At 46.8% G+C, this 115343-nt stretch carries 81 protein-coding genes and 4 pseudogenes (2 of these 85 running past the window's edge); 51 read left to right on the top strand and 34 right to left on the bottom strand.

The window, feature by feature from the left end; translation table 11 throughout:
* On the bottom strand, nt 1-314 hold the 5' portion of the coding sequence (locus KUA49_RS13705; protein ID WP_318331593.1) for a DUF3408 domain-containing protein. The gene continues 169 nt to the left of window position 1, outside the view; the window shows 314 of its 483 coding nt (coding positions 1-314); it begins with the start codon at nt 312-314; its stop codon lies beyond the left edge, outside the window.
* A gap of 397 nt (nt 315-711) precedes the next feature.
* On the opposite strand from KUA49_RS13705, the gene KUA49_RS13700 reads away from it, so the two are divergent.
* Together KUA49_RS13700 and KUA49_RS13695 are read left to right on the top strand one after the other, a co-directional pair.
* Nucleotides 712-1023 carry a helix-turn-helix domain-containing protein gene (locus KUA49_RS13700; RefSeq protein WP_008656559.1) on the top strand — a complete coding sequence of 104 codons (312 nt, stop codon included), beginning with the start codon at nt 712-714 and terminating at the stop codon, nt 1021-1023.
* A gap of 82 nt (nt 1024-1105) precedes the next feature.
* Nucleotides 1106-1414, top strand: coding sequence for a helix-turn-helix domain-containing protein (locus KUA49_RS13695; RefSeq protein ID WP_008628594.1), 309 nt, complete (start codon nt 1106-1108; stop codon nt 1412-1414).
* Between the two features lie 232 nt (nt 1415-1646).
* Here KUA49_RS13695 and KUA49_RS13690 read toward each other — a convergent pair whose 3' ends face one another.
* The 3 genes from KUA49_RS13690 to KUA49_RS13680 are packed head-to-tail and all read right to left on the bottom strand — an operon-like array spanning nt 1647 to nt 4490.
* The gene (locus KUA49_RS13690; RefSeq protein ID WP_118355074.1) at nt 1647-2009 is read right to left on the bottom strand and encodes a hypothetical protein; all 363 of its coding nucleotides are present in this window, start codon (nt 2007-2009) and stop codon (nt 1647-1649) included.
* Nucleotides 2006-3229 carry a site-specific integrase gene (locus KUA49_RS13685; RefSeq protein WP_153133674.1) on the bottom strand — a complete coding sequence of 408 codons (1224 nt, stop codon included), beginning with the start codon at nt 3227-3229 and terminating at the stop codon, nt 2006-2008. The genes KUA49_RS13690 and KUA49_RS13685 overlap by 4 nt, the downstream gene beginning before the upstream one ends.
* A 31-nt stretch (nt 3230-3260) precedes the next feature.
* Complete coding sequence (locus KUA49_RS13680) at nt 3261-4490, bottom strand: tyrosine-type recombinase/integrase (RefSeq protein WP_318331620.1); 1230 nt, start codon at nt 4488-4490, stop codon at nt 3261-3263.
* A gap of 290 nt (nt 4491-4780) precedes the next feature.
* Here KUA49_RS13680 and KUA49_RS13675 point away from each other — a divergent pair.
* Together KUA49_RS13675 and KUA49_RS13670 are read left to right on the top strand one after the other, a co-directional pair.
* Nucleotides 4781-5020, top strand: a pseudogene (locus KUA49_RS13675) (tyrosine-type recombinase/integrase); the annotation flags it as partial.
* Nucleotides 5021-5028: 8 nt separating this feature from the next.
* Entirely contained in the window at nt 5029-5412 is a 384-nt protein-coding gene (locus tag KUA49_RS13670; protein ID WP_318331619.1) for a hypothetical protein, read from the top strand.
* 103 nt (nt 5413-5515) lie between these two features.
* On the opposite strand, the gene KUA49_RS13665 is transcribed toward KUA49_RS13670, so the two are convergent.
* The 3 genes from KUA49_RS13665 to KUA49_RS13655 all read right to left on the bottom strand — a co-directional run bounded on the left by KUA49_RS13665 (nt 5516) and on the right by KUA49_RS13655 (nt 7707).
* Nucleotides 5516-5851 (bottom strand): helix-turn-helix domain-containing protein, encoded by a 336-nt coding sequence (locus KUA49_RS13665; protein WP_089543135.1) that lies wholly within the window; start codon nt 5849-5851, stop codon nt 5516-5518.
* Between the two features lie 93 nt (nt 5852-5944).
* Nucleotides 5945-6232, bottom strand: coding sequence for a helix-turn-helix domain-containing protein (locus tag KUA49_RS13660; RefSeq protein ID WP_071122342.1), 288 nt, complete (start codon nt 6230-6232; stop codon nt 5945-5947).
* 251 nt (nt 6233-6483) lie between these two features.
* Nucleotides 6484-7707 (bottom strand): transposase, encoded by a 1224-nt coding sequence (locus KUA49_RS13655; RefSeq protein ID WP_153093847.1) that lies wholly within the window; start codon nt 7705-7707, stop codon nt 6484-6486.
* A gap of 166 nt (nt 7708-7873) precedes the next feature.
* Here KUA49_RS13655 and KUA49_RS13650 point away from each other — a divergent pair, with 166 nt between their 5' ends.
* The 11 genes and pseudogenes from KUA49_RS13650 to KUA49_RS13600 all read left to right on the top strand — a co-directional run bounded on the left by KUA49_RS13650 (nt 7874) and on the right by KUA49_RS13600 (nt 24822).
* Entirely contained in the window at nt 7874-8173 is a 300-nt protein-coding gene (locus KUA49_RS13650; protein ID WP_068856520.1) for a helix-turn-helix domain-containing protein, read from the top strand.
* 77 nt (nt 8174-8250) lie between these two features.
* Nucleotides 8251-8529: a helix-turn-helix domain-containing protein gene (locus tag KUA49_RS13645; RefSeq protein WP_081978971.1), complete on the top strand. Its 279-nt coding sequence runs from the start codon at nt 8251-8253 to the stop codon at nt 8527-8529.
* A gap of 31 nt (nt 8530-8560) precedes the next feature.
* The gene (locus KUA49_RS13640; protein ID WP_118066956.1) at nt 8561-10219 is read left to right on the top strand and encodes a DUF4099 domain-containing protein; all 1659 of its coding nucleotides are present in this window, start codon (nt 8561-8563) and stop codon (nt 10217-10219) included.
* Nucleotides 10220-10319: 100 nt separating this feature from the next.
* Nucleotides 10320-12476, top strand: a pseudogene (locus KUA49_RS13635) (DNA topoisomerase).
* Between the two features lie 174 nt (nt 12477-12650).
* Nucleotides 12651-13100 (top strand): DUF1896 domain-containing protein, encoded by a 450-nt coding sequence (locus KUA49_RS13630; RefSeq protein ID WP_118190184.1) that lies wholly within the window; start codon nt 12651-12653, stop codon nt 13098-13100.
* Nucleotides 13087-17838 (top strand): annotated as a pseudogene (locus tag KUA49_RS13625) (DNA methylase); the annotation flags it as partial. The gene KUA49_RS13630 and the pseudogene KUA49_RS13625, both read left to right, overlap by 14 nt.
* Nucleotides 17839-18515: 677 nt before the next feature.
* Nucleotides 18516-20201: a group II intron reverse transcriptase/maturase gene (ltrA, locus tag KUA49_RS13620; RefSeq protein WP_049702337.1), complete on the top strand. Its 1686-nt coding sequence runs from the start codon at nt 18516-18518 to the stop codon at nt 20199-20201.
* Nucleotides 20185-21378, top strand: coding sequence for a DNA methylase (locus KUA49_RS13615; RefSeq protein ID WP_233522338.1), 1194 nt, complete (start codon nt 20185-20187; stop codon nt 21376-21378). The genes ltrA and KUA49_RS13615 overlap by 17 nt, the downstream gene beginning before the upstream one ends.
* A gap of 759 nt (nt 21379-22137) precedes the next feature.
* Entirely contained in the window at nt 22138-22866 is a 729-nt protein-coding gene (locus KUA49_RS13610; RefSeq protein ID WP_117664206.1) for a UpxY family transcription antiterminator, read from the top strand.
* Nucleotides 22867-22883: 17 nt separating this feature from the next.
* A pseudogene (locus KUA49_RS13605) lies at nt 22884-23468 on the top strand (SDR family oxidoreductase); the annotation flags it as partial.
* A 244-nt stretch (nt 23469-23712) separates the two neighbouring features.
* On the top strand, nt 23713-24822 hold the full coding sequence (locus tag KUA49_RS13600; RefSeq protein ID WP_237474194.1) for a transposase: 1110 nt from the start codon (nt 23713-23715) through the stop codon (nt 24820-24822).
* Nucleotides 24823-25785: 963 nt separating this feature from the next.
* On the opposite strand, the gene KUA49_RS13595 is transcribed toward KUA49_RS13600, so the two are convergent.
* Complete coding sequence (locus KUA49_RS13595; protein ID WP_256624737.1) at nt 25786-26652, bottom strand: SGNH/GDSL hydrolase family protein; 867 nt, start codon at nt 26650-26652, stop codon at nt 25786-25788.
* Between the two features lie 243 nt (nt 26653-26895).
* Between KUA49_RS13595 and KUA49_RS13590 the strand changes: the two genes are divergently transcribed.
* The 3 genes from KUA49_RS13590 to KUA49_RS13580 all read left to right on the top strand — a co-directional run bounded on the left by KUA49_RS13590 (nt 26896) and on the right by KUA49_RS13580 (nt 33436).
* A complete protein-coding gene (locus KUA49_RS13590; RefSeq protein ID WP_218411521.1) occupies nt 26896-28065 on the top strand; it encodes an MFS transporter in 1170 nt (389 codons plus the stop codon).
* A 286-nt stretch (nt 28066-28351) separates the two neighbouring features.
* Nucleotides 28352-30475: a beta-galactosidase gene (locus tag KUA49_RS13585; protein ID WP_256624738.1), complete on the top strand. Its 2124-nt coding sequence runs from the start codon at nt 28352-28354 to the stop codon at nt 30473-30475.
* 15 nt (nt 30476-30490) lie between these two features.
* Nucleotides 30491-33436, top strand: a complete 2946-nt coding sequence (locus KUA49_RS13580) for a sugar-binding domain-containing protein (RefSeq protein WP_218411522.1) — start codon at nt 30491-30493, stop codon at nt 33434-33436.
* A 104-nt stretch (nt 33437-33540) separates the two neighbouring features.
* Here KUA49_RS13580 and feoB read toward each other — a convergent pair whose 3' ends face one another.
* From feoB to KUA49_RS13560, 4 genes are all read right to left on the bottom strand, one after another.
* Nucleotides 33541-36072, bottom strand: coding sequence for a ferrous iron transport protein B (feoB, locus tag KUA49_RS13575; protein ID WP_218411523.1), 2532 nt, complete (start codon nt 36070-36072; stop codon nt 33541-33543).
* A 190-nt stretch (nt 36073-36262) separates the two neighbouring features.
* Nucleotides 36263-39607 carry a preprotein translocase subunit SecA gene (secA, locus tag KUA49_RS13570; RefSeq protein ID WP_218411524.1) on the bottom strand — a complete coding sequence of 1115 codons (3345 nt, stop codon included), beginning with the start codon at nt 39605-39607 and terminating at the stop codon, nt 36263-36265.
* A 140-nt stretch (nt 39608-39747) separates the two neighbouring features.
* Complete coding sequence (locus KUA49_RS13565) at nt 39748-40128, bottom strand: hypothetical protein (RefSeq protein ID WP_218411525.1); 381 nt, start codon at nt 40126-40128, stop codon at nt 39748-39750.
* Nucleotides 40129-40152: 24 nt separating this feature from the next.
* Complete coding sequence (locus tag KUA49_RS13560) at nt 40153-41442, bottom strand: DUF4105 domain-containing protein (RefSeq protein WP_318331618.1); 1290 nt, start codon at nt 41440-41442, stop codon at nt 40153-40155.
* 166 nt (nt 41443-41608) lie between these two features.
* Here KUA49_RS13560 and KUA49_RS13555 point away from each other — a divergent pair, with 166 nt between their 5' ends.
* The 4 genes from KUA49_RS13555 to KUA49_RS13540 all read left to right on the top strand — a co-directional run bounded on the left by KUA49_RS13555 (nt 41609) and on the right by KUA49_RS13540 (nt 47278).
* Nucleotides 41609-42904, top strand: a complete 1296-nt coding sequence (locus KUA49_RS13555; protein ID WP_218411526.1) for a hypothetical protein — start codon at nt 41609-41611, stop codon at nt 42902-42904.
* A 49-nt stretch (nt 42905-42953) separates the two neighbouring features.
* Entirely contained in the window at nt 42954-43625 is a 672-nt protein-coding gene (gene lptC / locus KUA49_RS13550; protein ID WP_218411527.1) for an LPS export ABC transporter periplasmic protein LptC, read from the top strand.
* Between the two features lie 59 nt (nt 43626-43684).
* Nucleotides 43685-44953, top strand: coding sequence for a hemolysin family protein (locus KUA49_RS13545; protein ID WP_203049106.1), 1269 nt, complete (start codon nt 43685-43687; stop codon nt 44951-44953).
* Between the two features lie 174 nt (nt 44954-45127).
* The gene (locus KUA49_RS13540; RefSeq protein WP_218411528.1) at nt 45128-47278 is read left to right on the top strand and encodes a peptidylprolyl isomerase; all 2151 of its coding nucleotides are present in this window, start codon (nt 45128-45130) and stop codon (nt 47276-47278) included.
* Nucleotides 47279-47394: 116 nt separating this feature from the next.
* Here KUA49_RS13540 and KUA49_RS13535 read toward each other — a convergent pair whose 3' ends face one another.
* The 3 genes from KUA49_RS13535 to rfbA form a co-directional block, all read right to left on the bottom strand.
* A complete protein-coding gene (locus KUA49_RS13535) occupies nt 47395-47823 on the bottom strand; it encodes a BT0820 family HAD-type phosphatase (protein WP_203039591.1) in 429 nt (142 codons plus the stop codon).
* 93 nt (nt 47824-47916) lie between these two features.
* Nucleotides 47917-50448 carry a GumC family protein gene (locus KUA49_RS13530; protein WP_218411529.1) on the bottom strand — a complete coding sequence of 844 codons (2532 nt, stop codon included), beginning with the start codon at nt 50446-50448 and terminating at the stop codon, nt 47917-47919.
* Between the two features lie 57 nt (nt 50449-50505).
* Complete coding sequence (rfbA, locus tag KUA49_RS13525) at nt 50506-51381, bottom strand: glucose-1-phosphate thymidylyltransferase RfbA (protein WP_218411530.1); 876 nt, start codon at nt 51379-51381, stop codon at nt 50506-50508.
* Nucleotides 51382-51636: 255 nt separating this feature from the next.
* On the opposite strand from rfbA, the gene KUA49_RS13520 reads away from it, so the two are divergent.
* From KUA49_RS13520 to KUA49_RS13500, 5 genes are all read left to right on the top strand, one after another.
* Entirely contained in the window at nt 51637-52287 is a 651-nt protein-coding gene (locus tag KUA49_RS13520; protein WP_218411531.1) for a hypothetical protein, read from the top strand.
* 90 nt (nt 52288-52377) lie between these two features.
* Nucleotides 52378-52671, top strand: a complete 294-nt coding sequence (locus tag KUA49_RS13515) for a hypothetical protein (RefSeq protein WP_218411532.1) — start codon at nt 52378-52380, stop codon at nt 52669-52671.
* Nucleotides 52672-52685: 14 nt separating this feature from the next.
* Nucleotides 52686-52988: a cell division protein ZapA gene (locus KUA49_RS13510; protein WP_203039580.1), complete on the top strand. Its 303-nt coding sequence runs from the start codon at nt 52686-52688 to the stop codon at nt 52986-52988.
* 39 nt (nt 52989-53027) lie between these two features.
* Nucleotides 53028-54560 (top strand): ribonuclease Y, encoded by a 1533-nt coding sequence (gene rny, locus KUA49_RS13505; RefSeq protein WP_218411533.1) that lies wholly within the window; start codon nt 53028-53030, stop codon nt 54558-54560.
* 168 nt (nt 54561-54728) lie between these two features.
* A complete protein-coding gene (locus KUA49_RS13500; RefSeq protein ID WP_218411534.1) occupies nt 54729-55424 on the top strand; it encodes a tRNA 2-thiocytidine biosynthesis TtcA family protein in 696 nt (231 codons plus the stop codon).
* Between the two features lie 141 nt (nt 55425-55565).
* On the opposite strand, the gene KUA49_RS13495 is transcribed toward KUA49_RS13500, so the two are convergent.
* Nucleotides 55566-56468, bottom strand: a complete 903-nt coding sequence (locus KUA49_RS13495; RefSeq protein WP_218411535.1) for a transglutaminase-like domain-containing protein — start codon at nt 56466-56468, stop codon at nt 55566-55568.
* An 89-nt stretch (nt 56469-56557) separates the two neighbouring features.
* Nucleotides 56558-57226: a Crp/Fnr family transcriptional regulator gene (locus KUA49_RS13490; RefSeq protein ID WP_218411536.1), complete on the bottom strand. Its 669-nt coding sequence runs from the start codon at nt 57224-57226 to the stop codon at nt 56558-56560.
* Between the two features lie 211 nt (nt 57227-57437).
* Between KUA49_RS13490 and KUA49_RS13485 the strand changes: the two genes are divergently transcribed.
* Nucleotides 57438-58430 carry a PD-(D/E)XK nuclease family transposase gene (locus KUA49_RS13485; RefSeq protein WP_218411537.1) on the top strand — a complete coding sequence of 331 codons (993 nt, stop codon included), beginning with the start codon at nt 57438-57440 and terminating at the stop codon, nt 58428-58430.
* 119 nt (nt 58431-58549) lie between these two features.
* Here KUA49_RS13485 and hcp read toward each other — a convergent pair whose 3' ends face one another.
* From hcp to KUA49_RS13460, 5 genes are all read right to left on the bottom strand, one after another.
* On the bottom strand, nt 58550-60193 hold the full coding sequence (gene hcp, locus KUA49_RS13480) for a hydroxylamine reductase (protein ID WP_218411538.1): 1644 nt from the start codon (nt 60191-60193) through the stop codon (nt 58550-58552).
* Between the two features lie 296 nt (nt 60194-60489).
* Nucleotides 60490-62754 carry a cytochrome c biogenesis protein CcsA gene (gene ccsA / locus KUA49_RS13475; protein WP_218411539.1) on the bottom strand — a complete coding sequence of 755 codons (2265 nt, stop codon included), beginning with the start codon at nt 62752-62754 and terminating at the stop codon, nt 60490-60492.
* A gap of 161 nt (nt 62755-62915) precedes the next feature.
* A complete protein-coding gene (locus KUA49_RS13470; RefSeq protein WP_218411540.1) occupies nt 62916-64676 on the bottom strand; it encodes a di-heme oxidoredictase family protein in 1761 nt (586 codons plus the stop codon).
* Between the two features lie 106 nt (nt 64677-64782).
* The gene (locus tag KUA49_RS13465) at nt 64783-66036 is read right to left on the bottom strand and encodes an imelysin family protein (RefSeq protein WP_119226812.1); all 1254 of its coding nucleotides are present in this window, start codon (nt 66034-66036) and stop codon (nt 64783-64785) included.
* A 72-nt stretch (nt 66037-66108) separates the two neighbouring features.
* Nucleotides 66109-67410, bottom strand: a complete 1302-nt coding sequence (locus KUA49_RS13460; RefSeq protein WP_119226811.1) for a hypothetical protein — start codon at nt 67408-67410, stop codon at nt 66109-66111.
* A gap of 362 nt (nt 67411-67772) precedes the next feature.
* Here KUA49_RS13460 and KUA49_RS13455 point away from each other — a divergent pair, with 362 nt between their 5' ends.
* On the top strand, nt 67773-68729 hold the full coding sequence (locus KUA49_RS13455) for a LuxR C-terminal-related transcriptional regulator (protein ID WP_218411541.1): 957 nt from the start codon (nt 67773-67775) through the stop codon (nt 68727-68729).
* Between the two features lie 144 nt (nt 68730-68873).
* Here KUA49_RS13455 and KUA49_RS13450 read toward each other — a convergent pair whose 3' ends face one another.
* The 5 genes from KUA49_RS13450 to KUA49_RS13430 all read right to left on the bottom strand — a co-directional run bounded on the left by KUA49_RS13450 (nt 68874) and on the right by KUA49_RS13430 (nt 75109).
* On the bottom strand, nt 68874-69506 hold the full coding sequence (locus tag KUA49_RS13450; RefSeq protein WP_218411542.1) for a response regulator transcription factor: 633 nt from the start codon (nt 69504-69506) through the stop codon (nt 68874-68876).
* 63 nt (nt 69507-69569) lie between these two features.
* Nucleotides 69570-70841 carry a cardiolipin synthase gene (gene cls, locus KUA49_RS13445; protein ID WP_218411543.1) on the bottom strand — a complete coding sequence of 424 codons (1272 nt, stop codon included), beginning with the start codon at nt 70839-70841 and terminating at the stop codon, nt 69570-69572.
* Between the two features lie 57 nt (nt 70842-70898).
* Nucleotides 70899-71879, bottom strand: coding sequence for a KpsF/GutQ family sugar-phosphate isomerase (locus KUA49_RS13440; protein ID WP_203039554.1), 981 nt, complete (start codon nt 71877-71879; stop codon nt 70899-70901).
* A 44-nt stretch (nt 71880-71923) separates the two neighbouring features.
* A complete protein-coding gene (gene kdsA, locus KUA49_RS13435; protein ID WP_218411544.1) occupies nt 71924-72673 on the bottom strand; it encodes a 3-deoxy-8-phosphooctulonate synthase in 750 nt (249 codons plus the stop codon).
* A gap of 75 nt (nt 72674-72748) precedes the next feature.
* The gene (locus KUA49_RS13430) at nt 72749-75109 is read right to left on the bottom strand and encodes a mechanosensitive ion channel family protein (RefSeq protein WP_218411545.1); all 2361 of its coding nucleotides are present in this window, start codon (nt 75107-75109) and stop codon (nt 72749-72751) included.
* A gap of 163 nt (nt 75110-75272) precedes the next feature.
* On the opposite strand from KUA49_RS13430, the gene KUA49_RS13425 reads away from it, so the two are divergent.
* From KUA49_RS13425 to KUA49_RS13395, 7 genes are all read left to right on the top strand, one after another.
* Complete coding sequence (locus KUA49_RS13425; protein ID WP_218411546.1) at nt 75273-76238, top strand: ATPase; 966 nt, start codon at nt 75273-75275, stop codon at nt 76236-76238.
* 319 nt (nt 76239-76557) lie between these two features.
* Nucleotides 76558-79731 (top strand): SusC/RagA family TonB-linked outer membrane protein, encoded by a 3174-nt coding sequence (locus tag KUA49_RS13420; protein ID WP_218411547.1) that lies wholly within the window; start codon nt 76558-76560, stop codon nt 79729-79731.
* An 18-nt stretch (nt 79732-79749) separates the two neighbouring features.
* Nucleotides 79750-81450 carry a RagB/SusD family nutrient uptake outer membrane protein gene (locus tag KUA49_RS13415; protein ID WP_218411548.1) on the top strand — a complete coding sequence of 567 codons (1701 nt, stop codon included), beginning with the start codon at nt 79750-79752 and terminating at the stop codon, nt 81448-81450.
* A 26-nt stretch (nt 81451-81476) separates the two neighbouring features.
* Entirely contained in the window at nt 81477-83378 is a 1902-nt protein-coding gene (locus KUA49_RS13410; RefSeq protein ID WP_256624740.1) for a hypothetical protein, read from the top strand.
* Between the two features lie 34 nt (nt 83379-83412).
* Entirely contained in the window at nt 83413-85536 is a 2124-nt protein-coding gene (locus tag KUA49_RS13405) for a hypothetical protein (protein ID WP_256624741.1), read from the top strand.
* A gap of 30 nt (nt 85537-85566) precedes the next feature.
* Nucleotides 85567-87378, top strand: coding sequence for a cellulase family glycosylhydrolase (locus KUA49_RS13400; RefSeq protein WP_218411549.1), 1812 nt, complete (start codon nt 85567-85569; stop codon nt 87376-87378).
* Nucleotides 87379-87774: 396 nt separating this feature from the next.
* The gene (locus tag KUA49_RS13395; RefSeq protein WP_218411550.1) at nt 87775-88704 is read left to right on the top strand and encodes a hypothetical protein; all 930 of its coding nucleotides are present in this window, start codon (nt 87775-87777) and stop codon (nt 88702-88704) included.
* A gap of 89 nt (nt 88705-88793) precedes the next feature.
* Here the strand turns inward: KUA49_RS13395 and KUA49_RS13390 are convergent, their stop codons facing one another.
* The 7 genes from KUA49_RS13390 to KUA49_RS13360 all read right to left on the bottom strand — a co-directional run bounded on the left by KUA49_RS13390 (nt 88794) and on the right by KUA49_RS13360 (nt 101271).
* Nucleotides 88794-89858: a hypothetical protein gene (locus tag KUA49_RS13390; protein ID WP_218411551.1), complete on the bottom strand. Its 1065-nt coding sequence runs from the start codon at nt 89856-89858 to the stop codon at nt 88794-88796.
* Between the two features lie 5 nt (nt 89859-89863).
* Nucleotides 89864-92221, bottom strand: a complete 2358-nt coding sequence (locus KUA49_RS13385; RefSeq protein WP_218411552.1) for a cellulase family glycosylhydrolase — start codon at nt 92219-92221, stop codon at nt 89864-89866.
* On the bottom strand, nt 92218-92673 hold the full coding sequence (locus KUA49_RS13380; protein ID WP_218411553.1) for a T9SS C-terminal target domain-containing protein: 456 nt from the start codon (nt 92671-92673) through the stop codon (nt 92218-92220). Before KUA49_RS13380 ends, KUA49_RS13385 begins: the two co-directional genes overlap by 4 nt.
* A gap of 126 nt (nt 92674-92799) precedes the next feature.
* Nucleotides 92800-94797, bottom strand: a complete 1998-nt coding sequence (locus KUA49_RS13375; protein ID WP_218411554.1) for an IPT/TIG domain-containing protein — start codon at nt 94795-94797, stop codon at nt 92800-92802.
* Between the two features lie 19 nt (nt 94798-94816).
* Nucleotides 94817-96190, bottom strand: a complete 1374-nt coding sequence (locus KUA49_RS13370) for a glycan-binding surface protein (RefSeq protein ID WP_218411555.1) — start codon at nt 96188-96190, stop codon at nt 94817-94819.
* 20 nt (nt 96191-96210) lie between these two features.
* On the bottom strand, nt 96211-97971 hold the full coding sequence (locus KUA49_RS13365; protein WP_218411556.1) for a RagB/SusD family nutrient uptake outer membrane protein: 1761 nt from the start codon (nt 97969-97971) through the stop codon (nt 96211-96213).
* 18 nt (nt 97972-97989) lie between these two features.
* On the bottom strand, nt 97990-101271 hold the full coding sequence (locus KUA49_RS13360) for a SusC/RagA family TonB-linked outer membrane protein (RefSeq protein WP_218411557.1): 3282 nt from the start codon (nt 101269-101271) through the stop codon (nt 97990-97992).
* 504 nt (nt 101272-101775) lie between these two features.
* Between KUA49_RS13360 and KUA49_RS13355 the strand changes: the two genes are divergently transcribed.
* The 15 genes from KUA49_RS13355 to nuoL form a co-directional block, all read left to right on the top strand.
* Nucleotides 101776-103065: an acetylxylan esterase gene (locus KUA49_RS13355; protein WP_412178612.1), complete on the top strand. Its 1290-nt coding sequence runs from the start codon at nt 101776-101778 to the stop codon at nt 103063-103065.
* Between the two features lie 4 nt (nt 103066-103069).
* Nucleotides 103070-104230, top strand: coding sequence for a glycoside hydrolase family 26 protein (locus KUA49_RS13350; protein WP_256624742.1), 1161 nt, complete (start codon nt 103070-103072; stop codon nt 104228-104230).
* 83 nt (nt 104231-104313) lie between these two features.
* Nucleotides 104314-105486 (top strand): glycosidase, encoded by a 1173-nt coding sequence (locus KUA49_RS13345; protein ID WP_218411559.1) that lies wholly within the window; start codon nt 104314-104316, stop codon nt 105484-105486.
* 111 nt (nt 105487-105597) lie between these two features.
* Nucleotides 105598-106941 (top strand): MFS transporter, encoded by a 1344-nt coding sequence (locus KUA49_RS13340; protein ID WP_203049071.1) that lies wholly within the window; start codon nt 105598-105600, stop codon nt 106939-106941.
* Between the two features lie 70 nt (nt 106942-107011).
* Nucleotides 107012-108193, top strand: a complete 1182-nt coding sequence (locus KUA49_RS13335) for an AGE family epimerase/isomerase (RefSeq protein WP_218411560.1) — start codon at nt 107012-107014, stop codon at nt 108191-108193.
* 351 nt (nt 108194-108544) lie between these two features.
* Nucleotides 108545-109171 (top strand): deoxynucleoside kinase, encoded by a 627-nt coding sequence (locus KUA49_RS13330; RefSeq protein ID WP_203039516.1) that lies wholly within the window; start codon nt 108545-108547, stop codon nt 109169-109171.
* A gap of 63 nt (nt 109172-109234) precedes the next feature.
* Nucleotides 109235-109852, top strand: coding sequence for a deoxynucleoside kinase (locus KUA49_RS13325; RefSeq protein WP_218411561.1), 618 nt, complete (start codon nt 109235-109237; stop codon nt 109850-109852).
* Nucleotides 109853-110050: 198 nt separating this feature from the next.
* Entirely contained in the window at nt 110051-110401 is a 351-nt protein-coding gene (locus KUA49_RS13320) for an NADH-quinone oxidoreductase subunit A (RefSeq protein ID WP_006846362.1), read from the top strand.
* Nucleotides 110392-111117 carry an NADH-quinone oxidoreductase subunit B gene (locus KUA49_RS13315; protein WP_203039512.1) on the top strand — a complete coding sequence of 242 codons (726 nt, stop codon included), beginning with the start codon at nt 110392-110394 and terminating at the stop codon, nt 111115-111117. Before KUA49_RS13320 ends, KUA49_RS13315 begins: the two co-directional genes overlap by 10 nt.
* 19 nt (nt 111118-111136) lie before the next feature.
* A complete protein-coding gene (locus KUA49_RS13310) occupies nt 111137-112708 on the top strand; it encodes an NADH-quinone oxidoreductase subunit C (protein ID WP_218411562.1) in 1572 nt (523 codons plus the stop codon).
* A gap of 2 nt (nt 112709-112710) precedes the next feature.
* Nucleotides 112711-113796: an NADH-quinone oxidoreductase subunit NuoH gene (nuoH, locus tag KUA49_RS13305; protein WP_203039508.1), complete on the top strand. Its 1086-nt coding sequence runs from the start codon at nt 112711-112713 to the stop codon at nt 113794-113796.
* Between the two features lie 34 nt (nt 113797-113830).
* Nucleotides 113831-114361 (top strand): NuoI/complex I 23 kDa subunit family protein, encoded by a 531-nt coding sequence (locus tag KUA49_RS13300; RefSeq protein WP_203039505.1) that lies wholly within the window; start codon nt 113831-113833, stop codon nt 114359-114361.
* Between the two features lie 15 nt (nt 114362-114376).
* A complete protein-coding gene (locus KUA49_RS13295; RefSeq protein ID WP_218411563.1) occupies nt 114377-114904 on the top strand; it encodes an NADH-quinone oxidoreductase subunit J in 528 nt (175 codons plus the stop codon).
* Nucleotides 114901-115209, top strand: coding sequence for an NADH-quinone oxidoreductase subunit NuoK (gene nuoK / locus KUA49_RS13290; protein ID WP_006846356.1), 309 nt, complete (start codon nt 114901-114903; stop codon nt 115207-115209). Before KUA49_RS13295 ends, nuoK begins: the two co-directional genes overlap by 4 nt.
* 6 nt (nt 115210-115215) lie before the next feature.
* Nucleotides 115216-115343, top strand: partial view of an NADH-quinone oxidoreductase subunit L gene (gene nuoL / locus KUA49_RS13285; RefSeq protein WP_203039501.1) — the beginning only. Its footprint extends 1828 nt past the window's final position; 128 of the gene's 1956 nt are visible here — the first part of the coding sequence; the start codon lies at nt 115216-115218; its stop codon lies beyond the right edge, outside the window.

Genomic DNA, 115343 nt, shown 5'->3' with positions numbered 1-115343 from the left:
ATCCTTGGAACTTGGAGGAAGGTCTGCTGATACTCCTCCAATGTCGCCTTGCGCTGCTTGCCGCTGATGCGCTTCTGCGGATTCGGTGGCGATTGAGCCTCGTTCGTTGATGTTTCCTCACTATAGGGAGTTGTTGCAGCAACTTTCTCTACAATTGCTCTCAACTCTGGGTTCTCTACATCATCATAGAGAGAATTACAACTACTTGGATTGGCTTTGTTGCCATACGTAGATGGTTTAACAAAATCCAAATACTCTTTTTCCATCAGCTCCTTTTGCCCAGGAGTCAAGACTGCATCTTTTGTTTTTGCCATAACTTACATTGTTTAAATTGTTGGTATAGTGGTCACGGTTTGCACCATTGACCGATTGTCGGGTGCAAAGTAAGTGTACTGAGTGCAGCCATGCAACTGATTGGGTGTAACGTGGCAATTTAGTTGTGGCTTGCTTATTTGCATACCGAGATAGTTGTGAGAACTTCAACGTATTTCTCAACTCATCATTGTTCATGTATTCGTTGCAGTCGTGCAAGTTTTTCTTGTTGTTTTTGGCGTTGAAGTCGGCAAACCCCGGCAACATACTGCCACAGAAATTGGAAACGCTTGTTTTTAGATTGCCGTGCCTTATCTTTGCACTCACAAACGTGGAGCACAGCATATGCGTGGAGCTTTGCGACATATAACATAGTATTAACTTAGAAAAAAGAAAAGTATGGGATTCATCGTATTCGAGGAAGAGGCATTCAACTATCTTGATGCCCAGTTGGAGAACTTCGTGAAGCGCATGGACAGAATCCGTGAGCGCAGTGAGGACAAGACCATGAACAAGTGGCTCGACACGCAGGACGTGTGTCAGACGCTCAACATCTGCCCACGGACAGTGCAGACGCTTCGGGACAACGGAACTTTGGCTTATACGCAAATCAGCCACAAGACCTACTACAAGCCGGAGGACGTGATGGCTATCGTAGCAGTAGTGGAGGACAAGAAAAAGGACATGCGCTTTCGCAAGCGCACAGGTTAGGCTGTCAATATACAACAGCCACTTAATCCAAAGCAGCAAGTAAACCGAGTAACGTAAGTATCAACAATAAAACGAGACAACTATGAGCAATGAAGTAATGACAAGAAACAGCGAGTGGATGAACCACATCGTGAACCACCTCAACCGAATGGTTGACAATTTTGAACGTGCCGTGATGAACTACCGCCCCATGCTTGGCGGTGAGCGGTTCATGACGGACAAGGAGCTTTGTGCCAGGCTGCAACTGAGCCGAAGAACCCTGCAGGACTACCGAAACAACGGTGTCATCCCGTATATCCAGCTTGGCGGAAAGATACTCTACCGCGAGTCTGACATTCAGAAGATTCTGATGGCTAACTATCGTGAGGCGTACAGAATGAAAGGTGTGTAGGAGAATTCCTTGATGAGTGTGTGAAATGAACAAGGCGACAACGTATAACTTACCGAGTGTGGCTGTTATAGGTTGTCGCCTCGTTTTATTGGCTATACCGAGTTGGTCGTGTTTGCCGAGTGGTCTCCGTATGGTCTGTATAAAATCTAATACCATGCTAAAACACTGCGGTGGTTCGCCCAAGTGGCTGGAGGCGCAAAGCCTCCAAGGAACGTTGCTTTATATGGCTGTTCTATGCCATTGCGTTCTCTGTAAAGATACAGACCAGTTTAGTGCGGCTTGTCTGCTTGCCGATGACGGACTGCATGATGAACTCCCGAAAGGCTCTGCTCTCAATGCTGTCAATACGGAAGGCTACCGCAATGACGAGTTCAAGGCTATACACATCATAGCTGATGCGGTCGTTCTTCCTGACATGACGGCGTACACCCTGCTCTTTCAGAATGCCGTCCTTGAATACAGCCTTGACAGCCTTGCGCACATAGTAGCCGAATACATTATACATGTCGGCAATCTCCTGCATGGTCATCCATACAGTATCGGTCGGCATGGATACCGTTCCGCTCTCGCTGATAGTTATAACTCCTCTGTTCATTTCCCGTCCTCCTTATTTTTATTCTGGTCAGTTTCTTTTGTTTCTCTGCGCTGCATCAGCTTGTCCATGTCCTTGGATATCTTGTCATCGGTGATGACGGCATAGACCTGGGTGCTTCGCAGGTTGGAATGCCCCATCATCTTGGCGATGCTTTCCATTGATATGCCCGAAGTAACCATGTTTACTCCGAATGTATGTCTTGCAACGTGTGCGGTAAGGTTCTCATTTATACCCAAAGCCACACCGAGTGAATGAAATTCAAACCACATGGAATCACGTGAAGAAAGAGGGAAAACAGGTTTGCTATCATCCGCTGTATTGTATAGCGACATTATTTGTTCAGCTATCGGATGCAAGGGAATGAACGCTTCGTTGTTGGTCTTTGCTCTTTTCTCACGGATGTATTTTCTACCGTCTGCCGTCATCCCGATATGGTGTGGATACAGGTTACGTAAATCGACATAAGCCAAACCTGTAAGGCTGGAGAAAACAAACATTCTGCGTGCCAACTCCAAAGCCTTATCCTCCATAGGAGTCTCCATAATGAGCAGCAAGTCATTTCTGGATATATGTCTACGTTTTGGTGAGCCTTTCTTTTCATATCCGACATCTTCCAATGGATTGAATTTCAGCAGACCTCTGTCAACAGCGATATAAACCAAGCGTTGCAGCCAACAAAGATTATGGTTCGTATTGGATGCACTATATCCTTTGCCAATCAAGAACAACTTATAAGATTTGCCAAATTCCTCAGTCAAATCTTCAAATGCAATGTCATTCATTCCTCGTAACCCGATGAACTCTCGCAAGTTGAGCTGCGATGTCTTAGATTGGCGATAAGAAGATGTTGAGTTAATACGGATGGAGCGCAGCCTAAGGCGTTCACGCTCCTCCTCGCCAGTGGCAAGCAATGTCATCGGGATAGTATTTGCATCAACAATAACATTCTTCAGAATCTCGGCGGTAACGATGCCCTTTTCCTTTGTTGCCTGCTCGTAGGCTTCGTCAATTCTTAGTCTGAACGCTTGCAGTTGTCCGTTCACTCTTGCATTCTTGGCTTCACCTTTTTTCGTGTCCCATTCTTCGGGAGCACAGTAAAGACCTGTTGCTATGGCTGACACTTTGCCGTCAATCGTGATACGGCAAAATATAGATGTGGTTCCGTCTGCCTTTACTCTGCCACGGTTGATATAATAAAACTGCTTGTATGTACTTCTCATTGTTATGTTCCTTTCTTATTTTGTGATAATATTACAGAACAAACTTGAAGTCCTTGTTGGCTTCGATGAACTTGTCCATATCCTCAAATAGCTTTTTCGGAGTGACACGTGCATAGATTTGCGTGGTCTGAATGTTGTTGTGACCAAGCATTCTGCTGATAGTCTCTATCGGAACACCTTCTTCGAGCGTAACGAGCGATGCGAAACTGTGCCGTCCAACATGATAGACCAAATCCATACTTATGCCAGATAGTACTCGGAGACTTTTCATGTTACCTCTCAGCACTCGAAATTCCTGTGGCGGTAAAAGAGTAGGTCTTGTCGGGTCTTTGTATTTCTCCAACATGGCAAGCGCCTCTGGCAGTAACTTCACACGTGCAAGCATCTTGTTCTTCTTTCTGTGGTATTTCAGCCAAAGGCTACCCTCCTCATCACGAAAGAGGTTTTCTTCCGTGATAGAAACAGTATCGGCATAAGCCGTGCCTGTATAGCAAGCGAAAAGAAAAAGGTCACGGGTCAAAGCCAACGATTTTCTTCGCTCTGGTATTTCGAGGTCACGAATTTTCAGGAAGTCCTCACGTGTCAATGCCTTTGGTGGATTCTCTTTCTTTTGAGGTAGCTTGAAGTGCATGAAATGATAACGCTCGGAGTGTCCTACCTTGAAAGCTATTCGGCAGGTCTTCTTCAAGATGGCGAGATAGTGGCGGACAGTATCAAGTGCAAGACCTCTCTCGTCCAAGCAAAAGTCCATGTACTCACGGATAAACTGCTCGTCAAGCTCACCGAATGCCACATCGTCAGTTCCATAACGCTTCTTGACGAACAATCCCAATGTCAGGCGAGTGTACTGGTAGTTTGGCAGCGTGCCTTTCTTGTAGTCGATGCCGATTCTTGACTCAATGTCCGCAATGATGGCGTCAAGCTGCTTCAACAAGGTCATCTGAGTGTCTGCACTGCATTGAAACAGATCCTTTATCGCCTTTGCGTCAAAATCCGTCTTGCGCTCCACAAGTGACTCGTAGGCTGAGTTTATTGCCAGCAACAGCTTGTCAATCTTGGCGTTCACTTCCACAGCCTCCTTGCTCTTGCCGTCAAGTCTGCTCTCACGTGGATTCCATAACTTTGGCGTACATGACAACTTGCAACCGAACTGCGCCATTGTTCGGTTAAGGGTGATGCGTCCCATGATGGGAGCCTTACCGTTCTTGTCCAATCCGCTCTTTTTAAGGTAGAGCAGCACCTTGAATTTTTCAACTTTCATCTGCTTACTTTTTTAGTTTGCAAAAATAATCAATCAGTAAGCATTCTCCGTCATTGAAAGTTGTGCAGAACAGTGCAACAAACACTGGTGACAAACTATTTGTTTTTCACCTCGTTAGCAGTGTTGGTTTCGGTAACTGACCGCTAACGGTTTGGTAACTGAAATAACTCAATATCCTGCTCGGCTTTGCTTTGCAGCCAATTGGCAGAATTATGAAATATTGCTCATTCTCAACCACTTGCAGTTCATTTCTCTCATCTTCGCTTTCCGTTGCTTTTGCTTAAATTGTGCACATCGCCCGTCATTCGTTCGCAACCTCGGTTTGCCTCTCCAACGGAGTTCCAATAGAAACCGTGAGTTCAATGCTTGGTCACAAGGACATAAAGACAACCCAGGTATATGCCAAAATTACCAAGGAGAAATTGAGCAAAGACGTGGAAAAGTTGTCTCAGCAGATTAATAACACTGAGGAATTCACGTTTGGAAATGTTTGCAACGATAATACTAACACTATAAATGGCAGAGTATGAAACGACAAGTGATAACAATACAAGAAGATATGGTCATCTACGCCCCGCATCATGGTGAGGTGTGGATGACAGTTTGGGAGATTGCCGAACTGTTGAATGTAACAGGGACAGCAGTGAAGAATACCATCAAGCGCATTGGGAAACAAAGTGTGCTGAAAGATTTCCAGCATTCTCAATACATCAAACTTGAAAATGGATATTCTGCGCATGTCTATGATATGGAAGTGATTATCGCCATAGCACTTCAAATGGATACATACCAAGCCTTGTTGTTCAGACAATGGTTTATCAGTAAGGTTGTGAACCGCAAGGATTGCCAAGCAGAGCAAGTAAAACACGAGTATCCGATGATTATTGTGATGAACGGAACGATGCCAAGAGGTGCAAGTTAGAATCTCTCATCTTTTAATAAGATTCCTACACCTTTATAATATAATAGCGTACAGAGAGAACGATTTTTGTCGTTGTACCCTGTACGCTATTTTTGTTTCGCTATTATGAAGCAGTACCCTCCCCTTGTGAAACAGTGCCGTCGATTATCGGCTTGCGGTAATTACCAGTGAGAAGTGCTTGTATCTCGGATTCCGGATAGAGGGTTTTGCCACATAATATAATGTAGGGCAAAATGCCTTGCCTGCGATATTCCTGCAAGGTACGGCGACTAAGCTTCAGGAGCTCGGAGAGTTCCTTGTCGGTGAGGTATCGCTCCCCGTCCAAAGGTGGGCTGTAGGACTCGATGAATGAGGATAGCCAGTTGTTGGCTTTCTTCAAGGATTGCATGGCGGTGTCTATCGACTTGCTCTCATGCGTAAGAAGTTGGTTCATGTTCATTGTTTACAATTTGGATTAAGTGGTGAATATAAAATGTGTTGGCTCGCCCAGGGTGAAGTTTTCGGCTTTGCCTTGGGCGAGCTTGGTTTTATGCTATACCGATTTGATTCTGGCGATAAGCGGAACGATGGCTTTGACCTCTTCGGGGCAGTAATAGAATTGGCGACCTATCTGGGTATGCCCCAAGAAACGGCGGTCACGAAGTTTTTGTAAGGTGCGCTGGCTGATGCGAAGTTGCTGGCAGACCTCATGACCTGTAAGCCATTTGTTCAGACGCTTGCCGTTAGCCTTATGCTTCAGCAACTCAACTTTCTTTACCAAGGCATCGTATCTTGCCATCATCAAGTCGAATGCCTTCTTTTCCATTGTTACTACTTCCATATTCTCTGTTTTATTGGTTCAACAAATTCGGGTGCAAAGTTAATGTGTGTATGTTGAAAAACAATGAAAATAAATAACTGTGGCAGTGCTTTTCTGGGGTTTGCCGACCGCTTGGCAAGAAAAATCAAGAAAATTATACGTGAGTCATTAATGAGTTGTTAAACGGGTATTTCTCAAATGCTTAATTTTGCTGCCGAGAAATAAAAACAACGAATTATATAACAATAGTTCGTTAATAATTCAATAATGTGCTAAGCAGCTATACGCTGTAAGCACGAGAGATCTTTGAAAATCTTGCTAATTAAAGTTCGGTTCGGGGTGTACCCGCTTGCTTTAAAAATTCGTTTCACCAGATAAATATTGGTCATCAGTGACTTGAATGAAGACATAGAATATTCCATTCCCATCTCCTTCATAGTTACCTTGGCAACATTTAGTGATGTGAACGAAGCATTGAAAGCAAAATCGAGTTTCCACTTATCGCGAGCCTGGCAGTCCATAAGACCAGTATAGCCTTTGGCGTCACGAAAGCAAAATTCGATCTGGAACCTGGTTCTATAATAAAGAAGTACTTCTTCACCCGAAAGTGAGGTGTCTGTAGAGAAGAATAGTTTCTTCTTGCCATTCGGCATCTGCCAGATGACAAGTCTAACTTTACACCTGAGTGCCTTGGAATAGGCTATCAAAGTATAAGCTGTTCCTTCTATATCTTTCATCTCCATCTTCTCCATTCGAGTGAGGTCAAGATTCTTCATATCAATCTTGCCATCCTTGGTCTTGGGGCGACCACGTTTTCCAGTACGTGGACCAGCATAGACATAAAAGAGACAAGCATTGTCACGAAAGCGGCTTATCAAAGAGAACCCTTCTTTCTTTATCCCATTAACAAATGTACTTGTAGAGAAGTAAGCATCTGCAACTATGAGGGTTGAGAGTTTAAGAAGTTCCTTGCGGTAACGCTTAATGACGCTGATATAGAAATCTACCATAGTCTTGTTTCTAAGACTCAGTTCTTTATTACTTAGCGACTGGTGTGCTTTTAACATCATGCAGTCTTTGGCATCAATATCAATGAGGCCAATACCCATGATTTCGAGACCATGTTTAACAGACTGTGCACATCCCGACCAAAAACGACCGATATGTGGAGTCTTCTTGCCAGCTTTGCTGATGTAGCTGGGATCAATGGCAATAGCCCATCTTCCCTGTTTACCAAAGAAGCGCTTGGCAAGTGAGACATTAAGTTTGAGCCAGTCAATGCTTTTCGACTTTTTTAAGCCGAATGCGTTGCGATAGGTTTGCTCAACATGCGAGCCATACCTCCCCATTTGGGTGAAATTTATCTTTCTTGGTATTACCATGAACAAAATTATCACCTCGATGAGTATTTTCTCGAAACTTTTTGTTAACTTTGCAGCCGAATCTTCAACTGCATCTTTAAAGATATCCATATATTGGTCAAGTCCTGTATTCATATAATTTTGCGTTTGTCGTGATTTGCAAAGTTACTGAAAATCAGCGACTTGACCAACTTTCTATAGTTAAGTTTTCATAAGCATTTCTTAATATAAGTTATTGATTTACAGACGATTAAATATTAATTTAACGCAGTATTGATATAACATTTCAAACGGAATTAGAATGGAAGTAATAACAATGGAAAGTGCAGCCTTCAAAAAGCTGACAGAACAGTTGACAGAAATAGTCCAGTACGTGCGATTGGCAAAAATGGCATTTCAAGAGAACCTGACGGGTAAGGGATTGAAGCCGATGTTGACCAATGACGATGCAGCCAAGATGCTTGGTGTGAGCAAGCGCACCTTGCAGCGAATGCGCTCAGAGAACCGCATTGATTTTATTAAAATTGGTAATCAATGCCGATACCAAGTTGAAGCCATTGAAAGAATGGTTGAGGAACGAACAATAGCAAAGGAAACATGAGCATGGAAGATGGAACATTGAGAAAACTGGAGTTATATCTCCATGACCTACACAAAAAGATAGACGGCATCTACGACATGCTGATGTTGAGACACGAACGAGAGACGGAGCAAAAAGGAAGTTCTGCCATCAATGAAAAATTGCTTGACAACCAAGACCTCTGCCTCTTATTTCAAATCTCCCCTCGTTCCCTTCAACGCTATCGCAGTCTGGGAGTGCTTCCCTACAAGCGTTTGGGGCAGAAAACCTACTACACGGAAGAGGATGTGATGCAGTTTGTAGAGAATAATGTCAAAGAATTCAAGAAAGAGAATGTGGAGCATTACTTGACTCGCATTCATCAGAAATTCAAATAACAACAGTATTCACCATTAAAAATTTACAATTATGGTACAAAAGAAAAAGAGTGATGAACAGGACGTGCTGGTAGTCCGTGACGAAAAGACGGGCGAGATCAGCGTCGTCGCCGGACTCAGCAGGGACGGCACACCGAAGCGAGCACCCGCCAAGGCGGAGAACACGTCCGACTTCCTGCGTTTTGACCGCAACAGCGACCTGATGGACAGTTTCTTTAGAAACTTCTTCCGCCAGTGCAAGAAGCCAAGCCGATTCGGATTCTACCGCATAGCGGCAGACCAGGTGGAAAACCTGCTTGGCGTGATGAAGGAGTTGCTGAAAGATCCGGAGGCTAACAAGGAGATTCTTTCCGCCCACAAGGTTGACACCTCCAATTATGAGAAAGAGGCAAAGCAATCGGAAGGTCAGGCGAAAGAAACCGCATCATCGGACGATGCGTCCAAGACGCAAGCTAACACAGAAAAAGAGAATGTATCATCTGAACAAACCAACGAAAAAGAGAACGACATGGAACAGAAACCAGAACAGACCGCAGCCGAACAGCAGGCACAGACCGCTCCGGGTGTAAAGCAGAACCTCATCAGTGGTAACGATGTGAACCTGCAGGAATTGGGTGCCAAATATGGCATAGACTTCAACAGTATGAATGAGAAGGATATGAAAGCCCTGCTCAACTACGGCAAGACGGGGCTTGTGATTGTGAAGCCGACCTTCGGCGGTGAACAGATAGAGATACAGGCCCGTCTGTCATTCCGCAAGGACGATAACGACCAGTTGCAACTCGTGCCGCATTTCGTGCGCAACGAGCCTAAACTCGATGTCGCTTACAAAGGCTATACCTTCACTCCAGAGGACAAGAAGAACCTGTTGCAGAACGGCAACCTCGGAAAGGTTGTGGATTTCCCCGACAAGAATACAGGTGAGCTGCGTCCTCATTTCATCAGTATCGACCGTCTCACCAATGAGATTGTTGACATCCCGACCAACAAGGTGCGCATACCCGATACCATCGGCAAGACACCTATTACCAAGGACGACAAGAGAGTGCTCTACTCAGGTATTCCGCTTCGCAAGGAGATTGAGCTTGCCAACGGGCGCAAGTTTACACCGCTGCTGCAGGTGAATGTGGAACAGCGTGGCGTGGAGTTCGTGCCTGGCAGCACAAGACAGGCGCAAGGTCAGAAACAGAATGGCGACAAGAAGCAAACCGCTGACAAGCAGGAGCAGAAGGCAGAAGGTGATACGGGCGGTCAGAAGAAACAGCAAGATCCCAACCACTGGCTCAATGAGGACGGAACCATCCGCCGACTCAACACCTATTTCAAGAAGGAGTTGACCGAGCAGCAGAAGGACGACTATGTGGCAGGCAAGACCATAGAAATCAAGGAAGTGCCGAACAAGAACGGCAGCGGTACCTATACCGCCTATGTGAAGTTCGACTTCGACAAGATGCAACCACGTTCCTACCGCAACAATCCCGACCTAAAGCAGGCAAAGGAACAGATTCCGACCAATGAGAACAAGACGCAGGTTGCCGTCAACGAGCAGGGCAAGACCAACGAGGCGACCAAGCACACCAAGGAACCCTTGAAGCCGGGACAGTCTGCACCGAAGAACGAGAAGCAGCAGAAGGAGCAGACCGCCGAGGCACAGAAGCCGAAGCGTAAGGCAAGAAGCGTGAAGATGTAGATGCCGCCACTTAATCCATTTGAATAATCCATCAGTAAAGAATAACCGACACCTGCGACCGACTATTCCACGGTTACGGGTGTCACAAAAACAACAGACAATGAAGACAATCATCGCAGAGAAACCAAGCGTAGCCAAGGAAATCGCCCACATTGTGGGAGCTGGCAAGCGTGAGGAAGGCTATATGCAGGGCAATGGCTATTATGTGACATGGGCATTCGGACATTTAGTGCAGCCAGCCATGCCGGAAACCTACGGCATGAAGGGATTCCATGCAGAGAATCTGCCTGTGATTCCCGACCCGTTCGTTCTTGTTCCCCGACAAGTCAAGACAGAGAACGGCTACAAACCAGATGCAGGTGTGCTTGCCCAGATTAAAATTATCGGCAAGCTGTTTGACAGCAGCGAGCGCATCATCGTCGCCACCGATGCCGGACGTGAGGGAGAGCTTATTTTCCGCTACCTCTATGAATACCTCGGCTGCAAGAAGCCGTTCGACCGTCTCTGGATCAGTTCGCTTACAGATTCCGCCATCCGTGAGGGACTTGCCAACCTCAGAAATGGCAAGGAGTATGACAATCTCTATCATGCAGCCAAGGCACGAAGTGAGGCAGACTGGCTCGTCGGCATCAACGGCACGCAGGCCCTGACGATAGCCGCAGGACGTGGCACCTATTCCGTAGGTCGTGTGCAGACTCCGACCCTTGGCATGGTGTGCGAACGCTATTGGGAACACAAGCGTTTCGAGTCGAAACCGTTCTGGCAGGTACACTTCGGTGTGGTTGATGCAGACAGTGGCAATATACTGAAGTTCACATCTGCCAACCGATGGACAGACAAAGCCACCGCAACCGACATATATAATAAGGTGAAAGATACCGGCTCTGCCATCATCACAAAGGTCACAACCAAGCGAAAGGTGGAGAAGGCACCGCTCCTTTACGACCTTACCACCTTGCAGAAAGAAGCCAACTCCCAGCATGGCTTCACGGCAGAGCATACACTCTCCATCGCCCAGAAACTCTACGAGGCAAAGTTCATCACCTATCCGAGAACATCAAGCCGCTATATCTCGGATGATGTATTTGCCACCCTTCCCAAACTCTTCAAGAATTTAGAGAATCATTCGGAATATGGAGAGAAAGTGAAACTCTTGCCTTGCAGTGAGGACTACAGCAAGAACAGCGTGAATGCAGCCAAGGTGACCGATCACCATGCCCTGCTCATCACTGAAAACGCAGCCATTGGTCTTTTCAAGGACGAGAAGATCGTTTATGACATGATATTGTGCCGGATGATTGAAGCGTTCTCGGCAGACTGCATCAAGGACATCACATCAGTATCGGCGCAAGTGGATCATGAAATAGAATTTGGTATCAGCGGCTCCATCATCCGACAGACTGGCTGGCGAGCATTGTCACTCAAGGAAAAGAACAGCAAGAAGGACAAGAATGCAGACACAACCGACAATGAGGTCAAGGAGCAAGTCATTCCCAACTGGCAAGAAGGACAGCATATCACCTTTTCAGGCTGCACCATCACGGAGGGCAAGACCAAGCCGAAGCCTTTGCATACGGAATCCACATTGCTTGCAGCAATGGAGACCGCAGGCAAAGAGATAGTAGATGATACGATGCGCCAGGCAATGAAGGACAGCGGTATTGGCACACCTGCCACACGTGCCGCCATCATCGAAACCCTGCTCAAACGAGAGTATATGGTGCGCCAGCAGAAGAAACTCGTGCCGACGGAAAAAGGACTCGCCCTGCATTCCGTAGTGAAGAACATGGCGATTGCCAATGTGGAGATGACGGGTAAATGGGAGGCGGAACTTGCCAAGATTGAACGAGGTGAAGCAAGTGCAGACGGGTTCACCCATAGTATCGAAGGCTATACCCGTGAAATCACTGCGGAGCTGTTAGGTTGCGACAGACTTTTCAGCCACAAGGATTCCGGCTGCCAGTGTCCTAAATGCAAGCATGGTACCATGCAGTTCTTCGGAAAGGTAGTAAGATGCAGCAACAAGGAGTGCGGTATGCCAGTGTTCAAGCAGGTAGCAGGAAAGTTGCTCACTGATGCCGACATCACCGACTTGCTCACCAAGGGCAAGACCTGAACGCTCAATGGTTTCACCAGCAAGCAAGGCAAATCGTTCTCCGCAGCCATTGCCTTTGACGAGAATTTCAACACGAAATTCGTCTTTGCAGAGCGCAAAACAGCAGAAAAGCGAGGAAATGTGAAGAGATACAAGAAATAGTTTGTACCTTTGCCACCGAAACATGGTTCATAAATGGTGTCTTTATTCAGGATGCTTTTATTTACTGTGGATTAAGTGGCGGCACTCGGAGGGATACCGAGTGCCTTTTTCTTGCTTTCACACCAACCGCCATCCACGGTTTATTATTCACCACTTAATCCATTCAACAGACAAATGAACAGAAAGAAACAGGCACAGACAGAGCTGTCCTATTACGGACTGTACCTCTTGAACCACCTCAGAGAGAACCGTTTTCCACAAGCCAACGATGCAGACTTTATCCGCGAACGTGCAGACCATGCCGCAGAAGTATATGAGCAGGCACGGCGTGATGCCCTCTTTGCCGATGCAGCACAAGAGCTTGCCATGTCAGCATTGCTGAAAGGTCTCCGCTTTTCCAAGTACAGCATCCTGTATGATGTTGTTGACAGTGAGTTTCCCCTGGAGGTAGCAGTAGAAGATCAGGAAGCGTTTGTCAAGAACCTCCTGCCTTTGGTTGATAACGTGTATTCCATTTACGACCTCACCGATGACGATTTTGCCCAGTCACCGGACTACGAGCAGCTCTACACAGAGTTGACTGGAGCCGTAGCCCTTTTCATAGAGTCAAATGGCGTACAATAGAAAACAACGTCTGAACGACAACATCAAGGCGATAGAGACGGCATTCATCCTTGACAGGGAACAGCGCACGCCGACCGCCCGTGAGCGTCTCCTTCTGGAGCGTTACTGCGGATTCGGTGGATTGAAGTGCATCCTGAACCCTGCCAGGGAACTGGCGGATGCCGTCCATTGGGCAAAGTCAGACCTTGAATTGTTTGCTCCAACAGTGGATCTGCATAGACTTATCCGTGAAAACAGCAAGAATGAAAGCGAGTACAAACAGTTGATGGACAGTCTGAAACAGTCTGTCCTCACGGCATTCTACACGTCGTCAGCCGTTACAGAGGCTCTGACGGATGTGTTGAAAGAGCATCAGATTATCCCCGAAAAGGTACTTGAACCCTCGGCAGGCATCGGTGCCTTTGTCGATTCCGTCTTGGATAACAATCCCAAGGCAGACATTATGGCATTTGAAAAAGACCTGCTTACGGGAAAGATACTCCGCCATCTGCACCCGGAGCAGAAAGTGCGCATAGAGGGATTCGAGAAGATAGAAAAGCCTTTCAATGACTACTTCGACCTCGCCATCTCAAATATTCCCTTTGGCGATGTTGCCGTGTTTGATCCGTCCTATACAGCCATGAAAGGCATGAGGGCACTTGTCACCAGACGCATACACAACTACTTCTTTGTCAAGGCTCTTGATACGGTAAGGGACGGCGGGTTGGTTGCCTTCATCACCTCACAAGGCGTATTGAATGCCAAAAACAACAGTGCCGCGCGTTTTATGATGCTCTATCATGCTGATCTCGTGTCAGCGATTCGTCTTCCCAACAACCTGTTCACGGAAAATGCCAATACGGAAGTGGGCAGTGACCTCATCATCCTCCAGAAAAACAGCCAAAAGGAGTCGCTGCGAGGAGACGACAACCTGCTTGATACCGTCTATAATGACGAGAACCGCATTCCGACAAACAACTACTTTCTGGAGCATCCGGAACGCATTATCCATACAACAGCAAAGTTGGATACTGACCCGTTCGGCAAACCTGCAATGATATACACGCATGAGGATGGCGTGGAAGGCATTGCAGAGGATTTGCGAAAGATGCTCCATGAAGACTTTAAGAAGAACCTCAATTTGAACCGATACTTGGGGATAGAGGAAACAAAGGCTGAGGAAGTTAAGGAGGTTGAAGAAACAGAAAAGATAGAAAAAACAGAGAAGATAAAGCCTTCCATTGAGGAAAAGCAGAGCGATACGGTAGTATCCTTGCAAAAGCAGGAAAAGCCTACTGATGATGCAGAGCTATCCCAAAAGTCCAATCATCATCAGCCACCAGTGCAAATGACGCTGTTTGACCTTTGGGGAATGGAAGAAGAAAACCGTCTGACTGTCCATGCTACAAAGAAGAAAGCAGAGGTAACAGTGGGTGCTGTCGCCAAGAAAGTGTCAAGGAAGAAAGCAAGTCCGTTGGTAAAAAGCGTAAATCCGACTTTTGAAGTTGTGACAAAGCCTGTGGAAAAAGAAGAAAAGCCTTCGTTGACAGATGCAAAAGAGCAGGAAACAGCACAGGAGACAAAACCAATCCTGCTTGGGGATGAGCCATACGCAAGCATCTCTTGGGAAGAGAATCCGCCAATCAACGGCTTTTACGAGATGATGATGACCATGGCTCCCGAAGACAGGGTGCTGCTGCGCCAAAAGGCGGAACTGCACCGTCAGGAACAACTCAAGGCTTTGGGCGTTGAAGATACGCTTGATCCGAAGTTCAAGCCGCCGATGGAACCGATAGAAGTTCTCAAAGCTCAAATCGGGTATGGACAGTCGAAAGGGAATGAGCCAAAAGAAGATTCCAAGACTCAGAACACATTGGAAGAAACAGATCATGAGCGGGAACAACAAAAAGGGCAAGAAAGAAAGCGGGAAGAGCTGGCAAAGAAGAAAGAGGATGCTATGAAGCCCCGTCCATTTGATGAGAAACTGGATAGTTTTCATCGTGAGGGTTCTATGGTGCTCGACTCTGCCAGAAATATCGGTGTATTGAAAGACCTTACCAAGTATGGTGCTACCTTCATGCCGTTGGATCTGAATATGGAGCAGAAAGAAAAGGCTGTCCTGTATATCGCCCTCCGTGATGCCTATCAGAAACTTTACACCTATGAAGCGGAAGAACAGACGGAAAACAAGCAGATGCGTGAGAGTCTGAATGTCTATTATGACGCTTTCTTCATTCGCTTCGGCAACCTCAATGCCAAGCAGAACGTGAAGTTCATCCTCATGGATGCCTCAGGGCGCGACATGCTGTCATTGGAACGGGTGGAAAACGGACAGTTCATAAAGTCAGACATCTTCGACCACCCGGTCTCTTTTTCGCTTGACGAGGTCAGTCATGTCGATTCTCCAGAGGAAGCGCTCACCGCCTCGCTCAACAAGTTCGGCCGTATCGACTTGCCGTATATGACTGAATTATCGGATATGCTGGAACCGGAACTGACGGAAGCGCTTAAAGGGCGCATCTATTACAATCCGCTCATAGACGGCTACGAGATAGCCGACCGCTTCATTGCTGGCAATGTCATAGAGAAAGCGGAGCGTATAGAAGAATGGCTGAAGGAAAATCCCGACCATGCAATCGTGAGGGAGTCGTTGGAAGCCTTGAAGGCAAGCATTCCCGAACCGATAGCCTTTGAGGACCTGGACTTCAACTTCGGTGAGCGTTGGATACCTACAGGTGTGTATTCCGCTTACATGAGCCACCTCTTCAATACACAGGTCAGCATCGTCTATTCCGACAGCATGGACGAATATTCGGCAAAATGCAGTATGAAGACCATGGCCATCACGGATGAGTATATGGTGAAGGGCTATTACCGCAACTATGACGGCATGAGTCTTCTGAAACATGCCCTGCACAACACTTGTCCCGACATGATGAAGAGCATCGGTGAGGATGAACACGGCAACGACATCAAGGTGCGTGACAGCGAGGGCATACAGCTTGCCAATGCCAAGATTGACGAAATCCGCAACGGGTTCACTGAATGGCTGGAGGAGCAGTCTGACTCCTTTAAGGAACGCTTGACCACAATGTACAACCGGAAGTTCAACTGCTTCGTGCGTCCGAAGTATGACGGTTCTCACCAGACCTTCCCCGGCTTGGACTTGAAAGCCCTTGGCGGAAAGTATGGCATCAAGAGTGTGTATCCAAGTCAGAAGGACTGTGTTTGGATGCTTTTGCAGAACGGCGGCGGGATATGTGACCACGCCGTAGGTACAGGCAAAACCCTCATCATGTGCATGGCTGCGCATGAGATGAAACGCCTCGGTATGGCTCACAAGCCGATGATTATCGGGCTGAAAGCCAATGTCGCGGAGATAGCTGCCACCTATCAGACAGCTTATCCCCATGCGAGGATACTCTATGCCTCGGAGAAGGATTTTTCCACCAAGAACCGTGTCAGTTTCTTCAACAACATCAAGAACAACGACTATGACTGTGTAATCATGTCGCATGACCAGTTCGGGAAGATACCGCAATCGCCAGAACTCCAGCGGCAGATATTGCAGGCTGAGCTTGATACCGTGGAGGAAAACTTGGAAGTGATACGCACGCAGGGCAAAGACGTGTCGAGGGGAATGCTCAAAGGCTTGGAAAAGCGAAAGCAGAATCTGGAGGTGAAGTTGCAGAAGATAGCCTACAGCATCGAGCAGCGTACCGATGATGTGGTGGACTTCCGCATGATGGGCATCGACCACTTGTTTGTGGACGAGAGCCACCAGTTCAAGAACCTCATGTTCAACACCCGTCACGACCGTGTGGCAGGACTCGGCAACAGCGAGGGGAGCCAGAAGGCACTCAATATGCTCTTTGCCATCCGAACCATACAGGAGCGGACAGGCAGAGACTTGGGAGCGACATTTCTGTCGGGAACAACTATCAGTAACTCACTGACTGAGTTGTATCTGCTTTTCAAGTACCTGCGCCCCAAGGAACTGGAGCGTCAGGACATCCGCTGTTTCGATGCGTGGGCGGCAATCTTCGCCAAGAAAACTACCGACTTCGAGTTTAACGTCACCAACAACATCGTACAGAAGGAACGTTTCAGATACTTCATCAAGGTACCGGAGCTTGCTGCTTTCTACAACGAGATAACCGACTATCGCACGGCGGAGGCGGTTGGCGTGGACAGACCACAGAAGAACGAGATCCTTCATAACATACCACCGACACCCGAGCAGGAGGACTTCATCCAAAAACTGATGGAGTTTGCCAAGACGGGCGATGCTACCATCCTCGGCAGACTTCCACTGTCAGAAACGGAAGAGAAGGCAAAGATGCTCATTGCCACGGACTATGCCCGAAAGATGGCTCTCGATATGCGCATGATAGACCCGACTTGTGAGGATCATCCCGACAATAAGGCGAGCCATTGTGCCAAGATGATAGCGGACTATTACAAACGCTATGACAATCACAAGGGCACGCAGTTCGTATTCTCAGATCTTGGCACATACAGACCTGGGGAATTCAACGTGTATTCTGAAATCAAGCGTAAGCTGATAGAGGATTATGGAATACCCTCGTCAGAGATTCGCTTCATTCAGGAGTGCAAGAACGAGAGGGCAAGAAAGGCGGTGATAGCAGCCATGAACGAGGGTTCGGTACGAGTATTGTTCGGCTCCACATCCATGTTAGGTACAGGCGTAAATGCACAAAAAAGGTGTGTTGCTATTCATCATTTGGACACACCGTGGGTGCGACATGAAGTCGCATAGATAATTGTTGGAATGATACTTTAAGTATCAGTTTTAACCCGCTGTTCCGTCAGCGGTAGCCTACCGACCGATGCACCTTAATGTTGTATTAAGCGGTCGGGACAAAGTACACTTTCACAAGACAAGACAGAACCGTGAGGGGAAGTCAAGTATGGTTAGTATCATACCGTAGAGTGGCGAGGCTGGATAGTATGGTTAGCGTAAGCGAACTGTTAGTAAACTTCGTAATGTCGTAAAAGAGTGCAAGATACTGATACACTCTACCCAAAATGGGATGCGGTCAGATAATCCTCTCCATGGTAGGATTACACGGATGTAAAGACCGTCGGAGGATGAGACAGAACCTAACCTATCCGTTAGTTATCTATGTGGAACATGGTAAGCCTGTACATCTCCTGTCAGACAAAAGACAGGTAAGCTGAAAGTAATGGATGCTGAATGATGTGCAGGTATAAGATAACAGAGAAAGCGAATGCCGTTCTGTAATGGGACGGATAGGGTTTGAGCCACTTATCACGAGTTGACAAGGGACAACATCAACCTACCACGAAAGTGGGCAGACTTCTGTGGTAATGTTTGGGAGGCAAATACCCAACATTAGCCAAATGGTAATTCTTTACAATAAACTTTTAGAACTTTTTAAAGTAGGAATGCAAATGAACGATAAAATCAAAGAAAATCTCCTCGACCAATCGTGTGCGCCGACTGACAACCTGCAATCAAATTGGGACAGAATAGACTGGACTAAGGCGGAGCAAGCTGTTAAGAAGCTTCAAGCTCGTATTGTAAAGGCTCAGAAGGAAGGCAGACATAACAAGGTGAAAGCCTTGCAATGGACGCTTACCCACTCTTTTTACGCAAAAGCCTTAGCCGTAAAGAGGGTTACTTCTAACGGGGGTGGTTGTACTCCTGGGGTTGACAAAGAAATATGGGATACCCCTAAAGCTAAAATGCAAGCAATAACCCAACTCAAACGCAGAGGCTACCAGCCAATGCCGCTGAGAAGAGTTCATATCAAGAAGAGCAACGGCAAACTGCGACCGTTGGGAATACCGACAATGAAAGACAGAGCCATGCAAGCACTCTATCTTATGGCATTGGAGCCTGTATCAGAAACTACAGCTGATACTCGTTCATACGGTTTCCGCAAGGAACGCTGCTGTATGGATGCAATACAGCAATGTCATAACATTCTCCGAAAGGGATATTCTCCCGAATGGATTTTGGAGGGTGACATAAAAGGGTGTTTTGACCATATCAGCCATGAGTGGTTACTTGCCAATATCCCAATGGATAAGGCAATACTCCGAAAATGGTTGAAATGTGGCTATGTTTTCAACAAGCAAATGTTCCCGACCGAGGAAGGAACACCGCAAGGTGGTATAATTTCTCCGACACTTGCCAATATGACTTTGGACGGATTGCAGAAAGCTCTTGCAGATAGATATAAGCGCCATCATGTTAATGGTAAGTTGTATTCACCAATGGTGAACCTTGTACGTTATGCGGATGATTTTATCATCACTTGCGAGAACAAGGAAACTCTTGAAAATGAAATCAAGCCATTGGTTGCTGAATTTATGTCTGAAAGAGGTCTGACCTTATCAGAGGAAAAGACGGTGATAACCAACGTGCATGACGGTTTTGATTTTCTTGGCTTTAATATCCGCAAATACGGCAAGGACATATTGACCAAGCCGACAAAGAAATCCGAGAAACGCTTTATGGAGAATATCCGTAAGGTAATTAAGGAGAACAAGGGTTGCAGACAGGAGTCGTTAATCAGAATGTTGAACTCTAAAATCCGAGGATGGGGAGGTTATTATCAGCATGGGGCGACACGTGATTCATTTCACAGAATCGACCATCAGATATTCCTCTCACTATGGCAATGGGCAAAACGCCGTCATTCCAAGAAAGGGAAACGGTGGATAAAAGACCGATATTGGCATGACATTCGAGGGAACAAATGGACTTTCGCTTCAAAATTCAAGAAACCAAACGGAAAGGAAGACCAATTGACATTATTGTCTCTGACTTCATCGTTTCCATTCCTGCAATACACGCAGATTAAAGGAGACATGAACCCGTTTGATGCAGACTGTCGTCTGTACTTCTATAAAAGAAAGAAGTCGAAAATGCTTGTTACGCTAAAAGGACGCAAGTCACTGCTGTACCTATGGGAAAAGCAAGGACGCAAATGTCCTATATGCGGTGAGCCTATTGATACGCACAAGGCATGGAATGTCATGCCAACCGTTCAAAACGGAAAGAAATGCAATCTGTTGGTTCATGATGAATGTTTTAAATTATCCCGCAAATCAAATGGAAACAAGAAGTAGTTTGAGCCGGTCTCTGCATACAAACAGAGGCTTAGAAAAGCTTGAGCCGTATGAGGGGAAACTCTCATGTACGGTTCTTAGGGGGGAAGAGGGCAGCAATGCCCTTGACCTACCCGATCGACCGTCAGACTTGGCACAGCGTGACGGTCGAGGTGTGCGTGCCGGCAACGAGATTGCCAAAATCTATGCCGACAACAAGGTGGATGTCATCATCTATGCGGTGGAAAAGTCGCTTGACTCGTACAAGTTTAACCTCCTGCACTGCAAGCAGACTTTTATCTCGCAGTTGAAAAGCGGAGCCTTGGGGGCGAGAACCATTGACGAGGGAGCGATGGACGAGAAATCGGGCATGAATTTTTCCGAGTATATGGCTATTCTCTCCGGAAATACCGACTTGCTTGACAAGGCAAAGCTGGAGAAGAAGATTGCTTCTCTGGAGGGTGAGCGCAAATCGTTCAACAGGGGCAAGCGTGATTCGGAACAGAAACTGAAGTCAAAGTCAGAAGAGCTGGACGGCAATCGGACTATACTCAAAGGCATGACAGCGGACTATGACAAGTTTATGAGTCAGGCAAAGAAGGATATGGACGGGAATATTCTCAATCTCATCACCCTTAACGGTCTCGAGTCCAATAATCTGGAAGTGATAGGCAAACAGCTTCAAAGGATGGCAAAAACGGAAAGGACAGATGGGGAATACAAGGAAATAGGTGCAATTTATGGATTTCCTATCAAGGTCGTAAGCGAGACAAGCTTTGAGAGCGGTCTTCCCTTCGTTGATAACCGCTTTGTTGTTGAGGGCCATTACAAGTATCAGTACAACAACGGACATCTCGCCAAGTCTGACCCGATAGCTGCGGCAAATAACTTTGTGAATGCCCTGCAGAAGATACAAGGGTACATTGAACAGTATGATTCAAGATGCAGGACACTGGAGAAGGAGATACCGCAACTAAAGGAAATTGCTTCCAAGGTCTGGAAGAGAGAAGAAGAGCTGAAAAGTCTGAAGACGGAACTGGCAGCATTGGATAGAAAAATACAGTTAGAATTGGCACCACCTGTTCAAGAAAAGGATATAAGTGATAAACCTCAAAAAGAAAACAACACTATCAAATCGGGAGAATTCTACGCAGATACTATAGTACAACAAGAAAGGAAGGTCCGAATTGGTCTTTAATTGGTCTATTTATAAAGTGGCAAGCAAACTTATTATGAGTTTGTTTGCTACTACTTTTTCTTAATACTATATAAATTATCTAAACACAGATAGTTCTTCGTTCACATTTTGATATCAAAGTAATGAAAAACAGTATTTGTTTATACAAAATTTCTGAGATATTAAAGCGATTAGGCTTAAATAGTCTTAAATTTGTGTTGCAGTATTTATAATTCCTGCCATTTCTTGTCTTTTCTCAATAAATTTTCGTATTTTTGCAGTCGGATTGTATAGCCAGACCGCAGTTGTCGCTGTAAGACGAGTTCTTTCATGATAACCGAGTCGGCAGCCTACGCCGTGCTGAGTGTAGTGAAGTCAACCATGACATATCTATACGAAAGCGGGCTTTGGGTGGGAAAGCAATCCAGACATAATGGAAGGCGTTTATCGACGCTGTGTTTAAGACTTCCTGTAATCTAGCAAATTAACAGTTAATCATAGTCTTGAATATGGTCAACGGTAGATGTCCCGGGTGTGATTATTTCAATCCCGTGGAGACCTTGTAAGCATAGATTGTACCCTTTCGGGCGCAATCAAATGTATTATATAGGTCTCTTTACACGGACATGATTTTCATATCGGCGTGGGCTCTGACGTTGTCTGTTCAACTATGATAGGCAATTGCTAGAGCCTCAGGAAGTGGAATGGACAACAGGACGATTCCACGCTTTTTTTGTCGCAATTTAACGGATTTCTGTCTAGAAAAAAGTTAGCACCGATATGAAAGTCGATGAATGGACATCAGAAGATGTACACACCTCAGGAGGAGGTGAATTCCCTCCTTGCGCTGGACTTACCTCCAACGCCCTCCCCGAAGCTCAAAGCACAGTTTCCGCCGAGAGTTCACAAACAGGGGTGTCCACCAGAAATGCCCATATAGCAAGTAAGTCTAAAGCGCAAAAAGAGGAAGAAATTCCTCATTGGTATGCTTTACGCACCACCTATGGTAGAGAGAAAAAAGCATACGACTATATGACCGCCAAAGGCATCACGGCTTTCTATCCTACCACCGAGGTAGTGAAACTTATAAAAGGTAAGCGCAAAATTGTTATCGAGTCACGTTTACCCAACATCTTCTTCGCCTACGGTACCGAAGAACAACTCAAAACCTTTGTTTACGACAACGTAAATCTCCCATTCCTTCGTTTTTACTATCGTCACGTCCACGTTGGGCGCAGAATAGAGAAGGTTCCTATGATAGTTCCAGACTATCAGATGGAAAGTCTCAAAATCATCTGTGCTGCCGATGCGGATAATACAATCGTGTCATTAGTCGAAGTGCCAAAGTTCGAGAAAGGACAGTTGGTAAAGGTTATTGATGGTGTATTCAAAGGGGTGGTTGGAATAGTTGCACGCTGGCAGGGGCAACAGAGAGTAGGCGTGGTAGTAGATGATTTGGTAACAATGGCCACAGCCTATATACCAAGTGCGTTTCTTCAAAAAATATAATAAAACAATTAATAAATATGAAATATGCTTTAGTAACAGGAGCCTCGCGAGGTATAGGACGTGCAGTGGCTTTGCGCTTAGCAAATGAGTATCCTGTCATAATCAATTATCATTCTAATTCCGAAAGTGCTAATGAGGTAAAGGAACTAATTGAGGCGAACGGAGGTTATGCAGAGTTGCTACCTTTTGATGTTGCAGATTCACAATCTATAGAAAATGCGATTGACCTGTGGGAGCAAAGACATCCTGATGATTATATTTCTGTGTTAGTAAACAATGCAGGTATTCGTCGAGACAATGTTATGTTTATGATGGCTAATGAGGAATGGCATGATGTACTTAACACAAATCTTAACGGCTTTTTCTATATCACAAGACGCCTATTGAAACATATGATGCCTCGTAAACGAGGTGGAAGAATTATAAACATGTCATCGCTTTCTGGTTTGAAAGGAATGGTAGGTCAGGTAAATTATAGTACTGCAAAAGCAGCGCTAATAGGAGCGACAAAAGCTTTAGCTCAAGAAGTAGCCCCTCGTAACATCACAGTGAATGCAGTGGCTCCAGGTTTCATACAAACAGATATGACTAAGGATTTACCACCAATACTCTGTTAATTCTTATGTAATCGATTGAAAATGAGAGAGTTAATTAACGTAATATAACTAATAAAATTTGGTTAAGTGGCTGATTATCAGTAACTTTATAGTTCTCTAAGCTCAAAGTTATATGACATCAGAACCACTCAACCAATATACGGAAATATGCAGAGATGCTATCAAAAGTTCATCTGCAAAGTTAAGCAAAACTTTCGAGAGTCTACTCTTGGAAATACTTTTATTGTACATGACGATACAAAGAAAGATAAATTTCACTCAAATGGAGCGTTACGGCACCCATTGTGAGCAGACCTACAGAACGAACTTCAACCGTGGTCGTGCTAAATGCATAGACTGGGTGAAGTTCAACCTTGCCCTATGCCGACGTTACTTGAATATGGATGGTCTATTGGCTATAGCCATCGATCCGAGCTACATCAGCAAGTCGGGTAAGAAGACTCCGCATATCGGTACTTTCTGGTCCGGTTGTGCAAGTTCCATGAAGCATGGGCTTGAAATCATGGGGCTTGCACTTGTCGATGTCCATGCCAACAGTTGCATGATGCTGCGCGCCCATCAGACTCCATCTACTGGAGAATTGAAAATGCGTAACATGACTCTCGTGCAACATTACATAGCGGTCATCAAGCGTTATAAGAAGGATTTGTTGAAGGTCACCGATATTGTTGTCGCTGACGCTTTCTTCTCTATCCGTCCGTTTGTGGACGGAATCAAAGAGTGCGGTTTCCATCTTGTCAGCCGCTTCAGGGATACTGCGAGCCTATATTATGTGTATACGGGACCTCGTTCCAATAAGCCTGGACGTCCCAAGACACTTGACGGAAAAATCAACTACAAGAAACTTGACCTCACACGTATGGCAGAGTTGCATATTGAAGGACTTGAAGGCACAGCCTACACACTCATAGCCTATTCAAAGGCATTGAAGCAGAAAGTGCGCCTTGTCATTTGGGTTATGCCGAACGGAAAACACAAGCTTTTCTTCTCAACAAAGACATCCATGTCGGGTGAGGAAGTGTTGCGCACATACCGCTCAAGATTCCAAATAGAGTTTTGTTTTCGCGATGCAAAGCAATATACTGGTCTTACGCATTGCCAAGCAAGACACAAGAACCAGTTGGACTTTTCCTATAATGCATCATTCGCATCACAGAATGTTGCGAAAGTGATGATGAAGGAAAATGAATTGCCGTATTCCATGGCTTCTTTCAAGGAGATTATGGCAAGCACATACATCGCTAAATTAATTTTCAACAAGTGTCGGAGAATACCGAACCGAAAGTTAATTAGTCATACTATCAAAGAACTCTTTGGCTGGCAACGTAAAGCTGCTTAGCCATTATCTCAAATTTTAACGAACTATTGTTTATCAGACTGGCAGTAAAAACGGCGCATGTAAAGGGTGAGAACAAACCGTTTACACCCTAAAGGACACATCGTGACCGTTCTCTTTTGCCAGCCACGGGTATGAGTGGTTTTCTGGCCACAACGGTCGCAGAAGGCATGGGTAGCCGTACTCACGAGAACCATTTTGAGTTCCGTGGAAGAGAAGTCACAACTTGTGATAAAAAAGCCATCAATGGCAGGAAAAATGTCCATAAGAAGTTTTTCTCCGGCCATAGAAGCATTTATATCGGATTTTATTTGGTTGTTCCTTATCTTTTTTATAATTTTGCATCTGTTAGCGATTGTATCCATTGTAAGTCATATTTTATGATCACTTTAAACTTACATATTTTTGGAGACAATCGCTAATTTTTTATATTAAACTTTCTCAAAAATATTGCTCCTTCATATAAAAATTGGGGCTTTGTACTAAAATTTGAGAAGAACCGAAAAAGTTTTTTCTAATTTAATGCCACTTCTACCACGCTGATGTGTAAGTGTTTGATATACAGAAAATAACGCGTGGTAATAAGCAGTGCTTTTATTGCCACTTATTACCACGCATTGCCACGCCTTATTTTTGCTTATTCTTCTGTAATCGGCATAGAATCAGGTAGTTGTCTAATTCGTGGTAATAAAATAGGTATATCTTGATATTGTCCCCAAAGCTAGAGGAATGTGCCCCGAAATATTGCCCAATTGTGCCCGAGGCTCTGGGCACTTTTGCCCGGGAATATCGGTTACATTTGCTCATAGTTTCGGGCGTGTTTGCTCATAATTCCGGGCACAAATCCTCATAGTTTCGGGCAAGTTCTTACGATGTTTCTCGCAAGTACTTACGATGCTTCTCTTAAGTATTTACGATGCTTCTCTTAAGTACTTGCGATGCTTCCCGCAATTATTTACGATATTTCTAGAAATCGCAAGGCAATGCAGAGAGCTGCTGCATGATGGTCTTCGCCATGCGCGAGTGGCCGGCATCATTAGGATGAAGACGGTCGGTATTCGGCTTGTTGAACATCTGGGCACCAGCATCGTAAAGAGGGAAGAGACCCGAAAGGGAGTTGAGGTCAATGACCGGTACCGCCCACACATTGCCCACTTCCTTAATCGCCTTCACGTATTCATCGAAGAAAATGCCACGGGCATTCTCGTACATCTCGTCGGGCTGGATGTTCTTGTCGCTGCTTCCAAAGTAAGCACGATGGATAGGAGTCATCACCACGATTTGCTTGGTAGGATACATTTGCTTCAACTTCGACATGGCTATGTTGATGCGACCTTTCAAGGTGTTCTTATCCATGGCAAAATGACGATGGCGACGCTGAACCATTTCGCTTGGCTTGTGAAGGGCTACCCTTACGCTGTCGAAAGTCTCCTCATACCATTCACCGATAGGTACACCATTGTTGTAATCGTTGGTACCCATAAAGATGAGAATGGCATCGAAATCATCACCATGCTCTTTCTGGAGTAGATCAGCCTGTCGGGGAATATCGTTCCACTGTCTGCCGCTCACGCCATAAACGTAGGGGGTAATACCGAGCCAATCCTGCAGGAATCCCCAGTATTTCACCTTCGATGCCTTGATTCTTGGATCGGTGATGGAGTCGCCGAAGTAAGCCACCTTCTTTCCCTTCCAGGGATGCTGGAGGTTCTTGAAAGCCTTTTCCTTTTCGGCGATTTCTTTCTTGCTCATCGCCTTCTGAGCGAAGGCGGGCATGGCTGGCATCGCTAAAGTCAAGGCGAGTGCCAGGGTAATCATTGTCTGTTTCTTCATTGCTAGTTTGTTTTTAAATCTTTTTCTGAGTGCAAAGTTACGGCTAATTTCTTAAACAAAGCTACATTTTTTGTTCAAATATCGGTGTTTTTCTGCATTTTTTTGTAATTTTGCAGCCGCAAATATAAATAAGTATATAAATAGGCATATAAATAAGCATATAAATAGGCATATTAATTAAGGTATATAAAATAGGGTATATAAAATAAGGTATTAAGAAGGATGACTATAAGTTTGAGTAATATGAATAGTTTGAGCAATTTGGGAGATTTAACCCGTAAGCGAGTGGCTGTTGCAGCTTATTATTTTGTGCCGGGCGTGGTGTTTGCCAGTTGGGCAAGCCGCATTCCGGATGTAAAGCAGATGTTGCACTTGAGCAACGGACAGTTGGGATCGGTGCTTTTCGCCATTCCTATCGGTCAGCTTCTGATGATGGCTTTCTCGGGTGTCTTGGTGAGCAGGTTTGGCAGCAAGAGGATGCTTGCCTTATCTGAAATTCTCTATGCATTGGTGCTCTTCTGCATAGGAAGCAGCACTACGGTTTTCAATTTGATATTGAGTCTGATGGCTTTCGGAATGATGGCGAATCTGATGAACATCGCCACCAATACCCAGGCTTGCCTGGTAGAGAAGATGTATGGGCGCAACATCATGTCGTCGTTTCATGGTTTGTGGAGCCTGGGCGGTTTTGCGGGTGGTATCATCGGAGCCGTCTTTGCCAATACCCTGCTTCCGATAGAGGTTCACTTTGGAGCCATCCTGGCGATGAGTCTTCTTATCATCGCCATCGGATTCCGTTTTCTTGTAGATGATGCTACGGCGAAGGCAGAAGAGGAGGATGTGCCGAAGTTCTCTTTCAAGACCATTGACCCGATTCTGTTCCTCCTGGGATTGATGGGATTTGCCGGCATGTTCTGTGAAGGAACTGTTTACGATTGGAGTGGTGTGTATTTCTCATCTGTAGTGAAACCCGATGAGGCTTTTATCCGTGCGGGCTATGTGGCTGGCATGGGAGCGATGACTCTGGGCAGATTCATGGCCGATGGTTTCGTAACGAAATACGGACCATCCAAGGTGTTGAAGGTTTGTGGTGGTTTGATTGTGGGTGGTTTGTGGCTGGCAGCTGCCTTGCCTTATCTGATTCCTGCCACCTTGGGCTTCCTGCTGGTAGGTTTCGGCATCTCTTCATCGGTTCCTATCTGTTACAGTATCGCCGGAAAACTCGGAACCATCAAGGCTAGCATTGCCATCACCATCGTTTCGAGCATCAGTTTCTTCGGTTTTCTGGTAGGACCACCGGTTATCGGATGGCTTGCTGAAGCCACCGGTCTCCGCATAGCCATCAGCATTGCCGCCTGCCTGGGCTTGATGATTGCGTTTGTTGCCGCAAAGGTAGGAAAGAGAATATCTTGAATGAGATGAATATCTTGAAAACAAGATGAATATCTGAATAAAATACAAAAAACCGTGGATGCTCCATGCATCCACGGTTTTTTGTTATCAATAAAATAAGCAAGGAATATTGCTGATAATAATTGGTATGGATTCTATTGTGACCGAAAAAACAACGAAAAACAATGAATAAGAAGAATATCTATGTTTATTGTACAAAATTATAGGTAAATATTGCTTTAAAATTTGTAATTTTGCCCACAAATAACAAAAACTCTATAAAATAACAAAAACACTATAAATGGAAATGAAGACTAAAACATTATTTGCAGCGATGTCGTTCCTGACAATTTGCTCGATGGCTGTCCAAGCGCAGATTCCTCAGCAATCCATCCGATGGGATAAGCATAGTCTTATCTTCGATGGCAAGCGAGTGGTGCCGGTGATGGGCGAGGTACATTATTCTCGAATCCCTCAGAATGAGTGGAGAGAGGAAGTGAGGAAGATGAAGGAGGGTGGCGTTACCATGATTGCTGCCTATGTGTTCTGGAACCATGTGGAGGAAGTAGAAGGGGTGTTCAACTGGAGTGGACAGCGCAATCTTCGTGGTTTTCTTGAGATATGTAAGCAGGAAGAGATGCCAGTGGTTCTCCGACTGGGCCCTTTCTGCCATGGCGAGGTTCGCAATGGTGGCATACCTGACTGGATGTTTACCAAGGGATGCAAGATGAGAGAGGAGAATACCACTTTCCTGAAATATACATCCGAACTTTATCGTCAGATTTATTCGCAGGTGCAGGGGTTACAATGGAAAGATGGTGGTCCGGTAGTTGCGGCACAGTTTGATAATGAATATCGTGGCAGGGGTAGTTATCTGATGGCGCTGAAGAAGATAGTCCAGCAGATAGGTTTCGATTTGCCTTTCTATACCCGTACTGGATGGCCTGAACTGAAAACGCCGGTGCCTTTCGGCGAGATGGTTCCGCTTTATGGCGACTATGCCGATGGCTTCTGGGAGCGCAGCCTGAAGGAGACTGCTGGTAATTACTACAAGGCTTTCAACTTCAAGGCTTTCCGAAGCAGTACGGCGATTGCCACCGAACAGCTTGGCAAACAAGAGGCGAAGATTAACAAGGGGGATGAAGCCTATCCTTATTTCACCTGCGAACTGGGTGGAGGTATGATGACTTCCTATCATCGCCGTCCGTATATTTATCCGGAAGATGCATATTCGCTGGCTATCGTCAAGTTGGGTAGCGGAAGCAATCTGCTGGGATATTATATGTATCATGGCGGAACCAATCCTACTGCGATGATGCCGGGTAATCTGGACGATGGTAGTGCGGTTTATCTGAATGAAAATCAGCGCACTCAGGCTACTAATTATAATGATATGCCGGTAAAGACGTATGATTTCCAGGCGCCATTGGGTGAATTCGGACAGAAGAATCCTCATTATTTCATGCTCCGCAAACTGCATCTCTTTATGCATGATTATGCAGAAGTGCTGGCTCCGATGGAGTCTAGCTTCCCATGCAGTCAGGATATAGAGAAGGGTGATGATTCTCATCTTCGCTGGTCGCTTCGTTCTAAAGATAAGAGCGGTTTTGTTTTCATTAATAACTATGAGCGATTGCAGCAGTTGTCTGCCAAGAAGAATGTGCAGTTTGATGTCTGCGGAATGAAGTTTCCTCAGCGTCCGATGACTGTTCCTGCCGGTGCGATGTGCATCTTCCCGGTAAATATCGATGGCATCCGATACGCTACGGCACAGTTGATAGCCAAGCGGGATGGAAAAATCTATCTGGAACAGATCAAGGGTATTCCTACTGAGATTGCTGTGGATGGAAAGGTGCTGAAGAATGTGAAGGCGAAGGGTATCGCCAAACCTGTTTATAAGAACATCTATCTTGTAGATTCCAAGACGGCGGAACATCTGTTCCTGCAGAAGGAAGGAATATCGGTTGAGCAGAAAAATGGTTCGGTAAAGTCGCAGACTTCCAAATCTAAGAAAATGGTTCCAATGATGTCACTGGCTCCTTCTTTCAAGAAAATTAAGGAAGCAGAGAGCGTTCGCAAGATAACTATGGCTGTGCAGAAAGTGGCAGAGGAACCGTCTGATGCCGACTTCAAGAAGGCTGCGGTTTATCAGCTTCATCTTTCGCCTGAAATGCTGCAGGGCAGAAAACTCCTGCAAATTCAATATCGTGGTGATTGTGCCCGACTCTATGCCGATGGCAAACTGGTGGCTGATAATTTCTATAATGGTCGCCCGTTCCTGATGGGATTGTGGCGCCTGCCTGCCGACTGCCAGAAGCTGGAACTCCGCATTCTTCCTTTGCAGAAGGATATGCCGGTTTATTTCCCTCGCGAAGCAGATGTGACGAAGGAGGGAGAAGAAATCGTGAAATTAGAAATAACTCAACAATAAATGATTCAACCATCAATGAGAAATATTGTATTGATAATGGGCTTGATGTCTTGTGCTTCCTTGCAGGCACAGGGCGTCGGCTCTAATAATAAGATAGACCTCTCGGGGCAATGGCGATTCTCGCAGGGAGATGCGCCTACCTATGAGGATGTAGTTAAGTTGCCGGGATCGATGCTCACCAACGGCAAGGGTAATGATGTCTGTACCCATACGCAATGGACAGGAAGTCTTTATGATTCTTCCTTCTATTTCAATCCTTATATGGAGAAATATCGCCAGGAGGAAGTGCTGGCGAATGGGAAGCATCGCATCAAGGGAACCATGAAGTTTCCTTTCTTCCTCACCCCAGAGAAGCATTACATCGGCAATGCGTGGTATCGCAAATCGGTGTTTGTGCCTAAGGAGTGGAAGAAGCAGCGCGTCATCCTCTATCTGGAACGTCCTCATATAGAGACTTCGGTTTATATCAACGGCAAGTTGGCGGGCAGGGATTCTTCGCTGAGTGTGCCTCATGAGTTTGATGTTACACCTTATATTATATATGGCAAGGATAATGAAATCAGCATCAAGGTGTATAATGGCATAGAAAATGTATGCGTGGGTCAGGATTCGCATAGCGTAACCGACCAGACCCAGGGCAACTGGAACGGCATCATCGGAAAAATGGAATTGCAGGCGCATCAGCAGCAGTATATCCGCAACCTACAGGTTTATCCTGATGTAAAGGGCAAGCAGATTAAGGTGGTGATGGATGTGACGGGGAATGCCCGGAAGGCTGATTTCCAGTTTGATGTAAGTGGCGTCAAGCATTCGTTTTCTAAAATAAAGAGAGAAAGTGATGGAAAATTCTCCGTCATTATTCCGATGGGCGAGGATATCAGGCTTTGGGATGAGTTCCATCCGAATCTTTATACCCTGACTGCTACGATGGGCAAGGAGTCTATCAGTACCACCTTTGGTATGAGCGAGATCTCCATCGAAGGCCGACAGTTTTATATGAACGGCAAGAAGATTTGGATGCGTGGAACCGTGGGCAACTGCTGTTTCCCGGAAACCGGTTATCCGCCAACCGATGAGGCTTCGTGGCTCCGTATTTTCAGAAAATGCAAGGAATATGGACTCAATATGATGCGATTCCATTCTTATTGTCCTCCCGAGGCAGCTTTCTCGGCAGCCGATCAGGTGGGAATCTATCTTCAGCCCGAAGGTCCATCTTGGCCAAATCACGGTGTGAAGTTGGGCAATGGCATGACCATCGACCATTATCTGATGCAGGAAACTCAGCGAATGGTTGAGAAATATGGCAATCATCCTAGCTTCTGCATGCTTGCTGCGGGCAATGAACCTGCGGGAAACTGGGTGAAATGGGTTGGCAACTTTGTGGAAGAATGGAAGAAGTCTGGCGATAAGCGCCGTGTATATTGTGGTGCATCCGTTGGTGGCGGTTGGGCTTGGGACCCGAAGAGCGAGTATCATGTAAAGGGTGGTGCGCGCGGATTGGATTGGGACAAAAAGGCTCCGCAATCGGAAGACAACTTCGATGGGGATATGGTTCGTGTGGTTCAGAAGGGCAGAACGCCGATAACCTTCGATGTGAACGAGCCTAGAGTGACCCACGAGATGGGCCAGTGGTGCGCCTTCCCTGATTTCAAGGAGATTTCGCAATATACGGGAGCCTATAAGGCCCGCAACTTCGAGATCTTTTCTGATTTGCTGAGAGATAACGGTATGGCGAGTCAGGCTGAGAAATTCCTTCATGCCAGCGGCAAGTTGCAGACCTTGGCATATAAGTATGATTTGGAGCGCAACCTGCGAACCAAGGATTATGCGGGCTTCCAGTTGCTGGGCTTGAATGATTATAGCGGACAGGGTACTGCTCTTGTGGGCGTATTGAATGTGCATTGGAAGGAAAAGGGGTATTGTGATGCCAAGGATTGGACGGAGTTCTGTTCGCCAATCGTTCCTCTGGCTAAGTTCCCGAGATTCGTTTTCTCTTCAGAAAACAAGGTGCAGGTTCCTGTGGAACTCTATAATGCGTATCACGAGCCGTTGCAGAATGCGGAGGTAACATACGAGGTGAAGGACGAAAATCAGCAGGTTTTGGCTTCAGGAAAATTAGGAAAGTCTTCGCTTCCAGGTAATTCGCTTGCTGATAATCAGAATTCGCTTCCTGTGGGTAAGAACATCGGTTTAGGCAATGTATCCCTGGATTTCCCTCATCTCCATATTCCGTCTCCATCGCAATTGGTCTTGGAGATTCAGGTGAAGTCTTCCAATGCTCCTGTAGCCCGTAACCATTGGGATTTCTGGGTGTATCCATCTCAGATAGAGATGCCGAATACCAAGGTGCTTAAGGATATCTATATTGCTGATAGTCTGGATGCCAAGGCGCAGAAGGTGTTGCAGAAGGGCGGCAAGGTGCTGCTTCTGGCTGCCGGAAAGGTAAAGATGGGCGAAGATGTGAAGCAAACCTATCTGCCGGTGTTCTGGAATACCAGTTGGTTTAAGATGCGTCCGCCTCATACCACGGGTGCTGCCATCGACAAGGCTCATCCACTCTTCAGAAATTTCCCTACGGATGACTGGGCAAACCTGAACTGGTGGGAGTTGCTGAACAAGGCGCAGGTGATGAATCTCCGTGAGTTCCCGAAGGATTATCAGCCGACAATCCAACCGATAGATACCTGGCACGTGAGTCGAAAGCTCGGTATGATGATTGAAGCCAAGGTGGGTAGAGGCAAGCTTCTGATGACTACGATGGATGTAACCAGCGACTTGGAACATCGCCTGGTGGCAAACCAGATGCGTTATGCCATCCTGAAGTATATGATGAGCGAGGATTTCCAGCCGGCAATAGAGGTGGATAAGCATGTGATTGAAAATCTCTTCACGAAATCGGCGCCACCCGTGAATATGTTTACCAAGGATTCTCCGGATGAACTGAAGCCGAAGCTTAAATAAAAAATGAGTTGAAGCTAAAGTTCAAATAAAAAAAAGAATATCCTGTGTGCCAAGAAAAGGCATGCAGGATATTCTTTTTTTATTTGATATATGTTCCAGATGTTTTAGATGAACAAACTTCCTATCTGGAAGACCAGGGCTGATACTACCCATGCCAGGAGCGTGGTGTAGCCGGCGGCAAAGCCTGCCCATTTCCAACTGCCCGTCTCGCCCTTGATGGCGGCGATGGTGGCGATGCAAGGGAAGTAGAGTAATACGAAGAGGAGGAAGCAATAGGCGGTGAGCGTTGCCTTAGATTCCGCCTCGGCATCGCTGTAACCGTAGGTCTTCTTCAAATCAGAAGTCATCTGCTTCTTCAAAACCTCGTATTTTCCGTCTTCATCGTTGTAATCCTGATCGTCAGAGAAACTGTCGTTGTTGCTGTAGAGCACACCCATCGTTGAGGCTACAATCTCCTTGGCACCCACACCGGATACCAAGCCTACATCCAGTTTCCAGTCGAAACCCTGTGGGGTAAAGATAGGCTCGATGGTCTTACCGATTCTGCCGATATAGCTCTGCTCCTGCTGAGCCTGGTTGTCAAGTTCCTCATTGTGAGGGAAGTAGCCCAATGCCCAGACGATGATACTTGCCACAAGGATGATGCCACCCATCTTCTTCAGATACTGCTTACCCTTTTCCCAGGTATGGCGGCCTATCGCCTTCCAGGTAGGGAAGCGGTAAGGAGGCAGCTCCATTACGAATGGGGTATCTTCGCCTTTCACCACGAAACTGGCAAAGATGCGGCTCAATATCACGGCAAGGAAGATGCCGATGAGATAGAGCGATACCATGATGAGCGAACGGTATTGGATGGCAAAGAACGTTCCGATAACCATGATGTAGATTGGCAGACGAGCCGAACAGCTCATCAATGGCAATATCAGCATCGTTATCAGGCGGGAACGGTGACTCTCGATGGTTCTCGTTGCCATCACCGCAGGTACGTTACATCCGAATCCCATAATCAGAGGGATGAATGACTTGCCATGCAGACCCATCTTGTGCATCAGCTTATCCATGATGAAGGCTGCACGAGCCATATATCCCGAATCCTCCATGTAAGAGATGAAGAAATACAGAATGAGAATCTGTGGCAGGAACACAATCACGGCGCCTACACCACCAATCACACCATCTACCAGCATATCCTTCACTGGTCCATCAGGCATCGTATTGCTGATGAACTCGCCCAGCCATGCCACGCCGTCCTCAATCCATCCCTTAGGAATCTCGCCCAGCACGAAGGTGGCTGAGAACATGATGAACAGCAGGAGGACGAAGATAGGGAAGCCTACATATTTATTGGTCAGGATGCTGTCGATGAGGTGGGTTACCTGATAGGTATCCTTTGCCTTGCCCGGTTCATAGCCTGCTTCCTGCAATGCACCATGAATGAAACCGTATTTGGCATCCATGATGGCGGTTTCGCTATCTTCCAGAGTCTCTTCCTTTACACGCTTGGCTGCCTCGTCACGGGCTGAAAAGATTTCCTTGGCCGATTTCAGATGACTTACGTATTCCTCGGCGTGCTTATCATTCTCCAATAACTTGATAGAAAGATATCGGGTGGAGTAGCGCTGGCGGATGGAATCATCTGCCTTCAGATATTTCTGGATATGTTCGATGCCGTGCTCTATCTCATGTCCGTGGTTGATGTGGATATGGCGATAGTGAGCGCTGGAATCTTCCTTGCCTTCGTAGAGTTCGATGATGGTCTCGAAGAGCTTATCCACGCCTCGACCATTGGTGAAGACGGTAGGAATCATCGAGATACCGAAGAGTTCGCCCAGCTTGTCGTAGTCGATGTTATCGCCACGTTTTTCGGTTTCATCAAACATGTTGAGGGCACAGACCATGCGGATGTGCATGTCTATCAACTGGGTGGTGAGATAGAGGTTGCGCTCCAGGTTGCTGGTGTCGATGACGTTGATGACGATATCCGGCGTATGCTCGATGAGCTGCTTGCGCACATAAAGCTCTTCCGGAGAGTAGGCAGAAAGGGAATAGGTACCCGGCAAATCTACCAGGTTGAAGTGATAGCCGTTGTATTCGGCTTCGCCCACCTTGGCATCCACGGTTACGCCGCTGTAGTTGCCCACACGTTCGTGAGCACCCGATGCGAAGTTGAACAATGAAGTCTTTCCGCAGTTTGGATTTCCCACCAGTGCCACGTTGATGACGCGGTGGAGTCTTTCTGCTTTCTGTTCTGCCAAGGCTTCGTTGCTGGCAGAGTCTTTTCTTTCAGCCACGAGCATCTTGTCGCCGAGCGCCTGCTCGTCGCTATCGCTGGAATCTACTACTTTAGAGTCAATTACCTGCTGGCGGTCTTCTTCTTCCGCCTTGCAGAGTTTTGCATCATGCTTGGCCTCATCAATGGAAACCACCTCGATATGGTCAGCTTCGCTGTGTCGGAGTGACACCTCGTAACCCATAATCTTGTATTTCACTGGGTCCTGGAGTGGGGCGTTCAGGAGCACATCTACCTTCTTGCCCTTGATGAATCCCATCTCGATGACTCTCTTGCGGAATCCACCGTGACCGGATACCTTGACGATGACTCCACTTTCACCTGTTTTAAGTTCTGATAATTTCATATATCTTTCCTCTTTATCTTTCTTAATCTTTCCTTCTTGATCTTTCTTTCTAGATCTTTTCAACTGCAAAATTACGAATAATTTTTTGCAACTCGGTAGCAATGATGTTATTTATAAAAAAAATACCTAGAAATGATGAGAGTATCATCAAATCTAGGTATTCTTATCATTATTTATTGTGAGTCATCTTTTATGCCTGCAAGTTTCTGCCGTGGCAGTTCTTGAACTTTTTGCCGCTGCCGCATGGACATGGATCGTTAGGACGAGGCATGCGCTCGGCGCGGTATGGAGTGCGGTTTACCTCGGCGTTCTCGCGGGTATCCTGGTTGGCTGCTGCCTCCTGAGCTGCACGCTCGGCATCAAGGTCAACCTTGCTCTCTACGTAGTTCTGCTGGGTGTGCTGCTCTGGTGCTGCCTCCTGTACAGGCTGCTCCTGCTCCATTACTGGAATCTGACCACGCATCAGGATGCTGGCGATACGGTCGTACATGTCGTTGATCATACCATCCCAGATCTTGGCACTCTCCAGCTTGAAGATCAACAATGGATCCTTCTGCTCGTAGCTGGCGTTCTGTACAGAGTGACGAAGTTCGTCGAGCTTGCGGAGGTTCTCCTTCCAGTCGTCATCGATCATCTGGAGAACAACGTTCTTCTCGAATTCCTTCACTACGCTCTTAGCCTCGCTATCGTAAGCCTCCTTCAGGTTGCATGCAATGTTGTACATGCGCTTGCCGTCGGTGATAGGCACCATGATGCGCTCGTACATAGCACCCTGGTTCTCATATACCTGCTTGATGATAGGCATGGCTGTAGCCTGGATGCGGTCGGTCTTGCGCTTGAAGGCAGCCATAGCCTCCTGGAAGGCACGCTCAGCCAAATCCTCACGTCTGCCGTTCTCGTACTCATCCTCGTTGAATGGAATCTCCATGGCGAGCACCTTCAGGAACTCTTCCTTGGCACCTGTGAAGTCGTTGTTGTTGACGATATTCAATACGCGGTCCCAGATGATGTTGGCGATATCCATGCCGATACGCTCACCCATCAGGGCGTGGCGACGCTTCTCGTAGATAACGGTACGCTGACGGTTCATCACGTCATCATACTCCAGGAGGTGCTTACGGATACCGAAGTTGTTCTCCTCTACCTTGCGCTGGGCACGCTCGATGCTCTTGCTGATCATTGGGCTTTCGATACGCTCACCATCCTCGAAACCGAGACGGTCCATTACCTTGGCGATACGCTCTGAAGCGAACAGACGCATCAGCTTATCCTCCAATGATACGTAGAATACTGAAGAACCTGGGTCACCCTGACGACCGGCACGACCACGGAGCTGACGGTCAACACGACGGCTCTCATGACGCTCTGTACCGATGATGGCGAGACCACCTGCAGCCTTCACCTCAGGAGTCAGCTTGATATCGGTACCACGACCTGCCATGTTGGTAGCGATGGTTACGGCACCCTTGCCATTTACTGAGCGACCTGCCTCGGCTACAATCTGAGCCTCCTGCTGGTGCAGCTTGGCATTCAATACATTATGAGGAATGTTGCGCATCTTCAACATCTTGCTCAACAACTCAGAAATCTCTACAGATGTGGTACCTACCAATACTGGGCGGCCTGCATTACGTGTCTCCTCGATTTCGTCGATAACGGCACGATACTTCTCGCGGGCTGTCTTGTATACACGGTCATCCAAGTCCTTACGCAGGATAGGACGGTTGGTAGGAATCTCCACTACATCCAGTTTGTAGATGTCCCAGAACTCACCTGCCTCTGTGCTTGCTGTACCGGTCATACCGGCGAGCTTGTGATACATACGGAAGTAGTTCTGCAGTGTGATGGTAGCAAAGGTCTGGGTAGCAGCCTCCACCTTTACATGCTCCTTAGCCTCAACAGCCTGGTGCAAGCCATCGCTCCAGCGGCGACCCTCCATGATACGACCTGTCTGCTCATCCACGATCTTCACCTGACCGTCCATGACAACATACTCATCGTCCTTATTAAACATGGTGTAAGCCTTCAAGAGCTGCTGCAAGGTGTGAACACGCTCGCTCTGTACGCCATAGTAAGCCAGCATCTCGTCCTTCATATCCAGACGCTCCTGGTCTGTAATGTCGGTACGGGCCTCCAGGGCACTCATTTCTGTTGTGATATCAGGCAACACGAAGAGTTTCTTATCGTTCACCTGCTTAGCCAACCACTCTGTACCCTTATCGGTCAGGTCGGCTGAGTTCAACTTCTCATCTACTACGAAGTACAGAGGCTCAACTGCCTTAGGCATCTCACGGTTGTTGTTGGCCATGTAGAACTCCTCGGTCTTCAACAGACCAGCCTTGATACCTTCCTCAGAGAGGTACTTGATCAATGGCTTGTTCTTAGGCAGCGCCTTGTATGAACGGTAGAGAGAGAGGAAACCTTCCTCAAGCATCTGCTGGTTCTTGTTCTTTGTACCCTCAGTAATCTTCTGCTTAGCCTCGGCGAGCAACTCGGTGGCCTGCTTACGCTGTACCTCGTAGAGCTTCTCTACCAATGGCTGGTACTGCTCGAACATCTGGTCGTCGCCCTTTGGAATAGGACCAGAGATAATCAATGGTGTACGGGCATCATCAATCAACACGGAGTCAACCTCATCGACGATGGCGTAGTTGTGCTGGCGCTGTACCAGGTCGCTAGGGTTGGTAGCCATGTTATCACGCAAGTAGTCGAAACCGAACTCGTTGTTGGTACCGAAGGTGATATCTGCCATGTATGCCTTGCGACGTGCATCAGAGTTAGGACGATGCTTGTCGATGCAATCTACTGAGAGACCGTGGAACATATAGAGAGGACCCATCCACTCTGAGTCACGCTTTGCCAGATAGTCGTTCACGGTTACGACGTGAACACCATTGCCAGTCAGTGCGTTCAGGAAGATAGGAGTTGTACCTACGAGGGTCTTACCCTCACCGGTAGCCATCTCGGCAATCTTACCCTGATGCAGAACGACACCACCGAAGAGCTGGACGTCGTAGTGGATCATTTCCCACTTCATATCGTTGCCGCCGGCTGTCCAGTGATTGTGATAGATAGCCTTGTCGCCATCGATGGTAACGAAATCGTTCTTTGGATCAGAAGCCAACTCGCGGTCGAAGTCGGTGGCTGTAACTACAGTCTCCTCGTTCTCAGCGAAACGGCGGGCTGTATCCTTAACGATAGCGAACACCTGAGGCAACACCTCGTTGAGGGCGATTTCATACTTGTCGAGAGCTTCCTGCTCCAACTTGTCAATCTGGTTGAAGATACCTTCACGCTCATCGATAGGAGTGTCCTCGATCTTAGCCTTGAGTTCGGCAATCTTAGCCTTTTCCTCTTTAGCGTACTCTTGTACGTACTTCTGGATTTCCTTTGTTTTTGCACGGAGTTCGTCATTGCTCAAGGCATTCATCTTAGGATATTCTGCCTTGACTTTCTCTACGATTGGCTGGATCAACTTCATATCGCGAGTTGACTTGTTGCCAAACAATGACTGAAGAATTTTGTTGAAGTTCATTGTTATATTTATTTTTTTATTATTATTCGATGTAATGTTGTCTAATCTTAAATATTTTGCAAAAATACAAAAAATATCTGTAAATCTGCAATGTTTTGCCAATAAATGCCTTTTCCTGCCGCATTTCTTTGGGGAAATGCTTACAAAAGGCGCATTTGTCGGCAATTAGGACCTCGAATAACAATGCTCCCGTATGGTGCCTTGTACTTATGCGCCACCACGGGATAAAAACAAATATGTGGATGTGATTCTGTCAGAATGTCAGTCTGGATGGCTGGAAGGGTAGCCGACTGGAGATAATGGTGGCGCTCTGCGATGCTTTCATCCTCGGCGGCTTGCTTGATTACCTTCAGGACATAGAGGATGTCCTCCTCCAATGCCTTCGCCTCCGGTTGCTGGATGAATTCATCGTAGGATATATCCGTGAGCGCAAACTTCAGCGCCTGCTGATAAGTCTGCGCCTCCATGCCGGTTGCCGCCAGGACAACCAAAAGGGCTGTGATATATCTGTTTACTAACATTATCTTATTCTTTATTTATTAATCTTATTCTTGATTCTTTTTCTTCTTTCTGAATTTCGTGATGATACGATGCTGTATCTTCAAGTTATTGGCACTTAAGTCCAGCATGGTTGACTTGAATGCGTATCTTACGAGCAAAGAGAGTGCCAAAGTTACCATGCCCTCTGCGTAGGTCTGCCATATCTGCATGAAAAGTGACACGACAAGGCAGATTCCCCATACTTCATAATACCAATAGAGCTTCCCCTGGCGCATCTTCTGGATGGTCTTCCATACGAAGATGAGGTTGAATGGGTTCAATATCAGCATCTGGAAGTTCACCTGCACGGTAGGGTGCTGAGAGAACAGCATGGCAAAGAGGATGAGTCCCGGCAATCCGGTAAGAATGAGCAGGAAGGCATCCAGCACCCAGAAGTTCTTCTTTCTTTTCCATTCGAAAACGCTGAGTGCGATGATGATGACCGCCAGCGTGATGAATACCAGGGTAGGGGTGATGACTTCTGCTTCTGCCACTTTCTGGGTAGGAGGTATCAGATAGCAGGTGGAATCCACCAGCATGAGGTATCCGTCTTTTCTGATGAGGTGGTTCACCTCTGCATTGCCCGCCGTGTCGTTGATGAAGTCTTTTCTTCCTTCGGTGGCGAAGTCTTTGCTCAGATTATCTGGCAGGAACTCCCATTCGCGCTGGGTGAGGTCTCTGTCTGACAGGTAGCCCAGCAGCAGGTCGTTGCCGAATCTTGCCCAGCGGTGGTTGCCGTTGAGCTTATGGATTTCCTCGCGGTAAGTTGACTGTGCATCGGTGTCCTTGAAGTTGGTGTTGCAGTAACCGATGTTGGTAATCACCATTTCGCGGGCACGGGTGGTACAGTTGTCGAAGAAGAAATTGTAGCGGTAGGTACGGTTTTCCGGCTGTGCATTCTCTTCGATGGCATGTAGCACCTTCAGTTTCTCCTCTCTCGACAGATGGAGGCGCTGCTGGCGCACCCATCTTCCCTCGGCACTGTACTCTGCCATGAAATCGGTCATCGGATAGATGCCAATCTGGTAATCGGTGAGTCCGAAGACGAAGCGGAGGATGAAATAGCCTTGCCTGAAGCTGAACATGCCCCAGTTCACGGCCACGTCGCTGCCATGCGCCTTGTCCTGGATGCGCAGAGCCGAATGCCCATAGTACGACCACACCTCCTCACCTGGTCCGCAAGTAAGGAGCGAAATATCCACAGAGTCGAGCCATGCGGTGGCTTCCTCATTGACACGACTGTTCTGCACAGAAATATCAGGAGCATTGTAGCCTGAAAAATCCTGTGCTGTCACAATAGTAGTTAAATTGGTTAAAATAACTGCTAAAATGACCCGAAATATATGCTTAAAACGTTTCACGATGCAAAAATAACTTATTATTTTCAATTATCCTTCTTTTTTCTAGATTTTTTTTAATACTTTTGCACTCTGAATGTATTTTTTACTGATTTATATATAAATGAGAAAGATTATCTTAGCAGCCCTTATGTTGGGTTCAACTCTTATGGTTAATGCCCAAAGTGGTACTAATTCTCCATACAGCCAGTATGGTTTAGGCGTATTGTCTGACCAGACTTCGGGCTTCAATCGTGGTATGAATGGTGTGGGTCTTGGTTTTCATGAGCACAACCAGGTGAACTACCTCAACCCTGCTTCCTACTCTGCCATCGACTCCATGACGTTCATCCTGGATGCTGGCATTTCGGGTCAGGTTACCAACTTCAACGAGAATGGTGTGAAGAAGAATGCCAATAACTCTAATCTTGAGTATGTGGTAGGTGGATTCCGCCTGCTGCGTCATGTGGGCATGAGTTTCGGTATCATCCCTTTTACCAATGTGGGCTATGATTATTCTACCAGTGGTTATGTGAACAAGGAAGATAAGGATGTAACCTATAGCAATACCTATAGCGGTGAGGGTGGCTTGCATCAGGTTTATCTGGGTGCGGGCTGGTCGCCTGTCAAGGGCTTGGCTGTGGGTGCCAACATCGGTTATCTCTGGGGTAGCATCAACAAGACGGTGCAGAACGCTTATAGCAACAGCTATTATAAGTCGCTCTATCGCACTTATGGCACCAGTGTTCATAACTATAAGCTGGATTTGGGTATTCAATATACCCATCAGATTACCAAGAAAGATGAGTTGACATTGGGTTTGACCTATACGCCAGGTCATAATCTGCATGCCGATGCCGATATGAACATCATCTCTTCCAATGCGCAGACCAGTACTTCTGATACCTTGGCATTCAGCATCAACAATGCGTATGAGTTGCCAACCATGATGGGTGCCGGTTTGATGTGGAATCACAATCACCAGTGGAAGGTGGGCTTTGACTATACCTTGCAGAAGTGGGGGAGCCTGGGTTATCCTACCTACGATGCCAAGAACAATGAGCCTTGGGCCTTGCGCGATGGCGTTTATATGGACCGCAGCAAGTTCAACCTCGGTTTCCAGTATTGTTATGCCGAGAATGGTCGTGCTTCTTTCCTGAAGCGTGTTCACTATCGTGCCGGTGTAAGCTATGCTACTCCTTATTATAAGGTGAATGGTGTGGATGGACCGAAGGAGATTTCTGTGAGCGCCGGTTTCGGTATTCCTATCATGAACGGCTACAACAACCGTTCGCAGCTCAACATCAGTGGTCAGTGGGTGAAGAGTTCTGCCAAGGATCTCATCAAGGAGAATTCTTTCCGCATCAACATTGGTTTCACATTCAACGAGGATTGGTTTAAGAAGTGGAAGATGCAGTAATCTTTCTCTCCAGATAGAGAGGATTCTGCAGTCTCCTATATATATAATAATGTATAAGATTAAAAATTTCATAGTAATAGGCATCTTCCTGTCCTTGGTCTTGGCGGCTTGCCAGGATCCGGTAGAGCATACTGCGCCTGCTATTTATGCCAAGGACTCGGTGGCTATGATGACTTCCTATGGTGTGAATACGCTCATCAGCGATTCCGGAGTCATTAAATATCGCATCGTGACGGAACGCTGGGAGGTGAATACCAACCGCAATCCGTCCAGATGGATTTTCGATAAGGGTATGTTGCTCGAACAGTTTGACGAGAAGTTCCATATCAATAGCTATATCCAGTGTGATACAGCCTATTACTTTGACCAGCAGCGGGTCTGGAAGTTGTATGGACGCGTGCGCATTCTGACCAAGGATGGCCTTCGCTTCACCAGCGAACAGCTTACTTGGGATGAGAACAAGCACGAACTTTCCAGCAACGTGTTCAGTAAACTTGTTACACCAGAGCGTACCCTTCAGGGTTCTTATTTCTGGAGTGACGAGAAGATGACCCGTTATTTTGTAAGTAATACCAAGGGTAGTTTCGTGAAGGAAGACTTTGGTGGTGGCAGTAGCGAGGGTGGTGCATCTTCTGCATCTTCTTCCGATTCTACGGCTGCGCCAATCCGTCAGCAGGCTACTCCTCAAAGAGCTAATACGACTATCCCTATCATGCACTGATAGGGGTGGTCGTCTGTTTGTTTATAGATAATATTCTGATTTCTAATTGATTAATTATCATGGAAGAAGTTGATATAAGTCTGATTGTCGGCATCCTGGTCACGATGGTGTTCTCTGCATTCTTCAGCGGAATGGAGATAGCCTTCGTTTCCTCCAACCGTATGTTGGCGGAGATGGATAAGGAGAAGAACGGACTTTGCCAGCGACTCTTGTCGCGGTTTTATAATCATCCGAACGGATTCGTGAGTACCATGCTGGTGGGCAACAACATCGCCCTCGTAGTATATGGTATCCTCTTTGCCCGTTTGTTTGATAATACCCTTTTTGCGGGGTTGGATGATGGGGGTAGGGTGACTGCCGATACCATCCTGTCTACGCTCATCGTGTTGTTCACCGGCGAGTTCTTGCCTAAGACGCTGTTCAAGGCGAACCCTAACCGACTGTTGACCATCTTTAGCCCGATAGCGTATCTGTGCTATGTCATCTTGTGGCCTATCAGCAAGTTCAGTACTTTTCTGAGCAAGTGTCTGCTCCGTTTGCTAGGTATGAAGATGGAGAGCGAAGAGGGAGATGAAGGATTCTCGAAGGTGGATTTGGATTATCTGGTGCAGTCGAGCATCGATAATGCCACCAATGATGACGAGATTAACGATGAGGTGAAGATTTTCCAGAATGCCTTGGATTTTTCTGATACCAAGGTTCGCGACTGTATGGTTCCTAGAACCGAGATACAGGCGGTGGAGATGGAGACATCCTTGGAGGAACTGCGCCAGAAATTCATCGAGAGCGGTAATTCCAAGATTATCGTTTATGAAGAGGATATCGACCACATTGTGGGATACATCCACAGTTCTGAACTTTTCCATAATCCGAAGAGATGGCAGGATCATATCCGCACCATGCCTTTCGTACCGGAAACCATGCAGGCTCAGAAACTGATGCAGACCTTCCTGCAGCAGAAGAAGTCGCTGGGTGTCGTGGTGGATGAGTTTGGCGGAACCAGCGGTTTGGTAAGTCTCGAAGATATTGTGGAAGAGATCTTTGGCGACATCGAGGACGAGCACGATTCGGCTAAGTATGTGGCAAAGAAGACCGATGATGGTGATTACCTCTTGTCGGCCCGATTAGAGATAGATAAGATAAACGATATGTTTGATCTGGATCTTCCTGAGAGCGATGAGTATATGACTTTGGGTGGCTTGATTCTGCATGAATATCAGAGTTTCCCAAAGCTTAACGAAGTGATTAAAATTAACAACTTTGAGTTCAAGATAATCAAGTCAACATCTCGAAAGATAGAGCTTGTGAAACTCCACATCATCAAATAGTTGGATGAAAAAAGGGAATTTTTCGGCTTTTTTAGGCTTATAGCCAAAAAAGATACGGAAAAATTCCCTTTTCTCGTATTATTTTTGTATTTTTGCAGTCAATTGGCTACTCGCTGCAAAAGTAGCTATATTCAAACATGGAAAAAATAAAATAATAATAATAATTAAAACGTAATGGCAGCATTAGGAACAATTAGAAAAAGAGGCGTGATACTGGTTTGTATCATCAGTTTCGGCCTTTTCGCCTTCATTGCCGAGGAAGCTTTCCGCTCTTGCGATTCTGCAAAGAACAATGAGCGCCAGCAGATTGGTGAGGTTTATGGCGAGAAAATCAGCGTGCAGGATTTCCAGAAGCTCGTTGATGAGTACACAGAGGTTATTAAAATGCAACAAGGTCAGGAGAATCTTCCTGAGGAGCAGATGAATCAGGTGAAAGACATGGTATGGAATACATACGTGCAGAACGCCATCATCGCTGAGGAAGCTGGCAAGTTGGGACTTACAGTTACCGACGCAGAACTTCAGGATATCTTGAAGACAGGTACTAACCCAATGCTTCAGCAGACTCCTTTCGTAAACCAGCAGACTGGCCGCTTCGATGCTTCTGCATTGCAGAAGTTCCTGGCAGACTACAAGGCCCAGAAGGCTAACCCATCTGCTAACCCTCAGATGTTGGATCAGTATAACAAGATTTTCAACTACTGGTCATTCATCGAGAAGACTCTTCGCCAGCAGACATTGGCTCAGAAGTATCAGTCTCTCTTGGCTCACTGCTTCATCTCTAACCCTGTTGAGGCTAAGATGGCATTCAAGGAGGAGAACGAGGAGAGCCAGATTCAGTTGGCTGCTTTCCCTTACTCTGATATCCAGGACGACAAGGTGAAGGTTGAGGAGAGTGACTTAAAGGCTAAGTATGATGAACTCAAGGCTCGCTTCAAGCAGCCTGTTGAGAGTCGCGACATCAAGTATGTTGATATTGAGGTGAAGGCTTCTCAGGCAGACCGTGCTGCCATCAACAAGGAGTTCGCCGGTTACAAGACTCAGCTTGCTGAGGCTGCTGACCCTTCAGAGCTCGTTCGCAAGTCAGCTTCTTCTGTAGCTTACTTGGGTATCCCAGTTAGCAAGGATGCTTTCCCACGCGACATCGCTGCCGACATCGATTCTTTGGCTGTAGGCTCTACTTCTGCAGTGAAGCTGAATGCTGCTGATAATACATTGAACATCGTGAAGTTGATCAGCAAGCAGCAGTTGCCAGACTCTATCCAGTATCGTGTAATCCAGGTGGCTGCCGCTTCACAGGCTGAGGCTAAGACAAAGGCAGACTCTATCCATGGTGCTCTCGCTGCTGGTGCAGACTTCGAGGCTATCGCTAAGAAGTATGGTCAGACAGGTGAGAAGGCCTGGATGACAACCAAGCAGTATGAGTATGCTCAGACCATGGATAAGGACAACAAGACCTTCATTAACACATTGAACACTGCTTCAGTGAATGCATTGAACCAGATTCAGTTGGGTCAGGGTTATGTCATCCTCCAGGTTTGCGACCGCAAGGCTATGGTTGATAAGTATGTGGCTGCAGTTATCAAGAAGGAGGTTCAGTTCTCTAACGATACCTATCGCACAGCTTACAACAAGTTCTCTAGCTTCGTTAGTGCTAATCCTAAGGCAGAGGATCTCTTGAAGAATGCTGAGAAGAATGGTTATCGTGTACAGGAGTTGAAGGATGTAACTACAGCTACTCACTATGTTGCTAACATCCATTCTACCCGTGACGCTTTGAAGTGGATCTTCGATAGCAAGGAGGGTGAGGTTTCTCCAATGTACGAGTGTGGTGATAACAACCACCTGTTGATAGTTGTTTTGGATAAGATTCATCGCATCGGTTTCCGCGACTTGAGCGATCCTCAGGTAAAGGAAATGGTAAAGGCTGAGGTTATCAAGGATAAGAAGGCTGAGCAGATTATGGCTAAGGTGGCTGGTGTGAAGAGCATTGCTGCTGCTAAGGCTAAGGGTGGTAAGGTTTCTTCTGTTAATCAGATTACTTTCGCTGCTCCTACTTTCATCGCTGCTACTGGTGCTAGCGAGCCTGCTCTCTCTGGTGCAGTTTCTGCCACCAAGAAGGGTGCTTTCGCTGCTCACGCAGTAAAGGGTAACGCTGGTGTTTATCTCTTCCAGGTTACTAACAAGACCAATCGTCCTGTTAAGTTCGATGAGAAGGCTTACGAGCAGAAGTGCCGCCAGAAGGTTATGCAGTATGCTGGTAACTTCATGAACGAGCTTTATCAGAAGGCTCACGTAGTGGACAACCGCTACCTGTTCTTCTAATCAGAATATTCAAATTAAGCACAATAAAAAAGGTGTATTGCCATTGAGCAATACACCTTTTTTATTGGTTTATTTTTTATCGTATCTGCTATAGGATATCTTTTGGGGTAACAGCTTTATCCGCGGCTCCACCAATGTTTCTTCTTAGGAGCTTCCTGTACCTCACCATATTTCTGCTTCAGTATTCTGCGATAGCTGGTGTGGTGGCTGATAATCTGGTAAATCTCTCCCCAGTCTGGTAAACCGCCGATGCCGCGGTCGTCGATAAACCAGTCGGCTTTCAGCTTACGTGAGAAGTGGTTATTGTTCTCCAGACTTTCCTCCGGATAATCCTTGTTTACTGCCCAGAACTCTACTCCGCGCTCTCTGCACCATTCCACTGCCTCATCCAGAAGCTTGCCTTCGCGTACGCTCCAGAGAATCAGCTTGTGGTGGTCTTTAATCAACATTTTTAAGGTTTCTGTGGCGAATGGTAGCTCTGTACCAATCTTTGGGTACTCATGGGTAACGATAGTACCATCGAAATCTACTGCTATTGTTGCCATTTCTTGTTTCTTTATTTATAATTGATTGAATCTAAAAGAGTCTTCCTATAAAAATAGAAAGACTCTCTTGTTTGTTTGAATATTTGTCTGTATTTACTTCTTGATACTTGTATCGTCTGCATTGCCGTAATGGCTGTTGCTATAGTTGCCATAGCTACCAAACTGTCCGTAAGAGCCATACTTGCCGTATGAACCATAGCTGCCATAGTTGCCGTACTTGCCATACTTTCCGTATTTGCCCACTCCGTAATAGAAGCTATGCTTCTTCTTAGAGAGGTCAACGCCGTTGAGTACGAGGCACATGTTAGGCAATTTCTTCTCTGTGCTCAATCCGTTGATCATGCCGAAGCTTGCCTTTGGAGTATAGTCGGCACGGCAAACATATACACAGAGGTCAGCCAGACGACCGAGCTGCAAACTATCATTTACCAGACCCACAGGAGCTGTATCGAGGATTACGTAGTCGTAATGTTCTTTCAACTGGTTGATGATGTCGTCAAGACTAGCTCTTGTTACCAACTCACCTGGGTTAGGAGGAACAGGACCCGCCATCAAGAGGTCGAGGTTCTTGTTGACACCCGATGGAAGAATCTGCTTCAGGATATCTTCCCATGAGTTATGGTCGTGAATAATCAGGTTTGTGATACCATTGTGGTGGTTGTCAATCTGGAACAGCTCAGCCAGACGAGGCTTACGGATATCCAGACCTACCATCACTACCTTCTTGCCCAGCAGGGCGAGGGAGATACCGATATTGGAAGCCACGAATGTCTTTCCTTCACCCGAAGTAGACGAGGTGAACATCATCACCTTCTCGCCTTCCTTCAGCATAAACTGGATGTTGGTACGAAGACCACGGAAGATTTCCTCCATCAGGTTGTTCACGTTCTGGTGAACCACGATATCTGCCTTTCCTTCCTTCTTGGCAGCGTCGCTAGCCACAGGAATATCGGCGATTACAGGAACCTGAGTCAGCTTGATAACGTCCTCATGACCTTCAATCTTATACTTGAAGAACTCAATCAGGAAGAGGATACCTGCAGGGATAGCCAAACCGAGTACCAATGCGATGAGCTTGATGATAGGTTTCTTAGGGCTTGTCTGATCTACAAGTGATGGTGCATCGATAATCTTACCCTTGTCTGCTGTAGCAGCCAGAGAGATTGAGTTCTCCTCACGCTTCTCCAGGAGCATCAGGTAAAGACCAGACTTCACTTCCTGCTGACGGCCGATCTGTGTCAGCACTCTTTCCTGCTCAGGTGAGTTGCCAAGCTGACTGTTGTACTGGCCAGCCTGTGCAGCAATGCTATTGCGCTGGATCTCCATGCCGAGCTTAGCCTGGCGCATCGCTCTCTTGATGGAATTGGTGAGGTCATCCAACTGGGCTGTCAATGGAGTAACAGTAGGAGAACTCTCGCTTGCAGAGTGCAACAGCTGGTTGCGGTTCAAGGCAATCTTGTTGTACTCGTTGATGAGGGCTGTAGAACTCTCGTCGGTCAAACCTACGTTAGAAGGGATAGGCTGATACTTGTTGCCTGGCTCGTTCATGTACTTGCCAAGTTCCTTGAGCAATTCCACCTGGGTGTTAGCCTCCTGGAGCTTCTGGGTGTAAGTATCGGCATTGGCAATGGCAGCTGTAGCGTTCAGCTTCATTTCAATTACCTTGTTGCGCTTCTTGTAGCTTTCCAACTGGCCTTCGGTGCTGCCCAATTCTGAGTTGATTTTCTCCAATCGGCTGTTGATAAACTGCTCTGTGCGGAAGGCAATCTCGTTCTTGTCGAGGTTAGCCTGGCGGTTGTAAACCTTCACGAGGGAATGCAGATAGTCGAGACCGCGCTGTGGGTTCTCGTCGTTGAATACGATTTCAGCGATGGTGGTAGTCTTTGAAGTCTGGCTAACGCTCAGATTCTTCACATAGCTTTTGGCTGCCATTTCAGGTGATACGATAATCGCCTTCAATACATCGCCATCCTCCATCTGGAATCTCTTGTTAGCAGTCAAGGAGATATTACCCACGCGGGTATTGATGGTAGCAGGGAGACGGTCGATGGTCTTCTCTATCTTTACAGGGTCCTTCTCTACAGAAAATGCATCGATAGGAACATAGTAGCTACCCTTTACGATATACTTGTTGCCATCCTTCTCGATGTTCAGCTTCACTGGAGAGTTGAGCTTCTTCAGGTTCTTCATGTCCATGTCGACATTGACTTCCTGCTCCTTGTAAACCAGTGAAGAACGGAATGTTCCCTTGTGATAGTAGTTCACGTAGAGCTTCATGTCGATTACGGTCTGGAGAGCCATGTCGTTGGCCGACAGAATCTCAATCTCGTTGTCGATACCGTTTGAGTTTGTCATAAAACCCAAGTTGGTGGCATTCTGAATCATGCTGTTCATTCCGCTTCCACGCTTGTTCTGATCATCATCTTTGATGAGTACCTTAGTGGTGGTCTGGAACACTGGTTTCGCACATTTCAGGTAGAGGTATCCCAGTCCCAGGCATACGATGATGGATAGTATAAACCATTTCCAATTCAGAATCAGTGTGGAATAGATCAACTGAAAGTCGATAGCAGACTTTTCTTCTTCCTGCACACTTCCCAATTCTAAGTTTCTGTTTTCTTCCATTATAATATATGTTGTTTTTTCTAATATGTGTTGATGACAAATGATAATAGTCTTTCCTTATTTGCCTTCCACCAAATCCATCAGATACTTTCCGTATCCGTTCTTAAGCATAGGCTTGGCCAATTCCCTCAATTGCTCCTTGCCAATCCATCCCTGCTTGTATGCGATTTCTTCAAGACAAGCCACTTTCAGTCCCTGGCGCTTCTCGATACATTCGATGAAGGTGCTGGCTTCCGAAAGACTGTCGTGGGTACCGGTGTCAAGCCATGCAAATCCACGCTGAAGGGTTCTTACCTTCAAGGTCTTCTCTGCCAGGTAATGCTGGTTCACGGTAGTAATCTCCAGTTCGCCTCGGGCACTTGGCTTGATATGCTTAGCCACCTCTACCACGCTGTTAGGGTAGAAGTAGAGACCTACCACGGCGTAGTTGCTCTTAGGCTGTGCAGGCTTCTCTTCGATGCTCAGGCAGTTGCCGTCCTTGTCGAATTCTGCCACGCCATAGCGCTCCGGATCGTTCACGTAGTAACCGAAAACACTGGCGTTGCCATCTTCAGTAGCTTTCACACTGTCCTTAAGCAAACCGGTGAAGCCTGCGCCGTAGAAGATGTTGTCGCCCAATACGAGGCATACATTGTCATCGCCAATGAACTTTTCTCCGATGATGAATGCCTGTGCCAGTCCGTCTGGTGAAGGTTGCTCGGCATACTCAAAGTGCACGCCCAACTCGCTACCGTCGCCCAGCAGGCGCTTGAAGCCTGGCAAGTCGAATGGGGTTGAGATAATCAGAATGTCCTTGATGCCAGCCAGCATCAATACTGATACCGGATAGTATATCATCGGCTTGTCGAAGATAGGAATCAGCTGTTTGCTGATACCTTTGGTGATCGGATACAGTCTTGTACCGGAACCTCCTGCTAATACGATTCCCTTCATATCTTTTTTCTTTTTTAAAAAAGTTCTTATTAAAATTCTCTATATCTTTTATATTGGAATTCTTTGTCTGACTCTAAAACGGGGCAAAGTTACGAAAAAAATATGAAAGAGGAAAAGGAAAATCCTAAAATCTTCATTTTATATAGAAAAAATGTGGCTTTAGGCAAAAAAACAAGCCTCGAATTTGCGTATTTTGCGATTTTGTTGTATTTTTGCAGAACATTTTAGAACTTTAAAGAAAAATAAGAAAAAAGAATGGGTATATTTGCAAAACTGTTCGGCAGCAAAGCCGACGATAAGAAAGTGGGCGGCATGGAAGACTACATGACTCTGGTCAGTGTATATTTCCAGGCTGCATTGGCTTCACAATTAGGTATCACCAACCTGGCCATGCTGCCGGAGTTGCGTGTCTTCAAGACGAGTTTCCATGTGCCAACCGTCAACAATCGTCTGGGCATCGGCGAGAAGGCGCACGTAAGAAAGATGATGCACGACATCTACGGCACCGACGAGAGCTGGTTCAAGGAGATTGATTCCAGCATCCGCAAGAACTGCCAGAAGCTGCAGGATGTGAATGTTTATCTCAAGCAGTTCCAGGCCTTCAGCCAGGATCTCATGATGCTCATCGGCAACCTGATGAAGTTCAAGCTCCGTCTGCCTAGCTTCATGAAGAATACACTGTATAAGATGACGGCACAGACCGTGGACGATATCTTCAACAAGAACGACTTCTCAGATGCCAGTGCCCTGAAGACCGTGGTGACGCTCCGACAGCTCAACAGCCACCTCAAGTTCAGCCAGCAGTGGGTTACAGACTTCGCTTTCCAGGTGATGATGTTGGCCAAGAAAGAGCCACGTCCATCCGACGAACAGGTGGAAAAGGCGAAGCAAAAGATGGGAAAGTAGCCAATAATATCCCAAAAATATAAAAAAACTTGCAGAATATTTGTTTTATTCAAATTATTCTCTTAAATTTGTAGCCAAAAAGAAATTATCATGAGTGCTAGTGAGAAAACAATCAATACGTTTGCCACAAGGGTTAGGCAGATGATTCTCAAGTTTGAAGACATCAGGCATGAGAATGCGGAGCTGTATGCCATGGTGGACGAACGTGATGCCAAGATCAAGGAATTGGAGGAGAAGTTGACTCAGGCAAAGCATGATTATGACAGTTTGAAGATGGCGAAGATGATGACGATTTCTGACTCCGACATGGAGGCTACCCAGAAACGCATCGCCAAGCTGATTCGGGATGTCAATAAGTGTATTACGCTACTGAGTGATCAGTAATAAAATTCGAAACTATGGCAGATCAGATGGAAGATAAATTGCAAATCAGATTACATGTATATGATACCGACCTCACGGTAAGAATACCGAGAGAGGACGAAGAGTATTATCGTAAATCGGCTAAGTTGATTGACGAAATCGTGAACTCCTATTCCAAAATCTTCAAGGGAAGAAAAAGCGATAAGGAGATTCTCTATATGGCACTCATCGACGTGGCTCTGAGATACGAGAAGGAATCAGATAAAAATGATACCCAACCATATAATGATATTCTGAACAAACTGACTGCAGAGATAGAAGATACCTTGGCAAAGTAAGATTACTACGGTAAGAATATTAATAATTATAATATATATATGGTAACAATAATAGTAGCCCTCGTCACCCTCGTTCTGGGTGGGTTTGCAGGGTATTTCATTTTCCGTTATGTCATTAAGGGAAAATATAATGAAATGATTGATGCTGCCAATAAAGAGGCAGAAGTAGTTAAAGAGAAAAAACTTCTCGAAGTAAAAGAGAAGTTCCTAAATAAAAAAGCTGAACTGGAGAAGGAGGTGCAGCAGCGCAACTCACGCATTCAGCAGAGTGAGAACAAACTCAAGCAGCGTGAAATCTCACTGAACCAGCGTCAGGAAGACCTGGGACGCCGCAAGATGGAACTCGACCAGAACCAGCAGCGCATCGACAACGAGAAGAAACTCCTTGCCGTGAAGCAGCAGGATCTGGAAAAAATGCAGAAGCAGGAGCAGGCAAAGCTGGAGGAACTCTCTGGCTTGAGCGCCGAGGAGGCAAAGAACCGACTTGTAGAGAGCCTGAAAGATCAGGCTCGCCTGGATGCGGCAAGCTACATCAACGAGATTATGGATGATGCCAAGATGAATGCTAACCAGCAGGCTAAGAAAATCGTTATTCAGACTATCCAGCGTGTGGCTACTGAAACTGCCATCGAGAACTCGGTCAGTGTGTTCCACATTGATAATGATGAGGTGAAGGGTCGCATCATCGGTCGTGAAGGTCGTAACATCCGTGCCCTGGAGGCTGCTACCGGTGTTGAAATCGTGGTAGATGATACTCCTGAGGCTATCGTTATCTCTGCCTTCGACCCAGTGCGCCGTGAGGTTTGCCGCCTGGCTCTCCATCAGCTCGTAGCCGACGGACGTATCCACCCAGCCCGCATCGAGGAGGTGGTAGCCAAGGTGAAGAAGCAGTTGGACAACGAGATTATCGAGACCGGTAAGCGTACAGCCATCGACCTTGGTATCCATGGCTTGCACCCTGAGTTGGTTCGCATCATCGGTAAGATGAAGTATCGTTCTTCTTATGGTCAGAACCTGCTGCAGCATGCTCGTGAAACCGCTAATCTCTGTGCGGTGATGGCTTCGGAGTTGGGCTTGAACCCAAAGAAGGCAAAGCGTGCCGGCTTGTTGCATGATATCGGTAAGGTGCCTGATGAGGAGAGCGAGTTGCCACACGCATTGTATGGCGCCAAGATTGCCGAGAAATATAAGGAGAAGCCAGATATCTGCAATGCCATCGGTGCTCACCACGACGAGATGGAGATGAACACCCTGTTGGCTCCTATCGTTCAGGTATGTGATGCCATCTCTGGTGCCCGTCCGGGTGCCCGCCGTGAGATTGTTGAGGCATACATCAAGCGTTTGAACGACCTTGAGGCTATTGCCATGAGCTATCCTGGCGTAACCAAGACCTATGCTATTCAGGCAGGTCGTGAGCTCCGCGTCATCGTGGGTGCCGACAAGATGAATGACGAGCAGAGCATCAAGCTCTCTGACGAGATTGCTACCAAGATTCAGAACGAGATGACCTATCCTGGTCAGGTGAAGATCACCGTGATTCGTGAGACTCGCAGTGTAGCTTACGCTAAGTAAGAAGGAATCAAGCGATAAAACGCGTTTTCATATATTCGAAGTTTAAATTGTCGTTTCTCTCCTTCATAGGATGAGGAATGTATTTGATAAAGTCGCTGTTCTCTAGGGGACAGCGGCTTTTTCCTTATATAATATTCATGTACGGCTACATTTATATAATATAATGTGATGAAAGCAGAACAGAAGATTTTAAAGCGATTCAATAAAGGATGCGTGGATTATCACCTTTTGGAGGATGGTGACCGGATTCTCATTGCCTTGAGCGGCGGAAAGGATTCTCTGGAACTGGTGCGCCTCTTGGCTCAGCGTGCCCGCATCTATAAGCCGCATATCGAGGTGGAGGCGGCGCATATCATCATGGATAACATTCCTTACGAGACCGACAGTTCTTATCTCCAGGCATTCTGTGCAGAGAATGGCATCCGGCTCCATATCCTGCACAGTTCTTTCGATGAATCCACCGATCCCCGCAAGACCCGTTGTTTCCTCTGTGCCTGGAACCGCCGCAAGACGCTCTTCGTGTTTGCTGTAAATAATGGTTTTAACAAGATAGCCTTGGGCCATCACATGGATGATATCCTCGTTACCCTGCTGATGAATATCACCTTCGAGGGTTCTCATTCCACCATGCAGCCCAGTCTTCCTTTAAAACATTATCCGCTCACCATCATCCGTCCCCTTTGTCTGGTGCATGAGGCGGATATCCGTCAGGTGGCAGAAGAGTTGCATTTCACTAAGCAGAAGGCGTTGTGTCCTTACGAAGAGACTACCCGCCGTTCGGATATGCAAGCCGTCTTCCAGCATTTGGAGCAATTGAATCCTGAAGCGCGCTACAGTCTTTGGCGTTCTGTCTTTATGGAATAAAATATAGTAGAAAAAGCAATAAAAAACGAAAGTACTTTCATGAGCACATGAAAGTACTTTCGTTGGACAATGAAATAGGCTTCATTTGCCATTGAAGCCTATTGTATTTGTTCCTGGGGTAGATCTAGTAAATGGCAGTTACTAATTTTGGGGAGCTGCCCAGAAACGTGAAGTATCTGTTGTCAGTACTGAATGGTCGGGAAGTTCAAAACCTTTGAATCCAGAAGGAACAAGCACGATATGGCGATTATTGTTTCGATAAGCAGGATTATTATCTTCGCGACCATAGCCTGTTGTCTCCCAAGTATCAAACCAGTATAAGTTTTTTGCCCAATATGCCCTGTAATAAACAAAATCATTATCTGAATTCAAGAGAGGACGGTAAACGATTTCTCTGCCGTCAATATATCGCTCACGCATTTCTGCAAGAGAAAGTGGAGTGCCTTTTTCATCTTCTGCCCAAGCATTCATATCCGAGTCTAGCATAGCCCATTTCTGTAATTCTGGCAGCCACACCAGGTTAACAACATGGCAGTCGGAATCCTCGGAATCTGCGGGATGACAAGTTACAAAGCGGTTTACAATACCCTCAGACAGCAATAGTTCGTGTAAGAGGATGGAGTGTAATCGACAGTTGAATGCAGGCTCTATCGATCGAGTGTATTTCCAGAGATCTATAGCATTACATCTCTTAGGATTAATCTTTTGATTGGCATGAGGAATGTTTTCCGCTACAAAACGTGCCAGTGAAATGGCCTTGTCCCATGTTGGCATTGTGGAAGATACAACAGTATCGAGTTTGAAATATTCACGGATTTTTTGTGATTGGACAGAATCTTTCTGATATGCAAAATGATAGGACGTAGTATCTGGTACATATTTGCCAGCGTCTTTTAATTTTTCTACCATTTCATTCTTCAGCGAATTGCAAAGATAAGCTTCCACTTGTTTATTGAAAACAAAGCGTGCCAATAGTAATGTTGCTACAGCTATGAGCAGGATTCCCAAGATGCTCCAGCCAACCAACTTGATTTTTTTCTTCATTTTTTATTCTATTAGTTATTTCATTTATGCTCTGGGGATATGTTATCCCCAGCAACCAGGATGTAGTCTACAATGTTCATTCCTGCTCCTTATTTCATGTCATCCGAGTTGAGTATGGTGATGGTCTTGCCCTCAATCCTGATGGCACCCTTCTCCTCGAATTCGGAGAGGCAGCGGAGGAGCGAGAACTTCTGGATACCGAAGATATCCGCCATTTCCTGGCGGCTGACATCCAGTCGGATGGTTCTGCTCTGCTGTTCGGTAGCCATCTTGATGAGGTATTGCGCCACCTTCTCCTTGACGGAGAAAAGGGAGAGCATGCGCATTTTCTGCGAAAGGAAGATATCTATCCTTGACAGGTGCTGGATGAAGTTCCAGCGTATGCGTTCGTCGGTATCTATCAGCAGTTTCAGTTCCGAAGGCCTCATGCGCAGGAGGGTGGTCTTCTTGCTTGTCTCCACGCTTACGGGCATCTCGTTATTTTGTGCGAAGATATAGGCAGGGGCTATCAACATCGATTCGCCCAACCGCTCTATCTGAGCTTGCTTGCCCGACAATCCCGACATGCGGGCTATCATCTCCCCCTCGACAATGATGTCGGCATATCTGCAGGGCATTCCTGCCAGCACATAGGTTTCCCTGGCAGCAAGCTCCACCATCCGGTAGCTTACCATCGACAGTGCCTCTCTGATTTCCTCAGGAGTAAATCCCTCAAATACCGTGCATTTCTGCAAGGTAACGAATATTGATTCTTTCATACATTTAAGTTTTATATTCAATAACGCATTTTCCTCCGATATATTGTTTGCTCCATTTAGAATCTTGAAGGCAGAATCTCCGCACGCCCTATAAGAGTGGAATCTTACTAGCTAAAGTTCTGGTAATAAGCAAGAAAAATACGAAAAAACTTTGGTGTCTTAAAATAAAGTCGTAACTTTGCAGCTGAAAATTAATAAATGGAGGAAGAATATGGCAAATTATATCAGATTTGACTGGGCGATGAAGCGCCTGCTTCGTAACAAGGCAAACTATGCCGTGCTGGAAGGCTTTATGTGTTCGCTGTTGAACGAGAAATTCAAGATCAACAGATTCCTGGATAGTGAGAGCAATCAGCAGACCGAGAATGATAAATTCAACAGAGTGGATATCCTGGCCGAAAATGAGAAGGGAGAATTCATCATCTTCGAGATACAGAATACCCGGGAACATACCTATTTCCACCGTATGCTCTATGGAGTTTCCAAGGTCATCACAGACAATATCAGTCTGGGCGATGATTACGACAAAGTGCGCAAGGTATATTCCATCAATATCGTGTATTTCACATTGGGACAGGCTAAGGATTATGTATATCATGGCAAGACGATGTTCCAGGGACTGCATCAGCCGAATGATATCCTGAAACTCTCCAACCGACAGAGTGAACTCTTCTTCGGTGATGAAATCCCTCAGGGACGCAAGACTAATCGCGAAGCCGGAGATATATTCCCGGAGTATTATCTGCTCTGCGTGAACAACTTTGATAAGCTGGCGGTGAACAATCTGGATGAATGGATCGAGTTTCTCAAGACCGGCGAGATCAGCGAGGCTGCCCAGGCCCCAGGTTTGGCAGATGCCCGCAAATGCCTGGATATAGATAAGTTGACCGTAGCGGAAAAGAATGATTATGTCCGCCACATGGAGAATCTGCGCTATCAGCGCAGCGTTATCAAGACGGGTTATGATGATGGCTGGCAGAAAGGTCTTGCCGATGGTCGAGAAGAAGGTCGTGCTGAAGGTCGTGCTGAAGGACGTGCTGAAGGACGAGAAGAAGGACGAGCTGAAGGACGAGAAGAAGGTCGTGCCGAAGGAGCCAAAGATGAGAAGAAGGCTACAGCCCGTCGTCTTCTTGCAATGGGCTTGTCTGCCGAGCAAGTGGCAGTAGCAACCCAGTTGTCATTAGATGAAATCAAGAAATTATAGCTGCTTTTTGCAATAGACAAAGGGAGATTTCGCCAGGAAATCTCCCTTTGTTGTTGTATGCTCGGCATGGACGTTGTCTAACGGCTGCAGATTCTCCCTTAACTCAGTAGCTGCTGTTCTTATCCTATATATTTTTTGATGTCCTCTTCTACCGTTCCGTTTCCGGCTATGCCAAAGGTATCTACCAGTACCTTCAGTACGGCTGGTGAACAGAAGGCTGGGAGCGTAGGACCCAGATGGATGTTCTTTACGCCCAGATGCAGCAGGGCAAGAAGTACGATGACAGCCTTCTGCTCGTACCAGGCAATATTGAAGAAGATAGGAAGTTCGTTGATGTCGCTGGCTCCAAAGATCTCCTTCAGCTTCAATGCCACAACCGCCCAGGAATAGGAGTCGTTGCACTGACCTGCATCCAGCACACGGGGAATGCCGTTGATGTCGCCCAGATTGAGCTTGTTGTACTTGAACTTAGCACAGCCGCTGGTGAGTATCACTACATCCTGAGGCAGCGCCTTGGCAAACTCCTCGTAGTAGTTGCGGCTCTTCATTCTGCCATCGCAGCCACTCATCACCACAAACTTGCGGATGGCTCCGCTCTTCACAGCCTCTACTATCTTGTCTGCCAGGGCAAAGACCTGGGCATGCGCAAAACCGCCGATGATCTCGCCTGTCTCTATCTCCCTAGGTGGCTGGCAGGTCTTGGCAAGCGCAATCACCTCGGAGAAGTCCTTGTGGCCGTCGGCACCCGCCTGGATATGCTTCCAGCCAGGGAAACCGGTAGAGTTGGTGGTGAAGACGCGGTTCCTGTAGCCTGCCGATGGCGATGGCGGAACGATGCAGTTGGTGGTGAAGACAACAGGACCGTTGAAGCTCTCGAATTCCTCCTTCTGTTTCCACCACGCATTGCCGTAGTTGCCCACCAGATGCTTGTACTTCTTGAGCTGCGGATAGTAGTGGGCAGGAAGCATCTCGCCATGGGTATAGACGTCGATGCCCGTGCCTTCGGTCTGGATGAGGAGATCTTCGATATCCTTCAGGTCGTGACCGGAGATGAGGATGCCCGGATTGCTGCCTGTGCCGATGTTCACTCTGGTGAGTTCCGGATTACCGTATGCCTGGGTGTTGGCCTTGTCGAGGAGTGCCATCACATCCACGCCGTACTTTCCTGTTTCGAGCACCATGCCCAGCAGCGTGTTCATATCAGCATCAGGGTTGCTGATGGTGGCGAGAGCACGGCAGATGAAGCTGATAATCTCGCTGTTCTCTTCTCCCAGATGGGCTGCGTGCTCGTAGTATGCTGCCATACCCTTCAGACCGAGCATGGTGAGTTCCTTGAGCGAGCGGATATCTGCATTCTCGTGGCGGAGCACGGATTCACGGGCGCCCTCTGCCTCATAGTCTGTCTTCTCGCCACCCCAGGTTACCTCCTGATAGGCAGGTAGGTGGATATTCATGCTTGCCGCCTTTTGCAGCAGCTGTTTCTTCAGTACGATGCCCATATCTACCTTTTGCAGGATATCCTGGTCGTTGAAGTTGGCGTTGGTAATGGTGGTGAAGAGTGCATCCGTGAGGAAACGGGTTACCTCTGGTGTCGGCTCTTTGCCTATGCTATGCTGTATGGTTCCTATGCCACGAACCACGCTGAGCAGCAGATCCTGCCACTTGGAAGTTGTAGCCTCCTTACCGCAAACACCCTTGATGGTACAGCCTGTACCCTTAGCTGTTTCCTGACACTGGAAACAGAACATCTTGTTTTCTGTCATATTGCTATAAATTAATGAGTTATTTTAATGTTTCCTTCCAGGCGGCAATCTGCCATTCCTGGTTTCCGGCTGCAAAATTACGGCTTAAAAAATAATCCTACGGTAACAATTGTGACCGTAGGATATTAAAAAAACATAAAAAGAGTGTGGGGGAATGGATTTCTCCCTTCTTGAAGTGCATGATGATTAGATAGATGTCAACACCATCATATATTTATCCTTAAGGGAAAATAAAATTAGCCTTAAGGGAAAATAAATTTTGCCTTAAGACTAAATATATTCTGTCTTCTGATGGGCTATGCATAAGAGTGCATGCCCGTGAGGAAATAGTTCACACCGAAGTAGGTCATGGCGATACTCAGGAAGGCTAGGGTAATGTAGATGTGATACACCAGCGGCTTGCGGAAAACCGGTAGACTCAGCGTATGCACTACTACTGCATAAATCATAAAGGTGATGAGCGCCCACGTCTCCTTGCTATCCCAACTCCAGTAATTACCCCAGCTCACGTTAGCCCAGATGGCTCCGATGAAGATGCCGAATCCCATCGTGGTGAGGGCAGGGTATAGGAAGATGCGGCTCAGTGCCTGAAGCTCTTCGCCATGAGAGCGAAGGCAGATACCCATGATGCCACAGATAAAGGTGAGCGATAGGAGGGCGTAGCTCATCATGATGATGCTGACATGGATGCTGAGTAACGGACTGTTCAATACCGGCATCATCTGTCCGATAGCAGGATCCATCTGGTTGATATGGCTTACCAGAAGGAAGAATCCTGAAATCAGAAAGCCGAATACCATGACGATGCGGATGCGCAACTGCATCAGAATACTGATAAGCATCACGAACCAGGCTACAGTCAACATACTTTCATATCCGTTAGACATAGGTATGTTGCCGCTGATAATCCATCTCAATGCCAATCCGAAGGTTAAGGCAAGGAAGGATACGCCAAGCAGGATAGGCAAAGCGATGTTCAATGCCTTGATTTCTCTCTTCTTCGTCATGCGATAGATGGTGTAGAAGAGGGCAATGAAGCCCAATGTGAGGTTTGCCATGAAGAGAATGGTGGCAAAAGGAAAGGCATTATTGATGCGTTCTGCCTTATACTGTGTAGCTGTTGGCAGCGAATTACCGCTACTAACCTCCTGATATTTCTTCATCTTGACGAAGAACTCGTTTACTCGGCTCGTATTGCCTGCCTTTACATCACCATTCAGCAGAGAGAATACATTCCTGATATAGAGCGCATGCTGCTGCTCTACGGCTTGCGGCAACTTATCCACTGGTGAAAACCACGTGGTAGTACCCGCCTTGATGAAAGGATGATTCTTGGTAGCTTTCACGTTCTTGGTGAAGGTGTAAGGAAGAACCTTCAATGAAACACCTTCACGCAATTCCATGATGATCTGTATCTTGCCATCGATATCGGCGGCTTGCTGATGGAACTTGTCCTGCTGACCATTGTAGTATTCCTGAACATACTGTCCGATGGTATAGCCACCCATCTCACGATTGAAGAAAGTATTGAGCGAAGCATAGTCAGGCAGATTCATCGCTGTTTTCATTTCTCCGCTCTTGATCTTGATGAAAGGCTCGTTTGCCCAAGTATTTCCATAGAACACCCAACCAGAGAGTACCTGTTCTGCAGTCAATCCCTGATAGCTCCTGGCTCCATATATTTTCTTGCAGAAATCCAGGGCAAAGGTCTGTACCGGACAGATGCGGTCGTTGTAGAGAATATGAAGCTCGCCAAACTTCTCTGCAGTTTCCTTTGGCAATACAGCATTTTGGAGATTGCCTGTTGCAGATTCTGCATGCAGTGTCTGTATATTGCCCATGCTGAGGATGAGTGCTGTCATCAAGGCTCCCTTCTTGAGCAAAGGACTCTTCAGTAGTTTGCGATAACCGCCCTTAGGGTCGAAGAGCATCCATACGAGGGAGATGAAGAGCAGCGCATAGCCAGTATAGGTGACTGGTATGCCGTATGGATCGGCATTGATAGCGAGTACGCTTCCCTTGCCGTCTTCATCGTAAGACGACTGATAGAGGCGGTAGGAACGGTGGGAATAGATGTTGTTCATCGAAACTTCGCCTTCGCTCTTATCATCCCCATCCGTTACGGTGAATTTTGAAGAATAGTCAGCCACAGCGTTGGTACCATCATGCATCTTCGCTTCAAACTTCTTTAGGCAGAGCGAGAAAGGGAGTTTCTCTTCCTTCATACCCTGCTCTTCATCCTGAGCCATATAAGTATCTGTAGGCTGACCGATGCGCAGATGAATCATGCCCCGTTTAGCCGATATATGTGTGAGCAATGCCCCGGCAAGGATGATGATGAAGGAGAGATGGAGTGCCAGCGTAGAAGCGCACTTCACTTTTCTTTTGATGATGTAGAAAGCACCGAGGGCAGCGAGTACTGCCCAGATTAGAATGAACCACCATGCTCCATAGTAGTGGGCATGGGCATAATCCGTGCCCTGGCTTTTCTCCACGATGGTGGCGGCTGCCATGCATACGAGCACAAGGATGTAAAGAATGAATATAATCTTTTTAACCATACTTAGTTGGAATCTTGATAGAATTTCCGCTGCAAAATTACGATATTATTCGGAGACGAGCAAGATTTTATACGTATATTTAGAGGTTCTGATAAAAAAAGCTGCCAAATGCTTTTGATAGCCTGGCAGCTTTTCTTATTTTTGTTTCTTCTTGTAAAGGCTTAGATTGCATTGATGAATGCCACTACAGCATCACGCTCTTCCTTGGTTGCATTGTAGAAGTTGAGTGCTGATTTGTATGCATCGCTGCGTTGATCATAGCAGTGCCACATGATAGCCTCTACTACGTTGCGGGCACGGCAGTCGTGCAAACGGTCGCTGCGACCAGTCAGCATGCTTGACAAACCACGTCCCCAGAGTGGAGTAGTGCGGCACCATCCTGTGCGGATGTCGTTTGCCATGAACAGACGGTGCTGTACCAAGTCGGTGTATGGATAAATAGTCTGGCCTGGATACTTTGGCAACATGGTATTAGGATCCTTACCGATGCTCTTGGCGTAAGCCTTGATAGCATTATCTACCCAATAGTTGTCAGCACCAGTCTTCCATGATGGCTTGTGGCAAGTAGCGCAACCCCACTGAGTGAAGAGCTTCTTACCTTCCTGAACCTGTGCGTTGTCGAGGTTACGGGCAGCAGGAACAGCCAGACCACGGTGCCAAACCATGAAGTCATAGTAATCCTTGTCGCTCATCTCTTCCTCGCCATTGTAAGGTGCTCCCTTGAGGAGGTACTTCTCGAAAGTAGCTGACTTGGCTGCATTGTTACAGCTCAGAATCTCGTTTACTCTCTCCTTGATACGTTCGTCAGTTCCATCTGCATAGTATGGGTGGAGTACAGAAGATTCGTCAGCACCATGCTTCTTGATATAACTGATTACTTCTGGGTCTTCGCTCTGATACTTTGCCCAGGCTGGAGTGGTATAGAGGTAATGACGATCGGAACGTGTTACGTTGGTAATGTTCCAGATGGCGTTAGCACCTGGACCATCCTGCAGGGAAGCACGGGTCATGGCATAGGTAAACTTCTTCACCATCTTGGTTCCATCTGCCAACTTGTACCAGGCAGTTGAAGCCCAATCGTTAGCAGTCTTGTCCCACATGGCAGGGTTCAGCTCTACCCCGTATTTCGCCTCATCCTGATAAACCTTCTTCATATCATCCTGGTCGATGGCATCAAGCAAGCCTGTACCATAGATACCGATGGTTGATTCCAAACGTACTTCATAGTTGTTTGGCTTAGGATTGGTATTGAATGCAGACTGAGGGATAGTAACCTCTGGATACTGCAAAGCAAAAGTCTCGCCATCCTTAGGGAACTTCATAGCCAAACCGCTAGGCATGGCTGTAACCTCATTCCACTGAATGTTCATTTGCTTCTCGTCGACAGGAGCAGAGAATGGAGTCATAGCCTTGGTCTGTGGCATACCTGTAACCTCAGATATGTAGCTGTTTGCTGCGTAAGGCTTTCCGTCAGCGGTAGTACCTGCTGTAGGGTGATAAATTACGAGCAGATAGCCGTTGCCAAACTGGTCTGCCTGATACTGGTTCTGGAACTTTCCATGACCATAGTTAGGATGGCAGTGGATACAGCTGCTGCGAACCCAAGCTGGGCCAAGACCCTTACGTGGAGCCTCTGTGATGGTGTAAAGGTGCTCGAAGAAATCCTCACCTTTGTTGAAACTGTTTGACAGTCCCTGGTTGGTGGTAGCTGGTGTTTCTGCCGAATAACTCATACCTTCGTCAGTTCCAAGTTCGCCACCTGGATACCATTCTGATGCCTCAAAAACATCGTTAGCCTTACCAAACTGAGAGTCACCATTTAACTTGTCATTGTTTACCACATTGTTATCATCGGAGCATGATGCCAAAGGCAAAACAAGCAAGCCGAGTAATAACATTTTGCTAATTCTTTGATAAATCATAATGTTATTCTGTTTTATAATGTTTTATATTCTCGTTTAGCGCAGAATAGCATCTCACCAAAAAGAGTATGGTGAGATGCTTCCTGTATGTTAGTTTACCACAAGATTACTCTGGGTTTACTTCATCAAATTTCTTACCCCAAACAGTACTTACGTACTTAACGAATGGATAAGGCATACCGCCGATCTTGCTGATAGCGTTAGCGATGGCAGTTTCAACACGCTGACCTTCTGCAGATGCATTATCCTTGAAGAACTGATGGAAGCTATACTTAGCATTAGAACTTGTACCATTAGTTCCACCATACCACAAGTTCTCGATAGAACGGATGTTGTTCTGGAAGTCGGTGATAGAGTTGTAGCTATATGGAGACTCTACGTAGCTGATATCACCTGCCTGGAATGGGTTGGCAATCTTGGCTGTACCTACCTCGTTAGAGATACCCCAGGCTGAACCTTCCTCCAAAGAGAGAAGCTGCTGGATGGCTGCCTTCAAAGAAGCGAACTTACTAACAGAAGTGTTGCCTGCATTCTTCAGATTGGCTGCATAAGACTGTTTTTTGTCTGTCAGGTACTCAAGACCTGCTGCCTTTACTGCTGCGAGGCGAGATGCGTTAGGAGTCTCAGACCATGCTACCTCCAGCTCATATACGTGGTTTACCAAGTCCTCGATAACAGCCTCGGCATACTTCAATTCCTCAGAACCCTTTACGTCTGTGAAGCCTTTGTAGGTATCGTTTCCCTTGAACTCTGCAACCTTACGTGGCTGTCCATCACGGAAGAGGATAAACTCAAGTGCATGGAAACCAAGGATAGAAGCATCCTCAAGCGCAGCATCACTATACTTACCTGTAGCAAAGTAGCTGTGGAGGAGTGTACGGTTCAATGGCCATGAGTCGATGTGTGGGTCAATATCAAAGTCAGATGCTGCACCACCGAGGAAAGCCTCGCTCTTCTCCCACAAGGCACGTGCTTCCTTGAAAGCTTCGCAGGCATTGTTGATGTTCTCCTGAGTCAGGTTGTTGGTATCTACACTCTTAGGAAGAGCTGTATGCAGCTTCTCTACAGCGTCAGCCAGTGACTTGTATGTTGGCTGGATGGTATTGTCTACAGCGTTAGCACATACATTCTTCAGGTATGTTTCCTGATCTGCACTCAAATTTGCATTGTTTACTTTGCTGTAAGCTGCACGGAGCGCATTGCAAAGTTCATCGCAGGCATCCATAGCATCCTGGCCATATGCCTTGTTTGTAAAGTCGTTGTTCTCTACTGGATCATCATCGCTGCTGCATGATGTGAAACCTAATGGCAACATAAAGGCTGCCATGAGCATTACTGCACTTTTAAAAACCTTTTTCATTTTTAATATAAGTATTTTGTTATTGATATGTTTGTTTCAATCACTTTATATTAAGTTCTTCTGTGAGAATCTTTAGAGAAACCATCCTTCATAAGCCACACCGATGTTGATGGCAGGCTCATTGTTGTACTGGCTCTTCAGGAAGCGATGTGAATATTCTGCCTTTACTACAATCTGTTTCACAGGATAGTAATTGATACCAACTGCCATACGCTGTACATTGGTGTAGTCGTATGATGTATTTTTGGTTTTGGAAGCATATGGATTATAGTGCTCATAACGGCCAAAGAGATACATCTTCTGGTTGGACTGACGGAGTTTCTCTATTTGTGAGAATACATTGTAGCCGGCCTCGATGCCGTATGCAAAGGCATTCTTGCTGACGAATGCTGAATGATGGAATGGAGAGAGACCATTCAGGCGGTTGGTGAAGTACTTCAGCTGTTTTGCATCACTCAGGTAGCCGTAGTCTGCCTGGCCGCGTACAATCCAGTTATAATTATTGTATGTGAAGTCGATGGCTCCGATAGCTACCACACCTTTGTACTTAGATTCTGCTCCATCCTTGTTGTTTGGATAAGAGTTGCCGATGGCATGACCATAGTATCCGCTCAAACCGATGCGCAAGCCCTTGATGCAGTAGTTGTCGATACGGAGGGCTGTACCATATTTAGTTGCAATCTCTCCCTCTGTAGGAGTACCAGGACCCTTGTTGATCCAACCTGTATTAGTAAAGTTATCTGAGTTCAAGCCTGCCAGGAATTGCACTTCATATCTCCAACCCTTGGTACGTCCCCAAAAACTGACACCTGTCTGATGCCAGGTGCTTGGAAGAACCGTATTCTCACCTTCAGGACGATAAACAGTGAAGAAATTCAATGGCTCATGGTAAGCGTTGTTCAAACCTACAGGCACTACAATGTGACCAGCCTTGATGTTAGCCCAACGACCGAATGACTTCTGGATCCAGAACTGTTCGAGTTCGACTTCACCGCCTTTTTCAACTTCCTGTTCCCATTCGCCACCTTCTTCATCTTCTTTCTCATAGGCCATGCCTACACCGCCATGCTCAAACTCAATCTCGGTACCCATGGTCCAACCCTTTCCGAAGTCGTAACCCAGGTAAATAACTGCATGAGGAATATCAAAACGGCCATGGCTAGGGTCATTCTTGTGTTCGTCAGCCAAACTGTAACGGCTTACGTGGTCGCTGTAGAAGTTGCGGCTCATGGCAACCTCGCCATAACCACCCACGCTGAGGCGCTTGCCATTCACGTGCTGCATCACGCTGTCAGCAGCCACAGTTTGTGCACTTGCCGTTGCCAAACCGGCAACCAGGGCAGCGGACATCAATCCAATTCTTAAACTGTTCATCTTTAATATTTTGAAATTATTGTTATCGTATTATCCTTAGTATAATAAAGAAAAGAGCGCGGATATCTGCTTGCGGTCTCGACACTTTAGAGGCCTAGTATCTCCTTAAAGCCATGAGGCATGATAAGGAATTACGCAGCTCTGCCGCTCGGGAGTGGCAATCATCACCGCGCTCTTTCTCGATTTCGGGTGCAAAGGTACGGAGTTTTAAAATATCTTGCAATACCTAAAAATCGGTAAACTGCGGCATCCCCATTTCTAGGTATTGCGAGTTTCGAAACTTTTTTGTATATTTGCACCCGAAATAGAAACATTATGAATGTTCTTGATACAAGGATGTTTTCATTTAAGAATAAAAGAAGATGAAAAATCAGAAGATGTATGAGGCTGATGACAAGATGATCAGCATCATTAGAGACAATTACAACATCTTGCAGAGCCTGGGTAGCTTCGGTATCAACCTGGGCTTTGGCGACAAGACTGTGCGTGAGGTTTGCGACGAGCAGAAGGTAGATACTTATACTTTCCTGTCCGTGGTAAACTTGACGATTAATGGTTACAAGGAGTATGACAATGCCGACCGCCTGTCGCTGCCAACCCTCTTGCATTATCTCAAGGCATCGCATGCCTATTACATAGATTTCCAGTTGCCGTTTATCCGTAAGGAACTGGTTGAAGCGCTGGATGAAAAGGATAATCTGGCACGCCTTATCCTCAAGCTTTATGATGACTATGCCCATAGCATCACCAATCACATGAAGTATGAGGAAAAGATGGTATTTCCTTATGTTCAGGCACTTATAGATGGTAATGCCAGCGCGAACTTCGATATAGAGACCTTCTCGAAGCATCATGCTCAGGTGGACATAAAGTTGAAGGAGTTGAAGAGTATCATCATCAAGTATCTGCCTTCGGATGGACTTCATAACAACCAGCTGAGTGCCACCCTCTATGACATCTACAATAATGAGGAATGGCTGAAGCATCATTCTGAGGTGGAGGAAGAAATCTTTATTCCTGCCGTAAGAAATGCAGAAATAAAACTGAAGCAGAATGATGTGAGTGCCAAGATTTCGAGCATGATTAATCAGACCCCGATGAGCGACGAACAGTTGAGCGATAGAGAGAAAGATGTGATAGTGGCTTTGGTTCAGGGAATGACCAACAAGGAGATTGCCGATCACCTTTATATCTCCATCAACACGGTGATTACCCACCGCAGAAACATCGCCCGAAAGCTTCAGATTCATTCTCCTGCGGGCTTGACAATTTATGCCATCGTGAACAATCTGGTTGACATTTCCACGGTGAAACTCTAGTTTTTCCTTAGGAACAGTCATCATTGAAATGTTATTTTTTGTAAAATGATAATGCCTTCCCTGCTGCTTGCGGGGAAGGCATTATCATTATATGTAGGTATCTGAAAAACGGGTATCACCATTTAGGGGGATACTCAGATGCCTTTATATCCTGTTGATATCAACATATCCATGCATCACGGCATAGATAGTGAGTGAAGAAACGCTTTTAATTCCTAATTTTTCCTGGATATTCTTGCGATGAGTAATCACCGTGGTGAGTCCGATGCAGAGCTGATCGGCAATTTCTTTGTTGATTTTGCCTTGTGCCACCAGCGAAAGCACCTCGATTTCTCTATCCGACAGGGCTTTCTCCTTGGAATCAGCTGAGTTCATCATTGGGAGATGTTCTCCATGAGGATGTCCCGAACGCTGCAGGCTCATCAGTTGCTTGATGAGCTGTGTTTCCGGAACATTGGTGCAGATGCAGTGAAAACCCTGCAGTTGGGAGTTGAGGTCATTGCAGGGGGTGAGCACGATGGTATGAGGACGGTGGCTGTTCTCGATGAAGAAATTGCGATGCGCCAGAAGCACCTGCATCGACACGAAATAGTGCATGAACCGGTTGGGTGCATTCGATTCAAATTCACCGAATGTACCAAAAATCTGGATACTTACCATGGGGATGGCACTTTCGAGCAACCCCTTGAGTCCCAGTGCTGCCAGCGTGTTGTTATCTACAATGGCAAGTTCTGGCATCGCCTTTCCTGTCATCGCCTTCTTCATTTCTTCATTCATATCTTGTCTCTCTTTTTAATTATTTACAGTAATGGGGTGTGGAACCCTTCAGATTCTGCCGTCTTATAGGAATGGGGTGAGGAATGTTGCTGCAAACCAGCCCTTGAATCTCTGCCAGCCTGTGCGCCACTCTCGCCAGTTTTTCTCGTTGAGCAGAAAACTGTCTTTCTTCTCTTTGTTGAAGAGCTGGTCCAGTTGGTCGGTGGTGCATGAATCTACAATCACTGCATTCTCCTCGTAATCCCATCTCAGACTTCGGGCATTGAGGTTGGCGCTTCCCACGGTGCAGAACTTGCCATCTACCATGATAATCTTGGTGTGGTGGAAGCCCGGCGTGTACATCCATACATCGCATCCCGCCTTCATCAGCTTGTGAGCATTGTAAAAGCCGCAATCTGGTGTCAAAGGAATATCGCTTCGGGTAGAGAGCATGATCTCCACCTTTACGCCCCTTCTTGCTGCATTCTTCAGTGCCTTCTTCAGCTTGTGGCTCAGGGTGAAGTAGGGACTGATGATTTTGATGCTATCCTGTGCGTCGTTGATGGCGTTCACGTAGAAATAGCGGATGATATCCTTCGAGATATGTGGCTCTCTGTTGATGATACCCACCGTCTTGCGATAAGCCGTGGCGGTGGTATCGGGTTTGAGATTCTCTACCAGATAGTCCTTCTTCTCCTTGCGATAGTATTCTTCACCATCTATATGCTGTCCGCTTACTTTGTTCCACATCTTGAGGAATATTTTCTGCAGGGTATTCACCTCGCTTCCGTCGATGCGGCAGTGCATATCGTGCCATTCGCCCACCACCTTCGTACCTTTTATATAATAGTCGGCTACGTTCATGCCGCCTGTATAGGCAATCTGACCGTCGATGACTACGATTTTCCGGTGGTCACGGTTGAAAACGGCATGCACCCAAGGAAACTTCAGGGGTTTGTATTCATAAATCTCGATACCGTTGGCACGGATTTCCTTGAGATGTCGTTTTCTCAAAGGTTTGTTGTTGGATGAGTTTCCGAATCCGTCATACAATGCCCTTACCTTGACGCCTTCCTTCACCTTCTGGGCAAGAAGGTCGAAGAGGAGGGAGGCGATGCTGTCGTTGCGGAAGTTGAAATATTCCAAGTGAACGCTGTGCTTGGCTTGGCGAATCGCCTGAAACATGTCGTCGAACTTCTCCTGTCCGCTCATCAGGAGCGTAACAGAGTTGTCGTGGGAAAAACTGATGCCTTTCCCACGAAGCTGGTTGACTATCATTGAATCGCTGGTCTGTGCGCTGCACAGCGAACTGACCAGCATCAGTGTTATCGTTGTTATTATCTCTCTGAGTCTCATGTCAACTCCTAATAATCTATTTGCTATAAATTATTAATTATAAATTATAAATTAAAATCACACCATGCAGGCATAGTGATCTACGATGCCTTTCAAATGATTATCCTTATCTACTACGAGCACCGTATGCACCTTGTATTTGTGCATAATGCGCTGAATCTCCGAAATCTTGGTCTTCGGAGTAACCATCTTTGGGGTGGTGGTCATGATGTCGCTAACGGTCTTGTTGAAGAACTCTGCCTGCCATTTCTCCATGGCACGGCGGATATCGCCATCGGTAATCAAGCCGATGACACGCTGGTCTTCATCAAGTGAGATTCCCAGTCCCAGTTTGCCCTTGCTCACGTGGATGATAGCCTCACCCAGGTGCATATCCTTAGGAATGATAGGCATATCGTCGCTGCGCATCACATCTTCGGCGGTGGTAAGGAGTCGCTTACCCAATTCGCCGCCCGGATGGAACTGGGCAAAGTCGCGAGGCTTGAAGTGGCGTACCTGCATCAGGGCTATTGCAAGGGCATCGCCCATCGCCAAAGCCGCAGTGGTACTGCTGGTAGGGGCGAGGTTCAGCGGACAAGCCTCCTTCTTCACCTTTACGGTGATATGATGGTTGGAATATTTCGCCAGCAGGGAATCTGGATTTCCCGTAATCGAAATAATCGGTACATTCATGTGGAGCACCATCGGGATGAAACGGAGCAGTTCATCGGTCTGGCCGCTGTTGCTCAGTGCCAGCACCACATCCTTATCGGTCATCACACCGAGGTCGCCATGATATACATCCAGCGGATTGATATAGAAAGCAGGCGTACCTGTTGAGGCTAGGGTAGCGGCAATCTTGGCACCCACATGTCCACTCTTGCCCACACCGGTAACGATAATCTTGCCTTGGCAATGGTACATCATATCCACTGCCTTTTCAAAATTGTCATCCAGATAAGGTATCTGGTCGAGGATGGCCTGCGCCTCATCTCTCAGGGCCTGTTCGCCATAGCCACGTACCACCTTGTCATCTATTTTATTATTCTTATCGGTCATTTCTATAACATTTGAATTCTTCGTTCTTTACTTTTCCTCTTCACTTATAAAAGTTCCTGGATAAGAGTTTCTAATTTGTCTAATTCCAGCATGTTGGCTGCATCTGATAATCCCTGGTCTGGGTCAGGATGTACCTCGAAGAAGTAACCCGTAGCACCGAATGCCTTGGCTGCCAATGCCATCGCTGGTACGAACTTGCGGTCGCCCACGGTCTTGCCGTCGCCGGCACTAGGGCGCTGCACGCTGTGGGTGCAGTCCATAATTACATTAGGTACAATCTCCTTCATGTCAGGGATGTTGCGGAAATCAACCACCAGGTTGTTGTAGCCGAAACAGTTGCCACGTTCGGTGAGCCAAACTTCCTTGGCTCCGCTTTCCAATGCTTTCTCCACAGGATACTTCATGTCTCTTCCACTCAGGAACTGTGCCTTCTTGATATTGACAATCTTGCCAGTCTTGGCGGCAGATACGAGCAAGTCGGTCTGGCGGCAGAGGAAAGCTGGAATCTGGAGAATATCGCATACCTCGCCCGCAGCCTCAGCCTGATAACTCTCATGAATATCAGTAGTGATGCGAAGACCATATTTTGACTTGATGTCGCTGAGCATCTGGAGTCCCTTTTCCAGGCCTGGACCACGGAAAGAGTGGATGCTGGTACGGTTGGCCTTGTCGAAAGAAGCCTTGAATATGATGTCTGTCCCTAATTTATGGTTGATGCGCACGAGTTCCTGAGCCACTGTATCCAACAGCTCCATCGACTCGATGACGCATGGTCCTGCTATAAATGTTGCCATATTTTTTTAAGTTTATAGTTGATAGTTTATAGTTAATAGGGGGCTATCCTGCTATCAACTATAAACTATAAACTGTTAATTATTAACTTGTTTAATTGTAATCTCACGCTGTGGGAATGGAATCTCGATATTGTGCTCGTTCAGTGTATCGTAGATGCACTCCATGATGGTGGCATCGTCCATGGCTTGGGTAAGCACATTGACCCACACCACAATCTTGAGGGTGATGCAGCTGTCGTCGAAACTCTTGAGCAATACCTTTACGCCCTTTTCCTTATTGATGCACTCGAGCTTCTGCAGTTCCTTGATGAGAATCTGCTTCACCTCCTTGATGTTACTTCCGTATGCCACGCCTACTTCCAGCGCATCCAGCTCGTAACCATGATTCTTGGTCATGTTCTTATAGTTCTTGGAGAACAGCTGCGAGTTCTGGAAGGCGATGACTGAACCGTCGATAGCCTCCAGCATGGTAGAGGTGTAGCTGATACTGCTCACCTTACCACGGGTGCCGTCGCAGATGATATAGTCACCCACCTTTACACGGCCCATCATCAGGGATACGCCGTAGTAGATGTTCTCGAGAATATCCTTGGAGGCAAAACCCAGACCGGTTGACAAACCGGCGAAGATGGCGAGCAGCCATGACTTTCCTACCTCGAATACGCTCAGGGCAATCATCAGCCAGATACCCCAAACGATGACCTGCAACACATTCTTGAACATCACAATCTTGGAAGCTGCCGATGTCGGATCAGTCTTCTCGAAATGATGGCGCATCAAATCTACCGTGGTGATATTGATGTAGTTAAACAGGAAGTAGAGGCAAGCCACCCACGAAACGCTATAGAGCGAAGCCGTGAAGTTGGTGGTATGGATATAGTTCTTGTTGAAGATTTCCCAGGTGGTGTCGCTCATGTTGAACACATCTGCTGCCCAATAGATGGAGACGATGAAGGAGAGCACGCCCGAGATAGGCAGCAACACCTTATATACGAAGCGATAGCCCCATTTCTCGGTGATAGCCAAGCTGCGCAGGTTTCTGCGCTTGGCATATACGCTGAGCCATCCCTTGCAGCAGGTGATGGTGAGTACGCAGGTGAGCTGCATGGTCCACCAGATGATAATCTGTACGGCGAGCAGGGTGAAACCTACCCAAGCACTGACGGTAGTTACCGCAAAGACGGCAAGCGAGATATAGGCGTATGTCTTGTCGGTACGCAGCACCTGATTGCGCTTCCTGGCTATCACATTCCACTGCCACAGGGAGCAGAATAGAAGGATAGGAGGGAAGATGAAGTTCACCAAATCGTTTGGTATCAGGATGATACGGAAAACGATGACGATGAAGCCTATCAGCATCAGTGGAGAATAGATGCGGAAGGTGTTCTTAATCTTGTCGTTGTCCACACGCAGCAGGATAGATACCAGAATGACGCCAATCAGCCATGCAAACTCCACCAGCAACTGGCTTGCCATTACCACAAAGTTCTGGGTAACCGTCATGCGTACGATGCCTAGGATGGCAGCGAAGGTAACCACGGTCATCGCCATGATGAGGCAAGGGCGTTTTGCCATGAAACTCTCCTTTCTGTTCTGGAACATACCGTGCTTCATCAGTTGGGTCAGCACGATGCGGATGGCAAAGAGATTGAGGAAGACGGAGATGAGACCATAGAATGCAATGATGCCGAAGAGGATGAAGATGATGCGTACATCCCATTGCGACATCATGCCTGGTGCCCGCTTGTATTTCTCTGCTACAGAGGTCTTTGCCTCGTTGTAGTTCATGCCGATATTGCATAGGATATGCAAATAGTTGTCGCCTCCATTGTTGAAGATGCTGTTCTGGATATCGCTGTATCGCTTGTTGGCATAGTCGTTGAGAGCCTTCAGTTTCTTGTCGGTCCTGTCGTATGCCATCACGTATAGTTGCAACTGTTCCTGCTTTTCTACCAGTTGTCGGCGGATGTTCACGGCAAGGGTCAGGTCTACGTTGCGGTTTACCTGTGCCTCGTCGCTCAGGAACATGCTGTTCATGCCGTAGAGATAATTGATGAGGGAGTCGTATCGCGCCACTTCCATATTGGTTTCCTTGATCATCTGCCTGAACGGCACCGCCTTCGACTTGAACTTTCTGAACTGTTCTGTAGCCTCATGGCAGGCGTAGGTCATATCGAACACATATCCGTTTCTTTGGGAATAGAGCATGATGGAGTTCTGGTCAGCTTGTCTTACGATGCTGATCAGTTCGGCGATAACCTGCTGCTGTTGTGCCTTTGCCACCTTGTTCTGCTTTTCCAGGTCGATGTGGTAGTTGGTCAACTCGGTGCGCAGCATATAGAGCGTTGTATCCAGGTTGGCTTCCTTGAGCACAGCATTGCTTGGCAGCACGAAAGCCACCATCAGCAAGATGAGAATATATAGTTTCTTTTTCATATTATGTCTATTTGTCTGCAAAGTTATTAATAATTCGTGAAAAATCAAAGAATAAGATGCGTTTTTTAAGATAATCAGCCAGATGAAGCATCTTTTTACCCATATCTTTGCGATATTTCATCGAAATTCCGTACTTTTGCAGTGTATTTAAAAAGATAAAACAATGAACATACTCATAGCAGACAGCGGCAGTACCAAGACCGATTGGTCGTTGACCGACGGGCAGGGCAATGTAGTGATGACTTGCAAGACACAGGGCATCAATCCTATTCACATGCAGGATGACGAGGTGCTTCAGATTCTGAAGTCGGAACTCATCTTGCCGGAATCACCACAGGAAGTATATTTCTATGGCAGCGGTGTAACCGAGGCGATGAAGCCCCAGATGGCCTCACTCCTGCAGCAGGCCTTTCCTGGAGCCAAGGTGGAAGCCGAGGGAGACATGATTGGAGCGGCAAGAGCCCTCTTCGGCAACAAGCCAGGCATCGCCTGCATCTTGGGAACGGGAGCCAACAGTTGTCTCTACGACGGTCATCGCATGGTGATGAATACGCCACCGCTGGGTTACATCCTGGGCGATGAGGGGAGTGGTGCCGTTCTGGGTAAGCTTTTCCTGAACGGTATTTTCAAGGGCGCCTTATCTACTACGATGAAGAAGAAGTTCCTGGAGTGGTCGGGATTGGATTATCCTACTATTATTAATAAGGTGTATCGCGAACCTCTTGCCAACCGGTTTCTGGCATCCCTCTGTCCTTTCATCTCGCAGCAGATAGCCGAGGGTGAGAAGCATGAGAATGGAACCGACGAACTGAACGAGGCGATGGCGCTCTATCGGGTGGTGCTTGGCAACTTCAACGATTTCTACGAAAAGAATCTCCTTCCTTATATTAAATATGTGAAGGCGAGTGCCGAAGACATCTCTCAGTTGGAGTCTGGTGTAAAGGCATGGGATTTGTCTTTGGGCGAAGATGTACCAGCCGTGGGCTTTGTGGGAAGCATCGCCCATTACTTCGAGTCGCCATTGAGAAATGTGATGTGCGATGAGCATCATCTCACCATCCAGAAGGTAATGCAGGCACCTATGCCGGGACTGATTCAGTATCATTCCCAGCCCCAAAAACAGGTTTAGCTTTTTTTATGAAAAGTATCAGAATTTAAGAAAATACTGCACCAAAACAGATAAAATGCTCTGTTTTGGTGCTTTTTTTGTTAAGAAAGGAGGATAATGCAACATTTTATACGTATCCTTTTAACAATAATGCCCCCATGCGTATTTGTTTTTTCCTTATCTTTGCCCCATCAAAAACAAATTTCACAACGATAAATCAAGAAGTGTCGCTCTTCGGAGTGGTTCCACCTTATTTATATATGGCAATATGAACCTACCCAATGATAGGAACAATATTAAACCAAAAATGAACAATTATTAATTTAAACCTAACGTAATTATGAGAAAAACATCTCAGAAATTCTCGCAGAGCCGAATGCTCTGTAAGGTTGCACTGGTAGCCCTCATGTTGGCAATCCAGGCAATGCTAGGAATCGGAGCAGGTGTCCTAAATGCTCAGACGGTTAAGGGTACTGTTATCTCTGGCAGTGACAATGAACCACTGATTGGTGCAAGTGTCATGGTCGAGGGAACAAGAAACGGTGCAGTAACCGACCTGGATGGTAACTTTACCATCTCAGCAAAGAATGGACAGACGCTCGAAGTTTCTTACCTGGGCTTTATCACCCAAAAGGTGAAAGTTACAGGTTCTGTAATCAACGTAACCTTGAATGAGGACAAGCAATCTCTTGATGAGGTCGTTGTTGTTGGTTATGGTGTTCAGAAGAAAAAGCTGGTGACGGGTGCCAACATCAACGTGAAGGGTGATGACATCGCCAAGTTGAACACTTCCAATCCGCTTCAGGCACTCCAGGGACAGACTCCTGGTATGAGCATCATCTCAACATCCGGTCAGCCGGGTTCCGGTTTGAAGGTAAACATCCGTGGTATGGGTACCGTGAGTGGTTCTGATCCGCTTTACATCATTGATGGTGTACGTGGTGACATCGCTTCTCTGAATCCTGCCGATATCGAAAGCATTGATGTGCTGAAGGATGCGGCATCGGCTGCCATCTATGGTTCGCAGTCGGCCAATGGTGTGGTTCTGATTACTACCAAGGGTGGTAAGGAAGGACGTGCCGTGGTTAGCTTCGACGGCTATGTGGGTTGGCAGAACAAGCCACGCAGCATTGATATGCTCAATGCCAGGGAGTATATGACTATTTTGGATGAGGCTGCCATCAACTCGGGAAAGAACGCCTACGACTGGAGCAAATACAAGAGTATCTATGATGCCAATGGCGATTTGATTGATACCGACTGGGTAGGTCAGATGTTTGTGAAGAATGCCAAGACTTCTTCTTATAATATAGGTGTAAATGGCGGTAGCAAGACTGCCAATTATGCCATGACGCTGGGTTATATGAACCAGGAAGGTATTGTTGGCGGCAAGGACGTCAGCAATTATGAACGTTACAACTTCCGTGTCAATTCCGACTGGAAGGTGAAGGACTGGTTGAAGGTGGGTGAGCAGATCAGTTTCATCTATACCCAGAATACGGGTATCGGTGTGGGCAATGCTTACAACAACTCGCTGCGCAGTGCCTTCAATACCTCTCCATTGTCGCCTGTGTATAGCGACAACAACAAGTATGATTCTCCTTTTAATGATACCAGCAACAGCGACTGGTATAATGCCGATGGCAACCCATACGGCTTGATGATGACGAACAATAACAATCAGACGAATGCAGCCCGTTTCACCGGAAATGTGTATGCGGAGATTGAGCCTATCAAGAACTTGAAGTATCGCACCGTAGTAGGTTACGAATATTATTCAAGCGATTACCGTTCGTTTACTCCTCTCTATCAGTTCTCCATTTATAGCTACAACACAGCCAACCGTACCAGTGTGAACCAGAATATGGGACATAACTGGCAGTTGACCTGGACTAACACCTTGTCTTATGACTTCAAGGTGAAGGAGCATAGCTTCACAGCCTTGGCAGGTATGGAATCCTGGCGCTTTGATGGCGTAGGCGTAAGTGCATCCAATGCCACCCTGAAGAGTGGTTTTGCCGATTGGAACCATGCTTATGTAAGCAATGGTACCGCTGCCACCGCTACCGATGGTCTGGGTGCCAGCGGTGCTCCTTCTCTGTCACAGCGCATGGTGAGCTACTTTGGTCGTGTAAGCTGGAACTGGAAGGAAACCTATATGGCAACAGCTACCCTGCGTGCCGATGCTTCTTCTAAGTTTGCCCGTGGCAACCGCTGGGGCTACTTCCCTTCTGTTTCTGCCGGTTGGATTGTAACCAATGAAAAATGGGTGAAGCCTCTGCTCAAGGTGCTTGATTATGCCAAGGTGCGTGCAAGCTGGGGACAGGTTGGTAACCAGAATATTGGCGACCTGATGTTTATTTCTCCTATCTCAACATCGGGTGCTTACTATAACTTCGGTACGGCTTTGGGTGCTGACGGACAGTCAAATTACTATGGTGCTTACGAAAGCCGTCTGTCTAACGAGAATGTGAAGTGGGAAACTTCAGAACAGTTGGACTTCGGTTTGGATCTGCGCCTCCTGGGCAAGTTGAATGTCAACATCGACTGGTATAAGAAGACCACCAAAGACTGGTTGCTGGTTAAGCCTATCCCAGGCACAGCCGGTACGGGAGCCCCTTATTTCAATGGAGGTGACGTAGAGAATACCGGTATAGAAATCGGTTTGGGCTGGAACGACAACATAGGTAGAGATTTCAACTACTATGTGAATGTCAACGGTGCCTATAATAAGAATAAGGTGGGAAGCATCCCTACATCCGATGGTATCATTCATGGTACCGATGGTAATGGTCAGCTCTATGATAACTCTACCGAGTTCTACCGTTGCAGCAATGGCGAACCAATCGGTTATTTCTGGGGTTACAAGACCGCTGGTATCTTCCAGAACCAGAAAGAAATCGACGAGTGGGTAGCGGCAGGCAATGGCGTACTTCAGGGATCTTCTGTAAAACCAGGCGATGTGAAGTATTACGATGTCAACCACGATGGTACCATCAATGATGCCGACAAGGTAAACCTGGGCAATGGTATGCCAGACTTTACCTATGGTTTCTCACTCGGTTTCGACTACAAGGGAATCGACTTCTCTGTAACCGCCAACGGTTCAGTAGGCAACGACATCGTTCAGAGCTACCGCAATGTAGGTGCCAAGACAGCCAACTACACTTCAGCCATCCTGCAGCGCTGGACTGGTGAGGGAACATCCAACAAATATCCACGTGTGACAGAGACCAATGTGAACTATCAGTTCTCCGACCTCTTTATCCAGGATGGTGACTTCCTGAGAATCAGCAACATTACCTTAGGTTATGATTTTGCCAAGCTTCTGCATCAGAAGTTCGTATCTCAGGCCCGTTTGTACTTCCAGGTTCAGAATGCGTTTACCTTTACCAAGTATGACGGCATGGACCCAGAAATCGGTTATGGTGTCAACAGTTGGGCATCAGGCGTAGATCTGGGTTACTATCCACGTCCACGTACCTTCATGGTAGGTTTGAATCTTAAGTTCTAATTTAAAGGAGATATCATTATGAAGACAAATAAAATAAAGATAGCCGCTTTGGGTATTTTGGCTATGGGAGGTCTGGCATCTTGCAGCGACAGTTGGCTGGATGTGGCTTCCAAGACAGAATCAAATTCCGGCAATTACTATAAGAGTCAGGAGGATGGACTTCGCTCGCTCTATGCCTGCTACGACGGTTGGCAGCGTACCGTTTCAGATGGTCCTTCGTTCACCGTCTATCAGTTGACCGAGACGATGAGTGACGAGTGCTTTGGCGGTACGGGTAACAACGATGGACGCAACACCCAGATTCTCGACCGTTTCGACATGAATCTGGCACCATCTTATACCGATATGCACGAAACCTTGTGGAAGAGCTATTATGCAGCCATCTTCCGCTGCAATGAGTTTATCGATAAGGGTGAAGGCATTATCTGGGATGATGAGAATGCAAAGAACACTTATCTGGGTGAGGCTCATGCCCTTCGTGCCTTGTGCTATTTCGATATGCTTCGCCTTTGGGAGAACATCCCGTTGCTGGAACATGCCACCAGCGATGTGGTTCCTCAGGCTGCTCCTGACTCCGTATATAGTCTGGTATTCAGAGATTTGAAGTATGCCATTGAGCACATTCCTGCCAATGCCTATCCTAAGAAGGATGCGGCTACCAATGATGGACATGTCACCAAGTATGGTGCCGAGGCGATTCTGGCTCGCGCGTACCTCTTCTATAGTGGCTATTATGGCAAGGAGCCTGATCAGTTGGGCTTGACCAAGGCGGATGCACTGGCTGCCTGCGAGGATATCATCGCCAGTGGCGAGTTCAGTCTGGTACCTCGATTCAGAGATTTGTGGCCAGCTTCTGCTGATGACAAGAGCGGTGACCACGTAGGACTTTGGGCACATGAGAACTCTTCCTGGGCTGGTCCTGGAAACTCAGAGACCATACTCTCGATGAAGTTCAACTACACAGCCGACTATAATGGCAACAATGATGGTAACCGTTTCCAGGTGATGGTAGGAATGCGTACCGGTAGTCTGGTTTACGAAGGCTATGGCCAGGGTTGGGGTGCATGCACCGTTACACCATCCATTGCTTCAGCCTATGCTACGGGTGATACCCGCCGTTCAGCCTCTATCATTGATGCTTCACAGTTGAAGGATTACGAGAACACCTATCTTGCCGACCAGCGTGAATACACCGGATATTTCGTGAAGAAATATACCCCTTTGTCTAAGCACGAAACTGCTGGTGATGGTAAGTTGCAGCATTACACGGAAACAGTGGGTGCAGGCGATTTCCAAATCAGTCAGTTCCAGGATTGGGTACTCGTCCGTTACGCCGATGTCCTGTTGATGGCAGCAGAGTTGGGCAGTCCTAATGCCCAGTCTTACTTCGACCAGGTTCGCAAGCGTGCTTATACCGAGGATGATGGCACTACCCTGAGTGGCAACTATTCTCAGCAGACAGCTACCAAGGAGAACATCCTGAAAGAGCGCAAGCTTGAGTTTGCCTTCGAGGGAATCCGCTATTGGGATCAGCTCCGTCAGGGCGTGGAGCAGGCAGCCAAGGAGATTGCCGGTTCCTGGGAAGTGAAGGATGGCGGCGAGAAAACCACCGTATCCATCAGTGCCGAGAATATCATCAAGAAACGTGGCTTGATTCAGATTCCTATCACCGAGATCGGACTTTCTCATGGTCTCCTGAAGCAGAATCCAGGTTGGTAATTCTAACTTTTTAAAGTATTGGTTTTATGAAGATTATAAATAAAATATATTCGCTTTTGGCAGCAGTCATGATTCTCATCATGGCGAGCTGCTCTCCAGACGAGTTTGGTCTGGGCGATAAGAACTTGTCTTCTGAGGATTTGGCTGAGAACATCGCCTTCACGATTACTCACGACGAAAGCAATCCTAATATCGTCAAGTTCAAGAGTCTGTTGCCATCGAGCTATTCGGTGGTCTTTGATACGCCTCAGGGACGTTTCCAGCAGGATGAGGTGAGCCTGAAGATTCCTTTCAATGGTACCTATCAGGCACGTGTCGGTGTTGAAACCCGCGGCGGTTTCCTCTGGGGACCCTACGCCGAGTTCAAGGTAGATGATTTCTGTGCCGAATTCGTTACCGATCCTCTGTGGACCTATCTGAGTGGCGGCGTAGGCAAATCGAAGCGATGGAAGTTGGATATCGATGCCAATACCATCACCAAGCATTCAGACCTTTGGGCAGGTCCGCTCGGATTCTGGGGTATGGATGATGACTGGAGTACCTGCATGATGGGACAGACCGCTGCAGCCGGCGACCATTGGAACTGGACTCCTGATATCCCAGGTAACTCCTGGGTGATGTCGGCTATCGACTATGGTTATATGGAGTTCGACCTGATTGGTGGTGCCCATGTCACCGTATATAATGCTGAGACAGGTGAGACCTTTAAGGGTACTTACATGCTGGATACAGACAATCATACCATCACCTTCTCGGATGCGGAACTGCTCCATAATTCGGGACATGACAAGGTTGCTACCAACTGGCGTAGCGGACTGAAGCTGATGGGACTTGCCGACGACCGTTTGCAGATAGCAACAGTTCGAGACAATTCAGATGAGGGCAAGTGCTTGCTTTGCTACAACTTCGTTTCAGAGGAATACTGGAACAATTGGACTCCTACCGTGGCAGAGAACACCCATGTGAAGCCAACGCTGATGACCGACTGGCGCGACTGGGTAGAGCAGAAGACCAATAAGGAAATCACCTACAAGTTGGCTAACCCTGATAATGAAGAGGGACGGCAGTTTGACTATTGCAACCTCGACGGTAGTGCCAAGGGCATTCAGCTTACAGCAGCCAATGGTATCGAGGATGCAACACTCGTGATGAACAGCGAGTCAAAGAGCTATATCTACACCGCTCCTGATGGAAGTCAGGTTTCCGGTAAATATACCTTGACCGATGAGGGCGTATTCACCTTCGACAAGGGCTTCGGAAATACCCAGCTTTCTGCAACGGGCAATTACAACATGCATGCCAATGCGGACAACACCCTGCGCATCCTGAAAGTCAGCAAGGATGATTATACCGGACATCTGAAGGATTTGTGGCTCGGTAGCCAGTGTCTTGATGACCAGGGCAATCTCTATCAGTATCAGGCATACCACTGGGTAGCCCAGAGCGCAAGTTCAGCATCAGGTCCTAAGTATAAGGCAAACCTCTTCTTCAACAACTCCGGTTGGGGCTGGAAGCACGATGGCGATATCGCCAACTATATGAGCACCAATGTGTTCATCACAGGCGATGGCGACTATTCCTTGAAGTTTGAGGGTGCAGAGAGCAATCCATATCTTCTCTACATCGACGTCAACAAGATTCTGAAGGACAATCCAAACTGCGATATCACCATCAAGAGCATCAAGGTAGATGGCAAGAGTGTTGATTTTGATGATACACTCATTCCGAGAGGATATACAGATGATGACCCAAGTACCAACTCCTTCCGTCGTTATGTATTGAACCCATGGGGACCTGCCGCATGCTTCAAGTTTGATTCCGGCAACAATGAGTTTACCGACTTCAAGTGTTCTTCAAGCATCGAAGTAGTTATCACCGTGAAGATGGATACAGGTGCTCCTGTAGTGACACCTTCAGAGGGTAAATAAGATTAGAAACTTTAATGTGGATTAGATTATGAAAATGAAATATTTAGCAGGTGTGATGCTGCTGATGGCCGGTCTTTGCTCGCTCTCTTCCTGTAGCGATGATGATGACTACTCTGCAGCCACAGGAAATGTGATTAGCACCATTGAGACGGGAGATGCTTCTGTTACTGCTATTTCGGCAGTAGTCAGCGGCAAGGTCTTGGACTTGAGCAAGCAGGATGCAGGTGCCTATGCGGTGGGTGTTGTTTACGGTACCAACCCCGATCCTACCACAGCTGGCTCCAAGCAGCCAGGTGTGATTGATGCCGAAGGTAATGTAACCGCCACTCTCTCGGGATTGACCAAGGGCAATACCTATTATTATGCCACCTACGTACAGTTGCAGGGCATAGTAACCAAGTTTGGTGAGGTGAAGAGCTTCGTGGCAACCGATGCCCAGATTGCTACAGCCGGAGCCACGGATGTTACGGCAACCAAGGCCACCCTGAGTGCTACAGCCAATGGCTTGGAAGGTATCCTGATAGAGGGAGAGACCCAGATGAACTACGGTTTCAAGATTTCAACCTCTGAGGCGGATGTAGAGAACGGTATCAATTATCCTATCTCTGCCAGTGCCAAGACAATCAGTCAACGTGTGGAAGGTTTGCTTCCTGGAACTACTTACTATTATACATCATATTTTGAGTTGGGCGATGGTTTTGTCTATGGTGAGACCAAGAGCTTTACCACTCCTGCTCAGACAATGGAATATGTTGATTTGGGTTTGAGTATCCTTTGGGCTAAGTGCAACCTGGGTGCAGAATCAGAGGAAGAAACAGGTGCCCTTCTGGGCTATGGTGATCTGACAGGTGTGAATCAGAGTACTTATCTCATCGATTACAATACTGTGGAGGATATTGCCGGTACGGATAAGGACATCTTGAAGAAGGTGAATGTGGATGCAGGTGCCTTGATGCGCAGTTCTACTCCTACAGCCGATCAGATGAGTGAGTTGATTGCCAATACCACTCAGACAGAAGTTGAGGTGAAGGGCGTGAAGGGTATCCGATTTACTGCAGCCAATGGCAACAGCATATTTATGCCTTACACCGGTTACCGCAACGGCACTGCCAAGGTAGGCGAGGGCAACCAGGGCTTGTATTGGAGTGGCAATAACTATAGCATCGCTACGGATTATAGCCAGACGCTCAATCTGACCAATGGTACTGCTTCATCTGGTGTTTCGGCCCGCAACCTGGGTTTGGCGATTCGTCCTGTTCGCATGTCACCGGAGTTGAAGGTGGATAATTCCAAGTTGGTTGTCGGCGACCTTGAGAATAACGGCAGAATCCGTATCGAGATTTTCAACCAGTATGGTTCTACGGGTAGCAATCCTGGCATCAACCAGGCTCAGATTAAGTTTACCAAGAACATGGTGGTTACTTTCCGTCTTTCTGGTTTGAAAGATAACATGAAGGAAGGTGCGGGCAGTCATATGGCTGGTTTGGAGTATGCTGATGCTTCTTGGGATCCAAGTCGCTGGTCAGCCTTTGATAATTCCAAGTATGATGCCAACGTTACTGGCGATGGTCTCTATACGGTTTGGATGGAGACAGGTGGTGCCGAGGCAGAAGGTGCAGCGGTATTCTGTGTGGATATCAACAATCTGGCAGCTGATGCCATCGATGCATCTAAGATTACTGCAGAGATTGTGAGCATCAAGTTTGATGTGGATCCTGAATTCTTGATGGATTTCTCCAAGACAGAGTTCAACAACAAGGATGGCAACGGCACAGACGGTCGTATTGAAATCTTCAATGAGTATGGTAATACCAAGGCAAATGGAGTGGATGCTTCAGCCTTGTTATTCTCAGGTAATCTGATAGTCAACTTCACCATCACAGGTATCGACGGCAACCTGAAGGATTCTGCTTCCAAGAACTACAAGACAGAACTTTCTTATGCCACACCTAGCTGGTATCCTAGCTACTGGGGCGGTTCTGAATTCGGTCGCACTTATGTGAAGGGCGATGGCACCTACGAGGTTTCCGCTTCTTTGGCAGATAAGTGCTCGGGTGCAGTGGTTTGGGCCATCGAACTCTACGATTTGTGGAAAGACCTGGTTGATCCTACTCAGGTTAAGGTCAAGATTAATCATGTCTTGACTCCAGGTAAGTAATCATACGTATTATTTTGATATTCTATGAATATGAAGAAAATAACAATTTTATCGTTTCTGATCATGGCTTTTGCCATGGTCAGTTTCTCAGCCTGTTCTAATGAGGATACCATCGGAGGCGGTGAAGGCCTCTCTAAGGATTTCGTGGTTTCCCGTTCTGATATGGCGTTTACGAAGAATGGCGGTGAGACAGATTTATATGTCAAGGCGGCTCAGGTACCAACGGTTTCTACCGAAGCGGCTTGGTTGGCTGTAACTCCAGTGGCTGGCTCTTCTAGTATTACCCATCATTTCCTCATCAAGGCAGAGGCAAATACAGCCAATGATGATCGTTCGGCAACTATCACCGTAGCGGCTGGTTCTGATACCAAGACTATCACCGTGAGCCAGAACTCTACCGAGGGACTACTCATAACATCTGGTAAAACCATGAATGTGGGGGCTGCCGGTGGTCAGGTTACTGTTACCCTGAAGGCAAATGCAAGTTATTCTCAGGTCATCAGCAATGACTGGGTGAGTGAGATTACTGCTCGTGCCAACATGGTGGAATACACCCGCAACTATTCGGTGGCTGCTAACATCAGCAATGCCCGTTCGGCAACCATCAGCTATACCATGGTGGTAAACGACAGTACTTCCATCACCGAAGCTGTTACCATCAACCAGGAGCAGGGTACTACTACTGGTGATATGAGTAAGACGGCTATGGATATTGCAGCCTTGATGTATCCTGGCTGGAACCTGGGTAATACGATGGAGGCAGGAAATGCTGCCAATAACTGGAAGAATACCGGTATCGGTTCTGAAACTTCATGGCAGTCGGCAAAGACTACCCAGCAGTTCATCGACCTGGTGAAAGCTTCTGGTTTCAAGAGCGTCCGTATTCCTTGTTCTTGGGTGATGGGTCACATCACAGATGCTGAGGCTTGCACCATCGATGCCGATTGGCTGGCCCGTGTTCACGAGGTGGTAGATTACTGCATCAAGAACGATCTCTATGTCATCATCAACCAGCATTGGGATGGTGGATGGATTGAGCATGATGGCTTCACTGCTGCTACTGATGTGGATGCTACCAAGGCAAAACTCACCAAGATCTGGACTCAGATAGCCAACAGTTTCAAGAATTATGACGAGCGTCTTATCTTTGCCGGTATGAATGAGCCTGGTGTGGGTGGCGGTGATGCCAATGCATTGCTGGGCACTGCGGATTTGGCCAATAGAATTGCAGAGTATGAGCAGACTTTCATTGAGGCAGTGCGTGCCACAGGTGGCAACAATGCCAAGCGAGTTCTGGTGGTTCAGGGTCCTAATACCAATATCGACAATACCGTAGCTCATAATTATATGGATAAAATCCATGATTCTGCAACAGACCGATTGATGGTAGAGGTTCATTTCTACGATCCTTATCAGTTTACAGATTTGAGTGAAGACAAGGATTGGGGCAAGTACTATCTCTATTGGGGTAAGAACAACAAGGGTGGTGATGCCGACCGCACTGCTGATGCCAAATACAACGAGGATTATGTAGAGGCTCAGATGGAGAAGATGAAGACCCACTTCTTCGACAAGGGTTATCCAGTGTTGATTGGTGAGTTTGGTGCCAACCAGCGTCTGGCTATCGGTAAGGATGCGCTTCATGATGCATCCGTGAAGGATTACTACAAGGCTGTTGTTACCAGTGCTATCAACAATGGTTGTGTGCCTGTGGCTTGGGATACCAATGGCGGTCTTCCTAGCATGACCATCTTCAATCGTGCAAATACAACCGTTAGCAATGCCAATATTCTGGAGAGCATCCAGGAGGCTGTGAAGACAGCTTTTTGGCCTGCAAAATAAATTTTTAATAAAGCCTCACTTGAGGTTGGAATGAGCCTCATTTGGAGTTGGAGTAAGCCTTACGTAACGTTCGTTTAAGGCTCAAACCAACTTCAAGTGAGGCTTACTTGTTTTTCTTTTCCTTTTGCTTTTATTGCCAATTCAGTTGTTTCTGTTTTTATTTATATTGTTGTTTTCTCCTTTCACATTTATCTTATTGATTTGTAGATGAATAGGTTAGGTGTGAAAGGAAAATGGTATCAAAGAAATAAAAAAACAAAGATAAGTAAAATAGTATCAGTAATCAGCAAGATAATACCATATATTCTCGATATTTAGTTGTATCTTTGCAACTGAAAAAATGCTATATATAAGAAATAACAATAAATATAAACCTAATTTAATTAAGCAAAGCTTATGAAAAAGTTTTTTACTATTATGGTAGCAGCTTTTGCTGCAGTTAGTGCTTTTGCACAAAGTAGAACAACATTGTGGGAAGGTGAGCAGGTAATGGATGGCTCATGGCCTTCTGTGGGTGTGGAACTCAGCAACTTGGCAACTGCTAAGGCTGGCGATAACATAGTTGTTACTACCTCTAAGGTAGATGCTTCCATTAATGCATCTTGGCAGTGGGGCTCTCAGGTGTTCTTGAAAGTCAATAGCGGTGCCAATGGTGATTGGGAAGACATGGCAGGTACTTCTGCTGTAGGAATCAAGGAACCTGGTGAGGCGAAGTTTGAGATTACCGATAAGGTTCTGGAGCAGTTTAAAAACGCCTCAAGTATCTTCGTTCAAGGCATGTGCGTTGTTGTTTCTAAGATAGAGTTGGAGAGTGCTGTTGCTACAACTTCTACTCAGCTTTGGAGTGGTGAATGCGCATTCGGCAATTGGGCTGAGGGTTTCAGCGTTCCTGCCGAGAAGTTTGCCAATGCTTCTGCTGGTGATGTCTTGGAGTTCGTTTATACCACTGATACTGAGACTACAGAGAAGTGGTGGCAGTTTAAGACCATCTTTGCTGGTACAGAAGATGTCTTGACTTCTAATAAGGCAGACTTGAATGAGTATGGTTGTGCTACTGTAGCAAGTGGCAGTACTTCATATAAGATTGTCTTGAATGCAGAGGATATTGCTAGATTGAAGGAAACAGGTTTGTTCGTCAATGGACATTTCAATATTGTTACAGCTGTTAATCTGATTCAGGCTGTCAAGGAACCTTCTACTGGCATCAGCAATGCATTTGTGGTTACTCCTGCCAAGGATTCCAAGACGTTCAATCTTGCAGGTCAGCAGGTGGGTGCATCTTATAAGGGTGTTGTAATCAAGAATGGCAAGAAGTTTGTTCAATAATCGTGGGTTTGAAACTCAGATGGTTTAGTTTTATTAGTATTTATCAAGAAAAGGGCTAGGTTGCTGGTTGCAATCTAGCCCTTTCGCTTTTAGTGCTCTAAATAGAGTCCGTTCAACTTTTCCAGGAAAACACTCACATCATCATTCACCAACTCCATAAATCCATGGGTCTTACTGTTGGCTACTCCAGGATAAGGAGTGTAATAATGTTCATTGATTGGTTCTCCCTGGTTTCTTCCAAACATCAGGTAGGCAATGTGATGCTGCTTCAATTCAGGAAGAAGGACTTCCGAGAAGATGCTGGAATCGCCAATCGATTCGATGCCTGTTGTCATGCCGAAAGCATTGTTATGCTCCTGTGCAAAAGGCAATGCCTGGGTGATGATTTCCTTCATGCTCTGCTGATAGAGGGGAAGACGGATGGCATTCCTGGTTTGCAGATAGGTGACGTTGATGACATCAATCTGTTGGTCTGGATATCGTTCCATCAGCTTCTTTCCAGGCTTGTAGGTCTCTGAATAGCCGTAAACTACATTGGTTACGTCATTATCCTCTAACAGGTCCTGCAATTTCTTGTAAAGTTCGATGTATTCGTCTTTACTCAACTGGCAATACCAGGCTTTTCCGTCGATAGGAAGAAGATTGAGCACCACGGGTGCCTTGATACCATAACCGTCTTGCAGGGTGTCTAGATACTTGGCCACTTGTTTGGTATATTCCTCCAGCAGATCTGCATTGCCGTTGTAATGAGGCATCGTCCAGTTCATGATGAGTAATCCTCCCTTGCGGAAGTGGTTGAGCACATCTTCCCGGATGGTCTTGAAAGGAACTCCATCTGCATTCTGCTGCTTTCCGCTCTCGATGCCGGCAAGTTCATATCCATTGGCTGCCGGACGGTAACCGCAGAGTGCCTTCATGTCGCAGCGGTCGCTATCGCATTCCCATCTGTTCCAGCCCATTCCGCTCAGGGTGCCGTACATCTGTCCGATGAGGGTTCCCTTGTCGGCGAAAGCCTTGAGGTTGGTCTTCAGATTCTCCGTGCGGGTAGTAAGACCGCTCATGGCAATCTCATCGTACGATTTCTTTTTCTTTTCACCGCAGGATGCGAAAGCCACGAGTGCTGCAAAAATCAATATGAAATATCTGATTCTCATGTCTTTTATTCGTTATATGCCTTCTTCATGGCTTCTACCACGGTAGGCAAGGTCCACTGTGGTACACTTCTGTCTGTACCGTCGAAGATGCTCATCCAGTAGAAGGTGGCTACGCCGTATGCCTTTGCCTGCTTCACAATGTCGGCAGCCTGGTCGGCAGCAGCCTGAATTTCGCTGGCAGAACTGTTCTTGCTGACGCTCTTGCTTCCGTGTGTACCGTATTCGCCGATGATGCAAGGGATGCCCTTGCTGATGAATTTATTGTTCAGGCGGGTGAACATATCTGCGATTTCCTTGCTGCAGGAAGCATCCCACTTGCCTTTGGCAAACCAGTCCCAAGGTGAGTAGGTGTGTACTTCTACGGCGATATGGCCATCCACCTTGTCGGTAGGGATGGCGAGGTTGTTCAATACGTCGTCACCATTAGCTGCAGCATAGGTATTGATGATGAGGTTGCGGGTTTCGTTGTTGCCACCGGTAGCACGTACTGCATTCACGAAACTCTGGGCATATCCGTTCAAACCCTTATAGCTGCTTGCGCTCTTTGGTGCATTCCAGGTGTTGTCGGCATCAAGCATCTCGTTGTAACCTTCGAACACCAGGTGATGGTCGTAGTTCTTGAAACGGGTGGCAATCTGAGTCCAGAGACTCTCGAATTTCTCCTTGTTCTCGTTATAGTTGGCTTCATCAGCCTTGATCCAGTGTTTCACATCATCACTATCAGCACCTGTATCATGGTGAACATTCAGGATGCAGTACATACCGTTGTCAATCACGTAATCAACGATTTCCTGTATTCTGTTCATCCAGGCTTCATCCACGGTTCCGTCTTCCTTCATGTGCTGGAACCAGGTAACTGGGATGCGGACAGAATTAAAACCGTTCTTCTTCAGGAAATCTACCATCGGTTTGGTGGTAGGAACCTGCCCCCATGCTTTCTCGAAATCAGTAACAGAATTGCTGTTCATGTTCATCCACATGGCTACCACATCTGTGCAGTTGCCGAAATTGGTACCGATGCCCATGTTCTTTACTGCATCCACAGCACTTTCCTCTACATAGTTTGCGTTCAGGTTTACCTGATCGCGGGTAATCACGTTCTTGCTGTTCATAGCCGCTTTCCACCAGTCGTTGGATGGCATGTTGCTTCCATACCAAGGCATGAAGAAGCTCCATTTTGCACCGGCATTCCAAGCCTCATCGATGCCAGCTGTAGCTGTGTTGCTGTTGGCATCAGTTCCGCATTCTGCCAGGGCTATGAGCTTGCCAGGATAGCGTGCCTGAATCTCCTTGAACTCCTGTGCCTGCTTGGTAGCATCATAACCGTAGAGGTCGCGACCGATGATATCTACATACTTGTCGCCGGGATACCAGTCGGCATCATTGTCATAGGTATTAGCATCGCCATTGTAATTCTGTGTGGTCCAAGCCCATATCAGGTTGTGTATTCCCTTGCTCTGGAAGTAATCAAACATGGTCTGCCAAAGCTTCTTGTAGGTCTCGGCACCATCATATCCCCACCAGAACCAGGACTTGCCCCAGCTGGCACCTGATTTCAGACAGGCATTGCCGGCTGCCTCGTGGAAAGGACGCCAAACGGCAACAACGCCTGCATCCTGCAACTTCTGCAGAACTTCCGCTACCTTGTCCATCTCCTGATAGAACCATTTGTTCTCCCAAGTGCCTGCCGTCAATGCGTTGGCAGCCTTGAAGGTGGTTTCAGATGGGGTGCAGGTCACACCGCTTCCATCTGTTCCCAAAGTGGCGCTTTCTGTCTTAGGCACATTGAAGTGCCACATCAGCGATACCAGTCCGCCCTGGTCTGCCCAGTTGGTAACAGGCGTGATGTCGTTGTAGTTGATCCATCCGTTGGAACCCTGCTTAGGTACATAGATATGGATGAAATCATAGCAGTTCATGGCTGGATATTTGCCTGTTGCTTTATAAATCTTATCTGCTTCCTGGGTGTTCCAGTTGACGTTGGAGATGACTGAAGAGATGGTCTTGCTGCCATAATTCAGCTGCAGATATTTGTAGAGACGCTTGGTCTTCTCTGTTGCGGCTGGGTCAGCGAGATTCACATCGCCCACTTCGCTTTCGTGATAGATAGAGAAGACGACATTGTTAATCTTGCTGATGTCGTATGTTTCCCATGCTCCGAAGTCCTCCAGACCTTTCAGATAAATTTCCAGTTGGTTGTTGGCATTATGCTTCATGCTGCTGACGGTATTGCTTTCGCCTGTCAGATTCCATTCAGCTTGCTTTCCTTCCGAATTGTTGATGGTAATCTTGTCACCATCAGTTTGTGCCAAGGCAGTGAATGAAATCATTACTGCCAGAAGTGAGAGTAATATCTTTTTCATTGTCTTGCTACTTTGATGGATTTGTTATTGATTTTGATGATGTATACGCCGTGGGTCAGCTCATCCAGCGGGATGATGGTCTTGTCTCCGGCGAGGATAGGGGAGAGGCTTACAGCCTTTCCGTCGAGGGCGAAGGCGCTCACCTGGTTGTGGGTTCCGTCCACGATGATGCGGTCTCCTTCGAAGGCAAACTTACTGTTGGCTTCAATTTGCTGGATGCCCGTAGTGGTGCCATAGGTGAAGGTGGAAACCTTCCACAGTTCGTAACTGGCAGTAGTAGCTGTAGATGTCACAGTCATCTTGTCATTCCCGAAGGTTACTTCCGGTAGCGTGCTCAATGCAAACTCTATCTTGCTTCCATCGTTGAATGAAACAAACAGCGACTTGCCGTCGGCAGCTTTGGCTGAGATGCAGCTCAGGGCTACCAGTAAGGATAATGCTATTTTCTTCATATCGGGTTGATGTTTTATTAAATGAATTGGTTAAAATCAAAAATGTGGCGCAGTTGATAAAACTACGCCACAAATTTACGAATTATATTTCACATAAATGCGTTTTTTATGTTAAATATATCTATCTCATGGGAGGATAGTAATCTTGGTTACTCCTGTCAAGTCGCCCTGAATAGCAAAGCCACATGAGTGTGCAACTTCTACAGCTGTTTCATCAAAAACATATTCAAGTTTACTTTCTGAAGGATTCCAATCTGCAATAGTTGTTATATTTGGCCAACCATCTTCATTCTTATTGATCTGTACTTGTCCCTTGACGGTAGGGTCTTTGTAAACAATCAGTTTAGAACCAACTTTTACCTTTACTTTCTCAAATACGTCTTTGGTCAAATAGAATTTTCCACTGCCACTTGACCATGAGAAATCAAATGGATATGTTATTTTCCCATTATCCATATTCGTTACAAGTTCTGCGATATCCTTTTCGGCAGGAACCACCTTGAACTCAGGACCTTCAATCTTGTTGCCATCAAGATCTTCCATTACAATCTTGTATGTACCTACTTCTGCTGTGGCAGGAACCTGGCAGACAATCTCGGTGTTGCTGCGTGATGTATAGCGATTTACCTTGTAAGAACCGATATATAGGTTCTGGATGTTCTGGAAGTTCTTACCTGTGATGGTGATGGTTGAACCTGCGATAGCCTCGCCTGGTGTTACGGATGCAATTGCTGGATCAGTAGCAGCCTTGATGCTCAATTGACCATCGATGTTGATAGTGATACCATTCTTCAGGTTGAGCTTGAAGCCTGAACCGGCGCAGGCTGCAGGAACTGTCACTGCGATGGCTTGGGCATTCTGTGCTGCAAATTTGTCAACGGTCTGCTCTACATCGCCAGGGAAGGTGATGCTCTTCACGAGGTCGAGATCTGTACCCTTGATGACGGTCTTCTCGCCAGCTGTGATGGCTGCTGGTGTGCAGGAAGCTACGGTTGGCTTCACCAGAGTATAGGCTACAGTTACAGTCTTGCCATTGGCGAGACTCAATGTGATATCGCCTTCCTGTGCATCCTCAGGAACAGTGGCAGTTATCTTGGTTGTCTCTACCTTGTTGAGCTGAGATGCTGCAGCATTAGGGAAGGCAATGCCTGTAATCAGATCCATATCCTTACCGGTGATGGTGATTTCTGTACCATTCTTCACTGGATTAGGTGTTGCAACGAGCTGGGTAGGAACCACGGTGATGATGTTGCCCACTGGAACCTCGATACCGCTCTTGGTTACTACGTAGAAGGTACCATCGGTAGCCTTGGCAGGAACTGCAACGGTAATCTCTGCTGCGCTTTGTGACTTGAAGTCGGCAGCATCAACAGTAGCACCCTCGAACTTCACGCTGGCAATCTGGTCGAAGGCAGAACCCTTGATGCTCAATATTTCGCCAGCCTTGATGTTGCGGTTCTCGATAGGAGTAGCCTCAGGAGTGTTGATGGTCAACTCTTCCTTGGTCTCCAGAGAAGTACCGTCTTTCAGCGTATCAGTCAGTGTTATGACACCTGTTCTAGCTTCTACAGGAATCTTCACCTGGATGGTATAGCGGTCGTGACCTACGAACTCTGCCTCCTTGATGGTATCGCTGCCTGCGAAAATCACACCATGCATCAGGTTGAGGTAATCACCCTTGATGGTTACTACATCGCCTACATTACCTACCATAGTACCTTCGTTACCTACGAAGAACTTAGTGATTTCGATGTCCTCACGATAGGTGATAGGAGATACGGATGTAATCTCGCCACCTTTCTTGGTCTTCAGCACAATCTGACCCGGTTCGCATTTCTCGGCAGGAACCTGGATGGAAATCTTGCTGTTGTAACCGCTCTGAATAATTTCGTAGGCGGTGATAGGGTCTGCACCTGGAAGGTTGACTGACTCAATCTGGTCCAGATTAGTACCGTAGAGATACAGGGTACCGCCACGAAGAACTGGGCATGGACCGAATGACTGGAGGGAGATGTCGTTACCATACTGGTCGGTAGAGAGATCATCTCCGTCGTTGCACGCAGTCAGCGATAGCCCTACGAGGGCTACCACCAACATGGCGAATATTTTGCTTATCTTTTTCATATCAATTCAGATTATAAGTTTATTTATTTGGAACCACACGGATGTTGTCAATCTTGATGATTGGATTACAATCCACACCGGTAGGCAATACGCTTGCATCGTTGTATGCACCCTTCACTACGAAGATGTTGAAGGCACTGAAGTCGTTCACACCACTGTAGTTCAATCCCTTGTTTCCGTCATAGTCGTATACGAAGTCTGTCAATGGGATGGTAACGGTTACCCACTTGTCCTCGGTATTGTAGAACTTGTCTTCTGTATTCTGCCAAGGCATGTAGAGGGCACGTGCCAGTTTACCTTGTTCATGGAAGAAGGTGTTGTTGGCTCCTGCCAATACGTTACCATAGATATCCTTTACACCAGCAGCACCATTGGAAACCTGGCTGACGCTACCGAAGTAAATCTGCATAGGAGCAGCTGACCAACTGTTGTCCTTTGGTATGCACATCTCGAACTTCAGGCTCATGTTCTTCCAGTCGCTGAAGTCTGCAAGATCCTGTATACGTGGACGGCTGGAGTAAGTCTCTGGGTCCTGCCAGCTTCCTGGCCAGTACTCGAATGAGAAGTTACCGTCGTTCCAGCCACCGTCTGCACCCATGGCTGTCTCACCGAGAACCATGTAGTTGCCTGAGAGTGATGTGCCATCGGATGTGATGGTACGATTGTGCCAACCATTGTTGCCCAATACATCTCCGCCTTCCTTCCAAGGCGTATCGAAGTCGAAGAGCATGCCTCGGTTGTCCATATAGCGGAAGCCTGCCTTGGTGGTACCGTTGATGGTAGTGATGTAGATAGGCTCATGCTTAGGCATATCTTCTGGCATATTGAACTTGATGCTGTTCTGGCTGATCTTCAAGTCCTCGTAAGGAATGGTGTAGTTTTCACCTACCTTGATGTTCAGATGACTGTTGTCATAATCCAGGAAGTAGTCGCCCTTGATGGTTACTTCTTCGCCGGCATCAGCCCACTCGTTGCTCATACTGCTGATGATAGGAGCTGGAACGACTGTCTTGAAGTCGTAAGTCACGGTGTCCTGCTTGCTGGTGATGAAATAAATCTTATCACTTACCTTGTTTGGAATGGTCTTTGGTACCGTTACGATGATGGTGTTGTCCGTCATGTAACTGGTATTCAAGACAGCTTTCTGGTCGTTGAAGTTGATTTTGGTCACACTTCTCAGGTTTCTACCCACAATACAGATGGTATTGTCGAGAGATGCTGCAGTAAGGAGAGAGTCCTTGCTGGCAACATCCACTGGTCGAACATAATCGATAGTAGGAGTTCCGCCTGCTACTTCATACTTGTCTGGCTCGTCCTCGCAAGAAGTGAATCCTGCGCTGGCTGCAACAAGTGCCATGGCGAATAAAGCCCCATTTATATTTTTGATATTCATAATGAAATTCTCTTAATTGATTAATAACTATATGTATTACGTACATCCACATGGATTGGAGAAGCGTTGTTACCCAGGTTAGGGTTCAAGGCTACATCCTCTGTAGGGAATGGCAATGTAAAGCTGCTGGCTGTTACGTTAGGAGCAGGTGTATTCTCATCATACTGAATTTCTGAGCTGTCCCATGTTCCGTTGCTGTAATATGCCTTGTAGGCTGTATCGCAATTCCACATAGCATTGCGGTGCTGTGCCTTCAATTCCTTGATGCAGCTATCTACATCGTAGTATGCACGGCGTACATAGTCGTACCAGCGGTCGCCTTCACCGGCAAACTCCAGGCGGCGCTCCTTCCAGATGTCATCGAATGTCAACGAGGTTTTTCTTACGAATCCCTGCCACTCGTATGCACGTCCTCGTACCTCATTGAAGCAATGCAATGCAAGCTCGTCAGTTGGGTTACCCATCAGTACCTGTGCCTCTGCATAGATCAGATAAATGTCTGAAAGGCGGAGGAGTGGAGTAGGGAGAGCATTAGACATACGGGTTGGAGTGATGCCCAACTCAGCCTTGTGGTCTGCGTTGTCACCGAAGAGATGCTTTACGTTGTTACCTCCGCAAGGACCCTGGCACTGACCGGTAGCTGCTGAATTGTAATCCTTGTTATACCAGAAATCCAGATAAGAGAATCCCTTCTTCAAACCATCCTTCTGTGCATTGGCAGGAAGATCGTGGTCTCTCCAGAAGTATGAATATACATCGCCTGGCATCATGATAGTTGCCTTGCGGCGGTGGTCAGGATCTACACGACTGCTAGGATCATCCTTAGGAGATACACCGAAGGCTTCCATCAAGTCAACGGATGGACCGCCCCAACCGCCCCAGCAGTCACCATTCTCGTCGAAACCTTCTGGAGCCAGGTCGCTCTGGAGGGTATTCTGAGAAGTCCACTGAGAACCTACAGTCCAGCGCCATGCAATCATAATCTCGTCGCAGAACTGGTTAGAGCCACGGAAGATATCCTCGTAGTGCTCCATCAATCCTCTGCCAGAGTTCTCGATAACATCTTTGGCATATTCAGCTGTCTTCTTCAGGTCGTCCTGATTCAAGGAGCCTGAAACACCAGCCTTGGTCAGATAAACCTTGGCGAGCAGACCTTCTGCGCAATAGTAGTCGATATGACCTGTGGTGCTCTTTTCCTTTGGAAGCAGTTCCATCGCCTTTTCCAGGGTCATGATGATATACTCATATACATCTGCCTTCTCTACCTTGCTAAGCTGGTTGTAGTCACCTTTGCCGAGTGTCTCAGAGTTGCTGTGGATGATAGGCACATCACCGAAGGTACGTACCAGGTAGAAGTATGCCATTGCCTTCCAGGCAAGACATTCGCCCATACACTGGTTCTTCACCTTCTCAGAGGTGTTGAGGGCGTTCTGCAATGACTCGTAAACAGTGCTGCAGTGGCCAATCTCTGCCCAGAGAGAGTAAGACATGTTTATCAAGTCTTCATCGGTGCCATTGGTACTGAAATTCATGTATGGGCTTGATCCCCAATACATATTACCCGACATAATTTCACCTATCTTAATGAAACCACGCTGGAAATCATACCAAGGTGAATTGTAGAGATAGTTTACGCCAGAGATGCAGGAAGCATCACCGTTGTAATAGTTCTCTGTGTTGTAATTGTCCTCTACCGGTTTGTCAAGGAAGTCACCGCAAGAGGTCATTCCCATACCGAGGAGCATTACAAATGCTGTATATTTGATATTCTTAAATTTCATAACAGTTCGTTTTGGATATTAGAATGATAAATTCAGACCGAATGTAACGGTGGTTGGAGAAGGGTAGCGGCCGAAGTCCAGACCATATACATTTGCGCTCTGAGTAGAGAGACCTACCTCTGGGTCGTAACCGCTATAACCGGTGATGGTGAAGAGGTTAGATGCTGTGAGAGTCAGTCGGAGGTTGGTGAGACCAATCTTCTGGATGAGCTTCTGGTCGAATGTGTATCCCAGAGCCATGCTCTTCAGACGGACGTATGAACCATCCTCGATATAACGGTCGCTGAACGCATCGTTATCATTAGGGTCGTTGATGGTTGCACGTGGGTACATCGAATTTGGATTATCCACGGTCAGGTTCTGGATATTGTCATACCAGTTGCCTGTGTAGTTGCCATCCTTGGCTACGAGGTGAACTCGCTTGTTGACATCCTTCAACTGGTTGCTCCATGGAGAGTTCATGTGGGTCATCTTCATGTTCAGATAGTTGGCTACCTTGCCGCCTACAGAACCGTTGATGAAGATATTCAGGTCAAAGTTCTTGTAGCGGAAGGTGTTGTTCCATCCGAAGGTCCACTTAGGGAGTGGAGAACCGATGTTGGTCTTATCATTCACATCAATCTTGCCATCACCGTTGATATCCTTGTATTTCAAGTCGCCTACGTAGGTGGTGTTGGTGCGATCCAGCTCGCTGGCATCCTTCCAAGAGAAATGCTTGGTGCCGTCGGCATCAATGGTCTCGTTGTAGTTGTTCGGCTGGAGAGTCTGAACAGGAGAACTGAGGATATCTTCGAGATCCTTATATACTCCCTCTACTACGTAACCATAGAAACCGTAGAGTGATTCGCCTGGTACAGAACGGGCTATTACATCGTTCCACTGTCCCTTACCGAGAAGGGCGGTACTGCCCGAAAGACTCTTCAGCTTGTTCTTGTTGATGGAAACGGTAATGTCTGAGCTCCAGTCGAAGTCTTTGGTAACGATAGGGTGGGTGTTGAGGGCAATTTCCAAACCGGTGTTCTCGATGTTACCATAGTTTCCGAATGGAGCAGCGAGTGCCGATGATACATTACCGCTGGTACCCATGATAGAAGGCAGGTTGAGCTGCATCAGCATGTCATTACTCATCTTCTTATACCAGTCAACGGTCAGGTTCACGCGGTTGTCGAGGAATCCGAGATCAAGACCTACGTTCCACTGCTCCTGAGTCTCCCACTTGATATCCAGGTTCTTCAGGTTGGCTGGACGGAAGCTGGTACCGAGGGCTGTATCCATGGTACTTATGGCAGAACCCCACTTGTAACCGCCGATATTGGAGTTACCTGTCTGACCCCAACCGAGACGCAACTTACCATTGCTCAACCACTTGATGTCCTTCATGAATTTTTCGTTGGTGAAACGCCAACCCAAAGCTAATGAGTGGAAACCTGCCCAACGGTTGTTTGGACCGAAGTTGGAACTGCCATCATAACGATAGGTATAGGTGGCGAGATAACGGTCATCGTAGTTGTAAGTCTCACGGGTGAAGAAGGAAGCCATGGAAGCACTTCCCCAACCGGCATTTATCTTTGGGTTGCCCTGACCCAATGCTGGGTTGTGAACTACATCGTTAGGAAGTTTGGTGTTGAATGCTGATACATTGTCATATTTTGATTCCCAGCACTCCTGTCCGAGCATAGCAGTGAAACTATGTTTGCCGATAGTTGTGGAATATTGCAGATAGTTGTTCAACGACCAGAAGCTATTGCTGTTCTTCTGCAGGCGGCTCTCGTTGTTCTTGCGCTCCCAGGTTCCGAGGATAATCTTCGGGTTGTAGGTCTCACCCTTGGATGCACCGATATCGAAACCCAACTGGCTATGCCAGGTTAAGCCCTTCATCAGCGTGATATCTGCAAAGACACTACCATTTAGACTTTGACGGTCGAGCAGAATATCATCTTCCATCGCCATGGCGATAGGGTTAGGATTGGAGAATCCTTCCTTAGATACGCTGGAATAGCCACCGTCGATATTGTAAATCTGGATATCTGGAGGTGTAGTCAATGAGTAGTTAATCAAACCTTCTGAACCGTCTGCCAGCTTCAAACTCTCTGCTGTCTTTGAATAAGTTGCGTTCAAGCCGAGTTTGAACCATTTCTTCAACTGTGCTGAGAGGTTCACACGCATAGAATAGCGCTGGAATTCAGATCCGATGATAGTACCATCCTGGTCTGTCCAGTTGCCTGAAATATAGTAGTTTACCTTGTCTGTACCACCTTCAGCTGCGATCTGATGAGACTGTTGCCAAGCTGTCTGGAAAATAGCATCCTGCCAGTTGGTACCGATGCCGAGTATAGATGGATCGCTGTAGGTTGTATTGGGTTTGGCGATTTCACCCTGGCTTGCCAAGTCGTTGTAATATTCGGCAAACTCGCGCAAGTTCATGATGTCCAAACGCTTGTTCTGGCGGCTTGCAGCAACGCTACCGGTATAGGTAAACTTAGCTTCGCCTGCCTTACCCTTCTTGGTAGTAATCAAAACGACACCATTGGCACCCTGAGCACCATAGATAGCAGTAGCAGAAGCATCCTTCAATACCTCCATGCTCACGATATCGCTAGGGTTGATCAAAGAGAGAGGAGATACGGCTGAGTGAGAACCGTTACCGAGCTTATCACCCAAACCGAGTGATGAACCGCTGTTGCTCTGAGAGTTGAAGATGACACCATCTACAACGTATAATGGCTCAGAATTGGCATTGATAGTAGCGATACCACGCACGCTAACGGCTACGGCAGAACCTGGCTGACCGGATGTCTGGACAGCGTTTACACCGGAAATCTTTCCCTGGAAAGCCTGGTCAACGTTGGTAATAGGAGTCTGCTTCAATGTCTTTTCGTCCATAGAAGCGGAAGCACTGGCGAGGTCGCTCTTCTTCATGGTACCATAACCTACAACCACTACTTCCTGAAGACTGTTGTTGTCTTCGGTCAAAGTAATGTCGTACTTGTTCTGACCGCCCACCTTGAATGATTTGGTGATGTATCCTACGTAGGAAACCTCTACGGTCTGACCGGCAGCTACGTTGAGGCTGTAGTTACCATCCATGTCGGTTACTGCGGCATTTTTAGTACCTTTCACTTTCACTGTAGCGCCAATGATAGGTCCCATTGGGTCAGAAACGTTACCAGTGATTTTTTTAGTTTGTTGTACAGCTTGACTCGTTGTGATTCTGGCTGCAAAAGTTTGCTGAGGAGAGATGCCGAGAAGACTCAGGGCTGCTACACCAGCAAGCAACTTTTCTCTACTTTTATTGTTCATAAATTCCTTGTTTTGTTAGTTTGAATGGTTTTAGGAGAGGGTTAAGCCTTTTTTCCTATTTCCGCTGCAAAATTACAGCTTTTTTATGAAAAACAATATACTTATTTTGCTAATTGCTGATACTTTTTTACTTTATAGCAAATTTCTTGCAAAAAAATGATTTTTTGATGTTTGTAGACTTGGGATGCTTTTCATTGATTCTTTTCTCGGGAAAGAAGTTTGGAATCAATAGATTCCGTTGGGGTGATATATTATATATAATGTTCGCGTACCTTATATTATTTAGTATCCTTATATGATATTAGTATCATTGGATTTTAAAAATAAGCACTTTTTTTCATCTTTGCAGAAAAGTATGTTTATTGAGCAAAAAAATACATGAGAAGTTCGAAAATTTGCAGTATCTTTGCAGCCGTAAAACAGAAAATAAACAATTAGCAATAAATTAATAACGATTGAACAATGAAGCAGCATGTTTTTAGGTTTATAATGATAGTTGTTGTGATGAGTTTGCTCGGGTCGTTAGACCTGAGTGCACAAATCAAAGGAAATAACATCGTAGTAACGGTGATACCTGACCACCAGGATTGGAATTATCGGGTAGGCGAGAAGGCAACCTTCACGGTGAATGTCCGCAAGAGTGGAACACTATTAGATAATGTAAATATTGATTACGAGGCTGGTCCGGTGATGTTTCCAGATGTGAAGAAAAGTACCATCCTCAAGGAAGGAACGATGAAATGGAATGGGGCGCTGAAGCAGCCGGGTTTCTATCGCTTCAAGGTTATCGCTCATGTGGATGGAAGAAACTACGAAGGACTCTGCACTGCAGGTTTTTCACCTGAGAAGATTCTTCCTTTCGCACAGGAACCGAAGGATTTCGATGCCTTCTGGAAAAAGGCGCTTGATGAGGCTCGCCAGAACGACCTCAATCCAACGATGGTTCTCCTGCCAGAGCGATGCACCAAGGACAAGAGAGTTTTTGAAATCAGTTATAACAACAATCGCTGGGGCTCTAAGATGTATGGTATCTTGAGCGTACCGGTGAAAGAAGGCAAGTATCCAGCCTTGCTTCGAGTTCCTGGTGCAGGTGTTCGTCCTTATTCGGGCGACACTTACACTGCACCTTCCGAGTGCATTGTCCTCGAAATAGGTATCCACGGAGTGCCTGTTACCATGGAGCAGAAGGTGTATGATGATCTTGCCAACGGTGAACTGAACGGTTATTGGGATACCAATCTCGAAAATCCTAACCGTAACTCTTATAAGAGAGTAGTAACTGGGGCCGTTCGTGCAGTTGATTTCATCGCCTCTCTCCCTCAGTGGAATGGCAAGACCATCGGCGTAACGGGTTCATCCCAGGGTGGATTCCTCTCCCTTGCTGTGGCAGCACTCGACAAGCGCATCACCTTCCTGGCTCCCGTACATGATGCTATGTGCGATTACGAGGCTGAAATTCACGGAGTTGCAGGCGGTTGGCCTCACTATTTCTATAAGGAAAATCAGGTTCTGGGAGCTGCATGGAAAGAGCAGAAACTTACGGAGTTAGAGAAAATGCGATTGGAAGGTGCCCGCTATTATGATGGCGCCAACTTCGCCCGTCGCATCACCTGCCCAGGCTGGTATAGCTTCGGATATAATGATGAGGTAGTTCCACCTACTTCTTCTTATGGATTATATAATAGTGTGAAGGCGCCAAAGACACTGAGTCTTTACCAGATGACCGGTCATTTCTGGTATCAGGAGCAGTGGGATGAATGGCAGGCTTGGATTGTTCAACAATTAACTAAATAAATTTATGTTCGGAAAAAGAATATTGATCAGTGCTGTTTGTCTGCTGGCGATGCAGGGAGCTATGGCACAGGTGGATGGTACCACTGGTGCTTCTGTTCAGGCTGCAGGTACATCTTGCAGTAAAGACAAAAAGGTTTGCTGCAAAACACCAGCTGAGCAACAGATAATTCGTCTGCAGAAATTATTAAACAAGGGTATTATGTTGGGGCATCAGGATGATCCGGTGTATGGTACTACTTGGAAATGGAATCAGGGAAAGAGTGATGTGCTTCTCACCACAGGCGATTACCCTGCCGTGATGGGCTTTGACCTCGGCAAGATAGAGCTGGACAGTAAGGAGAACCTCGATGGGGTTCCTTTTGATAGAATGCGCCAGGAGATTATCGCCCAGAACAAGCGAGGAGGTATCGTTACCCTGAGCTGGCATCCTTGGAATCCGGCAACAGGCGAGAATGCCTGGGATCCGAAGGGAGATGCTGTGGCTGCCGTACTCGATGGGGGAGCACAGCAGAAGAAGTTCGATGCCTGGCTCAAGAAAGTATCAGATTTCATCCTCTCGTTGAAAGATAAAAAAGGAAATCTCGTTCCCGTCATCTTCCGTCCATGGCATGAAATGAATGGCGGATGGTTCTGGTGGGGAGCCAACAGTTGTACACCTACACAATATAACCAGCTTTACGCAAAAACCTATCGCACACTTACTAAAAATGGATGTACAAATATCGTTTGGGCTTGGTCGCCTAACCTCGGAAGCGAGAAAACCGTTGAGGCTTTCCTGGAGCGTTATCCGGGCAATGACTTCGTGGATATGGTAGGCGTGGATGTTTATGAGTTTGACAACGATGATGCCAACTATCAGACCAATCTGAAGAATACCCTGGATGTAATGATGCAGGCTAACAAGAAAATCAACAGGATTCCTGCACTCACCGAGACAGGATGCCGTGGTATTTCGCAGAAGCAGAACTGGTTCACACAGGCTCTCTGGCCGGTACTTCAGAAGTATCAGTTGAGCTACGTTCTCTTCTGGCGAAATGCATGGGACAAGCCGCAGGAGGAAGCCTATCTCCCAGGTGTAGGCGATGGAGCCATCGTTGAGGACTTCAAGGCATTCAAGAAGGAAAAGAAAGTCCTCTTCGTCAAAGACATCAAGAAAGTTAAGTGAAGAACGAAGAGTGAAGAGTGAATAATTCAATAGTCTTTACTAATCATAAAGTTCAAAGTTTAAAGTTCAAAGTAAAAAATATTATGACAACATTTCAAGACAAAGTGAAAGCACTTCGCGCTCATCATGAGGAATTGCTGAGCCGCAAGAATGAACCAGTAGAGTGGGGAAACGGCATCTACGAGAAATATAAGAACCCAATCCTCACCGCAGAACATACTCCATTGGAGTGGCGTTACGACTTCGATGAGAAGAGCAACCCATATCTGATGCAGCGCATCATGATGAATGCTACACTGAACTCGGGTGCCATCAAGTGGAACGGCAAGTATCTACTTGTGGTACGTGTGGAGGGAGCCGACCGTAAGAGCTTCTTCGCTGTGGCTGAAAGCCCTAACGGTATCGACAACTTCCGTTTTTGGGATGAGCCTATCACCATGCCAGAGGATGTAATTCCTGCTACCAATATCTATGATATGCGACTCACCGCCCATGAGGATGGTTATATCTATGGCGTGTTCTGTGCTGAGCGTCATGATGATGACCAGCCAGGCGACCTGAGTGCAGCTACTGCTACTGCAGCCATCGCCCGTACCAAGGACTTGGTTAACTGGGAGCGTCTTCCTGATTTGAAGACCAAGAGTCAGCAGCGTAATGTGGTTCTCCACCCAGAGTTTGTTGATGGCAAGTATGCTTTCTATACCCGTCCACAGGATGGTTTCATCGATACAGGTTCAGGCGGCGGTATCGGTTGGGCACTCGTTGATGACATCACTCACGCCGAAATCACGGAAGAGAAGATCATCAATGCCCGTCATTACCACACCATCCAGGAGGTGAAGAATGGTGAGGGACCTCACCCAATCAAAACAGATAAGGGTTGGTTGCACCTGGCTCATGGCGTTCGTGGCTGTGCCAGTGGTCTCCGCTATGTGCTCTATATGTATATGACCTCTCTTGAGGATCCTACAGAAGTCATCGCAGAGCCAGGTGGATACCTCCTCGTACCAGAGGGCCCTGAGTATATTGGTGATGTGATGAACGTAGTGTTTGCCAACGGTTGGATTGCAGATGAGGATGGCAAGGTATTTATCTACTATGCTTCTTCTGATACACGCATGCACGTAGCTACCTCAACCATCGACCGTCTGGTAGACTACTGCATGAACACACCAAAGGATGACTATCGCACTCAGTTCTCTGTGGAGAAGATCAAGGCTTTGGTAGCAAAGAACAGACAGACATTAGGCAAATAATTTTTTATAGGTATAAAGATTGTAGGGATTCATGACTCTCGTACGTATTATATATGTACGAGGGATGAATCCCTTTTTTAAAGTTTATAGTTTATAGTTCAAAGTAAAACAATGGCTAGTATAAAAGAAAAAATTGCTTATGCGCTGGGTGATGCCGCTGCCGGCGGCATCGTATGGAAGGTGATGTCTATCGCCTTTCCGCTCTTCTTTACCAATGTCTTCGGACTCTCGTTTGCCGATGCTGCCGTATTGATGCTGGTGGCTCGTATGTTTGATGTGGTTACCGACCCGCTGATGGGTACCCTTGCCGACCGTACCCAGAGTCGCTTCGGCACCTATCGCCCTTGGCTCATCTATGGTGCCATTCCTTTCGGATTGATTTTCGCGCTCCTGCTCTATACCCCGGATTTTGGACCTGTGGGCAAGCGCATCTATGCCTACGCCCTCTATCTGCTGATGATGGCGGTTTATACCATGGTGAATGTGCCTTACGGTTCGCTGCTCGGTGTGATGACCGAGGACGATGACGAGAAGAATCAGTTCTCTTCCTTCCGCATGGTGGGAGCTTATGCGATGGGTTTCATCACCTTGCTCTCTTTTCCGTATCTTCAAGAAATGGTAGGCGGTACAGCTGCTCATCAGTATGCTGTTATCGGTGCTATCCTTGGTATTGCGGCAGCCGTGATGACCTTGGTTTGCGGTCTCCTTACCAAGGAACGCCTCAAGCCGAAGCGTGCCGAGAAGTTCTCTTTCCATCAGTTCTCCGACCTCGTTCACAACAAGGCTTGGCTTTATATGACAGCCATCGCCGTGTGTACCAATTTCTTCAATGGTTTCCGTTATGCTGTAGCCGGCTATATGTTCGATTACTGTCTGCATGGCAATGTAACTATCGAGGGATTGATTATCAACTATACCGTCTTCATGGCGTTTGGTGAGGTAACCTGTATGATTTTTGGCGGCGTATCGCCATGGTTCACCCGATTGGTGGGCAGCAAGCGAATGGCGTTCTTCTGGGCAGCAGCACTCTGTCTGGTCCTCTCGGTCATCTTCTTCTTCATCCCGATGGATCCATCTTATATCTGGGTGATGATAGTTATCGTTGTCCTTACTTCCATGGGTATCGGTATCTATTCACCATTGATGTGGTCTATGTATGCGGATGTAGCCGACTATCACACAGAGCATTTCGGAACATCAGCCACCGGACTCATCTTCTCTTCAGGAACCATGAGCCAGAAGTTTGGTACTGCCATCTCCGGTTCGCTCATCGCCCTCTTCCTGGGTTGGGCAGGTGCCAACATGATTACGGATAAGATGGGAAATACGATGATAGACCCAGCCAGTGTCACAGATTCTGTGCTCACCATGGTATGGTCCTTGTTCTCTATCTTCCCGGCAGTCATCGCCTTCCTGCTGATGGTGCTCTCCTGGAAGTTCCCTATCAGAAAGTAGACAGTGCCCGGGAATAAGTATCTCGGGAAGTAAATATTGATATTTAACTGATAATCACTATAGAACGAATATGGAAAATATGAAGGAAACCATGAAGGATGTGTTGGAAAACAACATCCTCAACTATTGGATAGAAAAAGTAACTGATGATGAGAATGGTGGCTTCTACGGACGAGTAGATGGCAACGACCAGGTTCATCCGGAAGCTGAAAAAGGTGCCGTAATGAATGCCCGCATCCTGTGGGCATTCTCGGCAGCCTACCGTGTACTCCAGAAACCAGAGTATCTGGAGGCTGCTACCCGCGCCAAGAACTATGTGCGCGACCATTTCCTCGACAAGGAATATGGCGGCATCTATTGGAGTGTGGATTACAAGGGAAATCCGCTTGATACCAAGAAACAGACCTATGCCATCGGTTTCGCCATCTATGGCTTCTCTGAGTATGCCCGTGCCACGGGCGATAAGGAGGCGCTCGATATTGCGATTTCCCTATATCACGACATTGAGAAGCATGCCTTTGATGCCAAGAACAATGGATATATTGAGGCGTTGACCCGTGAGTGGGAGCCTATCGCCGATATGCGTCTTTCTGATAAGGATGAGAACGGATCCCGCACGATGAACACTCATCTCCATATCATCGAACCCTATACCAATCTCTATCGTGTATGGAAGACTGATGAATTGGAAAAAAGTATCCGCAACCTGCTCAATATCTTCACCGATAAGCTTCTGAACAAGGAGACCTATCATCTTGACCTGTTCTTCAATGATGAGTGGCAGGGAAAAAGAAATATCGAAAGTTATGGTCATGACATTGAGGCTTCCTGGCTGCTTCATGAAACGGCACTGGTCTTGGGCGATAAGGAACTGCTGCGCAAGATAGAGCGCATCATCCGCAGAATAGCCGATGCTGCCGACGAGGGATTGCGCCCGGATGGAAGTATGGTGTATGAGCATTGGAAGGATGGGGATAAGTTTGATCTCCAGCGCCAGTGGTGGGTACAGTGTGAGAACATCATCGGTCACATCGATCTCTATCAGCATTTCCGCACCGAGGAAAATCTGCTGATAGCCATCACCTGTTGGAATTATGTGGCGAAGCATCTGTTGGATGCCAAGAACGGCGAGTGGCATTGGGCTATCCTGGAGGATGGTTCGGTGAATAAGGAAGATGATAAGGCTGGTTTCTGGAAATGTCCTTATCACAACAGTCGTATGTGTCTTGAACTCATAGAAAGAGATTATTGATAACCTTACTATCATCCATAAGCCCCCAGCCTGCTTGAAAAAGTAGGCTGGGGGCTTTTACTTAAAAATACCTGTCATTTCTGCAGCCATGCCAGATTCTTTATGTTCATCACATCAATAACTGAATCGGGAATATATTTACCCTTAAGGCTAAATATAATTACCCTTAAGGAAAAATATTTTTTGCCTTAAGGGTAAATATAAAAGCTTCTCTTGTTTTTTTTTGAATCTTCTTCGCCATTTTCTTTGGTTATTCCGAATAAATATTGTATTTTTGCAGCCATTGGAAATAAGTTAGTCTGAGGAACGCCTCAAGATAGAATTTAAAATGTAAATTATTCAATATAAATAATGTATATAGCAGTAGCAGGAAATATCGGTAGTGGCAAGACAACGCTCACCAAAATGCTTTCCAAACATTATGGTTGGAAACAGTATCTGGAACCCGTTGCCGAAAACCCATATATCGACGACTATTACAAGGATATCTCCCGATGGGCACTCAACATGGAGGTGTTCTACCTCAAGCAGCGATTCAAAAATCTGCTCGAGATTCAGCACAGTAAGGAAACCGTTATTCAGGACCGCACTATCTTCGAGGGAGTGTATGTCTTTGCCGCCAACAACAGGGCGATGGGACACATGGATGAGCGTGATTATGAAACCTACATGGAACTCTTCGAGTCGATGATGGAGGTGGTGAAGATGCCCGAACTCATGATTTATCTCCGCTCCTCCGTTCCCCATCTGGTGAAGAACATCCAGAAGCGAGGCAGAGACTATGAGCAGCGCATGCCTATCGACTACCTGGAAGGCATCAACCGCCTTTATGATGATTTCATTATGAATAAGTATAAGGGTAGGGTGCTGGTGGTAGAAGTGGATGACCTCGACTTCGAGCACAATCCCAAGCAGTTTGGCGATATCGTAGATAAGATTGACGCCAAGCTCTTCGGCCTCTTTTCCAAGGAAGAATAATCTTCTTAAGAGAATCATATTTACTAATCATAAAGTTCAAAGTTCAAAATTCAAAGTAAGAAAATGCATATAGCAATAGCTGGAAATATAGGTAGTGGCAAGACAACATTGACCAAGATGCTTGCCAAGCGATATGGTTGGAAGGCAAACTTCGAACCCGTGGATAATAACCCATACCTTGCCGATTACTACAAGGATATGGAACGATGGTCGTTTAATCTTCAGATTTATTTCTTGAACAAGCGATTCCACGACGTGGTGGAAATCTCACGCTCCGAACAGACCATCGTGCAAGACCGTACCATCTTCGAGGATGCTCGCATCTTCGCTCCCAACCTTCACGACATCGGTATGATGAGCGACCGGGATTTCGCCAACTACACCGACCTCTTCGACCTGATGATCAGTCTGGTGAAACTCCCCGACCTGATGATCTATATCAAAAGCAGCATCCCAACCCTCGTGAAGCACATCGAGAAGCGCGGAAGAGATTTTGAGAAAAGTATCCGCATCGACTACCTGCAAGGCCTGAACAACCGTTACGAAGAGTGGATTAAGAGCTATAAGGGACGCCTCATTATCGTAGATGGCGACAACCTGGAATTTGCCGATAATCCCGAAGACTTCCGCAAGATTACCGACCTGATAGATGCAGAATTATTTGGCTTTTTCAAGGAGTAGAGCAAGGAGGAAGCAAGTAGTAAAGCAAGTAGTAAGGCAAGTAGTAAAGCAAGTAATCTGACAAGTAGTTGAGTAAATAATGGGCTTTTTTTGCCCATTATTTAACATTTAACATTAAAAATTATATTCTTTCAGAAATATTTGCTACCTTTGCAACCGCTTAGAAGCATTAAATAAAATAACGTTATAACAATTTTTATGAACTTTACACTATTTATCACCGTTTTGCTGACGGCTGTAACCTTGGTAGTGGCTGCTTATGTCATTGCGAAGTTGATCGGTCCTCGTTCATACAATCCGGTAAAGGGTGAACCTTTTGAGTGCGGTATTCCGACACGTGGCAGCTCCTGGTTGCCATCACACATCGGCTACTATCTCTTCGCCATCCTTTTCCTGATGTTTGACATCGAGACAGTATTGCTTTACCCATGGGCAGTCGTAGTTAAGCAGTTTGGACCAATGGCTCTCGTGAGCATCGGGTTCTTCCTGTTGGTATTGGTATTTGGCCTTGCATACGCTTGGCGGAAAGGAGCATTGGAATGGAAGTAAACAAAAGAGCCTCTATCAAGAGTATTCCTTACGACGAGTTTAAGGACAATGATACCCTCGAAAAGATTGCGCAGGAGCTCAATGAGGGTGGTGCTAACGTGGTAGTCGGTTCGCTCGATGCTGCCATCAACTGGGGACGTAGTAATTCACTCTGGTCACTGACCTTCGGTACTTCTTGCTGTGGTATCGAGTTCATGGCTGTAGGTTGTGCACGCTACGACTTCTCCCGTTTCGGTTTCGAGGTTACCCGTAACTCTCCACGTCAGGCAGACTTGATCATGTGTGCTGGTACTATTACCAATAAGATGGCACCAGTGTTCAAGCGTTTGTATGATGAAATGGCTGAGCCTAAGTATGTTGTGGCTGTGGGTGGATGCGCCATCTCTGGCGGTCCGTTCAAGAAGAGCTACAATGTGGTTCGTGGTATCAGCGAGTTGGTTCCTGTGGATGTTTACATCCCTGGCTGTCCTCCACGCCCTGAGGCAATTCTTTACGGTATGATGCAGTTGCAGCGTAAGGTAAAGGTTGAGAAATTCTTCGGTGGTGCTAACCACAAGATGACTCAGGATGAGAAGGATCTCTCTATGAGCAAGGGCGGTCTCCGCGGCTTGAGCAACGAGAACCTCTCTGACAGCGAGAAGCTCGGCAACAAGGAGCCTATCATCGTAACAGAAGTACCTGAGGATTTCGACCCTCAGAAAGGTCTAACTGATTAATATAATAAGGTATAAGAACATGAAACTGAATAATATTGAATTGAGTTTTGATAATTTCGCCTCTGAAATGGCGAAGTTGAAGAACGAGAAGCATTTCGACTACCTTGTTACCATCATCGGTGAAGACTTCGGTGAGGAAGGTCTCGGATGTATCTATATTCTCGAGAATACTCAGACCAACGAGCGCTGCTCGGTAAAGACCATCGCCAAGAAGGTGGATGGCAGTGATGTGATTCCTACAGTTGTTAACCTTTGGAAGGTGGCTGACCTCCTGGAGCGTGAAGTCTTCGATTTCGTCGGCATCAAGTTCTTGGGTCACCCAGATATGCGCCGTCTTTTCCTCCGCACAGATTTCCAGGGCTATCCATTGCGCAAGGATTTCAATATGAGTCCTGAGGCAAACAAGTTCCCTTGCACTGATGAGCCAGAGGATGACTTCACCATGGAGTACTCCCTGAGCGAGGATGGCCACTTGGTTGCTACAGAGAAGCGTCGCTTCGACGAGGATGACTATGTTGTCAACATCGGTCCTAACCACCCATCTACCCATGGTGTGCTCCGTTTGCAGACCGTTATCGATGGTGAGACCGTGAAGCGCATCTATCCACACCTCGGTTATATTCACCGTGGTATCGAGAAGATGTGGGAGAGCATGACCTATCCACAGACATTGGCATTGACTGACCGTCTGAACTATCTTTCTGCGATGATGCACCGCCACGCTTTGGTAGGCGTTATCGAAGAGGCGATGGGTATTGAACTCTCAGACCGCATCCGCTACATCCGTACCATCATGGACGAGTTGCAGCGTATCGACTCTCACTTGCTCTATCTTGGCTGTACCGCACAGGACTTGGGTGCCTTGACCGCATTCCTCTACTGCATGCGCGACCGTGAGCACGTATTGAACGTCATGGAGGAGACCACTGGTGGCCGTCTGATCCAGAACTACTACCGTATCGGTGGCCTTCAGGCAGATATCGACCCTAACTTCGTTCAGAACGTGAAGACCCTCTGCAAGTATCTCCGTCCGATGATTCAGGAGTACCTCGACGTATTCGGCGACAACGTGATTACTCACAACCGTCTCGAAGGCGTAGGACCAATGAACCTTGAGGATTGTATCAACTATGCCGTAACCGGTCCTGCCGGCAGAGCATCAGGATGGAAGAACGATACCCGCAAGCGTCATCCATACGATATGTACGACAAGGTAGAGTGGAAGGAAATTACCCTTACCGGTTGTGATTCAATGGATCGTTACTATGTACACATCCAGGAGTTGTATCAGAGCTTGGACATCATCGAGCAGTTGATTGACAACATTCCAGAGGGTGAGTACTACATCAAGCAGAAGCCAATCATCAAGGTTCCAGAGGGACAGTGGTACTTCTCTGTAGAGGGTGCCAGCGGCGAGTTTGGTGTATATCTCGACTCAAAGGGTGACAAGAGTCCATACCGTATGAAGATGCGTCCGATGGGTCTCTCACTCACAGGAGCCTTGGATCCAATGCTTCGTGGACAGAAGATCGCCGACCTCATCACTACAGGTGCAGCAATCGATTTCGTAATCCCTGATATTGATAGATAATTATGTTTGATTTTAGTATAGTAACAACATTCATCGACAATCTGCTTCGCCAGACCTTGGGTCTGGGCGACTTCCTGTCGATTCTGATTGAGTGCGTGCTCGTGGGTATCTGTATTTTGACAGCATACGCCCTCATTGCTATCGTACTTATCTTCATGGAGCGTAAGGTGTGTGCCTACTTCCAGTGCCGTCTTGGCCCTATGCGTGTAGGTCCTTGGGGTATCTTCCAGGTATTCGCCGACGTGCTCAAGATGTTGATCAAGGAGATTTTCGCCGTGGATAGAGCCGACAAGCTGCTCTACTACATGGCACCATTCCTCGTGATCATTGCCTCTGTAGGTACTTTCTCATTCCTTCCATGGAACAAGGGAGCTCATATTCTTGATTTCAACGTAGGTGTATTCCTCATCACAGCCGTAAGTTCTATCGGCGTTTTGGGTGTGTTCCTCGCTGGTTGGGCATCTAACAACAAGTACTCTGTGGTTTCTGCCATGCGTGGTGCCGTACAGATGATTTCTTACGAGATGTCTCTCGGTCTCTGTCTGATTTCTGCAGTAATCCTCACCGGAACCATGCAGGTAAGCGGTATTGTAGAGGCTCAGACTGGTGCTTGGAACTGGTTGATTATCAAGGGTCATGTGCCAGCTATTCTGGCTTTCCTCGTATTCCTCGTAGCAGGTAATGCTGAGGCTAACCGTGGCCCTTTCGACTTGGCTGAGGCTGAGAGTGAGTTGACCGCAGGTTACCACACTGAGTATTCAGGTATGGGCTTCGGTTTCTACTACCTGGCTGAGTACCTCAACCTCTTCGTGATTTCTGGTATTGCTTCTACCGTATTCCTCGGTGGTTGGGCACCATTGAACATCGGTATCGAGGGCTTCGACAATCTGATGAACCTCATCCCAGGTTTCATCTGGTTCTTCGGTAAGACCTTTGCCGTGGTATGGCTCCTGATGTGGGTACGTTGGACATTCCCACGTCTGCGTATCGACCAGATTCTGAAGTTGGAGTGGAAGTATCTGATGCCATTGTCACTGGTCATCCTGATCTTGATGACAGTATGCGTAGCATTCGGATTCCACGGATAATCTTTAATACACAAAATTATAATAATAAGAAAGTATGTCTAACAATTCATATTTCGGCGGTATTGCAGCGGGTTTGAAGACCCTCGCTACTGGTATGAAGGTAACCATGAAGGAGTACTTCACACCAAAGAGCACAGAGCAGTATCCTGAGAACCGCAAGACTACACTCCACATCTCTCCACGTTTCCGTGGACGCCTGGTGTTCGTTCGTGATGAGAACGAGGCTTACAAGTGTGTGGGTTGTACATTGTGTGAGAAGTCATGCCCTAACGACACCATCAAGATCGTAACCGAGATGGTGGAGGACCCAGAGACAGGCAAGAAGAAGCGCAAGTTGGTGGATTACCAGTACGACTTGGGCGACTGCATGTTCTGCGAGCTCTGTGTCAACGCATGTAACTTCGGTGCAATCAAGTTTGTCAACGATTTCGAGAATGCAGTCTTCGACCGCAACAAGTTGGTGATGCACCTTGACAAGGAGGTTTATAAGGGCGGCAGCCTTCCAAACCTCATCGAGGGTGGTGCCCCATTGGAAATCGGTAAGTTTAACACCAAGACTAAGTAAGGAGGACTTTAGACAATGATAACAGCAAATTTATTCATGTTCGTCATCTTGGCAGTAGTCATCCTTGGCTCAGCCATCATGTGCGTAGCTACCAAGCGTATCATGCGTGCGGCAACCTTCCTGTTGTTCGTGCTCTTCGGTATTGCAGGTATGTTCTTCCTGCTCGACTATACCTATCTGGGTGCAGCTCAGATTTCCGTATATGCGGGCGGTATTACCATCCTCTACGTCTTCGCCATCCAGTTGGTATCTAAGCGTACCCTCCAGGGACTTCTGGAGCACATGAAGGGTAGCAAGGTATTGGGTCGCGCACTCGTCTGCCTCGTAGGTTTCGTAACCCTGGCAGTCATCGTGTTGAAGAATCACTTTATTGATATGGCTGCATCTGTAGCCGACACCGAGGTGCCAATGGACCAGGTAGGTTCTGCACTGGTAGGTGCTGACAAGTATGGCTATGTATTGCCATTCGAGTTTATCTCTGTATTCCTGTTGGCATGTATCATCGGTGGTATCTTAATCGCAAGAAAGGAGGATAAGAAATGATTCCAGTACAATATTTCTTCGTGCTCTCAGCACTCTTGTTCTTCATCGGAGTCTATGGCTTCTGTACACGCCGTAACCTCGTTGCCATGCTCATCTCCATCGAGCTTGTATTGAATGCAGCCGACCTGAACTTCGCTGTGTTCAACCGCATCCTCTTCCCAGGACAGTTGGAAGGTTTCTTCTTCACATTGTTCTCTATCGGAGTAGCAGCAGCCGAGACAGCCGTAGCGCTCGCTATTATTATCAACGTTTACCGCAACTATCACAGTGACCAGGTGAACAGTATTGAAAACATGAAATTCTAAAAGACAATGGAATACAATTATGCATTTTTGATACTTCTTCTGCCATTCCTGAGCTTCCTGGTTCTGGGACTTGTGGGTATGAAGATGAAAAGACCGGTAGCAGCACTCATCGGTACCGTATTGATGGGCTGTGT

It is taken from the genome of Segatella copri (assembly GCF_019249655.2).
Taxonomy (GTDB): Bacteria; Bacteroidota; Bacteroidia; order Bacteroidales; family Bacteroidaceae; genus Prevotella.
The sequence above is the reverse complement of the archived record's forward strand: the minus strand, read 5'-3'. Positions and strand labels throughout refer to the sequence as shown.

Bases quoted from the DNA above. Each gene is read 5' to 3' on its own strand.
- KUA49_RS13695 (WP_008628594.1), top strand. From the start codon at position 1,106: ATGAGCAATGAAGTAATGACAAGAAACAGCGAGTGGATGAACCACATC.
- KUA49_RS13630 (WP_118190184.1), top strand. From the start codon at position 12,651: ATGAACAGAAAGAAACAGGCACAGACAGAGCTGTCCTATTACGGACTG.
- secA (WP_218411524.1), bottom strand. From the start codon at position 39,607: ATGAACTTCAACAAAATTCTTCAGTCATTGTTTGGCAACAAGTCAACT.
- ltrA (WP_049702337.1), top strand. From the start codon at position 18,516: ATGAACGATAAAATCAAAGAAAATCTCCTCGACCAATCGTGTGCGCCG.
- KUA49_RS13610 (WP_117664206.1), top strand. From the start codon at position 22,138: ATGAAAGTCGATGAATGGACATCAGAAGATGTACACACCTCAGGAGGA.
- KUA49_RS13380 (WP_218411553.1), bottom strand. From the start codon at position 92,673: ATGAAGAAAATAGCATTATCCTTACTGGTAGCCCTGAGCTGCATCTCA.
- KUA49_RS13600 (WP_237474194.1), top strand. From the start codon at position 23,713: ATGACGATACAAAGAAAGATAAATTTCACTCAAATGGAGCGTTACGGC.
- KUA49_RS13650 (WP_068856520.1), top strand. From the start codon at position 7,874: ATGGAAGTAATAACAATGGAAAGTGCAGCCTTCAAAAAGCTGACAGAA.
- hcp (WP_218411538.1), bottom strand. From the start codon at position 60,193: ATGACAGAAAACAAGATGTTCTGTTTCCAGTGTCAGGAAACAGCTAAG.
- KUA49_RS13405 (WP_256624741.1), top strand. From the start codon at position 83,413: ATGAAATATTTAGCAGGTGTGATGCTGCTGATGGCCGGTCTTTGCTCG.
- KUA49_RS13400 (WP_218411549.1), top strand. From the start codon at position 85,567: ATGAAGAAAATAACAATTTTATCGTTTCTGATCATGGCTTTTGCCATG.
- KUA49_RS13295 (WP_218411563.1), top strand. From the start codon at position 114,377: ATGATAACAGCAAATTTATTCATGTTCGTCATCTTGGCAGTAGTCATC.
- KUA49_RS13425 (WP_218411546.1), top strand. From the start codon at position 75,273: ATGAACATACTCATAGCAGACAGCGGCAGTACCAAGACCGATTGGTCG.
- KUA49_RS13495 (WP_218411535.1), bottom strand. From the start codon at position 56,468: ATGAAGAAAAAAATCAAGTTGGTTGGCTGGAGCATCTTGGGAATCCTG.
- kdsA (WP_218411544.1), bottom strand. From the start codon at position 72,673: ATGGCAACATTTATAGCAGGACCATGCGTCATCGAGTCGATGGAGCTG.
- KUA49_RS13325 (WP_218411561.1), top strand. From the start codon at position 109,235: ATGCATATAGCAATAGCTGGAAATATAGGTAGTGGCAAGACAACATTG.
- rfbA (WP_218411530.1), bottom strand. From the start codon at position 51,381: ATGAAGGGAATCGTATTAGCAGGAGGTTCCGGTACAAGACTGTATCCG.
- KUA49_RS13315 (WP_203039512.1), top strand. From the start codon at position 110,392: ATGGAAGTAAACAAAAGAGCCTCTATCAAGAGTATTCCTTACGACGAG.
- KUA49_RS13655 (WP_153093847.1), bottom strand. From the start codon at position 7,707: ATGAATACAGGACTTGACCAATATATGGATATCTTTAAAGATGCAGTT.
- KUA49_RS13700 (WP_008656559.1), top strand. From the start codon at position 712: ATGGGATTCATCGTATTCGAGGAAGAGGCATTCAACTATCTTGATGCC.
- KUA49_RS13615 (WP_233522338.1), top strand. From the start codon at position 20,185: ATGGAAACAAGAAGTAGTTTGAGCCGGTCTCTGCATACAAACAGAGGC.
- KUA49_RS13430 (WP_218411545.1), bottom strand. From the start codon at position 75,109: ATGAAAAAGAAACTATATATTCTCATCTTGCTGATGGTGGCTTTCGTG.
- KUA49_RS13300 (WP_203039505.1), top strand. From the start codon at position 113,831: ATGTCTAACAATTCATATTTCGGCGGTATTGCAGCGGGTTTGAAGACC.
- KUA49_RS13510 (WP_203039580.1), top strand. From the start codon at position 52,686: ATGGCAGATCAGATGGAAGATAAATTGCAAATCAGATTACATGTATAT.
- KUA49_RS13555 (WP_218411526.1), top strand. From the start codon at position 41,609: ATGAGAAAGATTATCTTAGCAGCCCTTATGTTGGGTTCAACTCTTATG.
- KUA49_RS13465 (WP_119226812.1), bottom strand. From the start codon at position 66,036: ATGAAAAAGGTTTTTAAAAGTGCAGTAATGCTCATGGCAGCCTTTATG.
- KUA49_RS13450 (WP_218411542.1), bottom strand. From the start codon at position 69,506: ATGAATGAAGAAATGAAGAAGGCGATGACAGGAAAGGCGATGCCAGAA.
- KUA49_RS13340 (WP_203049071.1), top strand. From the start codon at position 105,598: ATGGCTAGTATAAAAGAAAAAATTGCTTATGCGCTGGGTGATGCCGCT.
- KUA49_RS13355 (WP_412178612.1), top strand. From the start codon at position 101,776: ATGAGTTTGCTCGGGTCGTTAGACCTGAGTGCACAAATCAAAGGAAAT.
- KUA49_RS13420 (WP_218411547.1), top strand. From the start codon at position 76,558: ATGAGAAAAACATCTCAGAAATTCTCGCAGAGCCGAATGCTCTGTAAG.
- KUA49_RS13390 (WP_218411551.1), bottom strand. From the start codon at position 89,858: ATGAGAATCAGATATTTCATATTGATTTTTGCAGCACTCGTGGCTTTC.
- KUA49_RS13540 (WP_218411528.1), top strand. From the start codon at position 45,128: ATGGCAGCATTAGGAACAATTAGAAAAAGAGGCGTGATACTGGTTTGT.
- KUA49_RS13580 (WP_218411522.1), top strand. From the start codon at position 30,491: ATGAGAAATATTGTATTGATAATGGGCTTGATGTCTTGTGCTTCCTTG.
- KUA49_RS13345 (WP_218411559.1), top strand. From the start codon at position 104,314: ATGACAACATTTCAAGACAAAGTGAAAGCACTTCGCGCTCATCATGAG.
- KUA49_RS13310 (WP_218411562.1), top strand. From the start codon at position 111,137: ATGAAACTGAATAATATTGAATTGAGTTTTGATAATTTCGCCTCTGAA.
- KUA49_RS13460 (WP_119226811.1), bottom strand. From the start codon at position 67,410: ATGAACAGTTTAAGAATTGGATTGATGTCCGCTGCCCTGGTTGCCGGT.
- rny (WP_218411533.1), top strand. From the start codon at position 53,028: ATGGTAACAATAATAGTAGCCCTCGTCACCCTCGTTCTGGGTGGGTTT.
- KUA49_RS13350 (WP_256624742.1), top strand. From the start codon at position 103,070: ATGTTCGGAAAAAGAATATTGATCAGTGCTGTTTGTCTGCTGGCGATG.
- KUA49_RS13680 (WP_318331620.1), bottom strand. From the start codon at position 4,490: ATGAAAGTTGAAAAATTCAAGGTGCTGCTCTACCTTAAAAAGAGCGGA.
- KUA49_RS13565 (WP_218411525.1), bottom strand. From the start codon at position 40,128: ATGTTAGTAAACAGATATATCACAGCCCTTTTGGTTGTCCTGGCGGCA.
- nuoH (WP_203039508.1), top strand. From the start codon at position 112,711: ATGTTTGATTTTAGTATAGTAACAACATTCATCGACAATCTGCTTCGC.
- KUA49_RS13690 (WP_118355074.1), bottom strand. From the start codon at position 2,009: ATGAACAGAGGAGTTATAACTATCAGCGAGAGCGGAACGGTATCCATG.
- KUA49_RS13665 (WP_089543135.1), bottom strand. From the start codon at position 5,851: ATGAACATGAACCAACTTCTTACGCATGAGAGCAAGTCGATAGACACC.
- KUA49_RS13660 (WP_071122342.1), bottom strand. From the start codon at position 6,232: ATGGAAGTAGTAACAATGGAAAAGAAGGCATTCGACTTGATGATGGCA.
- KUA49_RS13360 (WP_218411557.1), bottom strand. From the start codon at position 101,271: ATGAACAATAAAAGTAGAGAAAAGTTGCTTGCTGGTGTAGCAGCCCTG.
- KUA49_RS13515 (WP_218411532.1), top strand. From the start codon at position 52,378: ATGAGTGCTAGTGAGAAAACAATCAATACGTTTGCCACAAGGGTTAGG.
- KUA49_RS13375 (WP_218411554.1), bottom strand. From the start codon at position 94,797: ATGAAAAAGATAAGCAAAATATTCGCCATGTTGGTGGTAGCCCTCGTA.
- KUA49_RS13365 (WP_218411556.1), bottom strand. From the start codon at position 97,971: ATGAAATTTAAGAATATCAAATATACAGCATTTGTAATGCTCCTCGGT.
- KUA49_RS13320 (WP_006846362.1), top strand. From the start codon at position 110,051: ATGAACTTTACACTATTTATCACCGTTTTGCTGACGGCTGTAACCTTG.
- KUA49_RS13535 (WP_203039591.1), bottom strand. From the start codon at position 47,823: ATGGCAACAATAGCAGTAGATTTCGATGGTACTATCGTTACCCATGAG.
- KUA49_RS13410 (WP_256624740.1), top strand. From the start codon at position 81,477: ATGAAGATTATAAATAAAATATATTCGCTTTTGGCAGCAGTCATGATT.
- KUA49_RS13585 (WP_256624738.1), top strand. From the start codon at position 28,352: ATGAAGACTAAAACATTATTTGCAGCGATGTCGTTCCTGACAATTTGC.
- KUA49_RS13455 (WP_218411541.1), top strand. From the start codon at position 67,773: ATGAAAAATCAGAAGATGTATGAGGCTGATGACAAGATGATCAGCATC.
- KUA49_RS13330 (WP_203039516.1), top strand. From the start codon at position 108,545: ATGTATATAGCAGTAGCAGGAAATATCGGTAGTGGCAAGACAACGCTC.
- cls (WP_218411543.1), bottom strand. From the start codon at position 70,841: ATGAGACTCAGAGAGATAATAACAACGATAACACTGATGCTGGTCAGT.
- KUA49_RS13530 (WP_218411529.1), bottom strand. From the start codon at position 50,448: ATGGAAGAAAACAGAAACTTAGAATTGGGAAGTGTGCAGGAAGAAGAA.
- KUA49_RS13645 (WP_081978971.1), top strand. From the start codon at position 8,251: ATGCTGATGTTGAGACACGAACGAGAGACGGAGCAAAAAGGAAGTTCT.
- feoB (WP_218411523.1), bottom strand. From the start codon at position 36,072: ATGAAATTATCAGAACTTAAAACAGGTGAAAGTGGAGTCATCGTCAAG.
- KUA49_RS13370 (WP_218411555.1), bottom strand. From the start codon at position 96,190: ATGAATATCAAAAATATAAATGGGGCTTTATTCGCCATGGCACTTGTT.
- KUA49_RS13395 (WP_218411550.1), top strand. From the start codon at position 87,775: ATGAAAAAGTTTTTTACTATTATGGTAGCAGCTTTTGCTGCAGTTAGT.
- KUA49_RS13335 (WP_218411560.1), top strand. From the start codon at position 107,012: ATGGAAAATATGAAGGAAACCATGAAGGATGTGTTGGAAAACAACATC.
- KUA49_RS13595 (WP_256624737.1), bottom strand. From the start codon at position 26,652: ATGAAGAAACAGACAATGATTACCCTGGCACTCGCCTTGACTTTAGCG.
- nuoK (WP_006846356.1), top strand. From the start codon at position 114,901: ATGATTCCAGTACAATATTTCTTCGTGCTCTCAGCACTCTTGTTCTTC.
- KUA49_RS13485 (WP_218411537.1), top strand. From the start codon at position 57,438: ATGGCAAATTATATCAGATTTGACTGGGCGATGAAGCGCCTGCTTCGT.
- KUA49_RS13590 (WP_218411521.1), top strand. From the start codon at position 26,896: ATGAATAGTTTGAGCAATTTGGGAGATTTAACCCGTAAGCGAGTGGCT.
- lptC (WP_218411527.1), top strand. From the start codon at position 42,954: ATGTATAAGATTAAAAATTTCATAGTAATAGGCATCTTCCTGTCCTTG.
- KUA49_RS13685 (WP_153133674.1), bottom strand. From the start codon at position 3,229: ATGAGAAGTACATACAAGCAGTTTTATTATATCAACCGTGGCAGAGTA.
- KUA49_RS13490 (WP_218411536.1), bottom strand. From the start codon at position 57,226: ATGAAAGAATCAATATTCGTTACCTTGCAGAAATGCACGGTATTTGAG.
- KUA49_RS13385 (WP_218411552.1), bottom strand. From the start codon at position 92,221: ATGAAAAAGATATTACTCTCACTTCTGGCAGTAATGATTTCATTCACT.
- KUA49_RS13545 (WP_203049106.1), top strand. From the start codon at position 43,685: ATGGAAGAAGTTGATATAAGTCTGATTGTCGGCATCCTGGTCACGATG.
- KUA49_RS13440 (WP_203039554.1), bottom strand. From the start codon at position 71,879: ATGACCGATAAGAATAATAAAATAGATGACAAGGTGGTACGTGGCTAT.
- ccsA (WP_218411539.1), bottom strand. From the start codon at position 62,754: ATGGTTAAAAAGATTATATTCATTCTTTACATCCTTGTGCTCGTATGC.
- KUA49_RS13520 (WP_218411531.1), top strand. From the start codon at position 51,637: ATGGGTATATTTGCAAAACTGTTCGGCAGCAAAGCCGACGATAAGAAA.
- KUA49_RS13640 (WP_118066956.1), top strand. From the start codon at position 8,561: ATGGTACAAAAGAAAAAGAGTGATGAACAGGACGTGCTGGTAGTCCGT.
- KUA49_RS13415 (WP_218411548.1), top strand. From the start codon at position 79,750: ATGAAGACAAATAAAATAAAGATAGCCGCTTTGGGTATTTTGGCTATG.
- KUA49_RS13470 (WP_218411540.1), bottom strand. From the start codon at position 64,676: ATGATTTATCAAAGAATTAGCAAAATGTTATTACTCGGCTTGCTTGTT.
- KUA49_RS13500 (WP_218411534.1), top strand. From the start codon at position 54,729: ATGAAAGCAGAACAGAAGATTTTAAAGCGATTCAATAAAGGATGCGTG.